General features: G+C 68.4%; 100 protein-coding genes and 1 tRNA gene (1 of these 101 only partly in view). 58 read left to right on the forward strand and 43 right to left on the reverse strand.

The annotated features are described in order from the left end of the window. The 6 genes from NC595_RS00795 to NC595_RS00820 form a co-directional block, all read left to right on the forward strand. On the forward strand, window positions 1-133 hold the final stretch of the coding sequence (locus NC595_RS00795; protein WP_253564228.1) for an RNA pyrophosphohydrolase. The gene continues 413 nt to the left of window position 1, outside the view; only the last 133 of its 546 coding nucleotides appear in the window; its start codon lies beyond the left edge, outside the window; the stop codon is at window positions 131-133. 145 nt (window positions 134-278) lie between these two features. Next, complete coding sequence (locus NC595_RS00800) at window positions 279-1,010, forward strand: DUF6776 family protein (protein ID WP_343214880.1); 732 nt, start codon at window positions 279-281, stop codon at window positions 1,008-1,010. Next, window positions 997-1,440 carry a bactofilin family protein gene (locus tag NC595_RS00805; RefSeq protein WP_253564230.1) on the forward strand — a complete coding sequence of 148 codons (444 nt, stop codon included), beginning with the start codon at window positions 997-999 and terminating at the stop codon, window positions 1,438-1,440. The genes NC595_RS00800 and NC595_RS00805 overlap by 14 nt, the downstream gene beginning before the upstream one ends. 48 nt (window positions 1,441-1,488) lie before the next feature. Beyond that, window positions 1,489-1,857, forward strand: a complete 369-nt coding sequence (gene erpA, locus NC595_RS00810; protein WP_253564231.1) for an iron-sulfur cluster insertion protein ErpA — start codon at window positions 1,489-1,491, stop codon at window positions 1,855-1,857. Window positions 1,858-1,885: 28 nt separating this feature from the next. Next, window positions 1,886-2,818, forward strand: a complete 933-nt coding sequence (nudC, locus tag NC595_RS00815; protein WP_253564232.1) for an NAD(+) diphosphatase — start codon at window positions 1,886-1,888, stop codon at window positions 2,816-2,818. Between the two features lie 45 nt (window positions 2,819-2,863). After that, on the forward strand, window positions 2,864-3,733 hold the full coding sequence (locus tag NC595_RS00820; RefSeq protein WP_253564233.1) for a CobD/CbiB family protein: 870 nt from the start codon (window positions 2,864-2,866) through the stop codon (window positions 3,731-3,733). A 13-nt stretch (window positions 3,734-3,746) separates the two neighbouring features. On the opposite strand, the gene NC595_RS00825 is transcribed toward NC595_RS00820, so the two are convergent. The 7 genes from NC595_RS00825 to NC595_RS00855 all read right to left on the reverse strand — a co-directional run bounded on the left by NC595_RS00825 (window position 3,747) and on the right by NC595_RS00855 (window position 14,090). Beyond that, window positions 3,747-5,621 (reverse strand): MFS transporter, encoded by a 1,875-nt coding sequence (locus NC595_RS00825; RefSeq protein WP_253564234.1) that lies wholly within the window; start codon window positions 5,619-5,621, stop codon window positions 3,747-3,749. Between the two features lie 68 nt (window positions 5,622-5,689). Then, complete coding sequence (gene purD, locus NC595_RS00830; RefSeq protein ID WP_253564235.1) at window positions 5,690-6,973, reverse strand: phosphoribosylamine--glycine ligase; 1,284 nt, start codon at window positions 6,971-6,973, stop codon at window positions 5,690-5,692. A 78-nt stretch (window positions 6,974-7,051) separates the two neighbouring features. Then, window positions 7,052-8,425, reverse strand: coding sequence for an AMP-binding protein (locus tag NC595_RS00835; RefSeq protein ID WP_253564236.1), 1,374 nt, complete (start codon window positions 8,423-8,425; stop codon window positions 7,052-7,054). 152 nt (window positions 8,426-8,577) lie between these two features. Continuing rightward, entirely contained in the window at window positions 8,578-9,150 is a 573-nt protein-coding gene (tsaC, locus tag NC595_RS00840) for an L-threonylcarbamoyladenylate synthase type 1 TsaC (protein WP_253564237.1), read from the reverse strand. 5 nt (window positions 9,151-9,155) lie between these two features. Further along, a complete protein-coding gene (locus NC595_RS00845; RefSeq protein WP_253564238.1) occupies window positions 9,156-11,639 on the reverse strand; it encodes a DNA topoisomerase I in 2,484 nt (827 codons plus the stop codon). Between the two features lie 122 nt (window positions 11,640-11,761). Beyond that, window positions 11,762-12,883, reverse strand: a complete 1,122-nt coding sequence (gene dprA, locus NC595_RS00850) for a DNA-processing protein DprA (protein ID WP_253564239.1) — start codon at window positions 12,881-12,883, stop codon at window positions 11,762-11,764. Window positions 12,884-12,974: 91 nt separating this feature from the next. Continuing rightward, complete coding sequence (locus NC595_RS00855; protein WP_253564240.1) at window positions 12,975-14,090, reverse strand: LysM peptidoglycan-binding domain-containing protein; 1,116 nt, start codon at window positions 14,088-14,090, stop codon at window positions 12,975-12,977. A gap of 187 nt (window positions 14,091-14,277) precedes the next feature. On the opposite strand from NC595_RS00855, the gene def reads away from it, so the two are divergent. From def to NC595_RS00885, 6 genes are all read left to right on the forward strand, one after another. Further along, window positions 14,278-14,787 (forward strand): peptide deformylase, encoded by a 510-nt coding sequence (gene def / locus NC595_RS00860; protein ID WP_253564241.1) that lies wholly within the window; start codon window positions 14,278-14,280, stop codon window positions 14,785-14,787. After that, window positions 14,784-15,728, forward strand: coding sequence for a methionyl-tRNA formyltransferase (gene fmt / locus NC595_RS00865; protein WP_253564242.1), 945 nt, complete (start codon window positions 14,784-14,786; stop codon window positions 15,726-15,728). The genes def and fmt overlap by 4 nt, the downstream gene beginning before the upstream one ends. Further along, window positions 15,725-17,032: a 16S rRNA (cytosine(967)-C(5))-methyltransferase RsmB gene (rsmB, locus tag NC595_RS00870; protein ID WP_253564243.1), complete on the forward strand. Its 1,308-nt coding sequence runs from the start codon at window positions 15,725-15,727 to the stop codon at window positions 17,030-17,032. The genes fmt and rsmB overlap by 4 nt, the downstream gene beginning before the upstream one ends. A 73-nt stretch (window positions 17,033-17,105) precedes the next feature. Beyond that, window positions 17,106-18,830: an ArnT family glycosyltransferase gene (locus NC595_RS00875; protein ID WP_253564244.1), complete on the forward strand. Its 1,725-nt coding sequence runs from the start codon at window positions 17,106-17,108 to the stop codon at window positions 18,828-18,830. After that, on the forward strand, window positions 18,808-20,157 hold the full coding sequence (locus tag NC595_RS00880; protein WP_253564245.1) for an O-antigen ligase family protein: 1,350 nt from the start codon (window positions 18,808-18,810) through the stop codon (window positions 20,155-20,157). Before NC595_RS00875 ends, NC595_RS00880 begins: the two co-directional genes overlap by 23 nt. Next, window positions 20,090-21,088 (forward strand): glycosyltransferase family 2 protein, encoded by a 999-nt coding sequence (locus NC595_RS00885; RefSeq protein WP_253564246.1) that lies wholly within the window; start codon window positions 20,090-20,092, stop codon window positions 21,086-21,088. The genes NC595_RS00880 and NC595_RS00885 overlap by 68 nt, the downstream gene beginning before the upstream one ends. On the opposite strand, the gene NC595_RS00890 is transcribed toward NC595_RS00885, so the two are convergent. The 3 genes from NC595_RS00890 to NC595_RS00900 are packed head-to-tail and all read right to left on the reverse strand — an operon-like array spanning window position 21,024 to window position 23,772. Continuing rightward, complete coding sequence (locus tag NC595_RS00890) at window positions 21,024-21,878, reverse strand: glycosyltransferase family 2 protein (RefSeq protein ID WP_253564247.1); 855 nt, start codon at window positions 21,876-21,878, stop codon at window positions 21,024-21,026. The genes NC595_RS00885 and NC595_RS00890 overlap by 65 nt on opposite strands. Then, a complete protein-coding gene (locus NC595_RS00895; protein WP_253564248.1) occupies window positions 21,878-22,825 on the reverse strand; it encodes a glycosyltransferase family 2 protein in 948 nt (315 codons plus the stop codon). Before NC595_RS00895 ends, NC595_RS00890 begins: the two co-directional genes overlap by 1 nt. Next, on the reverse strand, window positions 22,822-23,772 hold the full coding sequence (locus NC595_RS00900; RefSeq protein WP_253564249.1) for a UDP-glucuronic acid decarboxylase family protein: 951 nt from the start codon (window positions 23,770-23,772) through the stop codon (window positions 22,822-22,824). The genes NC595_RS00895 and NC595_RS00900 overlap by 4 nt, the downstream gene beginning before the upstream one ends. 155 nt (window positions 23,773-23,927) lie before the next feature. Here NC595_RS00900 and NC595_RS00905 point away from each other — a divergent pair, with 155 nt between their 5' ends. The 4 genes from NC595_RS00905 (at window position 23,928) to NC595_RS00920 (ending at window position 27,928) form a co-directional block, all read left to right on the forward strand. Then, window positions 23,928-24,743 (forward strand): glycosyltransferase family 2 protein, encoded by an 816-nt coding sequence (locus NC595_RS00905; protein WP_253564250.1) that lies wholly within the window; start codon window positions 23,928-23,930, stop codon window positions 24,741-24,743. 70 nt (window positions 24,744-24,813) lie between these two features. Next, on the forward strand, window positions 24,814-25,848 hold the full coding sequence (locus NC595_RS00910; protein WP_253564251.1) for a CDP-glycerol glycerophosphotransferase family protein: 1,035 nt from the start codon (window positions 24,814-24,816) through the stop codon (window positions 25,846-25,848). 44 nt (window positions 25,849-25,892) lie between these two features. After that, window positions 25,893-27,605: an ArnT family glycosyltransferase gene (locus NC595_RS00915; RefSeq protein ID WP_253564252.1), complete on the forward strand. Its 1,713-nt coding sequence runs from the start codon at window positions 25,893-25,895 to the stop codon at window positions 27,603-27,605. After that, a complete protein-coding gene (locus tag NC595_RS00920; RefSeq protein ID WP_253564253.1) occupies window positions 27,602-27,928 on the forward strand; it encodes a hypothetical protein in 327 nt (108 codons plus the stop codon). Before NC595_RS00915 ends, NC595_RS00920 begins: the two co-directional genes overlap by 4 nt. A 5-nt stretch (window positions 27,929-27,933) precedes the next feature. Here the strand turns inward: NC595_RS00920 and NC595_RS00925 are convergent, their stop codons facing one another. Then, the gene (locus NC595_RS00925; protein ID WP_253564254.1) at window positions 27,934-28,839 is read right to left on the reverse strand and encodes an LpxL/LpxP family acyltransferase; all 906 of its coding nucleotides are present in this window, start codon (window positions 28,837-28,839) and stop codon (window positions 27,934-27,936) included. An 86-nt stretch (window positions 28,840-28,925) separates the two neighbouring features. On the opposite strand from NC595_RS00925, the gene dtd reads away from it, so the two are divergent. The 5 genes from dtd (at window position 28,926) to NC595_RS00950 (ending at window position 33,845) form a co-directional block, all read left to right on the forward strand. After that, the gene (dtd, locus tag NC595_RS00930) at window positions 28,926-29,363 is read left to right on the forward strand and encodes a D-aminoacyl-tRNA deacylase (RefSeq protein ID WP_253564255.1); all 438 of its coding nucleotides are present in this window, start codon (window positions 28,926-28,928) and stop codon (window positions 29,361-29,363) included. A gap of 146 nt (window positions 29,364-29,509) precedes the next feature. After that, window positions 29,510-31,381 carry an RNA polymerase sigma factor RpoD gene (gene rpoD, locus NC595_RS00935; RefSeq protein WP_253564256.1) on the forward strand — a complete coding sequence of 624 codons (1,872 nt, stop codon included), beginning with the start codon at window positions 29,510-29,512 and terminating at the stop codon, window positions 31,379-31,381. 82 nt (window positions 31,382-31,463) lie between these two features. Further along, window positions 31,464-32,399, forward strand: a complete 936-nt coding sequence (gene rarD, locus NC595_RS00940; RefSeq protein WP_253564257.1) for an EamA family transporter RarD — start codon at window positions 31,464-31,466, stop codon at window positions 32,397-32,399. A gap of 22 nt (window positions 32,400-32,421) precedes the next feature. Next, a tRNA-Ile gene (locus tag NC595_RS00945) sits at window positions 32,422-32,497 on the forward strand. A gap of 163 nt (window positions 32,498-32,660) precedes the next feature. After that, a complete protein-coding gene (locus tag NC595_RS00950) occupies window positions 32,661-33,845 on the forward strand; it encodes a tyrosine-type recombinase/integrase (RefSeq protein WP_253564258.1) in 1,185 nt (394 codons plus the stop codon). A 299-nt stretch (window positions 33,846-34,144) separates the two neighbouring features. Here NC595_RS00950 and NC595_RS00955 read toward each other — a convergent pair whose 3' ends face one another. Further along, the gene (locus NC595_RS00955) at window positions 34,145-35,215 is read right to left on the reverse strand and encodes an SDH family Clp fold serine proteinase (RefSeq protein ID WP_253564259.1); all 1,071 of its coding nucleotides are present in this window, start codon (window positions 35,213-35,215) and stop codon (window positions 34,145-34,147) included. A gap of 203 nt (window positions 35,216-35,418) precedes the next feature. Here NC595_RS00955 and NC595_RS00960 point away from each other — a divergent pair, with 203 nt between their 5' ends. The 5 genes from NC595_RS00960 (at window position 35,419) to NC595_RS00975 (ending at window position 39,579) form a co-directional block, all read left to right on the forward strand. Then, the gene (locus NC595_RS00960) at window positions 35,419-36,369 is read left to right on the forward strand and encodes a hypothetical protein (RefSeq protein WP_253564260.1); all 951 of its coding nucleotides are present in this window, start codon (window positions 35,419-35,421) and stop codon (window positions 36,367-36,369) included. Window positions 36,370-36,711: 342 nt separating this feature from the next. Continuing rightward, window positions 36,712-37,005 (forward strand): CHC2 zinc finger domain-containing protein, encoded by a 294-nt coding sequence (locus NC595_RS20525; RefSeq protein WP_425493036.1) that lies wholly within the window; start codon window positions 36,712-36,714, stop codon window positions 37,003-37,005. Next, on the forward strand, window positions 37,002-38,771 hold the full coding sequence (locus tag NC595_RS00965) for an AAA family ATPase (protein ID WP_253564261.1): 1,770 nt from the start codon (window positions 37,002-37,004) through the stop codon (window positions 38,769-38,771). The genes NC595_RS20525 and NC595_RS00965 overlap by 4 nt, the downstream gene beginning before the upstream one ends. Further along, complete coding sequence (locus tag NC595_RS00970; protein ID WP_253564262.1) at window positions 38,768-38,965, forward strand: TubC N-terminal docking domain-related protein; 198 nt, start codon at window positions 38,768-38,770, stop codon at window positions 38,963-38,965. The genes NC595_RS00965 and NC595_RS00970 overlap by 4 nt, the downstream gene beginning before the upstream one ends. After that, entirely contained in the window at window positions 38,962-39,579 is a 618-nt protein-coding gene (locus NC595_RS00975) for a hypothetical protein (protein WP_253564263.1), read from the forward strand. The genes NC595_RS00970 and NC595_RS00975 overlap by 4 nt, the downstream gene beginning before the upstream one ends. 287 nt (window positions 39,580-39,866) lie before the next feature. Here NC595_RS00975 and NC595_RS00980 read toward each other — a convergent pair whose 3' ends face one another. Then, a complete protein-coding gene (locus tag NC595_RS00980; RefSeq protein ID WP_253564264.1) occupies window positions 39,867-40,196 on the reverse strand; it encodes a hypothetical protein in 330 nt (109 codons plus the stop codon). Between the two features lie 62 nt (window positions 40,197-40,258). Here NC595_RS00980 and NC595_RS00985 point away from each other — a divergent pair, with 62 nt between their 5' ends. Continuing rightward, window positions 40,259-40,687, forward strand: a complete 429-nt coding sequence (locus NC595_RS00985; protein WP_253564265.1) for a hypothetical protein — start codon at window positions 40,259-40,261, stop codon at window positions 40,685-40,687. After that, window positions 40,687-41,625, forward strand: a complete 939-nt coding sequence (locus NC595_RS00990; RefSeq protein ID WP_253564266.1) for an SOS response-associated peptidase family protein — start codon at window positions 40,687-40,689, stop codon at window positions 41,623-41,625. Before NC595_RS00985 ends, NC595_RS00990 begins: the two co-directional genes overlap by 1 nt. A gap of 168 nt (window positions 41,626-41,793) precedes the next feature. Here the strand turns inward: NC595_RS00990 and NC595_RS00995 are convergent, their stop codons facing one another. Next, complete coding sequence (locus NC595_RS00995; protein WP_253564267.1) at window positions 41,794-42,735, reverse strand: eCIS core domain-containing protein; 942 nt, start codon at window positions 42,733-42,735, stop codon at window positions 41,794-41,796. 385 nt (window positions 42,736-43,120) lie between these two features. Continuing rightward, on the reverse strand, window positions 43,121-44,485 hold the full coding sequence (locus NC595_RS01000; protein ID WP_253564268.1) for a glycoside hydrolase family 27 protein: 1,365 nt from the start codon (window positions 44,483-44,485) through the stop codon (window positions 43,121-43,123). Window positions 44,486-45,172: 687 nt separating this feature from the next. Between NC595_RS01000 and NC595_RS01005 the strand changes: the two genes are divergently transcribed. The 8 genes from NC595_RS01005 to NC595_RS01040 are packed head-to-tail and all read left to right on the forward strand — an operon-like array spanning window position 45,173 to window position 52,803. After that, window positions 45,173-45,883 (forward strand): FadR/GntR family transcriptional regulator, encoded by a 711-nt coding sequence (locus NC595_RS01005; RefSeq protein WP_253564269.1) that lies wholly within the window; start codon window positions 45,173-45,175, stop codon window positions 45,881-45,883. Window positions 45,884-45,887: 4 nt separating this feature from the next. After that, a complete protein-coding gene (locus NC595_RS01010) occupies window positions 45,888-46,832 on the forward strand; it encodes a 2-dehydro-3-deoxygalactonokinase (protein ID WP_253564270.1) in 945 nt (314 codons plus the stop codon). Then, complete coding sequence (locus tag NC595_RS01015) at window positions 46,826-47,470, forward strand: 2-dehydro-3-deoxy-6-phosphogalactonate aldolase (protein WP_253564271.1); 645 nt, start codon at window positions 46,826-46,828, stop codon at window positions 47,468-47,470. The genes NC595_RS01010 and NC595_RS01015 overlap by 7 nt, the downstream gene beginning before the upstream one ends. Then, on the forward strand, window positions 47,467-48,615 hold the full coding sequence (gene dgoD, locus NC595_RS01020; protein ID WP_253564272.1) for a galactonate dehydratase: 1,149 nt from the start codon (window positions 47,467-47,469) through the stop codon (window positions 48,613-48,615). The genes NC595_RS01015 and dgoD overlap by 4 nt, the downstream gene beginning before the upstream one ends. Before the next feature lie 43 nt (window positions 48,616-48,658). Further along, complete coding sequence (locus NC595_RS01025) at window positions 48,659-49,423, forward strand: SDR family NAD(P)-dependent oxidoreductase (protein ID WP_253564273.1); 765 nt, start codon at window positions 48,659-48,661, stop codon at window positions 49,421-49,423. Continuing rightward, the gene (locus tag NC595_RS01030; protein WP_253564274.1) at window positions 49,420-50,340 is read left to right on the forward strand and encodes an SMP-30/gluconolactonase/LRE family protein; all 921 of its coding nucleotides are present in this window, start codon (window positions 49,420-49,422) and stop codon (window positions 50,338-50,340) included. Before NC595_RS01025 ends, NC595_RS01030 begins: the two co-directional genes overlap by 4 nt. A gap of 37 nt (window positions 50,341-50,377) precedes the next feature. Continuing rightward, a complete protein-coding gene (locus NC595_RS01035) occupies window positions 50,378-51,766 on the forward strand; it encodes a sugar porter family MFS transporter (RefSeq protein ID WP_253564275.1) in 1,389 nt (462 codons plus the stop codon). Next, window positions 51,766-52,803 (forward strand): glycoside hydrolase family 43 protein, encoded by a 1,038-nt coding sequence (locus NC595_RS01040; RefSeq protein WP_253564276.1) that lies wholly within the window; start codon window positions 51,766-51,768, stop codon window positions 52,801-52,803. Before NC595_RS01035 ends, NC595_RS01040 begins: the two co-directional genes overlap by 1 nt. Before the next feature lie 251 nt (window positions 52,804-53,054). Here NC595_RS01040 and NC595_RS01045 read toward each other — a convergent pair whose 3' ends face one another. From NC595_RS01045 to NC595_RS01065, 5 genes are all read right to left on the reverse strand, one after another. Beyond that, complete coding sequence (locus tag NC595_RS01045) at window positions 53,055-54,617, reverse strand: RICIN domain-containing protein (protein WP_253564277.1); 1,563 nt, start codon at window positions 54,615-54,617, stop codon at window positions 53,055-53,057. A gap of 132 nt (window positions 54,618-54,749) precedes the next feature. Then, entirely contained in the window at window positions 54,750-56,327 is a 1,578-nt protein-coding gene (locus tag NC595_RS01050) for an exo-alpha-sialidase (RefSeq protein WP_253564278.1), read from the reverse strand. A 191-nt stretch (window positions 56,328-56,518) separates the two neighbouring features. Continuing rightward, complete coding sequence (locus NC595_RS01055; protein ID WP_253564279.1) at window positions 56,519-59,305, reverse strand: TonB-dependent receptor; 2,787 nt, start codon at window positions 59,303-59,305, stop codon at window positions 56,519-56,521. 278 nt (window positions 59,306-59,583) lie between these two features. Beyond that, window positions 59,584-60,732 carry a cellulase family glycosylhydrolase gene (locus NC595_RS01060; RefSeq protein ID WP_253564280.1) on the reverse strand — a complete coding sequence of 383 codons (1,149 nt, stop codon included), beginning with the start codon at window positions 60,730-60,732 and terminating at the stop codon, window positions 59,584-59,586. A gap of 85 nt (window positions 60,733-60,817) precedes the next feature. Further along, complete coding sequence (locus NC595_RS01065) at window positions 60,818-61,963, reverse strand: aldose epimerase family protein (protein WP_253564281.1); 1,146 nt, start codon at window positions 61,961-61,963, stop codon at window positions 60,818-60,820. A gap of 379 nt (window positions 61,964-62,342) precedes the next feature. Here NC595_RS01065 and NC595_RS01070 point away from each other — a divergent pair, with 379 nt between their 5' ends. The 6 genes from NC595_RS01070 to NC595_RS01095 all read left to right on the forward strand — a co-directional run bounded on the left by NC595_RS01070 (window position 62,343) and on the right by NC595_RS01095 (window position 67,028). Beyond that, the gene (locus NC595_RS01070; protein ID WP_017463960.1) at window positions 62,343-62,918 is read left to right on the forward strand and encodes a sigma-70 family RNA polymerase sigma factor; all 576 of its coding nucleotides are present in this window, start codon (window positions 62,343-62,345) and stop codon (window positions 62,916-62,918) included. After that, window positions 62,915-63,601 carry a ChrR family anti-sigma-E factor gene (locus tag NC595_RS01075; protein ID WP_253564282.1) on the forward strand — a complete coding sequence of 229 codons (687 nt, stop codon included), beginning with the start codon at window positions 62,915-62,917 and terminating at the stop codon, window positions 63,599-63,601. The genes NC595_RS01070 and NC595_RS01075 overlap by 4 nt, the downstream gene beginning before the upstream one ends. Before the next feature lie 102 nt (window positions 63,602-63,703). After that, window positions 63,704-64,675 (forward strand): LysR family transcriptional regulator, encoded by a 972-nt coding sequence (locus tag NC595_RS01080; protein WP_253564283.1) that lies wholly within the window; start codon window positions 63,704-63,706, stop codon window positions 64,673-64,675. 101 nt (window positions 64,676-64,776) lie between these two features. Beyond that, window positions 64,777-65,487, forward strand: a complete 711-nt coding sequence (locus NC595_RS01085; RefSeq protein WP_253564284.1) for an SDR family NAD(P)-dependent oxidoreductase — start codon at window positions 64,777-64,779, stop codon at window positions 65,485-65,487. Window positions 65,488-65,544: 57 nt separating this feature from the next. Next, the gene (locus NC595_RS01090) at window positions 65,545-65,781 is read left to right on the forward strand and encodes a tautomerase family protein (protein WP_253564285.1); all 237 of its coding nucleotides are present in this window, start codon (window positions 65,545-65,547) and stop codon (window positions 65,779-65,781) included. Continuing rightward, window positions 65,778-67,028 carry a YbfB/YjiJ family MFS transporter gene (locus tag NC595_RS01095; protein WP_253564286.1) on the forward strand — a complete coding sequence of 417 codons (1,251 nt, stop codon included), beginning with the start codon at window positions 65,778-65,780 and terminating at the stop codon, window positions 67,026-67,028. The genes NC595_RS01090 and NC595_RS01095 overlap by 4 nt, the downstream gene beginning before the upstream one ends. Before the next feature lie 215 nt (window positions 67,029-67,243). Here the strand turns inward: NC595_RS01095 and NC595_RS01100 are convergent, their stop codons facing one another. From NC595_RS01100 to NC595_RS01125, 6 genes are all read right to left on the reverse strand, one after another. Next, window positions 67,244-69,244 carry an SPFH domain-containing protein gene (locus tag NC595_RS01100; protein ID WP_253564287.1) on the reverse strand — a complete coding sequence of 667 codons (2,001 nt, stop codon included), beginning with the start codon at window positions 69,242-69,244 and terminating at the stop codon, window positions 67,244-67,246. A 306-nt stretch (window positions 69,245-69,550) separates the two neighbouring features. Further along, window positions 69,551-70,153 carry a DUF2170 family protein gene (locus tag NC595_RS01105; protein ID WP_253564288.1) on the reverse strand — a complete coding sequence of 201 codons (603 nt, stop codon included), beginning with the start codon at window positions 70,151-70,153 and terminating at the stop codon, window positions 69,551-69,553. A 94-nt stretch (window positions 70,154-70,247) separates the two neighbouring features. Then, window positions 70,248-71,828 carry a tryptophan halogenase family protein gene (locus tag NC595_RS01110; protein ID WP_253564289.1) on the reverse strand — a complete coding sequence of 527 codons (1,581 nt, stop codon included), beginning with the start codon at window positions 71,826-71,828 and terminating at the stop codon, window positions 70,248-70,250. 194 nt (window positions 71,829-72,022) lie between these two features. Beyond that, window positions 72,023-74,437, reverse strand: coding sequence for a TonB-dependent receptor (locus NC595_RS01115; protein ID WP_253564290.1), 2,415 nt, complete (start codon window positions 74,435-74,437; stop codon window positions 72,023-72,025). 258 nt (window positions 74,438-74,695) lie between these two features. After that, window positions 74,696-77,179 carry a glycoside hydrolase family 3 protein gene (locus NC595_RS01120; RefSeq protein WP_253565672.1) on the reverse strand — a complete coding sequence of 828 codons (2,484 nt, stop codon included), beginning with the start codon at window positions 77,177-77,179 and terminating at the stop codon, window positions 74,696-74,698. A 267-nt stretch (window positions 77,180-77,446) separates the two neighbouring features. Next, complete coding sequence (locus tag NC595_RS01125; RefSeq protein WP_253564291.1) at window positions 77,447-78,472, reverse strand: LacI family DNA-binding transcriptional regulator; 1,026 nt, start codon at window positions 78,470-78,472, stop codon at window positions 77,447-77,449. 149 nt (window positions 78,473-78,621) lie between these two features. On the opposite strand from NC595_RS01125, the gene hemN reads away from it, so the two are divergent. From hemN to NC595_RS01190, 13 genes are all read left to right on the forward strand, one after another. Then, on the forward strand, window positions 78,622-80,037 hold the full coding sequence (gene hemN / locus NC595_RS01130) for an oxygen-independent coproporphyrinogen III oxidase (protein WP_253564292.1): 1,416 nt from the start codon (window positions 78,622-78,624) through the stop codon (window positions 80,035-80,037). Window positions 80,038-80,068: 31 nt separating this feature from the next. Further along, window positions 80,069-80,830: a helix-turn-helix domain-containing protein gene (locus tag NC595_RS01135; RefSeq protein WP_253564294.1), complete on the forward strand. Its 762-nt coding sequence runs from the start codon at window positions 80,069-80,071 to the stop codon at window positions 80,828-80,830. An 80-nt stretch (window positions 80,831-80,910) separates the two neighbouring features. Further along, window positions 80,911-82,149, forward strand: a complete 1,239-nt coding sequence (locus NC595_RS01140; RefSeq protein WP_253564295.1) for an NnrS family protein — start codon at window positions 80,911-80,913, stop codon at window positions 82,147-82,149. 121 nt (window positions 82,150-82,270) lie between these two features. Further along, the gene (gene nirK, locus NC595_RS01145) at window positions 82,271-83,803 is read left to right on the forward strand and encodes a copper-containing nitrite reductase (RefSeq protein ID WP_253564296.1); all 1,533 of its coding nucleotides are present in this window, start codon (window positions 82,271-82,273) and stop codon (window positions 83,801-83,803) included. 1 nt (window position 83,804) lies between these two features. Then, a complete protein-coding gene (locus NC595_RS01150) occupies window positions 83,805-84,587 on the forward strand; it encodes a formylglycine-generating enzyme family protein (RefSeq protein WP_253564297.1) in 783 nt (260 codons plus the stop codon). Further along, window positions 84,584-85,147 (forward strand): SCO family protein, encoded by a 564-nt coding sequence (locus NC595_RS01155; protein ID WP_253564298.1) that lies wholly within the window; start codon window positions 84,584-84,586, stop codon window positions 85,145-85,147. The genes NC595_RS01150 and NC595_RS01155 overlap by 4 nt, the downstream gene beginning before the upstream one ends. Next, entirely contained in the window at window positions 85,144-85,605 is a 462-nt protein-coding gene (locus tag NC595_RS01160; protein WP_253564299.1) for a DnrO protein, read from the forward strand. Before NC595_RS01155 ends, NC595_RS01160 begins: the two co-directional genes overlap by 4 nt. Window positions 85,606-85,743: 138 nt before the next feature. Next, window positions 85,744-86,046: a hypothetical protein gene (locus NC595_RS01165; RefSeq protein ID WP_253564300.1), complete on the forward strand. Its 303-nt coding sequence runs from the start codon at window positions 85,744-85,746 to the stop codon at window positions 86,044-86,046. A 67-nt stretch (window positions 86,047-86,113) separates the two neighbouring features. Continuing rightward, complete coding sequence (gene pdxB, locus NC595_RS01170) at window positions 86,114-87,265, forward strand: 4-phosphoerythronate dehydrogenase PdxB (protein ID WP_253564301.1); 1,152 nt, start codon at window positions 86,114-86,116, stop codon at window positions 87,263-87,265. Window positions 87,266-87,326: 61 nt separating this feature from the next. After that, window positions 87,327-87,566, forward strand: a complete 240-nt coding sequence (locus tag NC595_RS01175) for a DUF2249 domain-containing protein (RefSeq protein WP_253564302.1) — start codon at window positions 87,327-87,329, stop codon at window positions 87,564-87,566. Then, entirely contained in the window at window positions 87,547-88,854 is a 1,308-nt protein-coding gene (locus NC595_RS01180) for a hypothetical protein (protein WP_253564304.1), read from the forward strand. The genes NC595_RS01175 and NC595_RS01180 overlap by 20 nt, the downstream gene beginning before the upstream one ends. A gap of 130 nt (window positions 88,855-88,984) precedes the next feature. Then, window positions 88,985-89,500, forward strand: a complete 516-nt coding sequence (gene fabA / locus NC595_RS01185; RefSeq protein WP_253564306.1) for a 3-hydroxyacyl-[acyl-carrier-protein] dehydratase FabA — start codon at window positions 88,985-88,987, stop codon at window positions 89,498-89,500. Continuing rightward, window positions 89,500-90,708, forward strand: a complete 1,209-nt coding sequence (locus NC595_RS01190) for a beta-ketoacyl synthase N-terminal-like domain-containing protein (protein WP_253564308.1) — start codon at window positions 89,500-89,502, stop codon at window positions 90,706-90,708. The genes fabA and NC595_RS01190 overlap by 1 nt, the downstream gene beginning before the upstream one ends. A 46-nt stretch (window positions 90,709-90,754) precedes the next feature. On the opposite strand, the gene NC595_RS01195 is transcribed toward NC595_RS01190, so the two are convergent. From NC595_RS01195 to NC595_RS01260, 14 genes are all read right to left on the reverse strand, one after another. Further along, window positions 90,755-91,159, reverse strand: a complete 405-nt coding sequence (locus tag NC595_RS01195; protein WP_253564310.1) for a SirB2 family protein — start codon at window positions 91,157-91,159, stop codon at window positions 90,755-90,757. Between the two features lie 53 nt (window positions 91,160-91,212). Then, window positions 91,213-93,495, reverse strand: a complete 2,283-nt coding sequence (locus NC595_RS01200) for a nitric-oxide reductase large subunit (protein WP_253564312.1) — start codon at window positions 93,493-93,495, stop codon at window positions 91,213-91,215. Between the two features lie 129 nt (window positions 93,496-93,624). Further along, complete coding sequence (locus NC595_RS01205) at window positions 93,625-94,389, reverse strand: prephenate dehydrogenase/arogenate dehydrogenase family protein (protein ID WP_253564314.1); 765 nt, start codon at window positions 94,387-94,389, stop codon at window positions 93,625-93,627. 56 nt (window positions 94,390-94,445) lie between these two features. Beyond that, window positions 94,446-95,549 carry a PLP-dependent cysteine synthase family protein gene (locus tag NC595_RS01210; protein WP_253564316.1) on the reverse strand — a complete coding sequence of 368 codons (1,104 nt, stop codon included), beginning with the start codon at window positions 95,547-95,549 and terminating at the stop codon, window positions 94,446-94,448. A 1-nt stretch (window position 95,550) separates the two neighbouring features. Then, a complete protein-coding gene (locus NC595_RS01215) occupies window positions 95,551-95,976 on the reverse strand; it encodes a group III truncated hemoglobin (RefSeq protein ID WP_253564318.1) in 426 nt (141 codons plus the stop codon). A 4-nt stretch (window positions 95,977-95,980) separates the two neighbouring features. Continuing rightward, the gene (gene ccoS / locus NC595_RS01220; RefSeq protein ID WP_253564320.1) at window positions 95,981-96,229 is read right to left on the reverse strand and encodes a cbb3-type cytochrome oxidase assembly protein CcoS; all 249 of its coding nucleotides are present in this window, start codon (window positions 96,227-96,229) and stop codon (window positions 95,981-95,983) included. Then, window positions 96,226-98,445, reverse strand: a complete 2,220-nt coding sequence (locus tag NC595_RS01225) for a heavy metal translocating P-type ATPase (RefSeq protein WP_253564326.1) — start codon at window positions 98,443-98,445, stop codon at window positions 96,226-96,228. The genes ccoS and NC595_RS01225 overlap by 4 nt, the downstream gene beginning before the upstream one ends. Next, complete coding sequence (locus NC595_RS01230; protein ID WP_253564328.1) at window positions 98,442-98,660, reverse strand: hypothetical protein; 219 nt, start codon at window positions 98,658-98,660, stop codon at window positions 98,442-98,444. The genes NC595_RS01225 and NC595_RS01230 overlap by 4 nt, the downstream gene beginning before the upstream one ends. Next, the gene (gene ccoP, locus NC595_RS01235; protein ID WP_253564329.1) at window positions 98,647-99,561 is read right to left on the reverse strand and encodes a cytochrome-c oxidase, cbb3-type subunit III; all 915 of its coding nucleotides are present in this window, start codon (window positions 99,559-99,561) and stop codon (window positions 98,647-98,649) included. Before ccoP ends, NC595_RS01230 begins: the two co-directional genes overlap by 14 nt. Then, entirely contained in the window at window positions 99,558-99,743 is a 186-nt protein-coding gene (locus NC595_RS01240) for a cbb3-type cytochrome oxidase subunit 3 (protein WP_253564330.1), read from the reverse strand. Before NC595_RS01240 ends, ccoP begins: the two co-directional genes overlap by 4 nt. Next, complete coding sequence (gene ccoO / locus NC595_RS01245) at window positions 99,740-100,390, reverse strand: cytochrome-c oxidase, cbb3-type subunit II (RefSeq protein ID WP_017461780.1); 651 nt, start codon at window positions 100,388-100,390, stop codon at window positions 99,740-99,742. The genes NC595_RS01240 and ccoO overlap by 4 nt, the downstream gene beginning before the upstream one ends. A 10-nt stretch (window positions 100,391-100,400) precedes the next feature. After that, the gene (ccoN, locus tag NC595_RS01250; protein ID WP_253564331.1) at window positions 100,401-101,867 is read right to left on the reverse strand and encodes a cytochrome-c oxidase, cbb3-type subunit I; all 1,467 of its coding nucleotides are present in this window, start codon (window positions 101,865-101,867) and stop codon (window positions 100,401-100,403) included. A gap of 193 nt (window positions 101,868-102,060) precedes the next feature. Next, window positions 102,061-103,125, reverse strand: a complete 1,065-nt coding sequence (locus NC595_RS01255) for an alkane 1-monooxygenase (protein WP_253564333.1) — start codon at window positions 103,123-103,125, stop codon at window positions 102,061-102,063. 43 nt (window positions 103,126-103,168) lie between these two features. Next, a complete protein-coding gene (locus NC595_RS01260) occupies window positions 103,169-104,044 on the reverse strand; it encodes an alpha/beta hydrolase (protein ID WP_253564335.1) in 876 nt (291 codons plus the stop codon). Between the two features lie 130 nt (window positions 104,045-104,174). On the opposite strand from NC595_RS01260, the gene NC595_RS01265 reads away from it, so the two are divergent. Then, window positions 104,175-104,333, forward strand: coding sequence for a hypothetical protein (locus NC595_RS01265; RefSeq protein ID WP_253564336.1), 159 nt, complete (start codon window positions 104,175-104,177; stop codon window positions 104,331-104,333). Between the two features lie 133 nt (window positions 104,334-104,466). On the opposite strand, the gene NC595_RS01270 is transcribed toward NC595_RS01265, so the two are convergent. Beyond that, the gene (locus NC595_RS01270; protein WP_253564338.1) at window positions 104,467-106,731 is read right to left on the reverse strand and encodes a beta-glucosidase; all 2,265 of its coding nucleotides are present in this window, start codon (window positions 106,729-106,731) and stop codon (window positions 104,467-104,469) included. A 198-nt stretch (window positions 106,732-106,929) separates the two neighbouring features. Here NC595_RS01270 and NC595_RS01275 point away from each other — a divergent pair, with 198 nt between their 5' ends. Next, a complete protein-coding gene (locus NC595_RS01275; RefSeq protein ID WP_253564340.1) occupies window positions 106,930-111,342 on the forward strand; it encodes a DEAD/DEAH box helicase in 4,413 nt (1,470 codons plus the stop codon). A gap of 143 nt (window positions 111,343-111,485) precedes the next feature. Next, window positions 111,486-112,205, forward strand: coding sequence for a hypothetical protein (locus NC595_RS01280; RefSeq protein ID WP_253564341.1), 720 nt, complete (start codon window positions 111,486-111,488; stop codon window positions 112,203-112,205). Window positions 112,206-112,640: 435 nt separating this feature from the next. Here NC595_RS01280 and NC595_RS01285 read toward each other — a convergent pair whose 3' ends face one another. Both NC595_RS01285 and NC595_RS01290 read right to left on the reverse strand, forming a co-directional pair. Then, complete coding sequence (locus NC595_RS01285; RefSeq protein ID WP_253564343.1) at window positions 112,641-113,021, reverse strand: hypothetical protein; 381 nt, start codon at window positions 113,019-113,021, stop codon at window positions 112,641-112,643. Window positions 113,022-113,053: 32 nt separating this feature from the next. Further along, entirely contained in the window at window positions 113,054-113,389 is a 336-nt protein-coding gene (locus tag NC595_RS01290; protein ID WP_253564345.1) for a hypothetical protein, read from the reverse strand. Window positions 113,390-113,503: the final 114 nt, after the last annotated feature.

Below are 113,503 nucleotides of genomic sequence, written 5' to 3' on the forward strand. Positions count from 1 at the left end.
CTTCAAGCGGGGCGTATACGAGCGGGCGCTGCGCCAGTTCGCGCCACTGGTCGAGAGCCTGCTCAGCATGCAGATCGGCGCACCGCCGGTTCGCGACACGCAGGGCCCGGGCAAAGGGCGCGCCGCCGCCTGAAGCAGCCACCTCGGCGCGCCCTGCAACTGCGGCGGCGCAAGCAACTTCGAGGCGGCTTCCTTGACGCTTCGAGCGCCTGACGGCTATACCCACCCCTTTGCCCGGGAGGGACTGCATGCCGCCTCGACCCCCACCGCGACTGGTCGTGCAGACGCACGACGACGCCCGGCAGCGGGCGCGCCGGCGCTGGCTGCTCGTGGCCTGGCCGGTCAGCCTCGTGCTCACGGGTGCCCTCGCATTCGGGCTTGGACAGTCGCCCGTGCAGCTCCCGCTGCCGCACGGCAACCGCGCCGCGGTCAAGCAGCTGCAGGCGGAGAACGAAGAGCTCAAGCAGCAGGTGGCCGACCTCCGGCGATCGCAGCAAGTGGCCGATGTGGCGATGCGCTCATTGCAGCGCTCGATGACCGAGCGCGAGGAGCAGATCAGCGGACTGCGCGCCGACCTCGGCTTCTACTCCCGCCTGGTCGGCGGTGACAGCCAGCGACAGGGCTTGCGCATCCAGGAAGTGCGGGTGCAGCCGGTGGCGCGGTCGAACGCGTGGAACGTCACGCTAAGCCTGACCCAGAACGTGCGCCGCGGCGACGAGATCGGCGGCAAGGTCACCATCACCGTGGAGGGGTTGAGCGACAACCAGGTCCAGCAACTGAGCTGGGATGCACTTGGCGATAACGCGCAGAAGGACGGGTTACCCTTCAAGTTCCGGTACTTCCAGCAACTGCATGCCACGTTCGTACTTCCGGCAGGCTTCCGGCCGACTCGCCTGCGTATCCATGCCGCTCCCGACCAGGGCGCGACCGCTGACCGGGCCGTGGCATGGGGCGACGCACTGAACGGCACCATTACCAGCACCCGAGGGGACAGCGATGCTCAACCGTAAACGCGCCGGGCGCGAATCGCCCAGCCATGAGACCAGCCTGGTCGCGCGAGGAACCACCATTCGTGGTGATCTGTACTTTACCGGCGCCCTGCATCTGGACGGCTGCATCGAAGGAGCGATCGTCGCCGAAACCGACGACGCGGTGCTGACGGTGAGCGAGCACGGCCAGGTGATCGGCGAGGTTCGCGTGCCGCACGCCGTGATCAACGGCCGTATCGACGGCAATGTGCTCAGCGACGCGCGTCTGGAGCTGGCCGCGCAGACCTGCATCACGGGCGACGTGCACTATCGTCTGCTGGAAATGGCGGCAGGCGCGCAGGTCAACGGGCGCATGGTCCACGTCGGTGCCGACGTGCCGCGGGAACTGGCAGCGCCGCGCGATGCCTCAGCCACCGATGAACCCGCCGACGCGGAATCCGCGCAGGCCTGAACGCGGTATGCTTGAGGTCTGGCTCCGGCCGCCTCATATGCAGCTGTCATGGAAACCATCGCCGCCTTCCCCGACTATCGCAGCGCCCAGGCGCCGCTCGTTTTCACCGAAGCAGCCGCGCACAAGGTGCAGGAGCTGATACGGGAAGAGGGCAACCCCGACCTGAAACTGCGCGTCTACATCAGCGGCGGTGGCTGCTCGGGCTTCCAGTACGGCTTCACCTTCGACGAAGCGCAGGCCGAAGACGATCTCGCACTGGAACGCGAGGGCGTCACGCTGCTGGTCGACCCGCTGTCGCTGCAGTACCTCACCGGCGCCGAGATCGATTACTCCGAGAGTTTCTCCGGCTCGCAGTTCGTGATTCGCAACCCCAACGCCAAGACCACCTGCGGATGCGGCTCTTCGTTCTCGGTCTGAGACCGGCCCTCGTCACGTCCGGGCAGGCATGAACACCTTCAGCGGACTCAGCCTGGTACTCGACCGCGCGGCAGAGCGCCGCGACGAAGTGGAATGGGTGGTCGCGCGGGCGAACAGCGAGCAGGCTCGGTTCCTGGTGCTGGACGCCGAGCAACAAGCCCTCGCGATCCCCGATGGAGACGCTTTGCGCTGGCTGGATGCCGCCGAGCGCGAGTCGTTGCTGCCGGAACTCCCGGTATCCCTGTTGGGTGTTACCGAACAGAACGCCTTCTTCCTGCTCAACGCGGGTGACCGTGGCGACGCGGTTGCCGGCGCACTCGGCGCACGTCGGATGCCGCTGCGCGAAGCGGGGCTGCGGCTTCCGGCCCACGAGGCCGGCCTGTTCGCGTACGCCAAGGGCCTGGCCCACTGGCAGCGGGAAATGCGCCATTGCCACGCCTGCGGCGGCGCACTGCAGCTGGTGGCCTCCGGTCACCGCGCGCAGTGCATGGGCTGCGGCAAGCTGCATTTCCCGCGTACCGATGCGGCGGTCATCGTGATCGTCGAGCACGACGGGGCCTGTCTGCTGGGCCGCCAGGCGAACTGGCCACCAGGACGCTACTCGACGCTGGCCGGCTTCGTGGAGCCGGGCGAATCGCTGGAAGACGCCGTGCGGCGCGAAGTCGCCGAAGAGGCCGGCGTGCGCGTCGACCAGGTCCACTACCACTCTTCGCAGCCATGGCCACTGCCGGCGTCGCTGATGGTCGGCTTCACCGCTACCGCGCAGGACCGCGCGATCCAGCTGCGTGACGGGGAGCTGGAGGAAGCCCGCTGGTTCACTCCCGCCCAGATCGCGGCGGGACTGGCCGATGGCAGCTTCGCCACGCCGCCGAAGCTCTCGGTGTCCTACCGCCTGCTCGCGCACTGGCTGAGCGAGCGGAGTGGCCTCGACCTGGACATGCTGATCGCCCGCCGGCGCTGATCGGCTCGCTTACAATGCGGCTCCTGCGCTTGTTGGAGTTATCGCATGGCCATCCGCCTGCTCGCCGCCCTGCTTGCCCTCGGCCTTCTGCATCTGCTGCCGGGCCTCGCGCGCTGGCACACCGACGGCGTGCTGCGCCGCTGGAGCCTCGCGCTGCGCGATATGACCGGCATCGGCCGGGTCGCCGTGCTAGTCGGCGTACCGGTGGTCATCGTGCTGGCCGTGACGGTGGCGCTGCGGCATGCCTGGCTCGGCGACCTGGCGCGGCTGGCGTTCGAGGTGGCGGTACTGCTGTTGTGTTTCGGGCCGCGCGCATTCGAGAGTGACTTGGAAGCGGTCCTCGGAGCGCCGGACCGGCCGGGCCGGGAGACGGCCGCCCAGGCACTGTCGGAAGACGGAGAACACGTTGCCTGGACTGCTCACGCCTTTGGCGAGGCCATCGCCTTCGCCGCGCTCCGGCGCCGCTTCGGCGTGCTGCTGTGGTTCTTCCTGTTCGGTCCGGCCGGCGCGCTGCTGTACTACCTCGCCCGCCGCCTGGGCCGCGACGACTCCATGCCGCTGGACGAGGCCAGCCGTGAATCCGCACGGCGCCTAGGCAACGCGCTGGACTGGATCCCGGCGCAGCTGCTGGTGTTCACCCTGGCGGTGGTCGGTCACTGGGACGCCGTGATGGCCGCCTGGCAGCGTTGGCGGACCCAGGCCGGAGCCGCACACTGGTATCGCGAGGAGCCGCGCTTCCTGGCCGACGCGGCCTGCGCCGACATCGCCGTGGAAATCGAGGCGGGCGACGGCTACGCCGAAGAGCGCAGCGATCCGCTGCTCGAGCTGGTGCGCATGCGCAGCGCGTTCCTGCGGGCGCTGGTCGCCTGGATGAGCGTGGTCGCGCTGGTGGTGATGGGCGGCTGGCTCACCTGAGCGGACGTCGCGCTCAGGCCATGTCCCCGCGCAGCTCCCGCACACGCTCCTCCAGCGCCGCGGCATCGACATGCTCCGGCGCCCGGGACGCATCGACCACCAGTTCGACCCGCGCCCGGAACCGGCGTGGCAGGCGGGAACGCCCCATCATCGAATCGCGACGGCTCCAGACACTGCCCCACAAGCCGCGCAGCGCCATCGGCACCACCGGCACCGGGCGGCGCGCCAGGATCTTCTCCACTCCGGGACGGAACGGTGCGACCGCACCGTCGCGGGTCAATCCGCCCTCGGGGAAGATGCATACCACTTCACCATCCGCCAGGGCGGCATCGATCGCGTCGTAGGCCGCTTCCAGCACAGCCGGATCCTCCTTCTGGCCGGCGATCGGGATCGCCTTGGCGGTGCGGAACAGCCAGTGCAGCAGCGGCACATGGAAGATCCGGTAGTACATGACGAAGCGCACCGGCCGGCGCACGTTGGCCATCAGCAGCAACGGATCCATGAAGCTGACGTGGTTGCACACCAGCAGCGCCGGCCCTTCGTCGGGCACGTGCTGCATGCCGTCCACGCGCACCCGGTACAGCGTGTTCACCAGCACCCAGGTGACGAAGCGCATGATGAACTCGGGCACCAGGGTGAAGATGTAGGCGGCCACGGCGATGTTGAGCAACGCGGCGGCCAGGAAGATCTGCGCCGCGTCCAGCCCCAGTGCCCCCAGGCCCAGCCCGAAGCCCGCCGCCGAGACGATCAGCAGCGCGTTCATGATGTTGTTGCCGGAGATGATCCGCGACAGCTTCTCGCGCGGCGCACGCGCCTGCACGAAGGCGAACAGCGGCACCACGTAGAGGCCGGCGAACACGCCGATAAGGGTCAGGTCGAGTATCAGCCGCACGCTGCCGGCACTGCGCAGGAAGGCCAGCCAGTTCTGCCCCTGCGCCGTGGCGATGCCATGCCGTGCCAGGTACAGGTCGACGCCGAACACGGTCAGTCCGAACGCGCCCAGCGGTACCAGGCCGATCTCCACCCGCTTGCCGGACATCCGCTCGCACAGCAGCGCACCGATACCGCTGCCGACCGAAAAGAGCGTGAGCACGAGGGTGTAGACCGTCTCGTCGCCGCCCAGCGTCTCGCGCGTGTAGATCGGCAGCTGCGCGATCAGCACGGTGCCGAAGAACCAGAACCAGGAAATGCCGAGCACCGCGTTCCACACGGCGCGGTCGGCGTGGGTGATGCGCAGTACGCGCGCGGTCTCCACGTAGGGATTCCACTGGAACTTCAGGTCCGGCGCCGTGGCCGGCGCCGGCGGAATCGCGCGGCTCGCCAGGTACCCGATCAGGGCGATCGCGATCGTCGCGCCGGAGGCCAGCCACGGCCCGATGCCGGCCACGCGCATCAGCGTGTTGCCGGCGATCATGCCGATCAGCATCGCCAGCTGCGTACCCATCTCGACCAGGCCGTTGCCACCGACCAGTTCGGTGGGCTTGAGCGCCTGCGGCAGGATCGCGTACTTGATCGGCCCGAACACGGTCGAGTGCATGCCCATCATGAACAGCACGACCAGCAGCAGCGCGACGTGGTGGGTGACGAAACCGATCGCCGCCACCGTCATCGCCGCCACCTCGAACAGCTTCACCCAGCGGATGATGCGGGTCTTCTCGAACTTCTCCGCCAGCTGGCCGGCCGAGGCGGAGAACAGGAAGAACGGCAGGATGAACAGGGCCGGCGCGAAGTTGGTGTAGATCGCGGCCTTGTGCTCGTCCAGCCCCATCTGGAAGGCCACCAGCATCAGCAGCGCATTGCGGAATGCGTTGTCGTTGAACGCACCCAGCGCCTGGGTCCAGAAGAACGGCGCGAAGCGCCGGCGGCCGAGCAGGGCGAATTGGCTCATGCAGGTTCCATCCGGGAAATGCCGGCGCCTAGCCTAGCGTGAAAGGCGCCAGGACTCCCGGCGGCCGCTCAGTGCCGGTGCAGGGCGCGATGGGCGATATCGCGACGGCAGAACGCACCGTCCCAGCGGATGCCGGCCACGGCGGCGTAGGCGCGCTCACGGGCGTCGGCGATGTCCCTGCCCAGCGCGCACACGGTCAGCACTCGGCCGCCGGCGGTCACCACACGGCCGTCGGCATCGAGCCGGGTGCCGGCGTGGAACACCTTGGTGTCGGCCACCGGCGGCGCACCCAGCCCCTCGATGGCATCGCCGCTGCGCACCTTGCCCGGGTAGCCGCCAGCCGCCATCACCACGCCGATCGACGGCCGCGGGTCCCACTGCGCCCGGGTGTGGTGCAGCTCGCCGTCCAGGGCGGCGTCGATCAGGTCGACCAGATCCGACTTCAGCCGCATCATGATCGGCTGCGTCTCCGGGTCGCCGAAGCGCACGTTGAACTCGATCACCTTCGGGTTGCCCGCCTTGTCGATCATCAGGCCGGCGTAGAGGAAGCCGATGAACGGCGCGCCCTCGGCGGCCATGCCGCGCAGGGTCGGCTGGATCACCTGCTCGAGGATGCGCTTCTCCACCTCGGGCGTGACCACCGGCGCGGGCGAATACGCGCCCATGCCGCCGGTGTTGGGGCCGAGGTCGTTGTCGTCGCGGCGCTTGTGGTCCTGGCTGGAGGCCATCGGCAGCGCGTGGCTGCCATCGCTCATCACGATGTAGCTGGCTTCCTCACCATCGAGGAATTCCTCGATCACCACCCGCGCCGAGGCATCGCCGAAGGCGTGCGCGCCCAGCATGTCGCGCAGGGCCAGCTCGGCGTCCGCCAGGGTCAGCGCCACCACCACGCCCTTGCCGGCGGCCAGGCCGTCAGCCTTGATCACGATCGGCGCGCCGTGCTCGCGCACGTAGGCCAGCGCACGGTCGAGCTCGGTGAACACCGCGTAGCGGGCGGTCGGGATGTTGTGGCGGAGCAGGAAGTCCTTGGCGAAGGCCTTGGAGCCTTCCAGCTGCGCGGCGATCGCACGCGGCCCGAAGATGCGCAGGCCGGCGGCGCGGAATTTGTCCACCACGCCGGCGACCAGCGGCACCTCGGGACCGACCACGGTCAGCCCGACCTTCTCCGCCTTGGCCAGCGCCAGCAGGCCGGCGATGTCGGTCACCGCCACCTCGGCATTGCGCACGCCGCGCTCGCGGGCGGTACCGGCGTTGCCTGGCGCCACGATCACCTCGTCGACGCGCGGCGACTGCTTGAGCTTCCACGCCAGCGCGTGCTCGCGACCGCCGTTGCCGATGACCAGGACCTTCATGCCGAACTCCGAGATGCTTGGGGGCGCCGTCGGCGCAAACCCACATTGTAGCGGCTGGCCGCCGCCCGATCGGCCGCGTCAGACGCGGCCGGCGAGCAGGGCGAGCAGCGCGGCGCGCGGCAGCTTGCCGGTCTCGTTGCGGGGCAGGGCGTCGACCAGGCGCAGCGGTCGCGGCAGGAACAGCGGATCGATCGCCCCACGCAGGGCATCGAGGATCCGCGCTTCGGTCAGTCCCGGTGCGACCGCAAGCGCGGCGATGCGGCGCACGCCGCCGGCATCGGGCTCGTCCAGCTGCAGCACCACGCCATCGCGCACGCCGGGGATGGCCAGCAGGCGCCGGGTGAGGTCGCCCAGCGAAGCCCGCTTGCCGGCGATCTCCAGCAGGTCGGCATGTCGTCCGCACAGCCGGAATGCCCGCCCCTCCTCGTGCAGGGTGACCAGGTCGGCCAACACCACCGGCGCGGCCAGCTGCGGCGCGTGGATCTGGGTGCCATCGGGCTGCGGATGCAGGGAGACGCCGTCGTAGAGTCGCCACAGCTCCGATGCGGTGGGCTGGCGTGTGGCAAAGACACAGGTCTCGGTCGAGCCGAATACCTCCAGCAGCGGCGCCCCGTAGAGCTGCTCGGCCCGCGTAGCCAGCTCCGGCGGCATCGGCGCGGTCGCCGACAACATCGCCGCCAGCGGCGGCAGCGCCACGCCGGACTCGACCAGTGCACGCAGGTGCACGGGAGTGATCACCAGTACCCGTGGCGCCGGCACGGCGGCGAGCGCGACGGCCACGTCAGCGGGGAAGAACGGGCGACTGCCGCACACCGCCACATCGCCGTGCAACGGCAGCAGCACCGTTGTCTCCATGCCGTACATGTGTTGCGGCGGCACGGTCGCCACCACGTTGAACCGTTCACCGACACGCTCGCGCAACATGCGCAGGTTGCCCGCGTTGCTGGCATGGAAGCTGCGCCAGGTCTTCACGTGCGCGGCCGGGCGGCCGGTGGAACCGGACGTGTAGCCGATCGCCACCACCTGCTCCGCGTCGATCATCGGCGATTCGTCAACCTCCCCGCCGCCGGCCGGTGCCGGGAACAAGGGCAGGCGGTGGTAATTCGGCGGGGTCGGCTCAAGCGGCAGTTCGCCCAGTGCGTAGCAGCCGGGATGATCGGCCATCACCTCGTCGATGGCCCGCGGCGCGCGCGAAGACGGCAGCAGGTTGGCCTGACCACGCAGGACGATGGCGCAGAACGCAACCAGGAAAGCGTAGCGATCCTCACACAAGTTCACGGCCGCCGCCGCCTCGGGCAGCTGGCTGGCGACGTGGCGGACGTCAGCCAGGAACTGGCGTGCATCCACCGGCACGCCGTCCCGCCAGGCCACCGTACGCCATGGTCCGCTCCCGCCCAGCAGGGGAAGCCGCAGCGGCGACGCGCCTGGATTGAGATCGAAAACGGTGGACAAACCCGGTGACTCCAGCGATGAAGGCCCCTATGGCCCGAAAAGGCGCAGCATGCCGGCCACGCCCGAAGCGGACGTGAATGCCATGCAACGCAGCAGCTGCCCGCTCGCCCCGGTCTCCGCACAGCGGATCCGCGAACGCCCCGGCGGGTGGCCTAGGCGCGGATGATAGCGCCGCTGAGCACGTCGCGGATGCCGCTGGGCATCGCATCGCCCCCCACCGGCGCCAGCAGCAGGCCGTCCGGGCCGTCCCCGAAATAGGCCACGACCTCCTGCACCGTCCGCGCAGGCGGCTGATCGTGCGGGTTGGCGCTGGTGGAAACCAGCGCACCGCCGAACGCCCGGCACAGCGTCGCGGCCGGCTCATGTGCCGTGACCCGCACCGCTATGCCTTCGTGGCCGCCACATACCCCCGGCGGCACGGCGGCGGAACGCGGAAACACCCAGGTATGCGGCCCCGGCCAGCTTGCCCGGGCAACCTGCAGACGCTCCTCCGGCACCTGGTCGAGCGCAAGGTAGGGCTCGAGCTGGGCGAAGTCCGCGCCGATCAACAACACGCCTTGCCCAGGCGGCCGCTGCTTGAGCGCAAACACGCGCTCGCACGCCGCCAGGTTCTGCGGATCGCAGCCGAGGCCGAACACCGCCTCGGTGGGGTACGCCAGCACGCCACCTGCCTTCAACAGCGCGGCGGCGCCCTCGATCTCGCTCGCTCCGTAGCGGTGCAGCAAGCCGCTCAGTCCCCGCTCGCCTTGGCGGCGGACTTCTTCGCGGCCGCTTTCTTGGTGGCGGTCTTTTTTGCGGCGGTCTTCCTGGCGGCGGCTTTCTTCGCGGGAGCCTTCTTGGTCGCGGCCTTCTTCGCGGCCGGCGCTTTCTTCTCGGCGGTCTTCTTCGCCGCCGTCTTCTTGGCGAAGCGACCCTTCTTCACCGGCGCGGCCGCCAGCAGCTCCAGGCACTGCGCCTCGGTCAGGTCCTTCGGCTCGGTGTCCTTGGGAATGCGGGCGTTCTTCTCGCCGTCGGTGATGTAGGCGCCGTAGCGGCCGTTGAGCACCTGCACGCCGTTGCCGAAATCGGTGATGACACGGTTGGCCAGCATCTCCAGCTTCTCGGCGACGATCTGCAGGGCCCGCGGCAACTCGATGGTGTACGGGTCGTCCTCGGGCTTGAGCGAGGCATAGGTCGAGCCCTGCTTGACGAACGGGCCGAAGCGGCCGACGCCCACGCTGACCTCGTCGCCGTTCTCCGCCTGGCCCAGCTTGCGCGGCAGCTTGAACAGCTCCAGCGCCTGCTCGAGCGTGATCGTGTGCATGCTCTGGCCGGGGCGCAGTGAGGCGAACTGCAGCTTCTCGTCGGTGTCCTTGTCGCCGATCTGCGCGTACGGCCCGTAGCGGCCCAGCCGCACCGACACCGGCTTGCCGGATTTGGGATCGGCGCCGAGCTCGCGCGCACCGGTAGCCTCGCTGCGGTCGACGGTCTCGGTCTTCTCGTCCACCTGCTGCTTGAACGGCTGCCAGAAACGCTCCATCAGCGGCACCCAGGCCTCCTCGCCGCGACTCACCGCGTCCAGCTCGTCCTCGAGCTTGGCGGTGAAGTCGTAGTCGACGTAACGGGTGAAATGCTGCACCAGGAACTTACCCACCGCGCGACCCACGTCGGTCGGCTTGAAGCGACGGCTGTCCAGCAGCACGTACTCGCGGTTGAGCAGCACCTGGATGATGCTGGCGTAGGTCGAGGGGCGGCCGATGCCGTATTCCTCCAGCGCCTTGACCAGGCTCGCTTCCGAATAGCGCGGCGGCGGCTCGGTGAAATGCTGGTCGGCGAGGATGTCGGCCAGCGCCACCTGCTCGCCCTTGGCCAGCCGCGGCAGGCGACGGCCTTCGTCGTCGTCCTCGGCACTCTTCTGGTCGCGGCCCTCCTCGTACACGGCGAGGAAGCCCGGATCGATCACGGTGGTGCCGGTGGCGCGGAACGCCGCCGGACCGCCGGAAGCATCCGGCAGGGCGAAGTCCACCGACACCGTGTTGAGGGTGGCGTGGATCATCTGGCAGGCGACGGTGCGCTTCCAGATCAGCTCATACAGCTTGCGCTGCTCGTCGTTGAGGAACGAGGCCACCTCGCGCGGTGTGCGCATCGCCGAGGTCGGACGGATCGCCTCGTGGGCCTCCTGCGCGTTCTTGGCCTTGGACTTGTACGCCTGCGGCTGGTCCGGCAGCGCCTTGGCGCCGAAATCGCGGGCGATCAGCTGGCGCAGCTCGACCACCGCGTCCTCGGCCAGCGCCACCGAGTCGGTACGCATGTAGCTGATCAGGCCAACGTTGCCCTCGCTGCCGAGCGACACGCCCTCGTACAGGCCCTGCGCCACCTTCATCGTGCGGCTGGTGGAGAAGCCGAGCTTGCGCGCGGCCTCCTGCTGCAGCGTGGAGGTGGTGAACGGGGGAGCGGGGCGACGCTTGCGTTCCTTCGAACCGACCTCGCTCACCGTCAGGCGGCCATGGGCAGCCTCCTTCAGCGCGGCCCGGGCGGCCATCGCGTCGGCTTCGTTGGTCAGGTCGAACTGTTCGAACTTCTTGCCGTTGAGCTGGGTCAGGCGGGCGCTGAAGTCGGCATCCGGGTGCTTCAGCTGTGCCTCGACGGTCCAGTACTCGCGGGCGACGAAGGCTTCGATCTCCTCCTCGCGCTCGACGATCATGCGCAGCGCCGGGCTTTGCACGCGGCCCGCGGACAGGCCGCGCTGCACCTTGCGCCAAAGCACCGGCGACAGGTTGAAGCCGACCAGGTAGTCCAGCGCGCGGCGCGCCTGCTGCGCGTCGACCATGTCGTGCGACAGCTGCCGCGGCTCGGCCACCGCGGCCTTGATCGCCTTGGGCGTGATCTCGGAGAACACCACCCGGTGCATGCGCTTGCCCTCGACGAGGCCGCGCTCCTTCAGGATCTCGCTGATGTGCCAGCTGATCGCCTCTCCCTCGCGATCCAAGTCGGTCGCGAGGTAGATGTCGTCGGCCGCCTTGGCCGCCTTGGCGATCGCATCGACGTGCTTTTCGTTGCGCTCGATCACCTCGTACTTCATCGCGAAATCGTGCTCGGTGTCGACGGCCCCCTCCTTCGGCTTCAGATCGCGCACATGACCGTAAGAGGCGAGGACCTGGAAGTCCTTGCCGAGGTATTTGTTGATCGTCTTGGCCTTTGCAGGGGACTCGACGATAAGCAGGTTTTTTGCCATGTGGCAGGGATATCCAAAGGGGAATCACCGTCGCCGTGCGACGGACACATATATCTAGTTGAGCCATGCGGCCGCGACGACTGTCAAGCTGAACTGTCGGAAAGTGAGGCGGGACGCCGGATTCAGCGGGCCAGACGCTGGTACCGATTGCCGGGCAGGGCACCGATCCGCCCCTCCAGCTCCAGGAGCAGCAGGCGTGCCGACAGCTCGGAGGCCGGGGTGCCTAGGCGCGCCACCAGCTCGTCCAGCGCGACCGGATCGTGACCCAGGGCCGCCATCAGGGGATCGTCCGCCGCCTCGGTCGCGGTCCCGCCGATCGGAGCATCGGGTGACTCCCCGCCCAGCCGGGCCGCCAGATCGGCACCAAGCGCCCGTGCGGCCGGCCCCAATGCCTCGATCACCTCGCCCGGATCCTCTACCAGGCGGGCACCATCGCGGATCAGCTGGTGGCTGCCGCGCGCCAGGGGATGGTGGATCGATCCGGGCAGGGCGAACACCTCGCGCCCCTGTTCGGCCGCCAGACGCGCGGTGATCAACGAACCCGATCGCAGGCCCGCCTCGACCACCAGGGTGCCCAGAGCCAACCCTGCGATCAGGCGATTGCGGCGGGGAAAATGATCGGCCCGGGCCGGCGTGCCGGGTGGGAATTCGCTGACCAGCGCGCCCCGCTCGACGATGCGGCGGGCGAGCCCTTGGTGCTTGCGCGGATAGACCCGGTCGGCACCGGTACCGACCACTGCCACGGTCGGCAGGCCGGCATCCAGCGCGGCGACATGGGCGGCCCCATCGATGCCATCGGCCATGCCGCTGGTCACCAGCAACCCAGCCTGCCCCAACGAGCGCGCGAAGGCGCGCGCGTTGGCCAGACCGCCGGGACTGGCCTGGCGAGCTCCGACGATGGCGACCTGCGGCAACAGCAGCAGGGAGGCATCGCCCGCCACGAACAGCGCCGCCGGCGGTTGCGGGATGGTCTCCAGAGGCGGTGGAAAATCGGCATCGGTACAGCAGAGCAGCCGGCGACCGGGATGCGCCAGCCAAAGCAGATCCTCGTCCAGTCGCGCCTGGTCCGGACGACGTAGCCAGTCCCGCGCCCCCGCCTCGGCCGGAACGGAGCCCCGGACGATCCGATCGAGCGCGCTCGCGATATCTCCGTCGGCATCGGCCAGACGTGTGCGCAATCCACCGGGCCCCAGCCCCGGGCACCTGAGTGCCAACAGCCAGGCGCGCAATTGATCCTCGTCCATCCGGCAAGTCTAAGTGGCGGACCAAAAGCAGACGGCGCGGCAAAGCCGCGCCGTCGTGTGGTCCTGCACCGCCCCGCCACCGGGCGGTGGCTTATTCGGGCATGCGCAGCGTGTCGCGGTTCTTGACCGGCTTCAGGCTGTCCATGATCAGCGCATAGCTGACCTTGTCGAAGGTGCGGAACACCATCACGTGGCCGGCGAACTCCTCCGGCAGGGTCACCTTCGGCGAAGTACCACGATCCCAGCTGTCGCCCGCGACATCGTCGGCGATCGTCTCACCCGGCTGCCAGACGGCGTAGGTCTGGCCGTTCTCGACACCGTCCTGCTTGCCGATGGACAACGCGACCACCTGCAGCTTGCCATCCGCATCCAGCGCGTCGGCGATGGCGATCACCCGGGCGTTCTGCGGCACGCTCTTGGGCGCGTGCGGGTAGTAGTAGGCATCGTAAGGCTGATCGTCGATCGGCATCACCCGGTCGCCCTTGCGGACCTCCCGCGTGGAGTCGAGCAGCAGCAGGGTGGAAACGTCGCCCGTGCGCAGCGTCTCCGCCGTACCGATCACGGTGACCTCGACACCCAGATCATCGCCGCGGCCGTAGTGACCGTCGTTGCGGAAGTCCTCGGACCAGGGCCCGCGCACCGTGGACACGTCGGCATCGAGCGGATGCGCGACCAGATCGCGGTCATCGCCCTTGCCGTAGCCGCGGAATACATGCGTCGGTCGGACGATGGCCCAGCGTTGCCCGGGCTGGGAATTCAGGTTGCGCACGTAGACGTTCTGCCCCGGCGCACCGGCCAGTCGCGCTTCTTCCAGGCCCACCACGTAGGGAGTGGAATTCAGCTCGTTCGAATTCACTACCCGCATGTCCTTGAGAAACATGCTCAGGTCGGACAGCGGAATGGCCGGAACCGGTTCCTCGCCCGCATGTACACCCGGCTCCAGTTTCAGCGAGGGGCCGTTGATAAAGGACAGGTTGAGGACATCACCCGGGTAGATCAGGTGCGGGTTGTGCACCTGCGGGTTGGCCTGCCAGATCTCCGGCCACAACCAGGGCTTGGACAGGAACTTGGCGGAAATGCCCCACAGGGTGTCACCCCGGTGCACGGTGTAGGTGTCAGGATGACTGGCCCGGAGCTGGGCCCCGGCGGCATAAACGGCAACTGTCACCAGCATGCCTGCCAGCAGTCCGATGGACTTCTTGATCATATGCGGGAATCCCCCTCCCCCGGTGCAGTCGCGAGTGTAACCGAACGGTTAAGCCACGCAACTGGAGCCAGTTGGCAAAACTGTCTGCCTTACGCGGGCTTGCCGACGTACAATGAACCGTATTCTAGATCGCGGCCGGCATGGGTTTTCGCCACTTTGCCCGCAATTCCGGCGACGAGGTGAGCTTATGTCCGTTCTCAACATCATTGAATTCCCCGATCCCCGCCTGCGCGTTCGCGCGGAGCCGGTGACCCGCTTCGACGCCGAGCTGAGGCAGTTCGTCGCCGACATGTTCGAAACCATGTATGCCGCCAACGGCGTCGGCCTGGCCGCGACCCAGGTCGCCGTGAGCCAGCAGGTGCTGGTCGCCGACATGAGCGAGGAACGCAACCAGCCGCTGGCGCTGATCAACCCGGAAATCCTGGAGAAGACCGGCACCCAGGTCTACCAGGAAGGCTGCCTGTCGTTCCCCGGCATCTTCGCCGACGTCACCCGTGCGCTGAAGGTCAAGGTCAAGGCGCACGACGCGGATGGCAAGGAAGTGGTGATGGACATCGAGGGTCCGCTGGCCGTGTGCATCCAGCACGAGATGGACCATCTGGCCGGCAAGGTCTTCGTCGACTACCTCTCGCCGCTGAAGCGCTCAATGCTGCTCAAGCGGATGGAGAAGCAGCGCAAGCAGGCGGCCAGCGCTTGAGCGCAACGACCCCGCTGCGCATCGTCTTCGCCGGCACCCCCGAATTCTCCGTTCCCTGCCTCGCCGCGTGCCGCGCCAGCGACGCCGAGCTTGTGGCCGCGTACACCCAGCCGGACCGGCCGGCCGGACGTGGGCGCAAGCTCACCCCCAGTCCGGTGAAGCAGGCCGCGCTGGAGGCCGGCATCCCGGTCGAACAGCCCGAGTCGTTGAGGGACCCTGCCGCGCGCGAGCGGCTGGCCGCATATGCCCCGGACCTGATGGTGGTGGTCGCCTACGGGCTGATCCTGCCGCGCAAGGTGCTGGCGATCCCGCGCCTGGGTTGCTGGAACGTCCATGCCAGCCTGCTGCCGCGCTGGCGCGGCGCCGCGCCGATCCAGCGCGCGATCCTCGCAGGCGATGCCGAGAGCGGCGTCGACCTGATGCAGATGGAGGCCGGGCTGGATACCGGCCCGGTGCTGCTGGAACGACGCACGCCGATCACCGCTGACGACACCGGCGGCAGCTTGCACGACCGGCTTTCCGCACTCGGCGCCGACGTGCTGGCCGAAGGGCTGCGCCGGGTCATGGCAGGCGAAACCCTGACTGCCACGCCGCAAGCGGAAGCCGGCGTCACCTACGCGCACAAGCTGGACAAGGCCGAGGCACTGCTGGACTTCACCCGGCCCGCGATCGCGCTGGAACGGCAGGTCCGTGCCTTCGATCCCTGGCCGGTCGCCGAGGGCGAGATCGCCGGCGAGCGGGTGCGGGTGTGGGCCGCGCGCGCGATTGAGAACGTACCCAGCGCCGCGCCGGGCACCTTGCTCGCCGCCAGCCGCGACGGCATCGACATCGCCTGCGGCAACGGCGCCCTGCGGGTTACCGCGATCCAGCGCGCCGGCGGCAAGCGCATCAGCGCGGCGGACTACCTCAACGCCCGCGCCGAGCTGCGCGCGCCACGATGAAACCGGACACCCGCGCGCTCGCCGCCGGCGGCCTCGCCGAGATCGCCCTGCGCGGCGCCTCGCTGCGCGAGGTGATGGAGCGCACCGCGCCGCGCCTTACCGATCCACGCGACCGCGCCCTGCTGATGGCCCTGCTCAGCGAGGGTGCCCGCTGGTGGCTTCGCTACGACGCCGCACTGGATGAGCTGCTGGCCAGACCGCTCAAGCGCAAGGAGCCCGCCATCCACGCCCTGCTGGTGCTCGGCCTGGTGCAGCTGGAGGTATTGGAGCTGGAGGACTACGCCGCCGTGGCCGCCACGGTCGAGGCGACCCACGCGCTCAAGCGGCCAGCGCTGGTCGGGCTGGTGAACGCGGTGCTGCGACGCTGGCAGCGCGAGCGCGGCGAGCGCCTCGCCAGGCTGGACGCGCAGCCGGCGACCCGCCACGCCCATCCCGACTGGCTCGCTGCCGCGCTGGCGACCGACTGGCCCGCGCAGGCCGGGGCGGTGATGGCTGCCGACAACCGTGAGCCGCCCCTGATGCTGCGCGCGAACCGCCGCCATGGTGACCGCGGCACACTCGTCGCGGCGCTGCGCGAGGCCGGGCAGGCGGCCGAAGCGCACCCGTGGCTGGCCGACGGCATCGTGCTGCCACACAGCACCGACGTGACCCGTCTGCCCGGATTCGCCGAAGGCGCCTTCGCCGTACAGGACGGCGCCGCCCAGGTCGCCACCGACCTCGTCGATGCCTGCGACGGCCAGCGCGTGCTCGACGCCTGCGCCGCGCCGGGCGGCAAGGCGTGCCACCTGCTCGAGCGCGCGGACGTGGAGCTCACCGCACTGGAGATGGACGAGCACCGCGCCACCCGCATCCGGGAGAACCTGGAGCGCCTGCGGCTGTCGGCGAAGCTGATCGTGGGCGACGCCGGCGATCCCGCCGCATGGTGGGACGGCCGGCCGTTCGACCGCATCCTCATCGACGCGCCGTGTTCCGCCTCGGGCGTGCTGCGCCGCCGCCCCGACGTGCGCCTGCACCGCCGCGAAAGCGACATCGCCGAACTCGGCGTGCAGCAGCGACGCATCCTGCATGCGCTGTGGCCGCTGCTGGCGCCGGGCGGACAGCTGGTGTACGCCACCTGCTCGCTGCTGCGCGCGGAGAACGAAGCCGTGGTTACCGAGTTGCTCGCCGCGCACGCCGATGCCGAGGTCGTGCCGATCGACCTGCCGGTCGGCCGGTGCGCCGCCGTGGGCTGGCAGATCCTGCCAGGCGACGGCGACCTCGACGGCATGTACTACGCCGTGCTGCGCAAACACCCCCGACCCTGATGGCCGGGCACGATTCGCGGACGGGCGGCTATGCTTGCCCGGTTGCCCGTCGCCTGATGGAAGCGTCCCTGCCGTGAAGCCGCCCGTGTCACTCAATCGCGCCCACCCGCTGTGGCTGGGCAACGCCCGTCGCGAACTGCTCTGGTCAGGCCTGTTCGCCCTGTTCGTGCTCGGCATCGGCATCGGCCTGCGCGATCCCTGGCCGTCGGACGAGCCACGTTTCGCCTTGGTCGCCCACTGGATGGTCGAGCACGGCCAGTGGCTGTTCCCGCATCGCGGCCACGAGCTGTACCCGGACAAGCCGCCGGTGTTCATGTGGCTGCAGGCGCTGGCCTACTTCCTTACCCGCAGCTGGCGCATCGCGTTCCTGCTGCCGTCACTGCTCTCGGCGATGGGGGCGCTGGCGCTGGTCTACGACCTGGCACGCCGGCTGTGGAACCACCGCAGTGGCCTGCTCGCCGCGCTGACGCTGCTGGTGACGATCCACTTCACCTATCAGATGCGCAACGCCCAGATCGATCCGCTGCTGCTCGGCTGGATGACCCTGGCCAATTACGGCCTGCTCCGTCACCTGCTGCTCGGGCCGGCATGGCGATGGTTCTGGATCGGCTGCTTCTTCGCCGGCGTCGGTGTCGTGACGAAGGGCGTCGGGGTACTCGCGCTGCTCATGCTGGTGCCGTTCGCCTTCGCGCGCCGCCGGGGCTGGCGGCACGTTGCACGGTTCGACGGGAGCGCCGGGCGCTGGGCGCTGGGAGCGCTCGCCTTCCTGCTGCCGGTACTGGGTTGGGTGGTGCCGATGGTGCTGACCGCTCACGCGGACGGCGATCCGCAGCATGCCGAGTACGTGAAGAACATCCTGTTCGGCCAGACCGTGCACCGTTATGCCGCGCCGCCGGGACACATCCACTCGATCGGCTTCTTCCTCGGCATCATCGCCGCCGACTGGCTGCCGCTCTCGCTGCTGCTGCCGTGGGCGATCCCGCCCTGGTGGCGGCGCCTGAAGCGACGCGACGCGCGTTTCCTGCTGCCGCTGGGCTGGATCGTGCTGATCCTGGTGTTCTTTTCGCTGAGCCCAGGCAAGCGCGACGTCTACATCCTGCCGGCCCTGCCGATCGCCGCGCTGGCGATGGCGCCGATGCTTCCGGCGTTGCTGCGCCGTCCCGGCGTCTGCCGTGCACTGTTCGCGCTGACCGCGGGCCTGGCTGGCGCGCTTGCGCTCGCCGGTGCACTGGCGCTGATCCGGCATCCGTCCTGGTCGGTGAAGATCGAGCACAGCCTGGACCCGCAGATCTGGTGGCTGTTCCTGGCGATGGGTGCGGGCGGACTGCTGATCGCCGCGCTCACGCGCGTGCGGCACGCGCCGCTCGGCTGGGCCGCGTTCGCCGCCCTGCTCTGGAGCGTCTACGGACTGTGGGGATACCCGCTGCTCAATGCCGACCGTTCCGCACTCGGGGTGATGGAGAAAGCGCGCGCGATCGCCGGCCCCGACGCCACGATCGGCCTCGTGGCCTGGAAGGAGCAGAACCTGCTCATGGCCCAGGGTCCGGTGACCGAATTCGGCTTCCTCAAACCATGGCCGCAGCAGTTTTCCGACGCCGTGGCCTGGCTGAAAGCCGATCCGGCCCATCGCTGGCTGTTCAGTCTGGACGCCGCGATGGGGGACTGCGTGCAGAAGGCCAAGGCCACCTATGTCGGTCACGCCAACCGCCGCGAATGGTGGATGTTCCGCGCCGACGCCGTGGTGAACGGCTGCACGCCCGGGGGAGCGGGCAACAATGATGACAGCAGTGAGGACTGAGCCGCCGTCCCGCTCCGGCAACGGACGTCACCGGATCCTGCTCGCCGCGCGCTGGTGCGCCGTGGCGAGCCTGTTCATGGCGCCGGTCAACAAGCCCGGTACCAACGTGGCGCTTGGCCTGTGCATCCTTTTGTCGTTGCTCGGCGCGGACACTGGCCGGCGGTGGCTTGCCTCCTGGCGTCATCCGGTCGTGCGCGGCGCCCTGGTGTGGTGGGGGGTGCTTTTCCTCAGTGCCCTGCATACCTGGTATCTGACATCGAAGCTGCCGCTCGGCGGGTCCTTCGTCTGGGCCTGCTGGTACCCCCTGGCCCTGGGCTCGGTGCTCGATGACCACCGCTGGCGCCGGCGTGCGCTGGTCGCCTTTGCGGCGGCCATGGCGCTGACCGTGCTGATTTCCTGGGGCATGGCCTTCGGCTGGATTCCCCAACGCGCGCTGGTTGCCACCCAGCCGTTCATGCGCAACACCGTGTTCAAGGAATACACCCAGCAGGGACTGGCAACCCTGATCTTCGCGTCGATGGCACTGGCTGCGGCGACGCGCGCACAGTCGAGGACCACGCGCTGGGGCCTGGCACTGGTATCCGTGCTGGCCGTGGCCAACGTCTGCTTCGCACTGGAAAGCCGCACAAGCTACTTGACCCTGTTGCCGGTGGCCGCGTACTGGGCGTGGCGGCTGCTGCTTCGGCGCTGGTCGCCGCTGAAGGCCGGGGCGGCCATGCTCACCCTGGGCGCGGCCACCGCTACCGCGCTTTGGTTCATACCTCTCGTGCGCGATCGCCTGGTGCTGTCCGTCGATCACGAAATCGTCGCATACGAACAGCAACATACGGCGACTTCGTCGGGGATCCGGCTCGAACTCTGGCGCCGTACGCTGCCAATGATCGCCTCTGCCCCCATTCTTGGGCACGGCCTGCACCAATGGGAGCCGCTGTATCGGGATGCGACCCGCGACATGCCCAACCGCCAAGCGTTCATGATGGGGCACCCGCACCAGGAGATGCTGTTGATCGTGGCCGAGCAGGGATGCGCCGGCCTGCTGGTTTATCTGCTGTTACTCGTCGCGCTCGCACGCTACATATCCCGCCTGGATCCGCCGCAACGTGATATCTATGCGAGCGCGCTGCTGGTGTATTTCGTGGCGGGGATGGCGAATTGTCTCTGGGCTGACTTTACCCACCGACACGTATTTATCCTTCTCCTGTCCTGCATTCCGCTGGTAGCGCAGGGAGAATCCACCAAGGCCCCGGATGGCTTGCCTGATGCACGAAAGAACCTACGACAGCGTGACGGTGGTCTGCGTCACGTACCAGAGCCGGGAGCTGGCTGAATCGCTGGCGGAGCGCCTGCGGCCCTTTCCGCAGGTCATCGTCATCGACAACGGCAGCACAGACGGCACGGTAACGGCGCTGCGCCAGTTGCTTCCGCATGCACGCGTGTTGCAGCGGGAGACCAACGGCGGCTTCGGCAAGGCAAACAACGAGGCCATGGCGCAAGTTCGCACGCCCTTCGCCCTGCTGCTCAATCCCGATTGCAGCCTTCCGACCGACTCGATGGAAGTGCTGATGGCCTGTATGGACCGTTACCCCTCGGCGGGGGCGATCGCCCCACAGAGCTGGCGCGCCAGCGGGCACCCCCAGAAGAGTTTCCGGCCCGCCTTTTACGAAAAACTGCCCCGGCAGGCTTACCTACCGCCGGATGGGACCTGCTCCGCTCAGTGGCTCAACGGTTGCTGCCTGCTGGTACGCGCCGGCGCGTTCCAGCAGATCGGAGGCTTCGACGAGCGATTCTTCCTCTATTACGAGGACGATGACCTGTGCCTGCGCCTGAGGCGGGCTGGATATGAATGCCTGATCGAGCCTGCGGCCAGGGCCGTTCATGCGGGCGGGGCATCGTCCTCGCCGAGCGCCTCCCTCAGCCTGTTCAAGGCCTTCCACTACGCGCGCTCCCGCCACCTGGCGATCTGCAGGTACCGGGGTCGCGGCGCGGGCTACCGCTACCTGGCCAAGACGCTGCTGGCCGCCGCACCGCTGTGCCTGGGGTACGCCGCAGTGCTGCAACGCAGGCACGCGATGAAGTGGCTGGCGTGGGGGGCGGCGGCGGCACGCGGATTACTGGAGCCACCACCCGCGAAGCTTGCCGAACAGGAAGCATCGCGCCGCGCCCACACCCTGGCGAAGCGACCGACCGACCCGCTCAGGCGTGGATGGGCGCCCCGGCAGGCGCTCCCGCTGAACGAAGATCAGCCGGCGGAACAGTGAACTCCCGCAGGTGGGTGTCCACGCCCATCTCGCAACGGACCAGGTTCCGTGCGCGCGTGTCCTCCACCACCCTGTCGTTCGGGTTGTCGACGATGCACTTGCGGGTGGGGTGGTAGAGATGGGTAGCGAGTGCGCTGAAGCGCACGTCCCGTCGCGACAGCCCCGCATGGAAAGCACGGATCGCCAGTTCGGTGTCCTCCCGGCCCCAGCCAGTCATCGCCTCATTGAACCCGTTGATGCCCAGCAGGTCGTCGCGCCAGAACCCCATGTTGCAACTCTTGATGCCGCGCTGCTTGTGCCCCGGGCGGGCATACAAACGGGCGACTGGCGGCAACCGCAGCGTGTGGCGGCGCCGCTCGATGCCGCGCTCGAAGAATCCGGGCTGCTCGAGCTCCCCGCTGATCATGCGGCGGGTCAACGCCTCGTCGGTCAGCACGCGCGACCCCTGCACGAAACACCCGGGGCGGGCAAATGCACGATGGTCGGCGATGAAATGTCGCTCCGCGACCATGTCGCCGTCGAGCAGCACCACATAGTCGCCTTGGGCTGCGGCGATGGCGCGATTGCGCGCACGACTCATCCGCGCGCCATCGTCAGGCTGCCACAGATGCACGAGCCGCGTCGGATAGTTGCGGGCCACCCGTTCGAGCAACTGCCGCGTGTCATCGCGCGAGCCGTCGTCGGTCACGATGACCTCGTGGGGCAGCTCGGTCTGCCGCGCCAGCGCGCGCAGCACCAGGCCGAGCGCCTGCGGCCAGTTGTAGGTGATCACCGCGACGCTGATGCGCATCAGCCCAACCCTTTGAACTCCACGGGGAGTTTGCCGCGACGACGCCAGGCTGACCAGAGGATCGAAAGCGATTGCTCGGTGCGACGCAGCCAGCTGCCCCGTCGGAGCCGGACCAGTCCGGCATAGCGGCGGGCCTCGCGCGAGGTCGGTTCAGGCTTGGTCTTGAACTCCTGCTTGGCGAACTCGACGCAGCGCGCGTCCAAGCCGACCGAGCGCGCATAGTGCTCGATCAGGCCGCGCGAGCGGAAGCGGTTGAGGTACTCGTTCGCCGGGGTGCGATTGCTCCACCAGCCGTTGGCGCCATGGATGCGATAGCGCACGGTACCGGTCGGCAGGTAGAACTTGCGTCCGCCCAGGATGCTGGTGCCGAAAACCAGGCAATTGTCGGCGGAAAGACGCCAGGACGAAGAGAGGCCGGCCGGGAGTTCGAGGGTACGCCGAGCCCAGTCGATCCGGAGCGCGATCGCCGAAGTGGGCGCTCCGTACCAATGGGTCAGCATGTAGGTGCTGACTGCGGTGTATCCCAGGTCCACCGCGCGATCCGCATAGCGCATCCGGGCGACCTGCTGGTCGAACAGCTCGACATCGGTGAACACGAAGTCGATGTCCCTGCGCGTATCGAACAGCTCGCCGAGCCGCGCCAGATGCTCCGGGCGCCAGCAGTCGTCGGCATCGAGGAAGCAGACCACGTCGCCGCTGGCCTGGGCGAGACCGCGCCGGAACGCCGCCAGTTGCCCCCCGTTTTCCCCCATCAGTAGCATCACGCGTGGATCCCCGCCATAGCGCTCGACCAGCAGGGCCTGGGAACCGTCGGTGGAGCCATCGTCGACCACGATCAACTGATGCGGCACGCGTGTCTGCGCCAGCACGCCGTCGATTGCTTCGCAGACGAAGGCGCCATAGTTGTAGTTCGTGACGATGACCGAGAAACGCACCGGCGCAGTCATGCGGCATGCCCCTCGGCAAATAGCCGGCGAAAGTACGCGATCGTCTCCTTCAGGCCATCCTCCAGCGCCACCCGTGGCTGCCACCCCAGCTCTTCACGGGCCAGCGCGATGTCCGGCTGGCGCTGTCGCGGATCGTCCGCCGGCAGCGGGCGATGGACGATACGGGACGCACCGCCGACCAGGCGCAGCACCAGCTCGGCCAACTCGATCATGGTGAACTCGACCGGATTGCCGATGTTCACCGGCCCGGTGAACCCGCGCCGCGTATCCATCATGCGCAGCATCGCCTCGACCAGATCGTCGACGTAGCAGAAGCTGCGCGTCTGCCTGCCGTCGCCATACAGGGTGATGTCCTCGCCCCTGAGCGCCTGAACGATGAAATTGCTCACCACGCGACCGTCATTGGGGTGCATGCGGGGGCCGTAAGTGTTGAAGATGCGCACCACCTTGATGTCCAGGTCGTGCTGGCGGTGATAGTCGAAGAACAGCGTCTCGGCGCAGCGCTTGCCCTCGTCGTAACAGCTGCGGAAACCGATCGGATTGACCCGTCCCCAGTACTCCTCGCGCTGCGGATGCATTTCCGGATCGCCATATACCTCACTGGTCGAAGCCTGCAGGATGCGCGCCCTCAGCCGCTTGGCCAGCCCCAACATGTTGATCGCGCCATGCACCGAGGTCTTGGTGGTCTGCACCGGATCGTGCTGGTAGTGCACCGGGGAGGCCGGACAGGCGAGATTGAAGATGTGGTCGACCTCCACGTAGAGGGGAAAGGTGACGTCATGGCGCATCAACTCGAAATCCGGCCGCCCCAGGAGGTGGGCGACGTTCTTCTTGGTCCCGGTAAAGAAGTTGTCGACGCAGAGCACGTCATGCCCAGCGGCGAGCAGGCGGTCGCAGAGATGCGAGCCGAGGAAGCCGGCGCCGCCAGTGACGAGGATTCGATTCATTGACACGCCTTGATTGGAGGCCTGCCCTGGCCGAAGCACCCCTGTCGATCATGGAATTCTGTCATGTGTCCAAAGTCATGGAGTTGACCGTGGACACCTGGTGGACATGTCCGATTCAGCGAGGCCATCGTGCTGGCGCCCTGTAGAATCCCGGCATGCGCACCCTCCCCCTGACCCTGGTCGTCATCACCCACAACGAGGGGCACACCATCGCTCGCTGCCTGGACTCGGTCCCGTTCGCCGCGGAAAGACTGGTGGTGGATTCCGGCAGCGACGACGACACGGTCGCGATCGCAAGAGCCCACGGCGCTCGCGTGGTGCAGCAGGAGTGGTTGGGTTTCGGGCCGCAACGCAATTTCGCCACCACGCAGTGCGCGCACGACTGGATCCTCGCGCTGGATGCCGACGAGTCGCTCTCGCCGGAACTGGTGGCGGAGCTGGAGCGCGAGCTGCCCGCCTTGATGGCCAGCGACGCGCCGGCCGCCTGGCTGCGCCGGCGCACCATCTACATGGGCCGGCCGATGCGCTGGTACCGGCCGAACGTGGGCGAGAAACTGGCCCGGCTCTACCATCGCGACCGCGCCCGCTGGACTGACGCGCGCGTGCATGAGTCCCTGCGCTTCGAGGGTCGCGCGCCGACCTTCACCGCGCCGTTCGATCACGCCAACAACCCGACCTTGCCGCACAAGCAGCTCAAGGTGCTGCGCTACGCCGAGCTGAAATGCCGCGACTGGCTGGAGAAGGGCAAGCCGGTGCGGATGTGGCAGGCGCCGTTCGTCTACCTGCTGGCCTTCCTCAAGGACTACGTGTTCCGGCTGGCCATGCTCGACGGCTGGCGCGGTTTCCTGATCGCGCAGACCGCCGCCAGCTATGCGCTGTACAAGCGCATGCGCTACTACGAGATGCGCCAGAACCCCGCCTCGGTGGCCGAGGCCGAGGCGGAGCTGAAGCGCCACGGCATCGACCGCTGAGGCCCACCGGATCGGCAAGCCGGACGCCACGCCTTAAGCTACGCGTCCTGATTCATCGGCCGGACCCGCCATGCCCAAGCATTACCTCCTCTACGGCTCCGAACGCTACGCACTGGCGATCCTGCGCCCGCTGCAGGCGGCGATCCGCGCCCGCGGCGACGAGACGGCCTGGTTCTTCGACGGACCCGGCGCGGAGGATCTGGTCGAGGGCGAGCGCCTGCTGAGCGTGGAAGACGTGCGTCGCTGGAAGCCGATCGCCGTGCTCACCCCGGGCAACCACCTGCCGCACTTTTTCCCGGGCGTGAAGGTCGAGGTGTTCCACGGCTTCGACGCCGGCAAGCCGCGCCATATCTACATCCGCGGCTTCTTCGACCTGTACTGCACCACCGGCCCGCGCGACACCGCACAGTTCCGGGCGCTGGCCGACCAGCTCGGCCACTTCAGCGTCACTGAAACAGGCTGGCCCAAGCTCGACCCATTCATGCGCGGGATCGCCGGCCCGCTGCCGCCGGTGCGCACACCACCGGTGATCCTCTACCACTCCACCTTTTCGCCCTCCTGGAGCGCCGCCGAGACGCTGTACGAGGAGGTGAAGCGGCTGTCGCGCGACGGCCGCTGGCGCTGGATCGTCACCTTCCATCCGAAGATGAACCCGGAAACCCGCGCCAAGTACCAGGCACTGGAGAACGAGCACCTGCGCTTCGCCGAGGACGACAACATCCTGGACCTGTTCGGCCAGGTGGACATGATGTGCTCGGACACTTCGTCCGCGCTCAACGAGTTCCTGCTCACCGGCAAGCCGGTGGTGACGTTCAAGAATCGCCGGCCCGGTCCGCAGCTGATCGACATCGACCGGGCGGAGGATTTCGAGCCGGCGATCGAACGCGCGCTGTCCAGGCCGCCGGAGCTGATGCAGGCGATCCGCGACTATGCCGATGCGATCCACCCCTACCGCGACGGGCGCTCCAGCGAGCGGGTACTGGATGCCATCGACGCCTTCATCGCCCGGGGCGGCCGCAACCGCAAACCGAAGCCGATGAACCTGTGGCGCAAGTTCAAGCTGCGCCGACGCATCGGCTACTGGGGGCCGGCCCGCACCCGCTAAGCGCGGCAGCTAGAATGCGGGCCGTTCCCTCGCCGAGCCACGCCGTGACGTCCAACGCCTACCGTCGATCCGAACACCTGCGCGCACTGTGGCCCTGGTTGCCACTGTGGACCGCGGCCGCGTTGCTGGCGATCTTCTCGCACGGACCAACACCGCTGTTCTCCACCCGCACGCTCGCGGTGGCCTGGGAAATGTGGAATGGGCACCACTGGCTGGTGCCGTACATGAACGGCGAACCGTACAGCGAGAAGGCGCCGCTGCTGTTCTGGATGATCCACGCCGGCTGGGCGGTGTTCGGCGTCAACGATATCTGGCCGCGGGTGCTCGAGGTCGGCTTCGGTGGCGCCCAGCTGGTGCTGATATCGGTCATCGCCCGGCGCCTGTTTCCGGACCGCCCCTGGGTCGCCTCGGCCACGCCATGGATGCTGCTGTCGCTGAGCTACGCCTTCCTGTTCGGCCTGCAGATCATGTACGACGTGCCGCTGGCCACCTGGGCGCTGGCCTCGTTGTTGTGCCTGATCCCATACGGACACCGCGCCGAGCCTCGCTGGTGGCTGTTCGGCCTGTGCATCGGCTTAGGGCTGCTGACCAAGGGCCCGGTCATGCTGCTCCACGTGATCTTTCCGTGGTTGCTCGGTCCATTCTGGAGCGACTGGGCGCGCCAGCACCGCGCGCGCTGGTACGGCTTCGGCGCGCTGGGCGTGCTGCTGGGCCTGGCGATGCTGCTGGCCTGGGCCGTCCCGGCCGGTTTCAGCGGCGGCGAGGCCTATCGCCAGCGGCTGTTCTTCACCCAGACCGCGGGGCGCGTGGTCAACGGCGTGGCCCCGGCCGCCGACCTGCAGAACCATGCCCGACCCGTGTGGTGGTACCTGCTGGCCGTGCCGGTGCTGATGTTCCCGCTCAGCGCCTGGCCGCGCGCGGTCGCGGCGCTGGCGATGCTGCGCCGACCGCTGCCGGTCGGCATGCGCTTCGCGCTGAGCTGGCTGGTGCCGGCCTTCGTCACCTTCTCGCTGGTCAGTGGCAAGCAGCTGTACTACCCGCTGCCCGAGCTGGGCGGCGCCTGCCTGCTGCTGGCCGGCGCCGTGGCGCTGCTGCGCGAGCGCCATCCGCGCCTGGCCACCACCGCTTGGCTGGGCACGTGGCCGCTCGCCGCGGGTGGCGCGCTGCTGGCAGTGTTCATGTTCGTGCTGCCGGGCCTGGTCGTCGGCAACCACCTGCACGGGGAATGGCTCGACGAGGCGGTCGGCTACAGCCGCTATTTCTCCGCGCTGTTCCTGTTGCTGGGGGCACTGCTGCTGTTGCGTGGCCGCGGCGAATTGCGCCGACTGGCCGTGGCAGGCCTGGTCGGCACGCTGGCCCTCAACACGCTGTTCACGCTCACCGCCTGGCACAAATACGACCTGACGCCGTCGAGCCAGCTGCTGGCCTCGATGCAGGCACAGCACCGCGCGATCGGCTACTTCGGTTCATACGACGCGCAGTTCCACTTCGCCGCGCGGCTGACCGACCCGATCACCGAGATGCACGTGCCGGCACAGGTCGCCGCATTCGCCCAGGCGCACCCTGACGGAGTGATCGTGACCCATCCCGGCAGGCTGACCGACGAGGACCGCCGCTACGCCCTGCTGGTGCAGCCGTTCCGCTCGTCCTGGATCGTGATCTGGGCGGCACCATCGCTGGTGGACGTGCAGGCCGGGCAGATCCCGCCCGAACCGGCCACACCCACGCTCGTCTATCCGGGCACGGCGCGCCCGTGAGCCCGTCCCGCATCCAGGCCCTGCGTGCGCAGTGCGGCGGCCCGCGCGACGGCGCGTTGCTGCGCTTTTCGCTCGGCGCCGCCCTGCTGGATGCGAACGACGCCGCCGAGGCCCGCGCGGAACTGGAACGGGCCACGGCCTTCGACCCGGCCTATTCGGCCGCCTGGAAGCTGCTGGGCAAGGCCTGCGTGGATTCCGGCGACACCGCGGCCGCCGCGCAGGCGTGGCGACGCGGCATCGCCGCTGCCGAGGCACGTGGCGACGAGCAGGCAAGGAAGGAGATGACCGTGTTCCTGCGCCGGCTCGAGCGCTCCACCGGCTGAGCCGCTCAGCCCACCGCGATCCGTCCGGGGCCGTCGTAGGGGCTGACCAGGCCATCGGCCGAGTAGCGCTTGTATTGCCATTGGTACTGGGTGAACGCCCGCTCCACGCAATCCTCCACCCCGCGATTGAGCGCAGCGCAGGCCACGCCCAGGTCGGCATCGTCCAGGCCGGCCGGCGCCGGCAGCAGATGGATGCGGAAGCCGTTTCCGCGCGGCAGGCGCTCGGCGAAGGCGAACAGCACGGTCGCGCCGGTGCGAGCCGCCAGGCGTGGCAACAGCACCATGGTCAACGCATCGCGGCCGAAGAACGGTGCCACCTGGCCCTCGCCGGCACGCGGCTTCTGGTCCGGAAGGATGCCGACCGCACCACCGGCGGCGAGCCGCTTGTACAGCGTGCGCACCCCCGCACCCTCCGCGCGTACCTGCTCCGGGGCGAGCGCGCCCCGCACCTTGCGCAAGAGCTGCTCCACCGCAGCGATTCGCGGCGGCCGGTACAGGATCGCCATCGGCGTGCGACTGCACAGCCAGTAGTTCAGCAACTCCCAGCAACCCAGGTGCGGCGCGGCGATGATCACCCCCTTGCCCGCCGCCAGCGCGGCGTCGAACAGCTCGCCGCCGCGCACCTCGCGCACCAGCCCCAGCGCACGCGTCGCGCCACTGCCCCAGACCTTGATGATCTCGGTGACCGACTTGCCGGCCTCGACCATCGCGCCACGCAGCAACGTGCGGCGGGCCGCGGCCGACAGGCCCGGCCGGGTCACCGCGAGGTTCACCGCGGTGACGTCCGCCGCACGCGCCCCGCGCCACAGCATCAGCCGCCCGATCAGGGCCCCGGCGCCATGCAGCGCTCGCAGCGGCAACAGCGCCAGCAGGCGCAGCAGGAGGTAGAGCAGGTAGATGTCCGCACGCATCCGGCCAGTGTAGTGGAAGGTCCCGCCATCGCTGCCGGAACCGGAGCGGTCGCGCTAAGCTGCGCCGACCTTTCCCGGAACCACGCATGATCGCCCTGATCCAGCGCGTCGCCGGCGCGCATGTGAGTGTCGACGGCGAGACCGTCGGAGCCATCGGCCATGGCCTGCTGGCCCTCGTGGCCGTCCAGCCCGGCGACGGTGAGCCGCAAGCCCGGCGCATGCTCGAGCGTCTGCTCGGCTACCGCGTGTTCGCCGACGATGCCGGCCGCATGAACCGCTCCCTCGCCGATACCCATGGCGGCCTGCTGCTGGTCAGCCAGTTCACCCTGGCGGCCGACACCCGCAAGGGCATGCGCCCGAGTTTCACCACCGCCGCGCCCCCCGAACATGGCCGCCACTGGTTCGATCGCCTGGTCGAGCTGGCCCGTGCCGCGCATCCGGGGGTGGAAACCGGTCGCTTCGGTGCCCATATGCAGGTGCATCTGGTGAACGATGGTCCGGTCACTTTCTGGCTGGAGACCTGATGGCTCCGAACCCCCCGTGGGCCCACGCAATCGCCTTGTCTGGCGCGATTCTTGCTGCCCACAGCACCTGTTTCTCTTCCTTGAAAACTGGTCAAAAAAGCGCCACATCGCTATACTGATCGGTTCCTGCATCCGCGGCGGTAGGTATGAATAGCAAAGCTCCCGAGCAACAGTCCGAAATCAAGGCGCTCATCTCCAAGGGTCTGGAGCAGGGCTACCTGACCTATGCCGAGATCAACGACCATCTGCCCGACGACATCGTCGACCCTGAGCAGATCGAAGACATCATGGCGGTGCTCAAGGGCGTCGGCATCGAAGTGCACGACGCCGCGCCGGACGCCGATCCACTGGCCGACAACGCGCCCGGCAGCGGCAACGACGACGAGGCCGCCGCCGAGGAGGCCGTGGCCCTGCTGTCCGCCGTGGACGCCGAGGTCGGGCGCACCACCGACCCAGTTCGCATGTACATGCGCGAGATGGGCACGGTCGAACTGCTGACCCGCGAGGGCGAAATCGCCATCGCCAAGCGCATCGAGGAAGGCCTGGGCCAGGTGCAGACCGCGCTGGCCAGCTTCCCGCTGACCATCGAGCTGCTGCTGGAGGAATACGACCAGCACCTGGACGGCAAGCGCCGCCTGTCCGAGATTCTTGCCGGCTTCCTCGATCTGGAAGCCGCCGCCGACGCCGCCCGCCTGGAAGCCGAAGAGGCTGCAGCCAACGCTGCCGACGACGACAGCGAAGGTGACGAGGACGACGACGACAGCGACACCTCGTCGGACGACGACGACGCCGTCTCCAGCGGCCCGGACCCGGAAGAGGTCAAGCGCCGCATGGAGCTGCTGCGCGACTACTACGCCAAGTTCCAGAAGGCGGCCCCCAAGGCCACCAGCATCACCGACAAGAAGATCGTTAAGCTGCGCGATCAGATGGCCGAGGAATTCCTCAAGCTCAAGCTGCCGTCCGCGCTGATCGACAGCTTCGTGCGCAAGCTGCGCGAGGTGGTGGGCGACATCCGCCACCACGAGCGCGTGCTGATGGATATCTTCATCAAGCAGGTGAAGATGCCCAAGGCCGAGTTCCTCAAGACCTTCCCGAGCAACGAGGGCAACCTCGAATGGGCGGCCGAGCTTGGCCGCAAGCGCCAGAAGTGGTCGCCGAACGTCAAGACGCACAAGGAAGCGATCGACGCCGAGCAGGAGAAGCTCGCCGCGATCGAGCGCAAGCTGTTCCTGCCGCTGACCGACATCAAGGACATCAACCGCGCGATGAGCGTGGGCGAGGCCAAGGCCCGTCGCGCCAAGAAGGAGATGGTCGAGGCCAACCTGCGTCTGGTGATCTCGATCGCCAAGAAGTACACCAACCGCGGCCTGCAGTTCCTGGACCTCATCCAGGAAGGCAACATCGGCCTGATGAAGGCGGTGGACAAGTTCGAATACCGCCGCGGCTACAAGTTCTCGACCTACGCCACCTGGTGGATCCGCCAGGCGATCACCCGCAGCATCGCTGATCAGGCCAGGACCATCCGCATCCCGGTGCACATGATCGAGACGATCAACAAGCTCAACCGCATCTCCCGCCAGATGCTCCAGCAGTTCGGCCGCGAGGCCACGCCGGAGGAACTGGCCAAGGAGATGGACATGCCCGAGGACAAGATCCGCAAGGTGCTGAAGATCGCCAAGGAGCCGATCTCCATGGAGACCCCGATCGGCGACGACGAAGATTCGCACCTGGGCGACTTCATCGAGGACTCCAACGCGTCCTCGCCGATCGACTCGGCCACCGAGACCGGGCTGATGGAGACGGTGCGCGACGTGCTTGCCGGGCTCACCCCGCGGGAGGCCAAGGTGCTGCGCATGCGCTTCGGCATCGACATGAACACCGACCACACCTTGGAAGAGGTCGGCAAGCAGTTCGACGTCACCCGCGAGCGCATCCGCCAGATCGAGGCCAAGGCCCTGCGCAAGCTGCGTCATCCGAGCCGCTCGGAGCAGCTGCGCTCGTTCCTCGACCTCGACTGACCGGTCGCGCGACGCTCGATCGGAAACGCCCGCTCGCCGCGGGCGTTTCTTTTTCCGACGCCCCCACCGCTCCCGGAATGCCGTGAACGCCCCGAACGCCCATTCGTCCATGCGCAGTGGCCTGCTGTTCGGCATCGCCTGCTACGGCATCTGGGGTGTGCTGCCGCTGTACCTGAACGAGCTGGAATTCGCCTCCGCGCTGGAGGTGGTGGCGCACCGTGCGCTGTGGACGGCGGTGATCTGCCTGGGCATCCTCGCCGCCCGGCGCTCGCTCGGCGAGCTGCGCGAAACCCTGCGCCACGGCCGGCAGATGGCCTTCCTCGGTGCCGCAGCAGCGCTGATCGCGGTGAACTGGCTGGTCTACGTCTACGCCGCCGACCAGCGCGAGGTGCTGCAGGCCTCGCTCGGCTACTTCATCAACCCGCTGCTCACCGTGCTGCTCGGCGTGTTCGTGCTGCGCGAACGCCTGCGTCCGGCCCAGTGGATCGCCATGGCGATCGCCACCGGAGCGGTCACCGTCATCGCCGTCGGCTACGGCCACCCGCCGTGGCTAGCCCTTGCGCTGGCGGGAAGCTTCGGCCTGTACGGCCTGATGAAAAGCTTCGCCGGCCGCCGTACCGGCGCGGTCACCAGCCTGGCCGTCGAAACCCTGCTGCTGGCGCCGTTCGCCCTGCTCGCGCTGCGCTGGCTGCATGCGCATGGCGACTCGCACTTCCTGGTCAACGGCTGGCACAGTGCGCTGCTGCTCGCCTCCACCGGCATCGTCACCGCCACCCCGCTGACCTTCTTCGCCGCCGCCGCCCGGCGCCTGCCGCTGAGCCTGCTCGGCATGCTGCAGTACCTGGCGCCGTCGCTGCAGTTCGCCATCGCCGTGGGGGTGAACCACGAGGCGATGTCGCCGTCGCGCTGGACCGGCTTCATCCTCATCTGGGCCGCGCTCGCCGTGCTCAGCACCGACGCCCTGCGCCACCAGCAACGCCAGCGCCGGCTCGCCACCGCAAACACCGGGGCCGCCTGAGCCGCTACACTGCGCAGCCCGCGGGCCTATAGCTCAATGGTTAGAGCAGGGGACTCATAATCCCTTGGTTCCAGGTTCGAGTCCTGGTGGGCCCACCACATACAAATCCGGTGATGTCCAACGAAATGCGGAAGCTCGCTTCAGTACTTGATCTAGGCTGGCGTCACTGTCCGATATCGTCCGATAGGCATCATTGAAATCCGGGGGCAACTGGGGGCAAGATCGGGGGCAACAGCTTCCGAGCCTTAGAGTGTTGCCCCCATGCCTCTCTCAGACGTTGCCATTCGCAAGGCTAAGCCGGCCGACAAGACACAGCGCCTGTTCGATGGCGGCGGCCTGTATCTGGAACTGGCCCCGTCCGGCGGCAAATGGTGGCGGCTCAAGTACCGGTTTGGTGGCAAGGAAAAGCGCCTGAGTCTGGGCACCTACCCGGACACCAGCCTGTCGGACGCGCGCGCGAAGCGGGACGAAGCGCGCAAGCTGCTGGCGGCTGGCGTAGACCCCAGCCTGCAACGCAAGGCAGAAAAGGCCGCCCTGGCGGACCGGACCGCTAACACCTTCGGCGCAATCGCCCTTGAGTTCGTCGCCAAGCGCGAAAAGGAAGGTCTGGGCGAGAAGAGCGCACTCCGGGCCCGCCGCTGGGTTACCAAGGACATCGCCGCCCTCCGAGACCTCCCGATTACCGACCTGACCGCCTCAGTCATCCTGTCCGCCCTGCGCAAGCTGGAGCAACGTGGCGTGGCCGAGACTGCCCATCGCGCGCGCGGCTTCATCGGTCAGGTATTCCGGTACGCCATCGCCACGGATCGCGCTGAGAGGAACCCGGCGGCCGACCTCGTGGGCGCGCTTGAGCAAACCAAGACCAAGCATTTCGCCAGCATCACCGACCCGGCCAAGATCGGGGAGCTACTGCGCGCCATAGATGCCTACACCGGCTCTGCCGTGACAGTGGCCGCGCTGAAACTTGCTCCGCTGACGTTCGTGCGCCCTGGCGAGCTGCGCACGGCCCAATGGTCGAATATCGATCTGGAGGCCGCAGAGTGGCGCTATACGGCCACCAAGACCCAAACCCCGCACATCGTCCCGCTATCCGCTCAGGCGGTCGAGATCCTGCGCGAGCTGAGGCTCCTGACGGGTCGCGGGCAGTACGTCTTTCCCGGCGTCCGCAGCCCGCGCCGCCCCATGTCCGAAAACACCGTGAACGCGGCCCTGCGATACATGGGCTTCGACCGGGAGACGATGAGCGGCCACGGCTTCCGGGCAATGGCTCGCACCGTATTGGATGAAGTGCTGCACTTCCGCCCCGACTACATCGAGCACCAGCTCGCGCACGCTGTGCGCGACCCCAACGGCCGCGCCTACAACCGCACCGCTCACCTAGCAGAGCGCACGAAGATGATGCAGGCATGGGCGAACTACTTGGATGGCCTGCGCGTCTGCGGGTGATGCCGTTTAGGCGCAGCGCACGCTAGGGAGCCGCGTACGATCGCCTGGCGCAGGTCTCAGAAAAGCGAGCGCCACGAATCACGCGCGACAAGCGTTTCAGATTGTGACCGAGCCGCGAGTGTAGGTTCTCACCGTTTCCAAGGAGTACGTGGCGCTCGTCGTTGTGCTCGTCGAGAACCCAAGGTCTGCTTGAGCTACAGCAGGTCGATGCACTTCGGGGAGCGCCTTGCTCACCTGGGTTACCTGCTCGATAAGTGCATCAGACCAACCCAGCTGCTTTAGAAGTTCTGCGTTATCCATCATGCCACTCCGACGGGAATATCCTGCTTAGCGTATCGGTAGTTTTCGGAAAAAATGAGCTTAACTATAGGGGTTCGTTCAAAGATGTAGGTCATAAGACCCCAAGCTCTCGCCAATGCTCTATGCAAGTCTTGTGCCGGATGATCGATTTCCAGCCTTGTCTGTCTCGTAAGAACTTCCCTTGAAATCGCATGGCTATGACTTTTCCAAGTCTCATGCGACGCCAGCTGCTCCGCGATTTCAAACGCCCTGGCTCTGCGTTCGTCATCAGTGACTGGCCTCCCTGAAGAACGATGTTCAGTCCAATGCTTGAACTTGTACTTGCACATGTACTCGGCGGCGAGGTTGGTAGCGTACGCCGTGGCGGTGATGGCATCGCCCAGTTCGCGCTTGTCAATGGTGTTGATGATCTGGACCGCCGTCCAAGGCACCTGCTGGCCCTTCTTCATGGCTTCCTCGCCTTCCACTCTGCACTGCTCGACCAACACCTTCAGCGCCTGCGCGGGGACGAAGCGTCCTGTGCTACTCGGAACCTGTGGATCGATAGGCCCCAAACACGCGCCGGGCGTCATCCAAATGTGGTCGCCAGAAAGTGCGAATAGAGTTCCTGCACTGAAGCAGGACGAGGGGATTAGGAAGTCGACCTCCTCAAACCTAGCGCGGAGCCGGTCAACGAATCGTGCAATCTGCGGGCCCGAGCCACCTCGTGTGGAAAGCAATATGTCTACTTTCGTCTGATCATTGCGGACGCTCGTCACCACTTCCTGAAAAGGAAGGTCATCGCTTTGATCGACACCAGATGCCCCGCTGTCGTTCTTGACAACATTGCCGCTGTAGACGATGCAGGGACGGCCCCTAATCGCAGAGATGTCCGCAATCGCGCGCTGAACCTCGTCAAGCAGGTTCGCGCCAGGCAGAGGAAGCTTGTCAATGATGCTGACGTACTCTCTTCCATCGACCATCACATCCAACAGAGACGGAACGTGTTGAAGCAATGGCTGTTGCTGCAATCTGTTCGGTCGAGGCTGAACTGGAATCGGCTGCTTTCGATGCCCATTTCCCTTGCCCATCACGCCCCCTTTGAGTCATCTTGACCCTCAACCGTCAAAGGTAGCATGCCAACGCTTCCCCGCAAATCCGGGGTACCTAGCGCATATGCGCCCTGTTCCAGTCAAGCGCCTAAGCTTTCAAATCACGCCTAGGACGGCCATACGAAAACCGGGTACCTTCCCCGGCTGGCGCGTCACCAACTGAGGGGCGCAAAGGTGTGCGCGTGGCAAAATATTTTCCGACTCGCTTAAAGGGATGCGTCTCGCACGAGGAAAGCGAGGAGTGGGCCGCGCTGCGCAAACATTGGCTTGAGAAAAATTGCGACGCTTTAGGCCGAACACGGTATTACGCGCAGAAATATTCCGGCGAGGGTCCCATCTTGCAGCCAGCTGGCTCCTGGATGTACGAACCCCTTAGTGAGCGGCAAGACGCAAAAGAGCTCACCGTCTACTGTCGCATGGTCGAGATCGCGCGGGATGGTTGCCCCGACTTGTTTGAAGCCAAGCTGACGCTGCTCGATCACGAAAATCGATATTGCCAAGACATCTCCGAAAGTGTGCCCGCCCATTCATTGGAAGAAGCGACGGATCGATTCAAGGCTGCATTGGCATCGGAAAGAGCAAGCGCAATGGCAGCATTTCTGGGAGATACGCCGTTTGTGCGCGCATTCGGGGTGGCAGTCAGCCCCGAGTGCCTAACGGAGCAACTGAAAAGGACTCCGGCACCTACTTCGAGCGAGATTCGACAACTGTCCGAGGAGTTCAGCCAAGCTGTCGCGGGTCTATTTGATGTTATAGACCGGTGGGAGGGAACGGACGCCCTGGCCTACCTAAGACTTTTTGACGGCACCCGAGGCGCCCTTGGGAGACTTGAGCACGAGCGCGCCCGGCAGACGGGCATCGCAAGACTGTCAGATCTAAAGACTGATTCCCAGGTTCGCGCCATTCGAAGGGGGCGCCCGCTTAAAGCGGGTGCAGAGCTTGCTCTAGCTCACGCCTTAGCGGATATCTGGAGGAACTGCGGACTAGGGGAGCCTAAGCTATCCGCGCAATCTAGATTCATTCGTGCCTGCGGGCTGGCGCTGCCTTGGCACAACGTGTTTAAGGCAGACGTTGCGCAGTTCATGCGTGGCGAGGCCAGAAAGACGCGGAGGCGAAGCGTAGTAATTGACTAGCCTGGGTGTTTTTCTACCCTCGTATAAACACCACTGACCAGATTTTTATAACCTCTGACGCATCACCGATAATCGGCATCTAATTTCCCTGCCTTTCAATGCACAGGGAAAAACGGCGATGCACTCACTACCCGAAACCGGATACCTGCGTATCTGGCAGATCGTCGGCAAGCCCGCGACTGGCGACGCGCCGGCCATCCCGGCAATTATCCCAGTTAGCAAATCAACCTGGTGGGCAGGCGTTCGTGTCGGACGGTATCCGCCGCCCGTGAAGTTGGGTGAGCGTATTACGGCATGGCATGTCGACGCCATCCGTGCCCTGATCGAACAGGGGCGCGCTCCATGAGCTTGCCGCGCATCCCTGACAGCTGGCGTGACCGCCTGCCTGACCCTGCGGGGTACTACAGTCCGCGCATTGCCCGGCTAGGTCTACCCAACGGAAGCGGCTACGCGGTTGGGCTATGCCCATTCCACGATGACCATAACCCCAGCTTCGGCGTAAAGCTCACCAGCGCGCGGGGCCACTGGTGCTGCTATGCCGGCTGCGGCAAGGGCGACATGGTGACGTTTCATCAGCGATTGACGGGCCTGGACTTCCGTTCGGCAGTACGGGAGCTTCTGGAGGTGCGCCGATGAACATCGCGCCTAAGGAGACGGAGAAGGAGGCTGCGCGCCGGCTGGCCGCCAACGCCTTGCGCGAGGGGTATAAGGCAACCGGTTTGCACTGCTACCGCGACGCCGAAGGCGATCCAGTTTTCTGGCGTATTCGGTGCAAGCACTCGGACGGACGCAAGTGGATTAGGGCGATGTACCTGGATGGCGCAGAGTATGCGCTGGGCGAGCCGGCCGGGCCCGCGAACGGAAAGCCGCTCTATGGGCTGCCGGAACTGGTCGCGGCTGATCCTGCGGTGCCTGTGTGGATTGTGGAGGGCGAGAACAAAGCCGATGCTCTTAGCGGGTTGGGACTGATCGCCACCACGTCCGGCAGTTGCACCAGCGCCAGCGGTACCGACTGGCAACCGTTGGCCGGGCATCCATGCGTGATCTGGCCTGACAATGACAAGCCCGGCAGCATCTACGCCGACAACGTGGCAGCGACCTTGCACGCGCTGGGCTGCCCCGTAGAGCGGATAGACGTAGCGGCGTTAGAGCTGCCGGAGAAAGGCGATGCGGTCGACTGGTTGGCACTACACCCAACCGGCACGGCGGCGGACGTGCTGGCGCTGGCGCGGCTGCCTGATCGCACTGCGCCACCCTGTGCCGATTCTCGGTCCAGCGTGATCCTGACACGCGGCAGCGAGGTGCAGCCTATTGCCGTCGATTGGCTTTGGTCAGGCTATCTTGCGGCTGGCAAGCTGCATCTGATCGCAGGCGCGCCCGGCACAGGAAAGACCACGATAGCGGCGGCCCTGGCAGCCATTATTACCCGTGGCGGGTACTGGCCAGATGGTTCGAAGGCAGAGCGCGGGAGCGTTGTGTTCTGGTCGGGTGAGGACGACAACGCCGACACGTTGAACCCACGCCTGCGCGCGGCTGGAGCTGATATGTCGCGCGTTCTGACCGTCGATGGCATTCGAGATTTGGGTGTGCGGTGCCCATTTGATCCCGCGCGAGATCTGGAAGCTCTCAGGGATGCGCTAACAACCTTGCCAGATGTCCGCCTGATCGTCATTGATCCATTGGTGTCCGCAATCATCGGAGACTCGCACAAAAACGCCGAGGTACGGCGCGCGCTTCAACCGCTGGTGGACATGGCTGGGCAGCTACGGTGCGCCTTGCTTGGCGTGACGCATTTCAGCAAAGGCACTGGCGGACGTGATCCAGTGGAGCGGGTTACCGGCTCCATCGCGTTCGGAGCCCTGGCGCGCCTTGTCATGGTAACCGCGAAGCAGCGCGCGGCAGGCGACCGTCCCGGGCGTCGGATAATGGTCCGGGCGAAATCGAACCATGGCCCGGACGGTGACGGTTTCGCCTATGAATTGAAGCAGGGCGAGTTGCCCGGCTTTGAAGGCGTTAGCGCTTCGTCAGTGGTGTGGGGTGAGGTGATCCACGGCAGTGCCCGCGAGCTGCTGGCCGAGGCTGAGCAGCAAGGCGAACCCTTCGGAGGTGCGGCCACCTTCCTGCGCGACCTGCTGTCCTGTGGTCCACGCTGGTCTAAGGAGATAGAGAGCGAGGCAAAAAAGGCCGGCTTCTCAATGGACGCCATGCGCCGCGCACAAAGAAAGATTGGCGCCCGGACGAGTAAGAGCGGCATGGCTTGCGGTTGGCGCTGGTCGCTTCCCGGCTACGAAGGTGGCATCGAAGATGGCGAAGGTGGCGCACAAACGGAGCCGCCATCTTCGCCATCTTCGACCACGGGTCCGCCATCTTCGGAGGTGGACCGGGAGACTTTCACGATATGAATGTGCTTGAAACCCTGTTGCTTGTTTGGGCGGCTGGCGGAGTCTTGAGCCGAGACGGTGACCGCTTGCATATCGAAGCGCCGAAGGGCGCTATTCCCCCACAACTCCTGGATGCCTTGCGCGCCAACAAAGCTAGCTTGCTGGCGCTCCTGCCGATGCGGGCTCCCGCACAAGCCGATGAGGCGACCAAATGAGCAACTACGGCTGGCGACCACATATCGAGTCTGCGTTAAAGCTGGATCTGCGTCGGATGTTTTCCTCCAACGCGCTACGTCCCGGGGGCGAGACGTCCGGTTCATGGCGGTGGACGGACAGCTATACCGGCGAGAAGATCGGAGCGGTCAACTATCGGTCGGTGCTGGGTGACGAGAGCGGCACGCTAACCCTGACCTACGCAACCAAAAACCGAGAGGGAGAACGCAAGAAAGTCACGTGTGCGATCGCCCTGTCATCCATCCCATTGCACTACGGCGGCCGGCGCTGGTACATGCGCTGCCCTTGCAGTGGGCGGCGCGCGCTAACTCTTTTCAAGTGGAACGGGATCGAACAATTTTGCCACCGCGAGGCCATCAAGCCACGTCCCACCTACGCTAGCCAAAGGGTGGGCGGAAGTAATCGCATCTTTGCCCAGCGCTGGGCCTTGCGGCATCGACTAGGCGACGACGTGAGCGACTTGTTTGGCGAGCCATGCAAACCCAAGGGGATGCACTGGCGGACCTTTGAACGATTCGCCGTGCGCGATGCCCAGCTAGCAAACAGAGAGTTTGGCCATCTAAAGAAGCTCCTGGCTCGCCTTGCTCGACGTTGATATGGCCCCGATTGCCAATCGATTTAGGCAACGTGCGCTACCCAGCTTTTCCAGGAAGGCCACTGACCCACATCGGCATTAGGTGGTCGCCTACAGCCTTGTGACGACAACCTAGGGACACTGGATTCGCCCCGCACGTCAGGCCCAAACCGACCAAGCTGCCAGGCGTAAGCCAGCCGGCTCGGAACTTCAGGCGGAACCGATGCGCGGGGCTCTCCCCTTGGGATAGCTCACCACCCCCTTTGAGCATCAGCGGCGCCCATGCGGCGCCGTTTTTCTGTCCGAGCTCACCCGCCCCAAGTGAACATGAAGGGGCCGGGCGGCCGCTCGTACTTCGGCACGGTCTCCCAGCCTGGCGCCGACTTGAACTCCACCGCGAGGGATACGTGGCTGCGCTCCAGCGCGGTCAGGCTCAACAGGTCGCCACGCTCGTTGCACGCACTCGTCATCCCTCTCCGCCAGGCGAGCGCATAGGTCTTGCCGTGCTTCCTCACTGTGCCGTGCAGCGTCCAGCCTTGGGCGACTGCTGGCGGGTTGTCGACGTGCACGACGGTGCGCCAGTCGGCCAGGAAGTCGACGGCGAAGTCTGGGGCGGGTTTGGGTTCGCGTCTGGGCATGGGGCGAACGGTACGCCGCCCGCGTCTCACGCCAGGCGACCAGGCGGTGCTAGATTTTCGACATGACTTACACACGCGCTGAACTGGAAAAGGAACTGGCGGCCTTGGAGCAGCTGGCGGTGAAGCTGCTCGCCGAGCACGAAGACCCCACGTACTTCTGGGATACATTCGCGGAAGAGGCAGATCACTTCACCGCGAGCGTGGCACCGGCTGACTGGGACTGGGCGGACGAGCGCCTGGCAGACATGCTGCGCCGCCACGGTGCGCCTGTGCGGGGTGCCTCGAGGGCTACCCTTCAGAAACACCTCGATCATCTCGACGCGCTGATGCCGGACATGGTCCGCGGATCGCCGACCTATGAGTTGTTCGCGGAGGCATATCTTCCCCGAGAAATTTACATCTTGGACCAGGCCGGCGAGGCCAACGGAGAATGGGCCCGTGAGCGCCTGCGCGAGATGCTGCTCAAGCATGGCGCCATGGAGTTTGACTGATGTGCTACTCGGCGCAGGTGTGGGCGGACTGGCGGCGCTACCGCAAGCAGGGTGGCGAACTCGACATCAAGGGCTTCGTGCGCCTGATCGACGAAATGGGCGGCCGGCCGGGATGGATCCGCAAGCTGCCGAAGGCCACCCGCGACTCGCTGCTCGACGTGCGCACCGAGGAAGGCATGGCCCTAGCCAAAGCCGTGCGCGAGGCGAACCGGGCGGCCGAGGTAATGCTCCGCGACGAGCTGCAGGCGCAGACCGATCGCCTGACCGCGGCCGAGGCCGTGCTGGCCGGGCCCAAGCCAACGAAGAAGGCCGCCAACGACCAGCGCATCGCGACCGACAAGATCTCACGCGCCCAGCGCGACCTCGACGACCTGGTGCGCACCGAGCTGCTCGACCGCGACAGCCGCATCTACCCAGGGAACTACGTTCCGGTCCTTGTGGCCGAGGGTGACCGCTATGTGGTCAAGCCGATGCGTTACCAGTGCCGCCCCGCCGGCAAGCCGGCGATGTACGACACGAAGTACCCGGGCACCTACAACGCCCGGCGCGACAATCTCGAGGGCTTCTGGAAGGACCTATTCGGCCACACGCACGCGCTGCTGGTGGTCGACACGTTCTACGAGAACGTCGAGGGACCGGACGGCAAGAACCAGGTGATCCAATTCACCCCGCGCGACCGCGAGCCGATGCTGGTCGCCTGCCTCTGGTCACACTGGACCGACCCCGCCGGCAAGCTGCCGGACCTGGACAGCTTCGCCGCCATTACGGACGAGCCGGAGCCAGAGGTTGCCGCCGCGGGCCACGATCGGACCATCATCAACATCAAGCCCGAGCACGTCGACGCTTGGCTCCGACCCAACCCGGCGAACCTGGCCGCGCTCTATGCGATCTTCGACGACAAGCGGCATCCGTTTTACGAACATCAGTTGGCAGCTTAAGGGAAAATCTTTAAACAGATTTTAAGAAGCAATCATCAATCGAAAAATAAAGGGATCCGCCTTCAGGCATGCGTTATCCGACACAGCAATCATGCCCGCATAACAAGATTCGGCGGCTTCACAAGTGGCAATTGTCAAGCCGCCATGATTGACCAAACCCCATTATCTTCAGATGGAATAAGCAGCGGTCACACCGATTACCATGAATCCAGGTGGAGACAGTAAAGGCCCAGACTGATTAGGTGGAAGTATGCAGGTCGGAACAATGCAAGGCGAAGTGAAAACTGCACCATCATAAAGACGTCGCATGACTACGCCGGCCACCCTAATTGCTACAGGACAGTTATTTCCAGTCATGTTTCTTTGATTATCTATCCATATGCACTGTTGCGCCGGGATATTTGACATCGCAACTTGGTTCATGCCGCCCCAGGTTAGCTGCTGCGAAGATTGCGCAACACTCCCCTGATAGCCCCAGCTCATCGGCATACCTCGAGACGTTCCATCAATACTTGCCACTATGTGACTAGAGTTATCTCTCGCCTGTTGCTCCATCCCATTCCATTCGTACATATACTGAAAGGCAAATGTATCAATACCCATTTGCTGATATTGAAGAACGTGGGTCAGCTCATGTGCCCAAAGGGCGACATTCTCGGTGTTCCTGGCATCGCTAAAAACGATAACATCATCGAAGGTGACGGCACCTTCCTGGTTGAACCAGTTCTTGAGTGCACCGTCAATGCTAATCCCGCCTGCTGTCGTCCATCGCACTTTATCTAATATCTGCGGCGGAAAGTATGGCTGAAGATACTGGCGAATCTGAGGGGGAATAGGCTGGACACCTCTTCTGAATGCTTCGGCCCGTGACCATCTAATTGATTCTGCGATTGCGGGCGCCGCTGGATTTAGCAATACCTGACTAACATCTTTTGGAAGATTCTGAAGCATCGGACCAATCGCAGCGGGATTCGGCGGCTTAATCTCCATTGTTCCGCGATTTAGGTCAATGTGAACCCCGGTTATCTCACTTAGCCAGCTTGCATTAGCAACACCACAAAGTAACGTACCCGCAAAGGCAGCCATTGCAATGAAGAGTGTGCGTTTCATGTCGTCACCTCCATATCACTGACAGTCAAGCAGCAGAGATGCGAGTCCGAGCTCATGCCTGAGCACCAAGAGATTTTAGGCCTTGAGGCGCTTGACCCGGCCCCACAACTTCCCCTTTGGCGCATACTTGGGCGCCAAGCTGGCTTATACGCTCGAAATGTCTTGCATTCCAGTGTGGCTGACCGTGAAGTCTTGTCCCTTCACCTTCTTAGATAGCCAAAGGGGGGCTGATCGCCTGCTGTTCGCTCCTAAGCCCGCTCGGAAGTGAGCGGGCGACGGGGGCAACTATGGGGGCAACAATCCCTAAGCGTGGCAAGATATTGGCTTTGCATAGGGCATTGAAGGCATCTATTTGTAAGATGGTGGGCCACATACCTGACCAGCCCTATTCGACCGAGTAAAGCGCGCACCCGTGCGCCGGCAATCGGATCGACAGGCGGTCGGAGGCCGGCGGGCGATCGCCGCTCCAGAGTTCGCGGGCCGCATGGCTGCCCGGAGTCATGCCCAGCTGACCCCAGGTCGTTTGCAGGCTCAGCGGCTTGTCATCCAGGTTGAACACGGCCAGGTAGCGTTCGCCGGCCTCGCCGGATGCCGTCCACACGCGCACCTGCCCGAAGCCGGCCGGCAGGTGTTCGAGCGGGTGGTTGTCGTGACTGTGCTGATCGATCGCGATGACGTCCTTGTTGGTGATCAACGTACGCGTGGCATCGTCCAGCTTGGTCAGATTGGCGCCGAGGATCAGCGGCGAGCGCGCGATGGCGAGCAGGGTCAGTTGCGTGCGCTCCTCCTCCAGCGTCAGGCGGGAATGACGGGGCTCGCCCCACCCCGGATGCGGCGCGAGCTCGCCGAACGGCAGCATGTCGGCATCGGGCCAGCGGCCATCGCGGGCCTGCCCGGCCCATGGCGGCAGGCGGTCGAAGATGTTGCGCACACCCATGGGGAAGTCATCGTCGGGATGCTCATGCACGAACGTCCAGCCGTCCCACACGTCGTTGGAGATGCGCCACATCTGGCCGTACTGGCGGATCTCCGCGGCGTGCGAGAGCTGGGTCGGGCCGGGCGACAGGCTGAGCACAATGGGGCGCCCGGTCTTCCTGATCGCCGCCGCGATCTGGCGGATCTCGCTGATGCGGTAGGGGTGATCGGCAATGCAGTCGACCTTGAGGAAATCCACGCCCCAATGGGCGTACAGCGCCAGCATCGAATCGTAGTAAGCCTGGCCCGCCGCGTTGTCGCGCACGCCGTAGTCGCCGTCGTCCCATGGGCAGGTGTCGGCCGTATCGGCGGCGTCCTGCGCATGGAAGCGGGAGCCGGCAATCGGCAGGTTCGCATCCACCGCCTGCCGGGGGATGCCGCGCACGATATGGATACCGAATTTCAGGCCCTGCGCATGCACCCAGTCAGCGATGGCCTTGAAGCCCTGGCCATCGGCCGAGGAAGGAAAACGCTTCGCCGAAGGCACCAGCAGACCGTGCGCATCCATGGCGTAGTCGCGGTGGCGCAGACTGTCGCCGAGTGGATCGCTCATGTACCAGCCTTCATCGATCACGGCATAGGTCCAGCCGTAGGCGCGCAGTTTGGCCAGTTCCGAGACGTTGGCCCTGAACCCGGCCTCGTCGATGGTAAAACCGTAGGCGTCCCAGCTGTTCCAGCCCATGGGAGGCGTGGGAGCGACTTCCTGCGCGCCGGCCGCAGCGACAGCAGCGATCAGGATCGGCAACAGCAGTGCACTTTTCAGCCAGCGTGTCATGCGATGGGTTCCCGTTCCTGAAGTGGCGCGTTTGCGGGCGGCGGGCGGCGGGCGGCGGAGCGTCCCGGCACCGACGCCCAATGGAGTCCGGGAGTTCGCCCCGATCCATTAGGCGTCCGTCGAGCCTTGCGGCGAAGGACCATCCGGACACGCGCCGATCAAACTACGCGGAAACGTGCCGGCACCCCAGAGGGGCCTCGTTACGATATTGATCAGCCCGGATTGCGATTATTGGTCCGCCCGCGCCGACGGACGGGAGCGTGCCGCGGGCCATGACAGAATGCAGCTGACGCAAGGGGGATGACGGACTTCTCATGGGTTACGGCTCGGGCTCACCGGCGTCCGCCATCGGTGCCCGAGGGAGCCGCTGTACACGATGGGTTTCCACAATATCGGCAAGCCGGCCGCCATCGAAACGTGTGCACTCGCGACACGTTGCGTCGACCCTCGACGCTTCGGCGGAGGCAAGGCGGCGGTCCTGGCTCTTTTGCGCCGCACAAGCCAGCCGGACGGTCGTGATCCGACGCGACGAAGCTCGATCCGGCGCTACCCATTCGCTTGGATATGAGGTAAAAGTACTACAAATAGACGGTGACCTCTGGCACATCGCGCCGAGCAGGCCACTGTCACTCGTCCAGATACCCGCCGCTACGCCAGGGCTCACGACAACCGACAAGGAGGCAGCCAATGGTGAAGCCGATCGCCACGCGCAATCTGCATGGCCAGGTGATCCATGAGCTGGGCAGGCTGATCGTCAGCGGCGAGATCAAGCCGGGCCAGAGCCTGCCACGCGAGGAGTTGCTGGCCGAGCGCATGAGCATGAGCCGCACGGCACTGCGCGAGGCGATGAAGGTGCTTTCGGCCAAGGGCCTGATCGAGTCGCGGCAGAAGACCGGCACCCGGGTGCGCGAGACGATCCATTGGAACCAGCTCGATGCCGACGTGCTCGCCTGGCGCTGCGAGTCGATGCCCACCGAGGACTTCGTCGAAAAGCTGGTGGAGATGCGCGAGATCATCGAACCGGCCGCCGCCGCCGCCGCCGCGCGCCGACGCACGGCGGAGCAGTTGGTCGCGGTGGAAGCCGCCTACGAGGCGATGGCCGCGGCAAGGAATCTCGATGAATGGACGGCGGCCGACCTCGCCTTCCACGAGGCGGTGCTGCACGCCACCAACAACGAGCTGATGATCTCGCTGTTCTCGGTGATCGAGACCGCGCTCGGCACCTACTTCGCGCTGTCGGCGAGCACCGCCAGCAACTTCAAGTATTCGCTGCCGCACCACCAGAAGGTGTACGAGGCGATCCGCCGGCGCCAGCCCGAAATGGCGCGCCAGGCGATGCAGAAGATGGTGGCCGATTCGCGCAGCAACATCCGCCGCCACCGCAAGGCGAAGGCCTGAGCGCATGGCGGGCCTGATCGGACTCGACTGGGGCACCAGCAGCCTGCGCGCCTACCGGCTCGATGCCGACGGCGCGGTGGCCGAGGTGCGCGCGCGTCCGTGGGGCATCCGCCAGCTGCCGGAGGGCGGCTTCGACGCGGCACTGGCCGAAGTCACCGCCGGATGGCCCGCACTGCCGCGGCTGGCCTGCGGCATGGTCGGCAGCCGCAACGGCTGGCATGAGGTGCCGTATCTGGACCTGCCGGCCGACGCCGAAACGCTGGGTCGGGCGCTGCATGCCTTCGATGCTGGCGACGGTAGTGTGCTGCACCTGGTACCCGGCCTGCGCAACCCGCGCGGTCCGGACGTGATGCGCGGCGAGGAGACCCAGCTGTTCGGCGCGCTGGCCCGCGATCCGTCGCTGGCGGCGCATGCGACGTTCGTGCTGCCGGGCACGCACAGCAAGTGGGCCAGCGTGCGCGACGGGGCTGTCGTCGATTTCAGCACCGCGATGACCGGCGAGCTGTTCGCGCTGCTGCGCCAGCACTCGATCCTCGGCGCCGGCACCGGCGAAGCCGTGCCGGATCCGGAGGCGTTCGCGCGCGGCGTGATCGCCGCCCGCGACAGCGGTGCGGCCGGCGGTATGTCGCGACTGTTTTCCGCCCGTGCGCTGATGCTCGACGGTGCGCTGGCGCCGTCCGCGGTGCCGGACTACCTCTCCGGCCTGCTGCTCGGCGAGGAGCTGCGCGCGCAGCTCGCCAGTGGCCGCTTCCGGATCGATGCGCCGATCCAGTTGATCGGTGATGCCGCGCTCTGTGCGCGCTACCGCGCCGCCGCGGTGCATTTCGATCTGTCTTTCGCCGAGCCCCTGGTCGACATCGTCGCCGGGGGGCTCTGGCAGCTCGCCGTCACCGCCGGACTGGTGGCCGATCCCCTTGTCGTGGCGCCGAAAGAGGCCCGCTCATGCTGACCCCCTGGCTCACCCCGCTGCCGCTGGTGGCGATCCTGCGCGGCCTGCTTCCTGAGGAATCCGTGGCGATCGGCCAGGCGCTGGCCGGCGCCGGTTTCCGCGTGCTCGAGGTGCCGCTGAATTCGCCGCGGCCGTACGAGAGCATCCGCCGGCTGGTCGATGCGCTGGGCGACGGCTACCTGGTGGGCGCCGGTACCGTGATGACGCCGGCCCAGGTCGACGAGGTCGCCGCGGCCGGTGGCCGGCTGATCGTGATGCCGCATGCCGACACCGTGGTGATCCGCGCGGCCAAGGCACGCGGACTGGTCTGCGTGCCTGGCGTGGCGACGCCGACCGAAGCCTTCGCCGCGCTCGCCGCCGGTGCCGACGGACTGAAGCTGTTCCCCGCCGAGCAGGCCTCGCCGAAGGTGCTCAAGGCCTGGCGCGCCGTGCTGCCGCCGGACCTGCCGGTGCTGCCGGTCGGCGGCATCGCTCCCGACACCATGGCGCCGTGGGTCGCCGCCGGTGCACAGGGCTTCGGCATCGGCTCGGCACTGTTCGCCCCGGGCGTCGACGCCACCGAAATCGAACGACGGGCCCGCCGGTTTGCCGACGCGTTGGCCGCCCTTGCCACACCGCCCCAGGAAAGCGCCGCATGAAGATCACCCGACTCACCACGTACCTGGTGCCACCGCGCTGGTGCTTCGTGCGTATCGAGACCGATGCCGGCATCGTCGGCTGGGGTGAACCGGTCGTCGAAGGGCGCGCGCACACCGTGGCGGCGGCCGTGGACGAGCTGTCGGACTACCTGGTCGGGCAGGACCCTCGCCGCGTCGAGGACCTGTGGAACGTGATGTACCGCGGCGGCTTCTATCGCGGCGGCCCGATCCTGATGAGCGCGATCGCCGGCATCGACCAGGCGCTGTGGGACATCAAGGGCAAGGCGCTGGGTGTGCCGGTGCACGAGCTGCTCGGCGGCCGCGTGCGCGATCGCATCCGCGTCTACTCGTGGATCGGCGGCGACCGCCCCGGCGACACCGCCCGCGCAGCCAGGGCGGCGGTGGAACGCGGCTTCACCGCGGTCAAGATGAACGCCACCGAGGAGCTGCACTTCGTCGACACCTACGACAAGGTCACCCGCCTGCTGGAGAACGTGCAGGCGGTGCGCGACGCGGTGGGCCCGGAGGTCGGCTTGGGCCTGGATTTCCATGGCCGCGTGCACAAGCCGATGGCCAAGGTGCTGATGCGCGAGCTGGCGCCGTACAAGCTGATGTTCATCGAGGAACCGGTGCTGTCCGATCACCTCGAGGCCCTGCCGGAACTGGCCTCGCTGTCGCCGGCGCCGATCGCGCTGGGCGAACGGCTGTACTCGCGCTACGACTTCAAGCGCGTGCTGCAGATGGGCGGCGTGGACATCATCCAGCCCGACCCCTCGCATGCCGGCGGTATCACCGAGACACGCAAGATCGCGGCGATGGCCGAAGCCTACGACGTGGCGCTGGCGCTGCATTGCCCGCTGGGCCCGATCGCGCTGGCGGCGAACCTGCAGCTGGACGGCGTGTGCCACAACGCCTTCATCCAGGAGCAGAGCCTGGGCATCCACTACAACGCGGCCAACGACCTGCTCGACTACGTCACCGACCGCGGCGTGTTTGCCTACGAGGACGGCTACGTGACCATTCCCGACGGCCCCGGCCTGGGCATCGAGGTGAACGAGACCTACGTGGCCGAGAGGGCCGAGGTCGGCCACCGCTGGCGCAATCCGCTGTGGCGCCATGCCGACGGCAGCGTCGCCGAATGGTGATGCGCCGCGCCGCCGCGCCCTCCTCCGCCTCCGGAAGCCCCTGATGTCCTCCTTTGCTTCGTATCCCAGCCTGGTCGATCGCAGCGTGCTGATCACCGGCGGCGCCAGCGGCATCGGCGCCGGCTTCGTCGAGCACTTTGCCCGCCAGGGCGCGCGCGTGGCCTTCCTCGATGTCGACGACGCCGGTGCGCGTCAGGTGGTGGACGACCTGGTCGACGCGCCGCACGCACCGGTCTACCTGCACTGCGACCTCACCGACGTGGGCGCGCTGCAGGCTGCAGTCGCCACGGCACGCACGCACATCGGGCCGATCGCGGTGTTGGTCAACAACGCCGCCAACGACGTGCGTCACGCGCTGGCCGACATCGACGTGGCCGGCTTTGAGCGCAATGTGGCCGTGAACCTGCGCCACCAGATCTTCGCCACCCAGGCGGTGCTGCCGGACATGCAGGCGCTGGGCGGCGGCTCGATCATCTGCCTGGGCTCCACCGGCTGGATGAAGAAGAACGGCGGCTACCCGCTGTACGCGATGGCCAAGGCAGCCGTGCGCGGCTTCGTCAACGGCATGGCGCGCGAACTGGGCCAGCAGCACATCCGCATCAACGGGCTGATCCCCGGCTGGGTGATCACCGAAAAGCAGCGCGCGCTGTGGCTGGATGCCGAAGGCGAAGCCGAGATCCGCCGCGTGCAGTGCATGCCGGGCTACCTGATGGCGGACGACCTGGCGCGCATGGCGTTGTTCCTGGCCTCCGACGACAGCCGCATGTGCACCGGCCAGGATTTCATCGTGGACGGCGGCTGGGTATGAGCAAGACGCAGACGCTGCCCGCGATGCAGCCGGCGTTGGACGCGGGCAACACGCTGGGCGAAGGCATCGTCTGGTGCGACCGCTCGCAGTCGCTGTTCTGGACCGACATCCCGCAAGCCACGCTGTACCGCTGGCATCCCGGCAGCGACACCCTGCGGACCTGGGCCATGCCCGAGCGGCTGGCCTCGTTCGCGCTGTGCGAGGACGACGGCTGGCTGCTGCTTGCGCTCGCTTCGCGGCTGGCTTTCTTCCGCCTGGACGATGGCCATCTCGAGCCGCTGCACGCCGTCGAGCCCGGCATGGCCACACGCAGCAACGACGGTGGCTGCGACCGCCAGGGCCGCTTCGTGTTCGGCACGCTGCATGAGCCGGCGACCGGTGCCAAGCAAGCAGTGGGTGGCTTCTGGCGGCTGGATGCGCAGCTGGCGCTGGAGAAGCTGGACCTGCCCGGCGTGGCGATCAGCAACTCCATCGCCTTCAGTCCCGATGGCAGCACCATGTACTTCTGCGACTCGCTGACCCGGCAGATCCACTGCTGCGACTACGGCGACACGTTGGGTCCGCCGCGCCTGTTCGCCAGCATCGACGGTGACACCGGCGAGCCCGACGGCTCCTGCGTGGACGCCGAGGGCAACCTGTGGAACGCGCAGTGGGGACGCGGCCGGGTGGTCTGCTTCGGCCGCGATGGTGCGGTGCGCCGTGTGCTGCCGGTGCCGGCGCGCCAACCTACCCGGGCGGCCTTCGGCGGCGCGCGACTGGAGACGCTTTATGTCACCAGCGCCCGCGAAGGCCTCTCCGATGTTGTGCTCAGCGCCGAGCGCCATGCCGGTGCGCTGTTCCGCGCGGACATTGGCGTGCAGGGACTGCGCGAATCCCGTTTTGCCGGTCGCCCCGGGGCACTTGCAGCCTCCGGTTGAATCTCAACGTGTCATCCCTTCCCGCAGGAAGCCCGCCATGAATTCCGTTGCTCAACCTGCCGTCGGCCATTCCAAGGCCACCGCCATCTTCGTCTGTATCCTTGCCGCCCTCGCCGGCCTGATGTTCGGCCTGGACATCGGCGTGATCTCCGGCGCCCAGCAGTTCATCCAAAAGGAGTTCGCCGTCAGCGATTCCACCATCGGCCTGATCGTCAGCTTCATGATGATCGGCGCCGCGGTTGGCGCGCTGGTCGCCGGCTGGCTGTCCGGCCACCTCGGCCGCAAGCGCTCGCTGATCCTCGGCGCGGTGCTGTTCGTCGCCGGCTCGATCCTCTGTGGCATGGCCTGGAATCCCGAGGTGCTGATCGTCGGCCGCTTCATCCTTGGCGTGGCGATCGGCCTGGCCAGCTTCACCGCGCCGCTGTACCTGGCGGAGATCGCGCCGGAGCAGATCCGTGGCGCGATGATCTCGCTGTATCAGCTGATGATCACCATCGGCATCCTGGTCGCCTTCCTCTCCGATACCGCCTTCAGCTACTCGGGCAACTGGCGCTGGATGCTCGGCATCATCGCGATCCCCGGCGCGCTGTTCCTGCTCGGCGTGTTCTTCCTGCCGTACAGCCCGCGCTGGCTGATGATGCGCGGCCGCCGTGCCGAGGCCGAGCAGGTGCTGCTGAAGCTGCGCGGCAACCCGGTGGAGATCGACAAGGAGCTGAGCGACATCGAAGAGCAGCTCAAGGTGCCGCAGCGTGGCGTGCACATGTTCTTCCAGAACGCCAACTTCCGCCGCTCGGTGGGCCTGGGCGTGCTGCTGCAGGTGATGCAGCAGCTCACCGGCATGAACGTGGTGATGTACTACGCGCCGCGCATCTTCGAGGGCATGGGCTACAACACCGAGTCGCAGCTGTGGTTCACCGCCATCGTCGGCCTGGTCAACGTGCTGGCCACTTTCATCGCCATCGCCTTCGTCGACCGGCTCGGCCGCAAGCCGATCCTCTACGCCGGCTTCGTGGTGATGACCCTCGGCCTGGGTGTGGTCGGCACGATGATGCACCTGGGCATCCACACCCACGCGCAGCAGTTCTTCACCGTCGCCATGCTGCTGATCTTCATCGTCGGCTTCGCGATGTCGGCCGGCCCGCTGATCTGGACGCTGTGCTCGGAGATCCAGCCGCTGAAGGGCCGCGATTTCGGCATCGGCTGCTCCACCCTCACCAACTGGGTGGCGAACGCCATCGTCGGCTGGTCGTTCCTGCCGCTGCTCAACGGCATCGGCGAGGCGCGCACGTTCTGGCTGTATGCCGCCTTCAACGCAGTGTTCATCGTGTTCACCTTCTGGCTGGTGCCGGAGACCAAGGGCGCCACGCTGGAAGAAATCGAGCGCAACCTGATGGCCGGCAAGCGCCTGCGCGAGATCGGCCGCTGATGGCGCGGGTGACGGCGACGCGACGCCTGCTGGCGACCCTGGTCGCCGTCACCCTGCCGCTGCTCATCCCGATGGCGTGGTCGGCGACGACCGCGCCGATCGCCGAGACCTACACCAACCCGCTGCTCCCGTCCGGGCCCGACCCGTGGGTGGTGCAGCGCGATGGCGTGTACTACTACATGAACACCGAGGGCGACCGGATCGCCCTGCGCAAGACGCGCGACCTGGCCCGGCTGGCCGAGGCCCCGGCGATCACCGTGTGGACCCCGCCGCACGATGGCCCCGGCTCGTTCGCGCTGTGGGCACCGGAGCTGCACTGGCTGGCCGGCAAGTGGTACCTCTACTACACGGCATCGGTGCGCGGCCACGATGACGACGCACACCGCCGCATCTACGTACTGGAAAACGGTGCGACCGACCCGACCACCGGTACCTGGGTGTCGAAGGGCGCACTGGCCACCGAGCGTCCCGGCATCGATGGCACGGTGTTCGCGCTCGGCGGCAAGCGGTATTTCGTCTACTCGCCCTACGTTGGCGACCACAGCGACCTGGTGATCTCGCGCATGGCCAACCCGTGGACGCTGACCGGCCCGCAGGTCGACATCGCCCATCCGACCCATGCGTGGGAGATGCAGGGCGGCCGCAAGATCCTCGAGGGACCGGAGTTCCTCGAGGGGCCGACCGGCAAGCTGTTCCTCACCTACTCGGGCAGCGCCTGCTGGTCGGACGACTACGCGCTGGGCCTGCTCAGTGCCGCAGCCGGCGCCGACCCGATGGACCCGAAGGCCTGGCACAAGTCGCCCCGGCCGGTGTTCGCCAAGTCGGTGAAGCACGGCGTCTACGCCACCGGCCACAACGGTTTCTTCCAGGCACCGGACGGCCAGGACTGGATCATCTACCACGCCAACAGCGGCCCGGGCATGAAGTGCACGGCGAAGCGCGCGCCGCACATCCAGCCGTTCCGCTGGCGCACGGACGGCACGCCCGATTTCGGCGTGCCGGCGCGCGAGGGCGTGCCGCTGCCGGCGCCGCACTGAATCGTCGGGGATGAGAAAAGCCGCGGCAAAGATACGACGGGGTTTCCTTGTTCGTCACTCCCGCGAAAGCTGGAACCCCGTGTCACTGGGAGATCGCCGGAAGGCGCTGGATCCCGGCGTTCGCCGAGATGACGTCGGGGAGCGGCGGCAGCTCCCTGTCGTCATTCCCGCGAAAGCGGGAATCCAGTGCCTTTGGAGCTATCGCCTGAAGACATTGGATCCCAGCGTTCGCCGGGATGAGGAGCGAGCGCTCACTGCACCTGCCACTGCTGCGGGGCGAGCCCGTTGTCGGTCCAGATCTGCAGCTGGGTGCCGTGGGTGGTGGAGCCGGCCGGGTCATCCAGGATCAGCGCGCCCGAGGCCTGGTTGAGCAGCTTGTAGCTGCCATTGCCCAGGTCGACGAACTGCCAGTTCTGGTTGGCGTTGTTGGCACAGCCCCAAAGCGTGACCAGGTTGCCCGGCGTGGTGCTGCCGCCGGTGTTGTCCACGCACAGGCCGGTCTGCTGGTTCTGGATCGAGAACCAGCCGCTGCCCTTGGCGTGCACGGTCCAGTTCTGCACGGACAGGCCGGTGCAGTCCCACAGCTCGGCGCTGGTGTTGTTGGCGGTGGACCAGCCGGTGTTGTCCAGGCACAGCGACGGCGCCTGCACGCTGCGGAACACGTGCGTGGAGCCGTCAGCCGGCAGCCGGTTCCAGGCCTCGCTGGCGAAGTAGGTGATGCAGCCGCCGTTGAGGTAGTCCGAGGCCAGCTCGAGGATGTTCGAGCCGTCTTCCGCCGGCAGCAGGGCGGAGGAGTAGTTCGGGCAGTAGTTGTCGTAAGCGGTGGGCACCTGCACAGGGGCGGCGATGGTGTACCAGTTGCCCGTGCCGTCGGTGTTGGTGTTGACGAACAGCACCTTGCCGTTGGATGGCGAGACGTTGCCGTTGGACTCGACCATCACCTGGCCGACCAGCAGGATCGCGCCGTTGCTGGACAGCACCGACGGGCTCCAGCGGTTCAGCGGGGCGTGCTCCAGGTACTGGCCGGTGGCGGTCTGCACCTTGCTGCCCATGTTGGTCGGATCACCGAAGTTCCAGCCGTCCACCGAGACCCGCGAGAACACCGTGCAGGCGGCCGGCCCGCACAGCTCGTAGCTCATGAAGAAGTGGCCATCGGGCAGGTGGCTGACGGTGATCATGCCGGGCCGGTCGCCCGGGACCGTGCTGCGCACGGTGTCGGTCTTGTCCTGCCAGGAGCTGCCGTTGTAGCTGCGGATCTGCGCCAGCTTCTGGCTGCAGCAGGCATCGGTCTCATCGGACCAGAACATCACCAGCGCGCCATCGTTGGCCACCTCGAACTCGGGTTCCCACAGGCCATGGCTGCTGTCGCCGCCGATCACCGGCGTGGAGTGGTAGCTCCAGCTGTGCCCCTGGTCGGTGCTGGTGTAGACCTCGATCGCCGGCGTGCCGCCGGAAAAATACGACGCGGCCGAGATCAGCGTGCCCGCGGCGAGCGAACCCACTTGCTGCGGCAACTCGTACAACGTGGCGCAGCAGCGCTCGGAGCTGCCGTTCACCGTCGGCACCGGGCCGAGCAGACTCCAGCTCGCACCGTTGTCGGTGCTCTGGAAGATGATGCCGTTGGTGCTGGCGATCAGCCGCCCGCGCACCGACACCGGCCCGTGCTCGAGCCGGACGACGCGGGGATATAGGGTGCTGCCCTGGAGCACGGTGCCGCTGGCGGCACGGGCCGGGTGCTGGACGAACAGACAGACAAGGAACAGCGCGGCGACAACGGCGAGGCGCCGCCAGCCGGGTGTAGTCGAAGCGATCATGGTGCATCTCCCTGATGCCGCGCGCAGCGGCGTCCATGTCGCCGGCCCGATGCCGACGACGCGATGACTCCCCGTGTCGATCCGGCGGGTGGCTCCACCCGCCGGCCTGATCCGCGTGTTGTTGTGGTGAGGTCAGTGGCCCGTGACGGGCACGAGTTGCAGGTAATCCACGTCCATCGCATGAGCGCCCCCACGCACGGTGACGAGGTGGTCGCCCGGCGCCAGCGCGACCGTGCCGCGGGCGATCTGCCAACCGTCGCGATCGGGCGATTCGGTGAGCGCAACCGGCTGGCCGTCGACACTGACCACCGGTGCGGTGGCGAAGCCGAGGTCCTGCCAGCGCACGCTGAGTTCGCGCGGGCCGGTGCGCAGCAGGTGCAGCGGGAAGTCCAGCGCGCCGTCCGGGGACGAGGCCACACGGGCCTTGCCACCCAGCGAGGCGGTGGGATCGTCGATCCGCACCGCCGCGTGACGCGCCGCGTCTTCCGCTTCGTAACGGTCGAAGTCGATCTTTCGGCTGGCGTAGAGCATCACGTTGCGCGCGGCGTCTTCCGGCGCCTGCGCGTCGGAGGAGGAGGACACCTGCAGCAACGCGCCGTCCCTACGCACCATCAGCGCCTGGGTCCAGCCGGCATGGATGTTGCCGGTGCGCTTCTGCACCGGTGCCGGCAGACGCCACCATGGCCCGTGGCCGTCATTGGCGTTCCACCACAGGCTGCGTCCACCGGGATCGGCGCCGCCGCCGGCACGCTCGGCCAGCACCACCAGCACGCCGTGCTTCGGGTCTTCCCCCAGCGGCAGCCACTGCACGGTGGGGCAGGCCGCCGGCCAGCCGCCGGCCGCGGTCATCACCGGCGTGCCGTGGTCGTGCGGGTCGCCGAAGTCCAGACCGTCGGCGCTGGTCTTGAAGAACACCTGGCCGTTGTCCGGGCCGTCGATGTTCTCGTAGGTCATCACGTAGCGGCCGTCCGGCAGGCGCGCGACCACCGCCATGCCCGGCCGCTGCACGCCGCCGCCGATGGCCACGTCGACGTGTTCCGGGCCCCAGCTCGCGCCGCCATCGGTGGAGACCTTGTGCGCCAGCAGCTGGTTATAGCCCTCGGCCTTGTGCTGCTCGGACGAGTAGTAGGCGACCATGCGGCCGTCGTCGAGGATGTGCACGTTCGGCTCCCACACGCCTTGGTTGTCCTTGTCCGACGGGTTGCCGCCGCCGCGGACGATCGAGCCGCGGTAATGCCAGTGCCGGCCCTGGTCGCTGGAGGCGTAGAGCTGCAGGTCCTCGGCAACCAGCCGGCCCTGCGTGTTGTCGCCCGTCGCGTTGGCGGCCAGCAGCAGGGTGCCTCCTTTCAGCGGACCGCTGTCGCGCCAGGCTTCGGTGAGATTCGGTTGCCAGCGCAATTGCCAGTGCAGCGCGTCGTGGTGCGCGGCCTGGTCGACCACATTCTGCTGGAAATGCCAGTGCGCGCCGTCGTCGTCGCTGCGCCACAGGGGGACGCCCGCGAGGCCGTGCTGCTCGAACACCAGCAGCACGCGGCCATCAGCACTGGAGTCGGCCTGGTGCGACAGGCGCACCAGCGAGGGGTAGCCGGTGCCGTCGGCAAGCCGGGTGCCGACCACGGCGTCCGGGTCGCGATGTGCGGCGACGGCGGTACCGGTGCTGGCCAGAGCCAGCACCATGGCGAGCGTCAGTGTTTGAATCGATCGATGCACGAGGAAGCTCCTCGTCCGGCGGCGATCGCCGACGCCGGACCGGTGGCTCACGAACCGGCGCGGCGGCACCACCATGGCATGCGGACGCCGGACCGGATCAGTGAAAAAGAAGGCGCCGACGCGGGTCGCACGTCGACGCCAAGAGCAGCGATGGATCTCCGGGGAGGGAGGCGATCCATCGCCGTCGTCGCTCAAAGCTTGAAGCGCAGGCCCAGGCCGACGGTGCGGTCCTGGTAACGGATGTCACGGGGACGGCTGGTGCCGTCGCCCCAGTACTGGTGCAGGTCCGCGCCGAGCAGGTTGGTCGCGGTGAACACCACCGTGCTGTAGCGGTTGAGGTCGTAGGCCAGCGACAGGTCGACCTGGTTGGCCGGCACGATCTCGTCGTTCACGCCTTCCACGGTCGGCTGGGTGAAGCCGTCGATGAAGCGACTGCGGTAGTCGTAGGCCAGGCGTGCCGACACGCCGTACTTCTCGTACAGCAGCACGATGTTGCCGTTGTTCTTCGACACGTTCTGCAGCGGCGACACCACCGTTGGGCCGCCGATGTACTGCGGCGAGCGGGTGTTGCCCTCGATGTAGGTGTAGTTGACCTGGAGACCCAGGCCGCTGAGCGCGCCGGGCAGGAAGTCGAAGAACTGCTGGTAGGCGAGCTCGGCGCCATCCAGGTGGCCCGAACCGGCGCTCTGCGGCGAGTTCAGCTGGTAGGCGCCGCCGTTGATGGTGACGTCGGTGACGTAGTTCTGGATGTAACCGTTGATGTCGCGATAGAACACGCCGCCGCTGACGTAACCGGCCGGCGCGAAGTACCACTCCAGCGAGGCGTCGTAGTTGGTCGACTTGATCGGCGACAGGTTCGGGTTGCCGCTGGACGCCACGCCGGCGCGGTTGATCGTGCCGGGATTGAGCGACAGCGACGGGTTGAGCTGGCCGAAGCCCGGGTAGCTGACCGTCTTGGCCGCATCCAGGCGCAGCTGCAGTTGGTCGGTGAAGTGCCAGTTGAAGCTGAGGTTGGGCAGGTAGACCGGCGCGCTGGTCGACACCGCCAGCGGACTGTAGAGGTTGGTCGAGGCGTCGTAGGAGAAGGCATTGAGGTTGCGGTGGACCTGCTCCACGCGCATGCCGAGCAGGCCGTCGATCGGCATGCCGAACAGCTCGCTGTCATAGCCGAGCTGCGCGTAGGCGGCATAGGTCTTCTCGTCGATGTGGAAGTAGCGGCCGGGGTTCTCCGGCGCCAGACCGGTCGGCAGACCGTAGAAGCTGCGCAGCGCGTCGGCGTTCTGGGTGAGGTAGTTGAAGCAGCCGGTCAGCCAGGACACCGGGATCGCCGAGGTGGTCGGCATCGAGCAGAAGTAGCCCGAGGGGAAGTTCGCGATCACCTGCGCGTTCGGGTTCGGCGTGGCCGTGATGTTGCCGGTGCCGGCGCCGCCCGGAGGCGGGGTGGAGATCTCCACGCTGCCAACGTACTCGGCCTTGTGGTCAGCCGCGCGCAGGCCGAAGTCGAGGTAGCTGAGGAAGCCGCCGTTGATGTCCCAGGTGCCGTCGGCGGTCCAGGCGTATTCCTTGCCCGATTCGTTGTGCCAGGTCTGGAACAGGCCGTTGAGGTAGTAGTTGGCCGGGTCGAGCTGCGGGTTGCCGGCCAGGGTCCAGTTCTGCTGGTTGCCCGAGGTGCCGCTCCAGGTGGTGGTGATCGGCCCCTTCAGGAAGGTGTCGATGATGAAGGTGTTGTCGTTGAACGAGCTGGAGTTGTACGACAGGTCGGAGGACAGGCGCAGGCGGTCGCCCTGCCACTTCACGCCGACCGCCGTCTGCATGTCGCGGCCGCGCTGCAGGTGCGCCTGGGTGCTGGTGGCCGCGTAGGTGTTGCCGGTCCAGCTACCGCTGGTGGCGTCGCAGATGGTCTGGCCGTAGTACGGCGAACCGGTCAGCTGGTTCGGATAGCAGTGGTTGCCGACGGTCAGGTTGTCCGGCGTCACGGCACCGACCGGGAAGGAGAAATAGAACGGCTGGCTGTACTTGTCGTTCTCCCAGTCATACAGCGCTTCGGCGTAGAACTCGGTGCGGTCGTTCGGCTTCCACTGCAGCGCGTAGTTCAGCTCGGGGCGCTGGCGGTAGCCGATGTTGTAGTCGGCGCCGAAGCCGTTCGGTGCCGCGACAAGGTTGCCCGAGCTGGTCTTGATCGGGGTGCCGCTGCCGTCGGTGAGCACCTTCGGGAAATCGCCCCAAACCGCGTCGTACTGGTAGTGCTGGGCGAGGAAGGAGGCATTGAGCAGGGCGCCGAATTCGCCGTAGTCGGTGTTCCAGCGGTTGCTCATCAGCACGCTGAAGTTGGGATCGGTGCGGCCGCCGTACTTGCTGTGCGTCGCGGTGTAGGTGGCGGCGAGCTTGGCGCCGTCGAAATCGAACGGGCGGAACAGCTGCATGTCGACCAGGCCGGCGATGCCGCCGTCGGGCAGGCTGGCCTCGCTGGACTTGTACACCTTGATCGCCTTGACCGCGGTCGAGGGCAGGTTCTGGAAGGCGAAGCCGCGGCCGACGCCGCTGAAGATCTCGCGGCCGTTGAGCGTGGTGACCACGTTCGGCAGGCCACGGATCACCACCGAGCTGGTCTCGCCCTGGAAGCCCTGCGCGATCTGCACGCCGGTGATGCGTTGGAGCGCATCGGCCACGCTGTTGTCCGGCAGTTTGCCGATGTCCTCGGCGACGATCGAGTCGACCACCATGCGCGAATCGCGCTTGATCGACTGCGCACTTTCCAGCGAGTTGCGCAGCGGCGTCACGACCACGCCGGAGAGGTTGGTGACGGCCTGCTTCTCGTCCTTCTTCTTCTTGGCCGCGGCCTTGTCGGTCGCGGCTGCCGGCTGGCTCGCCGGCGCATCCTGCGGAGTCGCTTCGGCAGCATGGGCCGGATGGAGACAGGCACCGATGGCGCTAGCGAGCAGCGTGACGGTGCACGAGATGAGGATCTGACGCTTCATTGAAGAACTCCCTGGACGTTGGCGCGCGATGACGTGGAAGGCTTGCCACCGCTCCGGGAAATAGCCGCCGGCGTGTGGCTTCGCGTGGTCTCTCTGAACCCTTTGACCCAGTCCGATGCCTGCGATCAATAATCGGACATTTGGCTATTTGTATTACTATAAGACCAACAATGCCGCAGGACGTCCCGCTTGTCATGCTGCGCTGCGGCGTCGTGTTTCCCGCGCAAAAAAAGAGCGCCCCGCAGGGCGCTCAATGGGGGGGTGCCGACGGTTTTCGCTCAGTAGCTGGCAGGCACCATGCCACGCGGCGCCGCGCTGAGCGCATGGATGATCTGGATCTCGCGCGCCCGGTACGGCTTGCCGTCCGGATGCAGCAGGTCGTGGAACCAGATGGTCGGTGGTTCGAAGGTGTACGGCCGCTTCCAGGAGTCCCACGGGAACTTGGTCTGCGACTTGCCGTCGACGAAACCCCAGTTGACCATGCCGATGTCGTCCTTCTTGCCGATCGGCAGGATCGTGTCGATGGTGGAGCCGGCCCCGCGCGCCATGTACTCGGTGCAGATCATCGGCCGCCCCCAGGCCTTGAGCTGCTTCACGCGTGCCTCGAATTCCTCGGGCCAGCCGTAGTTGTGGAAACTGATGATGTCCGACTGCTCCAGCTGGGTCTTCTCGATCGCGTTGAGTCGGGCGCCGGGACTCCAGTCGTCGTCATGCCACACGCCGCTGGTCAGCGGCTGGGTCGGGTGTTCGCTGCGTGCCCACGCGAACACCTGCGGCAGCAGTTCGGCCACGTGCTGGAACTTGTCCTTCGGCTCCTCGGCGTCGTAGTTGCCGCCGCCCGGGTTGTCCGGCTCGTTCCAGACGTCCCAGGCGAGGATGCGGTCGTCCTTGGCGAAGTGGCCGACGATGTCCTTCACATAGGCCTCGAAGCGCGGGTACTGGCTGCGGTCGTCCATCGCCACGCCCGGTGATTGCACCCAGCCGGAGTTGTGCACGCCGGGAATCGGCGGGTGCTGCGGGCCGAGCTTCGGCTCCGGATCCCAGCACGAGTCGAACAAGACGAAAATCGGCTTGATGTGGTGCTTCGCGGCGATCGTCAGGAAGGTGTCGATGCGCTGCTTGAAACCGGCCGCATCCTGCTTCCACAGCAGGTCGTGCAGGAACACGCGCATGGTGGTCATGCCCATCTGCTGCGCCCAGCCCAGCTCGGTGTCGATGCGCGCGGGGTCGAAGGTGGCGGCCTGCCACATCTCCAGCTCGTTGATGGCATTGGCCGGCAGGTAGTTGCTGCCGACCGGCCAGGCCTGTTTCGCATACCAGGCAGCCGCCTGCTGCTTCGACCAGCGGGCGCTGTCGGCGGCATGCGCCGGGGCAAGGGCGAACGTCGCGGCCACGGCGAACGCCAGGCCGATCACGGTGTGTTTCATGGAGCCTCCCGGGAGGGGCCGACGGCAGCTCGAGCGTGGCCGGCCACGTGTGGACGGCCCGTGCGACGACCGCACGGGCGTCGGATCAGTGTGCGGCGCCTTCCACCGAAAAGCGGTAGACGATGCGGTTGTCGTAGGTCTGACCCGGATCGAGCCGGGCGGAACCGAAGGCGGGCTGGTTCGGCGTGTCCGGGAAGATCTGCGGCTCCAGCACGAAGGCGTCGCCCTGCCGGTAGATCCGACCGGACTTGCCGACGCTGGTGCCGTCGAGGAAGTTGCCGGAGTAGAACTGCAGACCCGGCTGCGCGGAGTAGAGGCTCAGCACGCGGCCGCTGTGCGGGTCGGCCACGCGCGCCACCAGCCGTGCCTTGGCGGCCTTGTGGCGGCTGATCACCCAGTTCATGTCGTAGCCGTGACCCTGCAGCAGTTGCGGTTCCTTGCCGTCGCGGATGTCCCGGCCGATCGGCTTGCCCTGGCGGAAGTCGTAGTCGGTGCCGGCCACGGCCCGGAACTCGCCGGTCGGGATCAGCGTGGCATCGACCGGCGTGAAGTGGTCGGCCGGAATCGTCAGCACGTCGTCCAGCACGCTCCCCGAGCCTTCGCCGCCGAGGTTCCAGTAGGTGTGGTTGCTGATGTTGACGATGGTCGGCGCGTCGGTGGTGGCGCGATAGTCAATGGTCAGCTGGTTGTTGTCGTCGAGCGTGTAGGTGGCATCCACCGTGAGCGTGCCGGGATAACCCTGGTCGCCATCGGGGCTGACGTGGCGCAGCGTGACGCTCGGCGCCGGCCCCTTGCTCACCCGGGTGATCGTCCACAGCACCTTGTCGAAGCCCTTGGTGCCGCCATGCAGCGAGTTCGGGCCGTCGTTGATCGGCAACTGGTAGTGCTTGCCGTCCAGCGTGAACTGGCCTTTCGCGATGCGATTGGCGAAGCGGCCGACGGTGGCGCCGAAGTACTGCGGCTGGGTGATGTAGGTGGATGCCGCGGGGTAGCCGAGCACCACGTCGGCCATCTTGCCGTGGCGGTCGGGCAGGGTCAGCGACTGCAGGCTGGCGCCCAGGGTGATCACCCGGGCGGTGACGCCGTGATCGTTGCGCAGTGTCACAGCCTCGACCGCGCCGCCGTCCGGCAGCTTGCCGAACGCGGCGCGGGTGGCGTCGCCTGCCGCGGCGACGGTCGGCAGCGCCAGCGCGGCCAGCCAGAGAGCCGTTGCACGAAGGGTAAGTGTCATGTCGAACCTGCTTGCGGGTCGGCGCGCTCGGCGCGGGGCGGCAGGAACGAAATCATATAATACTACATAAGGCAAGCCGCCCACTTGCTGCAGTCGCGAAAGCGCGACGCTCCGATGCCGGTGATCCGGCGGGCGGGTCGCTTGGTGCGTCGCAACATTTCGCGCGACACCGGTAACGGCCTCCGCTGACGGCCGGATTGGGTAGGCCGGTACGATACCGGCGCTGCAGCGGACCCGCCCGGCTGGATCGCACTACCCTGGCGGTCGCATCCGAAAACGGGCAGTGTCCGTAAACCGATCGGACTAGCCTACCTGCCGTTCGACCATGACCCCCGACACCCACCGCTGGAGCCTGTCGCCCTTCGAAACGGCGAGAGCCATGTCAACCAACGAGCCGCAACCGAAGACCGCCGAGGACTGGGCTGCCGAGATGGCCGCCGTGTCCCGTTGCGGCGACCGCGACAGTTTCATGCGCATCTACGACCACTTTTTCCCCCGGGTGCGGCTCTATCTTCGTGGGCAGGGGTCGCCCGAGGCTGTCGCCGAGGAGCTGGCGCAGGAAGCCCTGCTGCGGCTGTGGCAGCGTGCCGGCATGTTCGATGCCGGCCGCGGCAGCCTGGCCACCTGGCTGTTCCGCATTGCACGCAACCTGCACATCGATCGCCTGAGGCAGGAGCGCTACTGGGTGGCCCTGCCCGAAGGCGCAGAACCGGCCGAGGATCCGCCCGATGAGCCGTATTCCCGGGCGGAGAGCTACGCCGACCATGTGGATCTGGCCCGCCGCATCGAGCGACTGCCGGCGACCCAGGCCCGGCTGATCCGTATGTCCTACTTCGAAGCCAAGTCGCACAGCGAGATCGCGGCGGAGCTCGGCATGCCGCTCGGCACGGTGAAGTCGGGACTGCGCCGGGCGTTCCTGAAGCTGCAGGTGGAAGTCTGCGGAGGTGCGGCATGACCCCGCGCCACCACCTGGACGAAGCCACCCTGGTCAGTTACGCCGCCGGCGCGCTCACCGATGGCATGCGCGCCGTGGCGGCGACGCACCTGGAAGCCTGCAGGCACTGCCGCGCGCAGCTGGCGGGTGCCGAGCGCATCGGCGGCGTCCTGCTCAGCCAGCGCCAGCCTGCCGACGAGCCCGGACGGCTCGCGCAGCTGCGCGAAGCGATGCTCGCCCGTCTCGATGCGACGCCGCAGGGGCGCCCGGCCAGCACGCTCGGCGGCAACGATGACGGCGCGGCCTCGCGGATGGCCGGTACCGACCTCCTGCCGCGGGCGCTGCATCCGTATTTCGGCACCTCCTGGCGTGCCCTGCGTTGGCGCTGGACCGCGCCGGGCGTGCACATGATCAAATCCTCGCGACCATCTGGCGACAACCTGATCATGCTGAAGATCGCCCCAGGCAAGAGCATGCCGGTGCACAGCCACGGCGGCAGCGAACTGACCCAGATCCTCAAGGGCGCCTACGACGACGCGCTCGGCCATTTCGGCCCCGGCGACATGGCCGACCTGGATTGCGACATCGAGCATCAGCCGGTGACTTCGCCCGGCGTGCCCTGCATCTGCGTGGCTGCCCTGGACGCGCCGCTGCGATTCCCGGGCTGGTTCGCGCGCAAGCTGCAGCCGCTGGTCGGGCTCTGATTCCCACCCGCCCCGGCACGTGCCGGGGCGCGCTGCGTCAGCGTCAGCGCGGTCGTTGTAGGACACTTGCTCCGAACTCGACCCGACCGCGGAGCACGTCACATGGACCGCATCGATGCCATGAAGGTCTTCGTCGCCGCGCTGGACGAAGGCAGTCTTGCCGGCGCCAGCCGACGCACCGGCCGCTCTCCCGCGGCGGTGAGTCGTGCCGTTGCCTTCCTCGAAGCCCATGTGGGCGTGCCGCTGCTGCACCGGACCACCCGTTCGCTGAAGTTGAGCGAAGCCGGCGAACGCTACGCGGTAGCCTGCCGCAAGGTGCTGATGGAACTGGAGGAGGCCGACCGCAGCGCCGCCGGTGAGCGCTCGGTGCCACACGGCACCCTGACCATCACCGCCACCATGTTCGCCGGCGTGGAGATCCTGCGTCCCATCGTCGATGCGTACATGGACGCCTTTCCCACGGTCAGCGTGCGGCTGCACCTGCTGGAGCGCGCGGTGAACCTGATCGACGAGGGCATGGACCTGGCGCTGCGCATCACCCACCTGCCCGATTCCACGCTGGTGGCGCAGCCCGTCGGTGAAGTGCGCCGCGTCGTCGTCGCGGCGCCGCGCTACCTGGCGGCGCACCCTCGCATCGGCGAGCCGGCCGACCTGGCCAAGCACCAGATCATCGCAATGCGGCACATGGGACCGGAGTCGTGGAGCTTTCCGCCGCTGGACGGCTCCTCGGTGCCACGTGCCATCGCCTTCACGCCGCGGCTGGTGGTGAACAACGTGCGCGCGGCGATCGCATCGGCAGTGGACGGTCACGGCGTGACGCGGCTGCTGTCCTACCACGTGGCAACGGAGATCCGGCAAGGGCAGCTGCAGGTGGTGCTCGCCGACGCCGAACCGCCGCGCATTCCGGTGCATCTCGTGGCGCCCTATGGACGGCTGTCGGTGCCCAAGGTGCGCGCCTTCGCCGACTTCGCGCTGCCGCTCCTGCGCACCCGCTTTGCCAGCCTCGCGAAGGATCTGGAGATGGCGCCGACGCGGCCGATTCCACCGCGTCGCGGAAGAATGTCTGCCGGTTGACGGGTATTCGATTAGCGGCCGTGCGTGTCTAGATTGTGGGGCGTCGGGCGAGGGCCCGATCGGCATCCAGCCGACCTCCACATTCAAGAGAGACGCACACCATGAACACTCAGCAGAAAGTCGCCATCGTTACCGGTGCCTCGCAGGGCATCGGCGCCGGCCTGGTCCAGGCCTTCCGTGACCGCAACTATCGCGTGGTCGCCAATTCCCGCTCCATCAAGCCGTCCAGCGATCCGGGCGTGCTGACCGTGGCCGGCGACATCGCCGACCGCGCCGTGGCCGAGCGCATCGTCGCCGAGGCGCTGCAGAAATTCGGCCGCATCGATTCGCTGGTCAACAATGCCGGCATCTTCAGTGCCAAGCCGTTCACTGCATTCACCGCGGAAGACTACGCGGCCAACCTCTCGGTCAACCTCGACGGTTTCTTCCACATCACCCAGCTGGCCATCGCCGAGATGGAAAAGCAGGGCAGCGGTCACGTGGTCAGCATCACCACCAGCCTCACCGACCATGCCATCGACGGCGTGCCCTCGGTGCTCGCTTCGCTGACCAAGGGCGGGCTCAACGCCGCCACCAAGTCCCTGGCGATCGAGTACGCCAAGCGCGGCGTGCGCGTGAATGCCGTTTCGCCGGGCGTGGTCAAGACGCCGATGCACGGACCCGAGACGCACGGCTTCCTCGCCGCGCTGCACCCGGTCGGCCGGATGGGCGAGATCGCCGACGTGGTGAACGCCGTGCTGTTCCTGGAATCGGCCGGCTTCGTCACCGGCGAGATCCTGCACGTCGACGGCGGCCAGAGCGCCGGCCACTGAGCCTGATGAAGGCGGGCCGCCGGCCCGCCTTTCCCTTCGCACAAAGGAGACACCGTCATGCCGTACATCAACATCCAGGTCACCCGCGAGGGTACCGCGCCGGGCCGCAGCGCGATCACCGAGGAAGAGAAGGCCGCACTGATCGCCGGCGCCAGCCAGCTGATGCTGGACGTGCTGGACAAGCCGCTGGAATCCACCTTCGTGGTGATCGACGAAGTGCCCACGGAGAACTGGGGCTGGGGCGGCCTGCCCGCGCTCGAGTTCCGCCGCCGGCGGGCGGCAGGCAAGCCGTGAACCGGCCCGCACCGACAGGCGACGGTGCGCTGGCCGCAGCGTCCGCGCCACGCCCGGTCACTGCATGGCAAGCCACGCTGGCGGGGTTCTGCGCCAGCCTGGTCGGCATCGGCATCGCCCGCTTCGCCTATACGCCGCTGCTGCCGGCGATCGTGGCGGCAAAGTGGTTCGCCGCGTCCAGCGCGGCCTATCTCGGTGCCGCCAACCTCGCCGGCTATCTGGCCGGCGCCGTGCTGGCGCGACCGGCGGCGAAACTCGTGGCGGCGCGCGGCGTGGTCCGCGCGATGATGCTACTGGCCTCAATCGCGATGCTGGCCAGCGCGTGGCCGTTGTCGTTCGGCTGGTTCTTCGTCTGGCGATTCGCCTCCGGTCTCGCCGGCGGCGGCCTGATGGTGCTGGCGGCAACCGCGGTGTTGCCGCACGTGCCGCCTTCGCGGCGCGGGCTGGCCAGCGGAGTGATCTTCATGGGCGTCGGGGCCGGCATCGCCGCGTCCGGCACGCTGGTGCCCCTGTGGCTTCACCACGGACTGGTGGCGACGTGGCTGGGGCTGGGTGCGATCTCGCTGGCACTCACCGCATTGGCCTGGCGGGGCTGGCCCGACGACGGTGCCCACCACGTTGTCCCCGCCGCGTCGCGCCGGCGGGGTCCGGGACACGCTTGGACATTGGGCGCGCTATACGCAGGGTATGCGTTGAACGCCACCGGGTTGGTGCCGCACATGATCTTCCTGGTCGACTTCGTCGCGCGCGGCCTGGGACTGGGCGTGCAGACCGGTTCGGCCTATTGGGTGCTGTTCGGGCTCGGGGCGCTGGCCGGACCGGTGCTCACCGGCCATCTCGCCGACCGGATCGGTTTCGGTCGGGCGCTGCGGCTGGCCTATCTGATCGAGGCGATCGCGGTGGCCTTGCCGGCGCTGCTTCCGGGTGCCGTGTGGCTGGTGATTTCCAGCGTCGTGGTCGGCGCCTTCACCCCCGGCATCGTGCCGCTGGCGCTGGGTCGCATCCACGACGCCCTGCCACACGATCATGCCGCGCAGAAGGCGGCCTGGAGCCGGGCGACCACCTGCTTCGCCCTGCTGCAGGCGGCCGGTGCGTATGGCATGTCCTACCTGTTTTCTCACGACGGTGGACGCTACGGACAGCTGTTCCTGGTCGGCTCCGGGGCATTGCTGCTGGCGCTGGCCATCGATCTGCTCGTGAACGCGGCGGGAAGAGCGGCGCGGCACGATGGGTCGCCGATCGGCTAAGAAAATAAGCCCCGCCTTCCCGGCGGGGCTTTGGCTTCCTTGCCGCGCTTCCTTGCCGCGCTTCCTTGCCGCGCTTCCTTGCCGCGCTTCCTTGCCGCGCTTCCTTGCCGCGCTTCCTTGCCGCGCTTCCTTGCCGCGCTTCCTTGCCGCGCTTCCTTGCCGATGACCCTGGGGCCACCCCCGCTCTCGTTCCGAAAGCGGGGGTGGCGAACCGCTTACGCGGTCGGCGCGTTGTTGCCGTCGGCGGCTACGCGCGTGGCGTCGTCCACCAGGCCGGCGTCGGCCCGCTCGGCGAGCAGCGAGCTGGCCAGCTGGATCAGCGAACCGATGCCTTGGCCGCCGGCGTCGCCGCCCAGCGCGATCTTCGGCACGATGGCGATCTGGCCATCACGGATCGCCTCGGCGAACTGTGCGCCCAACGTGTTGATCAGCTGCAGCCGCGCGCCTTCGCCGGTGAGCGCCTGCGACTTGGCCTGGATCGCCGAGGCTTCCGCCTTGCCGACCGCGGCGATCGCCGAAGCCCTGCCATCGCCCTCCGCGGTGAGCCGGCGGCGCTCGGCGTCGGCGTTGATGCCGATCACCTCGGCGCGCTTGTTGGCTTCCACCACGGCGGCCTCGCCGACGTTCTGCTTGATCGCGATCTGGATCGACGAGTTGGTCAGTTCCGCCTGGATGTCGGTGGTGGCCCGGGCCTCGCGCAGCGACCGCTCCTTCATCGCCGACTGCTCCTGCAGTTCGTAGGTGGCGACCTGCTCGATCGCCACCTGGCGATCGCGCAACTGGTTGAGGATGGTGTCGATGCGCGCGCCCGAGGCGTTGCCGGCGCTGCCGTGCGGGGTGCCGATCAGCACCTCCTGCAGCTCCAGGTTATAGGCGGCGAAACGCTCCTTCATCTCCTCGCCGGCCTGCATCTGGATCGCCGCGCGGTCCTGGATCAGCTGGATCAGCGTCTTGGTCTGGCCGATGTTCTTGAAGTACGCGCTGACCATCGGGTCCAGCGTCTGGTCGACCAGCCGCTTGATGTCGCCGAAGCGCTGCACCACCAGCGGTGCCTTGCGGTAGTCGATGTGCACCACCACCGACAGCGGCAGCAGCGGCTCGAACGCGTCCTTGGTGATCAGCGAGACCTCGGTCAGGTTCTCGTCGAACTTGTGCAGGTTGGTCACCTCCGGGGTCCACTTGAGGATGAAGTTGGTGGTCGGCACCAGCTGGATCTTTCCGGCGTACGTGTTGAACGCGTACTTGCCGGGCAGCAGCGGCTCTTTCCACACGCCGCGGCAGTCGTTGTCGACCAGCTCGCCGTGCGAGTAGCCGTCGCCCGAGCGGTCCGCGCCGGTCTTGCCGATGTAGGACACGACCACGCCGACCGAGCCCACCGGCACCACGGTCTTGGGAATGAAGTCCACCGTGGCGAACAGCCGGTTGATGTAATAGGTGCCCTCCACCAGCACCTGGTGCTGGCGACCGCGGTTGCCGCCGGCACGCAGGAACGCGTCGATGTTCTGGAAGTTGTTGTGGAACGTGGCCACGTTGGTCGGGTCCTGGCCGACGCGCGGCGCCACGATCTCGTCCGGCGGCAGCACCGGGCCGTCGTGGACGGTGACCACGCCGAGCATGTCGTTGGTGGTGTCCTCGGTGCCGCCACGGGCCTGGCCGCTTACGATCACCACCGGCGAGAAGCCGCGACGCTCGTTCAGCACCGCACCCATCTTGGCGATGGTGTCGGCCTCCTCGCGCGACAGCAGCAGGCCGTGCACGCGGTTGAAGGTGATGATGGCGAACTGCGCCAGGTTTAGCGCGTAGGTGCCCTCGCGCAGGATGGTGCGCTGCGGTCCCTTCTGGCCGCCGCCGCGGAGGAACGCCGCCACGTCGACGATGCCGCCGTCCACGCTGCGGCCCAACGCCTGGCCGTCGACCAGGTCCTTGCCGTCGCGGGCGAACACGTAGCCGAGCTCGCCCTGCGGGATGGTGACCAGTTCCTCCTTGTGCACGCGGTACTGGAACGGGAAGAAGTAGTGCAGGCCGCCGCGCAGCACCTGTGGCTGGAAGCCCACCTCGCCCTTCAGGGCGATCAGCCCTTCGGTCAGCGAGGGTGCGCCCCACAGCCGCTCGACGATGCCGACGCGGTCGTTGGGGATGTAGACGATGACGTTGGAGGCGAACACCAGCAACGCCAGGATGACGACGGCCGCAGCCGCAGAGATGAGCCAGATCATGGTGGCAATTCCTTTTTGCAGTGGGCCCGCTGCGCGCGCGGGCGGGATGAACGCGAAAGCGTGTCGACCTCGCCGGTGCAGCGCGCCGGCGGCGACCGGGCAAGCCGCTCCCGTCACGCCGCGGGGCGTGCTCGAAAAGGCGTGCAGGTCGGCGCGGCGACGGAGGCTCCGTCGCGGGGTCGGCGCGTGGGAGGCGTCGACGGACGGGGCGGCTTATCCGCTGCCGCGCGGCGTCCAGGTCAGATGGCGAACCGAGCCGTGGTGGCGAAGGTTCGTGGTGGGACAGGCGTGCATGGCATCACCCAATCAGCGGATCAGTGCAGCCAGCTCCTCGTGTGCGCGTACCGCGTTGCGGCCCAACACGTCGAGCTCCTCGACGATGTTGGCCAGCGGCGCGTGCGCCGAAAGCTGACCGAACAGAATGTAGTCATCACCGACCAGGCCCACGTTGGACAGGGGCAGGGTCGGACCCAGGCGAAGACAGGCTTCGTTGAAGCGCGCGGCGCTTTTCACCGCGTCCTTCGTGCACAGCACCGTCGTCGCGAAAATCTCCTCGTCGCCGACCGTCAGCCGCGCCGGCAGCTTGCCGTAGCGCGCCAGCGACAGCCCGATCGCCGGCGGCAGACCTTGCAGGTGCACCTCTTGCAGCTCGCCGTGCGTACCGGCGTGCGCAGCCAGGGCCTCGCACAGGCGCGGCGCGCTCCACTTCTCGTGCACGCTGGCGAAGTCCATCCCCGCCAGCAGCTGCTCGGTGTGTTCGCCGCGGGCGCGGCGCAGGAATTCGCGCACCATTCCCTGCTCGTCCTCGGTCATGTAGATCCGCGGGATGGTCATGCCCAGCCCGCTCATGCGCTCGCGGAACGCCTTCTGGCGTGCGGCGCCGGCGCTGGGCGCCTTGCGGTTGGTCATGGTGGTGTCCCCTGGAATCGAAAGTTACGCGTAACGTTACGCGTAACTATACGCCAGTTTCTCCGCGGCGCAAGCGAAATCGGCGGACGCCGGATCAGGCCACCGCATGCGCCCGCCCGGCGCGCGCGCGGTGCTCGTGCACCATCCGTTCGACGAGGGCGCGATGATCGGGCAGGTCGTCCAGCGCGCGCGCCGCCACCTGCTGGATCGTGGCGAACTCCCGCCGTGCCTCCGCCGCCTGGGTGTAGGTCCGGCGCATCGGGGTGAGGTCGGTGTGGAACTCCATGCCGTACAGCACGTACTGCCAGCTCGCCACCAGGAACATCTCCAGGTCGCCGACGAAGTCGAGCCGGTGCGGCGGGCGGTACCGCCACAACGCGAGCTTGTCCTGCAGCGTCTGCGGGATGCTGGAAGCCGCGGTGTTGTCGCGCCAGAACCCGGTATCGCGCCGCTGGCTGAGGCAGTAGTGCAGCTTGATGAAATCGATGATCCGCTCGTAGCGGGCTACCATCATCGTGTTGTAGTGGCGGGCGATCCGCGGCAGGTCGTCGAGGTCGGCCGGCAGGGCATGGGTGAGCAGGTAGGCGCCCAGTTCCACCAGGGCGATGCCGGTCGATTCCAGCGGCTCGACGAAGCCGCCGGCCAGTCCCACCGCCACGCAGTTGTGCCGCCAGTGCTCGGGGCGATAGCCGGTCTCGAAACGGATGCGCAGCGGCGTCAATCCTTCCGCTGCGTTGCCGAGGTAACCGCGCAGCACCTGCTCGGCGCGCGCATCATCGGTGTGGCGGGAGGAATACACGTAGCCCACGCCGCGGCGCTGCTGCAGGCCGATGTCCCAGGTCCAGCCGGCCTCCTGCGCGGTAGCGATGGTGTACGAGGGGATCGGCGCGTCCGGTCGGTCGTACGGCACCTGCATCGCCATCGCACGATCGGCGAACAGCACGTCGGCCCGACTCAGGAACGGCGACTGCATGGCGCCGCCGGCAAGGTGGCTGCGCAGGCCGGTGCAGTCGACGTAGAGGTCGGCGGTCATCGGCCCGAGCTCGGTGGTGATCAGCCGTGCGATCGCGCCGCGCTCGTCGAGTTCGGCGCGCTCCACGGTGGCGACGTGGCGATGCACGCCGAGCGTCTGCGTGCCGTGCTCGGCGAGGACCCGGGCGAAACAGGCCGCGTCGAAGTGATAGGCGTGGTTGAGCGGCCCCTGGTAGTCAGGATCCTGCGGCCGCTTGGGCGCGCGCGCATGCTCGACCACGCGGCTCTGCATGGTCACCGCCTCGGCGAACGACAGGCCGGACGGCGCCTCGCCCAGCAGCCAGTATGGCAGCAGTTCCGGCCCGCCAGGGCGCTGGCTGGGCAGGCTGAAGGGATGGAAGAACGAGCCGCGCCCGGAGACGCCAGGCGGGCGCACCCAGTGACGATAGTCGATGCCCTGCTTGTAGGTGGCATGCGCGCCATCGAGGAAGCGACGCTCGTCCAGGCCGATCGCGGCCAGCGTGCCGCGGATCGAGGGGAAGGTCGCCTCGCCCACGCCGAGCAGGCCGATGTTCTCAGCCTCGACCAGGTGCACCTGGATGCCGGACGGATCGCTCGACCGCATCGCCCGCGCCAGATAGCACGCCACCAGCCATCCGGCCGTGCCACCGCCGACCACCAGCACTTTGTTGATCCGCGCCATCGCCGGCTCCTCATCCGCTGCGGTGCCATCGTCCTCCGGACCCTGCCCGACCGCAAAGAAAGGCCGGAGTCCCGCGGGGAACTCCGGCCGTTGCGCCATTCAAGGGGAGGGAGCCGGCATCGGCACCAGTGATGCCGGCAGGGGAACGGCAAAAGGGAGCGGCGCGCTGCTCACGGCGCGTCGCCATCGACAACTCAGAACCAGAAGCCGAGCTGCACGCCGTAGGTCCGCGGCGGCAGGTACTGCGAAGTGAAGGCCACCGTGCCGTTGGCCAGCAGGGTGCTGCCGGCGGCGCTGCTCTTGACCTTGCCGTCGGTGACGTTTTGCACATAGGCGTTGACGTACCACTTGTCGCCCGGCTCGGTGTAGCGCAGCGCCAGGTCGGTGCGCACATAGGCCTTCTGCTTGTCGCCGTTGCCGAAGTTGAACCAGCTCAGCCACTGCGCGCTCTGGTACTGCGAACTGATGCGCGGGGTCAGGCGGCCACCGTTGCCGAGCACGAAGTCGTGCTCGTAGATCGCGGTGAGCGAGACGTCCGGCGCATGCGGCAGGTCGTTGCCGGTGATGTCCATGCAGTTGTTGCTGATGGTGGACTCCGGCGGGCAGGCGGTCGGCACGTAGTAGTCGTTGCTGGCCGCGTAGCGCTCGGTGCCCAGCTTCTTTTCCGGAATGATCGACAGCACCATCGTGGCACGGTCATTGGCTGCCGAATACGCCAGCTCGGACTCGAAGCCGGCCACCTTGGTCTTGCCGCCGACGTTGGCAAAGCCCAGGCCGTGCGTGCCGTCGGGGTAGGTCACCGGCGCCGACAGCTGGTAGTTCTTGAACACCTCGTAGTAGGCCGCGCTGTTCCAGGTCAGGTGGCCGTCCAGGAAGGAGAACTTGGTGCCGATCTCGTAGTTGGTCAGCGTCTCAGGCTTGTACAGCGCACCGCCGTCCTGGGTACCGCCGGACTTGTAGCCCGTGGACACGCTGGCGTAGATCAACCCGGTCGCGCCCAGATCATGGTCGACCCGCACCAGCCAGGTCGGCTTGCTCTTGCTGTAGGTGCCGTCGTTGTGCTGGCTGATGTTGAAGCCGGCATCGGCGGGGCTCTGCCACGGCGACAGCGGCAGCTGCGGATACGCCGCGTTGTAACCCCAGCCCCAGTTGATGCCGCCGCGGTTCTGGCGCTTGTCGTGCGACCAGCGCGCGCCACCGGTGAGGCGCCAGGTATCGCTCATGTGCCAGGTGGCCTGGCCGAAGGCGGCGGTGGAGTCCACCAGCTCCTCCGGCTGGATGAACGAGCCCTGCCAGCTGACGGTGCCCTGCTGGGTGCCGTTCATGATCGGGATGTCGAAACGGATGTTGTTGTTCTCGTGGGCGTAGTACGCGCCGAGGATCCAGTCGATGGTCTGCTCGCCGGTCGACTTCAGGTCCAGCTCGTGGCTGTAGCTCTTGTAGTTGGAGTAGTTGGTGCGGTCTTCCTGGTACACGCCGTTGGTGGTGAAGCTGGTCGGCACGTTGACGCCGCCGTCCTGGTCGAAGTCGCTCTTGCCGGAGTAGCGGCTGTAGCCGGCCACGTAGGTCAGCTCCATGCCGTCGGTGATGTTCCAGTCGATCCGGCTGCGCACCGCCTTGGAGGTGCGGTCCAGGTACGGCGCCACGTCGGCCAGGGTCGACCAGAACTTCTGCCCGGGGCGCGGTTGCTGCATGAGGTTCATGCTGGGCGTGCCGCGGTCGGTGAAGTACTCGTACGAGATGTCCCACAGGAAGCTGTCCGACGGCTTCCAGCGCGCACTCACGCGGGCGGCCGACTGGTCCTGCGCGTTGTACTTCTTGCCGCCGTGCACGAAGTCGTTCGGGTTGATCGGCTGGAACGCCGCCGGGTCGCCGCCGCTGGCCAGGTAGTTCACGCGCTGCTGGTCGACCGACGGGATCTGCCCGATCGGGTTCTGGTAGTCGACGTAGCCGTCGTGCTGTTCGTGCACCGCGGCTACGCGCATGGCGAAGGTGCTGCTGATCGGCAGGTTCACCGCGGCACGCACGCCGCTCTGGTTGTAGTTGCCGGCCTCGATGCTGCCGTTGCCATAGAAGCCGCCGCCGATGTCCGGCTTGGCCGTGGTGAAGCTGATCGCGCCGGCGGTGGAGTTGCGTCCCCACAGCGTGCCCTGAGGGCCGCGCAGCACTTCCACGCTGTCCATGTCCAGCAGCAGGCTGGCCGCCGCCTCGGCACGCGGGGTGTAGACGCCGTCGACGAAGGTGGCGACCTCGGGGTCGGCATATTCGGTCTTGGCGCTGTCGTTGCCGATGCCGCGCAGGGTCAGGGTGACCACGCCGTGGTCGCCCTCGGAGGTACCCTGCAGACCCGGCACCAGCTTGGTCAGGTCCTGCACGGTCATCACCCGCTCTTTGTCGAGCGTGTCGGCGGAGATCGCGCTGACCGCCACCGGGGTTTTCTGCAGCGGCGTCTCGCGCTTGGTCGCGCTCACCTCGACGGTATCCAGCTGCTTGATCTTCTTTTCCACCGGCGCCTTGCCGGACGAAGCGTCCTGCGGGGCGGCCAGCACGGTTCCCGGTGCGAGCACCAGGGTCATGGCGACATACAACGCCGAGTAGCGCAGCTTCATGTAATTCCCCTCCAGATGGTCTGATGGTTCGATGCCGCAGCCCTCGGCGCGGCGCGATCCTCTATCCCCGAAATGACAGCGCTGTCATACGTAATGATAAAAGAGCTCTTGCACAGAAGCTTGACGCGCGGCAGCACACTCAAATTGCCCGACAAGCCACTGAATACGATCAGGAAATACGTCTTCCTCCCCGCCGGGTTGCTTCGCCATGCTGCGAAGCAACCCGAACCCGCCCGATAGATCGGGCCGATGGCGTCGCTAGCGGGGACATCGGACCACCTGGTCGGCGTCCGTCCCCAGCGCCACGCGGAACACGGTCAGCGCCGTTCCCGCCCCGGCCCCCAGCTCGAACGGCCGGTCGATGTGGTGCATGTCCGCGCCTGCGGCACGGAAGCACTTCAGCGGCACGCCCACGCGCTTCCACTGCCCCTGCGGCAGCCCGGCCAGCGTCGGGCCCAGCGACACGCGGCCCTGGCAACCGTGCCCGCAGCCCAGCCCAACCCAGGCGTCGGCACCCGGCAGCGCATCCACGCGCAGCGTGGTCACCAGCAGCACGTCGCCATTGGTCTGCCGGTCCAGGTCGAGCGGCGACCGGGCCTGCACGGTGAACCGGGCCCGCGCACTGGTCCAGGCGAGCCGGCGCGAGTCCTCCTGGGCATGGAAGTCGATCGCGCTCATCCGCAGGCTGTGGTCGCCGGTGGTGGCGGAGGAGACGTCCGCCGACACGAGGTCGCCGTCGGCACCGACCAGGCTGGCGGTGTAGCCATGCGCCGGCTTGCCGCGCTCCAGATAGTTGCCCACCGACACCTGCTCGCCGTGGATGCCCGAGACTTCCGGCAGCGGCGGCAGCGTGGCGTGATCGGCGTAGCGCAGACCGTAGCCGAGCGGAAATTGCGGCGGAGCCTGCCCGGGCAGCGCGGTGCGCGGCCAGGCGTAGGCGAGGCGGCCGTGGAAGTCGTGGGCGATGCGTCCGTCGCGGGTACGCAGCAGGACGTCGGCCACGCCCTCGCCCTCGCTGCCCGGCAGCCAGGCCGCGACGAAGGCGTCGGCCGCGTTGATCTCGCGGTTCACCCACAGCGGCCGGCCGCTGAGAAACACCGCCACCACCGGAATGCCCTGGGCCTTCAGCTGGCGGATCAACTCCAGGTCGTGGTCGTCGCCGGGCCGGTAGAGCAGGTTGGGCAGGTCGCCCTGGAACTCGGCATAGGGATCCTCGCCGAACACCACCACCGCCACGTCGGGCTTGTGCGTGTAGTGGCCGTCGGTGGCGATCTCGGCATGGCCACCGGCCGCCTTCACCTGGGCGACGATGCCGGCGCCGATCGACTGCGCCCCGGGGAAATCCTTGTTGTTCAGGCCCGTGCCCTGCCAAGTCAGGGTCCAGCCGCCGCACTGGCGCGAGATGTTGTCGGCGCCCTCGCCCGCGACCAGGATGCGCTTGCGCGGATCCAGTGGCAGCAGGCCACCGTTGTTCTTCAGCAACACCAGCGATTCGCGCACCGCGCGGCGGGCCAGCGCCCGGTGCGCCGGGCTGCCGATCACCCGGTCGGGATGGCGCGCCAGCGGCTGCGCCGACGGCAGGCCGGCGGTGAACAGGCCGGCGCGGAACTTCACCCGCAGGATCCGCGCCACCGCATCGTCCAGCCGCGCCATCGGGATCGTGCCGGACTTCACCTCGGCCAGGGTGTGCTCGTAGAGCCCCTTCCAGCTGTCCGGCGCCATCAGCATGTCCATGCCGGCGTTGTAGGCGATCGGGCAGTCGGTGTTGCTGCAGCCGGGGATCTGGCCGTGCGCGTTCCAGTCGCCGACCAGCAGGCCCTGGAAGTCCATGCGTTGCTTCAGCACGTCGGTGAGCAGGGCCTTGTTGCCGTGCATCTTCACGCCGTTCCAGCTGGAGAACGAGGCCATTATCGTCTGCACACCCGCATCGATCGCCGGGGGGTAGCCGGCGGCGTGGATGTCGATCAGCTGCTGCTCGCTGATCTCGGCGTCGCCCTGGTCCTTGCCGTCCTTCGTGCCGCCGTCGCCGAGGAAGTGCTTGGCGGTGGCGATCACGTGGGCGTTGTCGAGGAACTGCGGCGTGCCGACCCGCCCCTGCAGGCCCTCGACCATCGCCCGCGAGTATTCGGCGACCAGCTTCGGATCCTGCGAGTAGCCCTCGTAGCTGCGGCCCCAGCGCACGTCCTGCGGCACCGCGATGGTCGGCGCGAAGGTCCAGTTGATGCCGGTGGCCCGCACTTCGGCCGCGGTGGCAGCGCCGATCTGCCGGATCAGCTCCGGGTCGCGGGCGTTGCCCAGCGCGGAGTTCTGCGGGAACAGCGTGGCGCCGACGGTGTTGTTGTGCCCGTGCACGGCGTCGATGCCGAACAGCAGCGGGATCGCCGGGCGACCATCGTGACGGTCCATCGCCGCACGGTAGAACGCATCGGACAGCGCCAGCCACTGCTTCGCGTCGGCGGTCAGCGCACCGCCGGGCTTGGAGTTGCCGCCGGCGAGGATCGCGCCGAGATGGTACTTGCGCACGTCGTCCGGCGTCACGCTGAGGATGTCGGCCTGGATCAGCTGGCCGACCTTCTCCTCCACGGTCATCTTCGCGATCAGGCCGGCGACCTTGTGCTCGAGCGCCGGATCGGCCGGGAACGGCCAGTGCGCGCTCGGCCAGCGATCCGGGTGCACGGCGGTGGCGGGCGAGCCGGCGATCGCCACGGCCAGCGGCAGGCAGGACAGGGTGGCGGCCAGCATGGCCGGGACGGAACGCCGGTGACGGACGGTTGCAGGCACGCCTTTCTCCCCTCGCTGCGAAGCGCGCGGCATCCCTCGCGGAGCCGCTCAGGGGGCGCAGACTGGCAGAAATGACAGCGCTGTCAAATTGCAGTGCAGCATTTCTGGAACACGCGCTTCCACAGCCGAAAGTCAGGCCCGGAGCGCAGAAACGGCGTCAGAACGGGGCTCGGGGCACCTACCGGCGGCGCGCGAACGCGCCGGCGGTTCCGAACAGGTCGGTGCCGCTCAGGTCGCGTCGGACGGCGGTGCGCCGGTCGATTCGCGCATCTGCAGCGTAAAAGGAACCTGCAGCAGCAGGCCCTCGCCGCGGCCGCGCAGCACTTCCATCAGCTGCTCGGTGGCGAGCTTGCCCATCTCGCGGCTGGGCTGGCGCACGGTGGTCAGCGGCGGCCACAACTGGGTGGCCAGCGGCGTGTCGTCGAAGCCGCAGACGGACAGGTCGCGTGGCACCTTCAGGCCCCGCTCGTTGGCGGCCCACATCACGCCGGCAGCCATGTCGTCGTTGGCGGCGAAGATGGCCGTGGGCAGGATCGGCCGGGAGAACAGTTCGCGCGCGGCGAGCACGCCGGAGCCGAAGGTGAACTGCCCTTGCACCACGTAATCCGGGTCGAACGGCAACCCGGCCTCGGCCAGCGCGTCCTTGTAGCCGGCCAGGCGCCAGCGGCTGGCGCCGTGGTCGGCAATGCCCAGGATATGCGCGATGCGACGGTGGCCGAGCCTCACCAGCTCGCCGACCATGGCCTTGGCCGCCTGCTGTTCGTCCATGCGGACGCCGATGGTCTCGTCACGGCGCAGCGGCGAGATGCTCGCGTGCGGCACACCGTGTTCATTCAGCCGGCGCAGCAACGCCACGTTGTCGGTCAGCGGCGGCGTCACGATCACGCCGTCGATGTGATGGTCGGCGATCAGCGCGTCGACGCGTCGGATGAAATCCTGCACGCGCGTGCGCAACGGGCAGACCATCATGCTGTAGCGGTTGGCGTTGCAGGCCTCCAGCACGCCGTCCTGGATCTCGGCCAGGTAGGTGGAGGCGGGGTTGTCGTTGTTGTCGTAAAGCATTGCGACCAGGAACGAGCGGCTGCCGGCCAGGCCGCGTGCCGCCGGGCTCGGCCGGTAGTTCATCTGCTCCATCGCGGCCAGCACGCGTTTGCGGGTGGATTCCTTGACCGACGGCTCCTCGTTGAGCACGCGGGACACGGTCTTGGGCGACACACCCGTCGCACGCGCTACATCTTCAAGGCGGACCCGCATGCTCGCTCCCGACACCCCCTGCCACCGATCGACTATGCCTGCGGCGCGGATCGCGTGACAAGGCTGAGGTGGGCCGCGCCGGGCACGACCCGTCGCCGGACTGATCCTGATCAAGAAGCCGCCGGCCGCGACCCGGCACAGTGCGCGCCATGGAAGCTACCCATACCGCCACCGTGATCCAGCCACCTACTTTCGACGCGGACCTGATCGCCCGCTACGACGTCAACGGTCCCCGCTACACCAGTTATCCGACCGCGCCGCATTTCCGCAACGACTTCGGCGCGGCCGAGCTGCGCGAGGCGATCCGCGAATCCAACGAGGAACCGATCCCGCGGCCGCTGTCGGTCTACGTGCACGTACCGTTCTGCATGAGCCCGTGCTTCTACTGCGGCTGCAACCGGGTGATCACCCGCGACGTCGGCAAGGCCGACCGCTACCTGGAGCGGCTGTACCGCGAGATCGGCCTGATCGCCCCGCTGTTCGACCGCGACCGCCCGGTGCGCCAGCTGCACTTCGGCGGCGGCACGCCGAACTTCCTCGACATCGAGCGGATGCGCGAGCTGATGCAGTCGCTGGGCCGCCACTTCAGCATGGAGCGCGGCCGCGAGCGCGAGTACGGCATCGAGCTGGACCCGCGCTTCGCCGACGGCGACTACGTGCGCGAACTGGGCGAGCTGGGCTTCAACCGTGTCTCGGTGGGCATCCAGGACTTCGACCCGGCCGTGCAGCAGGCGGTGAACCGCATCCAGTCGGTGGCGCAGACCGCCGCGGTGCTCAATGCCGCCCGCGAGGCGGGCTTCGCCTCCACCAGCGTCGACCTGATCTACGGCCTGCCGCTGCAGACCGTAGCGGGCTTCGACCGCACCCTCACCGAGGTCATCGCGCTGTCGCCGGACCGTGTGGCGGTGTACGGCTACGCCCACCTGCCGGAGATGTTCAAGGCGCAACGGCAGCTCGATGCCAGCCTGCTGCCGGATGCCGCCACTCGGTTGGCCCTGCTCGGTCGCGCACTGGAGCGCCTCACCGGCGCCGGCTACGTCTACATCGGCATGGACCACTTCGCCAAGGCGAACGACGAACTGGCCCAGGCGCAGCGCGCCGGCCACCTGCAGCGCAACTTCCAGGGCTATTCCACCCACGGCGACTGCGACATCGTCGGCCTCGGGGTGAGCGCGATCGGTCGCATCGGCGACTGCTACAGCCAGAACGTGCGCGACCTGCCCGGCTACTACGCCGCGCTGGATGCGGGTCACCTGCCGGTGGCGCGTGGCCTGCGGCTGAGCGAGGACGACCTGATCCGGCGCGCGGCGATCGGCGAACTGATGTGCCAGGGCACGCTCGACCGCGACGCCTTCGGCGCCCGCCACCGGCTCGACTTCGACGTCTACTTCGCCGACGCGATGGTCCGTCTCGAACAGCTGGAGGCGGACGGACTGGTCACCCTCGAGGGGCCGCGCATCGTCACCACCTCGCGCGGGCGGCTGCTGCTGCGTATTATCGCCATGTGCTTCGATGCCTATCTGGATGCCGGCGCGCCGCCTACCCGTTATTCGCGCGCGATCTGACGCCATGGATCTTCGAGAGGCTGTACCCACGATGCGTTCCGATACGCGGGCCGGTCGCCTGCCCGATCCACCCAGTCCGATCGCCGACGACGGCGACGCCATCCGTTTCTGTCGCACCTGTGCGTTCGCCGGTGCGTGCCTGGCGGTGGGCTACGGCAAGCCCGAGCTGGAGGCGCTGCACTGCCTGGTCGAGCACGTCGGCCCCTACCGCACCGGCGACCACGTGTTCCGCACCGGCGACCCGTTCCGCGCGATCTTCGCCGTGCGCGCCGGCACGGTGAAAACCAGCCTGGTGGATCGCGAAGGCCGCGAACAGGTGCTTGGCTTCTACCTGCCGGGCGAGGTGATCGGCCTCAACGCGATCTACCCCGAGCAGTTTCCCTGCGATGCGATCGCGCTGGAGAACGCGCAGTTCTGCCGTTTCTCGTTCCCGGCGATGAGTGCGCTGGCCACCCGTATGCCGGCGGTGCAGCAGCACCTGTTCCGCCTGCTCAGCAAGGAGTTGGGCACGGCCAGCCTGCTGGCCGGCGACCACAGCGCCGACGAGCGCGTGGCTGCCTTCCTCTGCGACCTGGGCAGCCGTTACGCGGCACGCGGTTTCTCCGGCACGCGTTTCGCGCTGAGCATGTCTCGCGGCGACATCGCCAACTACCTGCGGCTGGCCTCGGAGACCGTCAGCCGCGTGCTCACCCGCTTCCGCAGCCAGGACCTGATCGCGCTGGAAGGCCGGCAGGTCGAACTGCTGGACGCGGACGCGCTGCACCGGCTGGGCGAAGGCCTGCTGCCGGGCTGAGACCCCTGCGCTGATCTGGATCAGGGTGCCGGCAACGCCCGGCGCCGAGCATGCGGCTTTCCGCCGACAGGCCCAGGCCGATGTCCGATCTTTCCCTACCCGCGCGACCCGCCCCCTGGTCGCCGGCGGTGCTGGCCCAGGCGCCGCACCGGCTGCTGTTCCTGGCCGGCGCCTGCACGGTGCTGACCAGCATGGCGTGGTGGGCGCTGGAACTGGGTGCGCTGCGCTTCGGCTGGACGGCCTGGCCGCAGCCGCCGGTGCCGCCGGCCTGGGGCCACGCCCTGCTGACCGCGTACGGGATGCTGCCGCTGTTCATGTTCGGCTTCCTGCTGACCGTGTTCCCGCGCTGGCTGGATCGCCCCGCGCTGCCGCGCCTGCGCTACGTGCCGGTAGCCGGCTCGGTGTTCGGCGGCTATGCGCTGGCGCACGCTGGCTTGCTGGGCAGCCTGCCGCTGCTGCGCTTCGGCGTCGCACTGATGCTGGTCGGCTACGGGCTGGCGCTGCTGCCGCTGGCCGGCGTGCTGCATGCCGCGACAGCGCGCAACGCCCACGCATGGTCGTGCCTGGCGGGGCTGGGCGTGGGAGCGCTCGGGCTGGCCGCCGGGCTGGCCGTGCTGTGCGGTGCGCCGGCGGCGTGGATGCCGCTGGCGATCCGCCTGGGCGTGTTCGGCTTCCTGCTGCCGGTGTACTTCAGCGTGTGCCACCGGATGATCCCGTTCTTCAGCGCCAACGTGGTGCCTGGCTACCGCATGGTGCGCCCGCGCTGGAGCCTGCCCGCGGCCTGGGCGCTGCTGCTCGCGCACATCGCGCTGGAAGCGGCCGGCGCCAGCGCCTGGCGCTGGCTGGCCGACTTGCCGCTGGCGCTGCTGTTCGGCTGGCACGCGCTGGCCTGGCAGCCGTGGAAGGCCCGGCGTCCCGGCCTGCTGTTCGCGCTGCACCTGGCGTTCGCCTGGCTGCCGGTGGCGATGGCGCTGTTCGCGGCACAGAGCCTGTGGCTGGCGCTGCGCGGCGAGGCGGTGCTCGGCCTGGTGCCGCTGCACGTGCTGACCATCGGCTACTTCGGCTCGATGCTGGTGGCGATGGTCACCCGCGTCACCCAGGGTCATGCCGGCCGCCTGCTGCAGATGGGCGCGGTGCCGTGGCTGTGCTTCATCTCGCTGCAGTGCGTGCTGGCGCTGCGCGTGCGCGCCGAGCTGGGCGCGGACGGCTACCGCTGGCTGGTGTTCGCGGCAGTCGGCTGGCTGCTGGCGTTCGCTCCCTGGGTGCTGCGCTCGGCCTGGATCTATCTGACCCCGCGCGCCGACGGCCGCCCGGGGTGAACTAGCCGGCTGTGGCAGCTTGTCGCAGCCCAGGCGTATTCTTTTGCGACTGATCTGTATCAGGGGCGCCGTACGGCGCCTGCCTAACCTGTTCGTCACGGATAACGAAGGGGAAAAGATCATGTCCACGCTGTTGCGCACCCTGCTGGCCACGGCCAGCGCCCTGGCGATCGCCGCCTGTTCGGGCAAGCCCGATGCCGCCACCCCCACCACCGGCGCCGCGCCACCGCAGGCGGCCGCGCAGAGCGGCATCCCCGGCGACTTCGGCCCACCGCAGGGCGCGCCGATCCACGCGGTGCTGACCAGCCCGCCGAACGTGCCGCCGCCGATCCACCGCAACTATCCGGCCAAGGTCATCGTCGACCTGGAAGTGATCGAGAAGGAGATGCCGATCTCCGAAGGCGTCACCTACACCTACTGGACCTTCGGCGGCACCGTGCCGGGCAGCTTCATCCGCGTACGCCAGGGCGACACGGTGGAGTTCCACCTGAAGAACTCGCCCGACTCCAAGATGCCGCACAACATCGACCTGCACGGCGTCACCGGCCCGGGCGGCGGCGCAGCCTCCAGCTTCACCGCGCCTGGCCACGAGTCGCAGTTCACCTTCAAGGCGCTCAACCAGGGCGTGTACGTGTATCACTGCGCCACCGCGCCGGTGGGCATGCACATCGCCAACGGCATGTACGGGCTGATCCTGGTGGAGCCGCCGGAAGGCATGCCCAAGGTCGACCACGAGTACTACGTGATGCAGGGCGACTTCTACACGGTGGGCAAGTACCGCGAGAAGGGCCACCAGGCCTTCGACATGGACAAGGCGATCGACGAGAAGCCGACCTACGTGCTGTTCAACGGCCACGAAGGCGCGCTCACCGGCGACAAGGCGCTCACCGCCAAGGTCGGCGAGACGGTGCGGCTTTTCGTCGGCAACGGCGGTCCGAACCTGGTGTCCAGCTTCCACGTGATCGGCGAGATCTTCGACACCGTGCGGCAGGAAGGCGGCACGGTCGAGCAGCACAACGTGCAGACCACGCTGATCCCGTCGGGCGGCGCCGCGATGGTCGAGTTCAGGACCCAGGTGCCGGGCAGCTACGTGCTGGTGGACCACTCGATCTTCCGCGCCTTCAACAAGGGCGCGCTGGGCATCCTCAAGGTGGACGGCCCGGAGAACAAGGCAATCTACTCGGGCAAGGAGGTCGACTCGGTGTACCTCGGCGACCGCGCCGAGCCGAACCTGCACGCGGTGGCCACTGCCGCGAAGGCCAACGCCGCCGGCACGCTGAGCAAGGACGACCAGATCGCCGCCGGCAAGCAGCTGTTCACCGGCACCTGCTCGGTCTGCCACCAGGCCAACGGCGCCGGCCTGCCCAGCGTGTTCCCGCCGCTGGCCAAGTCGGACTACGTCGCGAAGCTGGCCGGCAAGGACAAGGACGCGCTGATCGCGATCCCGCTGCACGGCCTCAACGGCAAGGTCACCGTCAACGGCGTCGAGTACGACTCGGTGATGCCGCCGATGACCCAGCTCACCGACGACGAGGTGGCCAACATCCTCACCTACGTGCTCAACAGCTGGGACAACCCCGGCGGCCAGGTGACCAAGGACGAGGTGACCAAGGTGCGCGCCACGCCGGCGCCTGCCGCGGGCGGGGAGCACTGAGATGCGCCGCCGGGCCATCGCGGCGGCCCTGCTGGCACTGGCCGTGGCCTGCGCCACGGCCAGCGCCGCCGAGTACGTGCCAATGCCCGGCGGGCGCTTCGCCAGCGTGCTGCCGGCCGACGGCAAGACCGCCCCGGCGCAGGTGGCGCCGTTCGCCCTGCGCACCGAACCGGTGACCAACGCCGAGTTCCTCGCCTTCGTGCGCCGCCACCCCGCGTGGCGGCGCGATCGCGTGCCGACCGTGTTCGCCGACGGCCGCTATCTCTCGCAGTGGGCCGGCCCGGACACGCTCGGTGCCGACGCGCTGCCGGCGCAGCCGGTGACCCGGGTGAGCTGGTTCGCCGCCCAGGCCTACTGCGCGAGCGAACACGCCCGCCTGCCGAGCTGGTACGAGTGGGAGATGGCCGCCGCGGCCGATGCCACCCGCGCCGATGCGCGCAGCGACCCGGCCTGGCGCGAGCGCGTGCTGGACTGGTACAGCCGCCCGTCCGGCCACGCCTTGCCCGCCATCGGCGGCCCGCCCGACCTGCACGGCGTGCGCGACCTCAACGGCCTGGTGTGGGAATGGGTCGACGACTTCAACGCGCTGCTGGTGGGCAGCGACAGCCGCGACCAGGACGGCGCCGACAAGCTGAAGTTCTGCGGCGCCGGCGCGATCAGCATGGAGCAGAAGGAGAACTACGCCACGCTGATGCGCATCGCCATGCTCTCCTCGCTGAAGGCCACCGACACCACCGCCAACCTGGGCTTCCGCTGCGCGCGGCCCATCGGGGAAACGCCATGAACCGCCTGCTACTCCTGCTCTGCACCCTGTGCCTGGCGCTGCCGCTGCACGCCGCCGACGCGCTGCCTGGCGACTCGGTCTACCAGTTGCCGGTAACCCTCACCGACCAGGCCGGCCATGCCGCGCCACTGGCCGCGCGCCGCGGCCAGCCGCAGCTGGTCAGCATGTTCTACGCCTCGTGCACGATGGTCTGCCCGATGATCATCGAGACGATGAAGGCGACCCGCCACGCCGCCGGCGATCCGGCCGCGCTGAAACTGCTGGCGGTGAGTTTCGATCCGGCCCGCGACAGCGTCGCCAGGCTCGCCGACTACGCCGGTCGTCACCAGCTCGATCCGCGCTGGTGGACACTGGCACGTGCGGAGCCGGCCGAGGTGCGGCCGCTGGCCGCGCTGCTCGGCGTGCAGTACCGGCAGCTGCCCGACGGCGACTTCAACCACTCCAGCGTGCTGCTGCTGCTCGATGCCGACGGCCGCGTGGTGGCGCGCAGCACGATCATCGGCCGCACCGATCCCGACTTCGTCGCCGCCGTGCGCCGGCTCGCCGGAGGCCGGCCGTGAACCGCGCCGCCCCGACCCTGGCGATGCTGCTGGCGCTGGGCCTATCCGCGCCGGTGCCCGCGCAGCACAGCCACCACGCGCAGCCCGCTGAGCCGGCGGCGCCCGCGCCGATGCCAGGCCAACGCTGGCCGGTCGACGCGGCGCTCGAGGACGGCATGGGCCGCATCCACGTGGCGCTGGACGAACTGCGCCACTACGAGATGGGCCACATGGACGCCACGATGGCGCTGGATCGGGTCGGCCTGATCGAGCAGGCCGCCGCCGACATCTTCGCCAAGTGCAAGCTGCCGGAAGACCGCGACGCGGTGCTGCACCACATGCTGGTGCCGCTGCTCGCCGCCGCGCAGGCGCTGAAAGCACATCCGGACGACATGGCCCAGGTGCAGGCGATGCGCGACGCGGTCGCCGACTACCCGCGCTACTTCACCGATCCGGGTTGGGCGACGCCGGCGCACTGAGCGACCGTCTGCGTCGCCCGCCAGAACGCCGACTGCGACAACCCGTCCGACACCGGCTCACGCCGGGCTGATCCGGATCAGCCCGGAGAACGCGCCGTCCGCCCAGCATGTCCGCCAACGTTCCCGCGGAGCGGCGACATGACCGACACCATCGAAGCCTGGCAATGCATCGGCTGCGGCCGCGTCGAGGCGCCGCAGACCTGCATCGGCGTGTGCCGCGACCGCAAGGTGCAACTGGTCGGGCTGGCGGATTTCGAGCAGGCCCGCGCCGAGGCCGCCGCCCTGCGCGCGCGACTCGCCGACGTCCACGCACACCTGCAGCGCTTTGTCCTGGCCACACCGAACGAAGGCCGCTGGGAGGCCGCGTGGCTGGCGCTGCAGGCGCAGCTGCGCGAGGTGCTGGGTTCACTGACGGACGTGGTGATGCCGCCCGCCGGCTAGCCCCTGCGCCACCGCGCCGGGCCACCTATCATGGCGCCCGCCGATACGGCGCTGGACACGGTGCGCGATGAAGATCCTGGTCGACGAAAACATGCCGCTGGCGCGCGAACTGTTCGCCGGCTTCGGCGAGGTGGTGGCGCGGCCCGGCCGCGGTCTGGCGGCCGACGACGTGCGCGATGCCGACGTGCTGCTGGTGCGCTCGGTCACCCGGGTCGACGAAGCACTGCTCGCCGGCTCGCGCGTGCGCTTCGTCGGCACCGCCACCATCGGCACCGACCACGTCGACCTCGACTGGCTGCGCGCGCAGGGCATCGCTTTCGCCAGCGCACCGGGCTGCAACGCGATGTCGGTGGTCGATTACGTCGCCAGCGCCCTGCTGGAGCTGGCCGACCGCCACGGCTTCGCGCTGGCCGGCAAGCGCGCGGGCATCGTCGGGCTGGGCAACGTCGGCTCGCGTCTGCAGCGGCGGCTGCGGGCGATGGGGCTCGACGTGCTCGCCTGCGATCCGCCGCTGGCCGATGCCGGTTGCACCGGGCTGGTCGACATGGACGCGATCGCCGGCTGCGACATCGTCAGCTTCCACACCCCGCTGGTCCGCGACGGCGCGCATCCGAGCTTCCACCTCGGCGATGCGGTGTTCCTCGCCCGCCTGAAACCCGGTGCGATCCTGCTCAACACCTCGCGCGGCGCCGTGGTCGACAACGTCGCGCTGCTGGCCGCGCTGGAACGACGCGACGACCTGCACGTGGTGCTCGACGTATGGGAAGGCGAGCCACTGGTCGATCGCCGGCTCGCCGCGCGGGTCGCGCTGGCCACGCCGCACATCGCCGGCTATTCGTACGACGGCAAGCTGCGCGGCACCTGGATGCTGTACGAAGCGCTCTGCGCCTTCCTCGGCCAGCCGCCGACGATGACGCTGGCGTCGCTGGTGCCCGAGTCTGCGCGGTGCGTGCTCGACGTGGCCCGGCTGGCGCCGCGGCGCGCGCTGGACCTGATGCGCGCGGCCTGGCGCATCACCGACGACGACGACGCCTTCCGCGCCACCCTCGATGCCGACGACGACACGCGCGCGGCCGCGTTCGACCGGCTGCGCAAGCAGTACCCGCTGCGTCGCGAGTTCGCCACGGTGGAGCTGGTTCACGACGAATCACTCGCTGCACGCCTGCCGGCCGACGAACGGGCGATGCTGCGCGCACAGGGCTTTGCCTGCGTCGATTGAGCGCGGGCGCCGGCTGACCTGGATGAGCGCCGCGCGACGCGCCGCGCGCTGCAATGGCGTCATGCCCGTCGAACTCGACCTGCGCCACCTTTGCGCCCCCGAGCCCATGCTGCGCGCGCTCGCTGCCGCCGGCGAACTGGCGCCGGGCGCCTCGCTGGCGATCATCGCGCCGCGACTGCCGCGTCCGCTGTTGATGGAGCTGGCCCAGCTCGGCTTCGACGCCGAGCCGGAGGCCGCCGCGGCGGATGGCAGCGTGCGGGTGCACATCCGTCGCCCCTGCGATGACCAAGCTGCGGCTTGAGCAGGCGCCGGCAGCGACGCTGCCGCTGCGCTTCCTGCTCGCCATGCCGTGCTGGGGCATCGTCGGCGGCGCGTTGCTGATGCTCGACGGCGACGCTGCGCTGCGCGTGCGCTGGCATCCGGCCACGCTGGCGCTGGTGCACGTGTGGACGCTCGGCGTGCTGGGCAACGCGATGATCGGCAGCGTGCTGCAGTTCCTGCCCGCCGCCGCGGGTGCCCCTTTGCGTGGCGCGCGCCACGCACCGTGGCTGCACGGGGCGTGGAACCTTGGCGCCCTGCTGCTGGTGATCGGGCTGCATCGTGGCGACCGTATCGCGCTGGCCACCGCCGGCGTGCTGCTGCCGCTGGCCTTGCTGGGACTGGGGGCGATGACGCTGCCCGGCCTGCTCAAGGCCGCGGGTGAACGGCTGCTGCGCGTCGGTCTCGGCACCGCGCTGGGTTACGGCATCGCGACCGCGCTGGCCGGCGGCCTGCTGGCGTGGCGGCTGGCCGGATATGGCCGGTGGCCGCTGGCGCTGGTCGATGTGCACGCGGCGTTCGGCGTACTGGGCTGGATGATCGCGCTGCTGGCCGCGGTGGCGCGGGTGGTGATGCCGATGTTCCAGGGCACTGGACGGGTGGCCACACCGGTGCAGGCCGGCTGGCTCGCCGCCGCGACCGTGGCGCTGCCGCTGGCGGCGGCCTGGCACCTGCACCGGCCGGACGGTGTTGCCTTGCCGTGGGTGGTTGCGTCGGGCGGCGGCGCCTTCGCGCTGGCCGCGCTGGCGCTGCAGTGGCCGGTGCCCGGCGAGCGACGACACGCGCTGTATCGGCACTGGCGGCTCGGCCTGGCCGCCCTCGTGGCCGCGGCCGTCGCGCTGGCGGGCGGCGCCGGCATGCTCGCCGGCGCGCTGGGGCTGGGTATCGGCATGCCGCTGCTGGTCGCCTCGATGACGCTGGAGATCGTGCCGTTCGTGGCCTGGATCGACCTGCGTCGCCGGGTGCCGCGCGGCACGCGGATCCCGGGCGTGCAGCGTCTGCTGGACGAGCGGCAGAAGCAGGCGCTGCTCGCCGTCCATGGCACCGCCGCCGTCTGGCTGCTGGCGGCCGTGCTGTGGCCGCAGCCCTGGCTGGCGCGCCTGGCCGGCGCGGCGCAGCTGGTGGCGTGGTTGCTGCATGCGCGGGCGCTGGCTGGATCGCTGCGCACCGCACGCGGATGTCTGCGGCGCCCGAACCGTACCGCCGCCCCCGTTGCCGGGGATCACCGCGTGCCCGTCGATGCGGCCCAGCCCGAGACCCCTCACGCCTGACGCCACACGAAGCCACCGGGACCCTCCACCGACCACTCGCCGCGCGGCCGCCCGTATCCGCTTGACCCGTGTCAGGGCGACCGCATCCGGCGCCGTCCACACTCGCCGGATACCCGCACGAGACGAGCCCATGACCCGCCCCTCCGAGTTCAACCGCGACCAGCTGCTGGCCTGCGCCCGCGGCGAGCTGTTCGGCCCCGGCAACGCACGCCTGCCCGCCCCGCCGATGCTGATGTTCGACCGCATCACCCACGTCGACGACCACGGCGGCGCCTACGGCAAGGGCGTGCTGCGCGCCGAACTGGACATCCATCCGGAGCTCTGGTTCTTCGGCTGCCATTTCGCCGGCGATCCGGTGATGCCGGGCTGCCTGGGGCTGGACGCGATGTGGCAGCTGTCGGGGTTCTTCCTGCCCTGGCTGGGCGAGCCGGGACGCGGCCGCGCGCTCGGCGTGGGGCAGGTGAAGTTCAGCGGCCAGGTGCTGCCAGACGCCCGGCTGGTGCGCTACGAGATCGACATCCGCCGGGTGATGCGCGGCAGGCTCGCGCTGGTGGTGGCCGACGGCAAGACCTTCGTCGACGACCGGCTGATCTACGTCGCCAGCGACATGCGGGTGGGCCTGTTCCAGTCCACGGAGGGCTTCTGATGCGCCGTGTCGTCGTCACCGGATTCGGCATCACCTCGTGCCTGGGCAGCGTCGCCGATACCGTGTCGCGCGCCCTGCAGGAGCTGACCAGCGGCATCCGCGCGATGCCCGAGTACGTCGCCCGCGGCCTGCGCAGCCAGGTGGCCGGCGTGCCGCAGATCGAGCTGGAGACGGCGATCGACCGCAAGCTGCTGCGCTTCATGGGCGGCGCGGCCGCGTACGCCTACGTGGCGATGCGCACGGCGATCGGCGATGCCGGACTGTCCGAGGAACAGGTGCGCCACCCGCGCACCGGCGTGGTCGCCGGCTCCGGCGGCGGCTCGGCGCACTGGCAGATCGAGACCGCCGACCTGCTGCGCGGCAAGGGCGTGCGCCGGGTCGGTCCGTACATGGTGCCGCGCACGATGTGCTCCACCGTATCCGCCTCGCTGGCGACCGCGTTCGGCATCCTCGGCCTGAGCTATTCGATCGCCGCCGCCTGCGCCACCTCGGCGCACTGCATCGGCGCGGCGGCGGACCTGATCCGGCACGGCGCGCAGGACGTGGTGTTCGCCGGCGGCGGCGAGGAGGAGCACTGGGGCATGACCGCGCAGTTCGACGCGATGGGCGCGCTCGCCAGCCGCCGCAACGACACCCCCGCCAGCGCCTCGCGTCCGTACGACGCCGGCCGCGACGGCTTCGTCATCGCCAGCGGCGGCGGCATGCTGGTGCTGGAGGACTACGAACACGCCCGGGCGCGCGGGGCGCGCATCCATGCCGAACTGGTCGGCTACGGCGTCACCTCCGACGGCGCCGACATGGTCGCGCCGAGCGGCGAAGGCGCCGTGCGCTGCATGAAGATGGCGCTGGCCGGAGTCGCCGGTCCGGTCGACTACCTCAACACCCACGGCACCGCCACGCCGCTGGGCGACCTGACCGAACTGCACGCCGTGCGCGAGGTGTTCGGTGCACACGTGCCGCCGCTGTCCTCGACCAAGGCGCTGACCGGGCACTCGCTCGGCGCCGCCAGCGTGCACGAGGCGATCTACAGCCTGCTGATGATGCGCGACGGGTTCATGGCCGGCTCGGCTCATATCGATGCACTCGACCCGCAGGCCGGGGGATTCCCCATCCTTCGCGAGAGCCAGCCGGCGCGGCTGTCCACGGTGATATCCAACAGCTTCGGTTTTGGCGGCACCAACGCCAGCCTGGTGTTCGCCCGGGTGTAGCCCGCCGGGTGCACCTGCCGCACGACCCGGGACATCCGGGTCGCGATCAGCCCATCCAGGCGTGCAGCCAACCCAGCGGGTGATGCTCCCAGGCAATGCCGACGATGCCGACATACAGCAGCAGCGCCGCGACGAAGAAGCCGCGCTGCAGGGCCCGGCCACGCGCGCGCTTCAGCGCCAGGCTGCCGCAGATCACGTAGAGCACCACGCCCACCAGCTTCACCGTCAACCAGCCGTTGGCGAAATAGGCGCCGGGCAGGATGGTGAGCAGCATCAGGGCGGCGGTGAGCAGCACGGTGTCGACCGAGTAGCTCAGGTAGCGCAGCGGCGCCCAGTGCGCGACGGTGCTTCGACCGGCCTGGACCAGCGTGCCACGCAGCGCGAACAGCAGCCCGCTGAGGATCACGCAGGCGATGTGCACGGCCTTGATCTGGGGATAGAACTCGAACATGGGGAACCGGATCCGTGAAGGCGGGGCGCGCCAGACGGCGCGCCCCGCGGGGGTCAGGCACGCTCGCGTGCCGCCTGCGGCAACACCGCACCCTTCGGGCTGCGCCGGGGCGCCAGCCACAGCGAGGCGACGAACACCGAGGTGAGCAGGGCGCCGACCGCGAACAGGCTGTCGCCGGGCACGCGCATCCACACCAGCAGGTGTACCAGCGGCTGGTTCATGAAGTGCTCGGAGCGGGCGAACCAGTAGCCATGGTCCAGCGCCGCGCTGAGCTGCAGCACGCCCAGCGGCAGCAGGGTCAGCAGCGCCATCAGCGACAGGCCGATGTTGAGCGTCCAGAACGCGCCCTTCAGCCAGCCTTCGCTCCACTCGGCCGCCGGCTTGATGCCGCGCAGGCAGAACAGCATCAGGCCCATGCCGAGCATGCCGTACACGCCCATCAGCGCGGTGTGGCCGTGCAGCGGGGTGAGGTTGAGGCCCTGCATGTAGTACAGCGCGATCGGCGTGTTGACCAGGAAACCGAACAGGCCCGCACCGACCAGATTCCAGAAGCTCACCGCCACGAAGAACATGATCGGCCAGCGGTAGCGTGCCATCCACGGGGCGGCGTGCTGCTTGCGCCAGTTGTCGTAGGCCTCCAGCCCGATCAGCGCCAGCGGCACTACTTCCAGCGCCGAGAAGCTGGCGCCCAGCGCGATCACCGCCGTGGTGGTGCCGGTGAAGTACAGGTGATGCAAGGTGCCCAGCACGCCGCCGGCCATGAACACGATGGTGGCGAACAGCACGCTGGTGGAGGCGCTGGCCGCACGCAGCAGGCCGAGCTTGACGAACAGGTAGGCGATCACCGCGGTGGCGAACACTTCGAAGAAGCCTTCCACCCACAGGTGCACCACCCACCAGCGCCAGTACTCGACCATCGCGATGTGGGTGTGCTCGCCCCACATCAGGCCGGCACCGTAGAGCAGGCCGATCGCGATGGTGGACAGGAACAACAGCCCCACGATGTGCGAGGTCTCGTCGTGACGCTTGATCGCCGGCATCAGCGCGCGGCCGACCAGGAACAGCCACAGCATCAGCCCGATGAACAGGAAGATCTGCCAGAAGCGGCCCAGGTCGGTGTACTCCCAACCCTGGTGGCCGAACCAGAAGTTGTACTTCAGGCCCAGCTTGTCCATCACCGCGAACCACTGGCCGGCGAACGAGCCGACCACGATCAGCAGCAGGCACACCCACAGGAAGTTCACGCCCAGGCGCTGGAACTTCGGTTCCTTGCCGCCGATCAGCGGCGCCATGTACAGGCCGGTGGCCAGCCACGCGGTGGCGATCCACAGCACCGCCAGCTCGGTGTGCCAGGTGCGGGTGAGGCTGTACGGCAGCACGTTGGCCAGCGCAAAGCCGTAGGCCTGCTGGCCCTCCACCTGGAAGTGCGCGGTGGTGGCGCCGAGCAGGATCTGCACCAGGAACAGGCCCATCACCGTCCAGAAGTACTTCGCCGTCGCCTTCATCGAGGGCGTCGGCTTGAACTCGGCCAGCGGGTCGCGTGCCGGCACTGCAGCCGGTGCCTCCTTGTGGCTCTGCACGGCGTGATACCAGCCGAGCAGGCCGATGCCGAGGATCAGGAACAGCACGCTGAAGACCGACCAGATGAACGCGGTGCCGCTGGGCCGGTTGCCCACCAGCGGGTCGTACGGCCAGTTCTGCGTGTAGCTGACGCTGTGCCCGGGACGCTCGGCGGCGGCGGCCCAGCTGGTCCACCAGAAGAACGCGGTGACCGCGCGGCGGTGTTCCATCTCCGCGATGGTGTTCTCGCGCATGGCGTAGGTGACGCGCAGCGCGTGGGTGGCCGGGTCGTTGCTGAACAGACTCTCGTAGTGGCGTGCCACCACCTCCATCGCCTGCGCCCGCAGCGGCGAGACGGTGATGCTGCCGGTGGCCGCGTTCCAGGTGTTGTGCCGCTCCTCGGCCTGCACGCGGGCCTTCAGCGCGGCCTGCCGCTCGACATCGAGCGCGGCGAACGAGGGCGCGCCCTCGTCGCGGGCCAGCAGCTCGAGCATGGCGTCGGCCTCGCGATGCAGCCAGTCGGCGCTCCAGTCCGGCGCCACCAGCGCGCCGTGGCCCCAGATCGAGCCGAGCTGCTGGCCGCCGATGCTCTGCCAGACCTCCCGGCCCAGTTCGATGTCGGCGCGGGTGTACAGCGTGGCGCCTTGGGTGGTGACCACCGCGTCGGGCAGCGGCGGTGCCTGCTGGTGCACCTCCTTGCCCACCCACAGCAGCACCGAGAAGGAGGCCAGCAGCAATACCGCCAGCCCCAGCCAGAGTTTTCGGGTCGTCGTCATGGCACGTCTCCGTAAGGACGTGCGCATCGTCGGCGGCGCGGGGGGCGGCTGCCCCTGACCTATATCAGGCGTGACGGCCCCGGCCTGCGCGGATTGTCGCAGCGGTCGGCCGCGTCACGCCGGCCCGGGTCAGTGGCGCTCGCTGATCGCCAGCCCGGTGTCGTCGCCGTCGGCGACCAGCCGGCGATGGATGCCCTGCAGGGTGGCGAGCAGTTCCGCCCGGGCTTCTTCGGCGAACGGGTTCTCCTGCTGGATCGCCGCGAACAGGTGGCCGGCATCGCCGCGCACCGCGGCAAGCATTGCCTTCAGGCCGAGGAACGACGGCGGCGCCACCGCCAGTTCGTCGTCCACACCCATGTCGACCAGGCCCTTGGCGATGAAGAACGCCAGCGCGTGAGTGTGCGCCATGGCTCGGTCGTGCGCGGCCGGCTCCTGCGCAATCACCTCGCAGCCGAGCGAGGCGAACAGCGCGCTGGCGCGTTCGGCCGCCTCCGGATGGCGGGCGCTGGCGCAGACCACCACGCGCAGCGGGCGCTCGCCGCGGGCCAGGCTCAGGGGACCGAACAGCGGATGCGTGCCGACGTGCGGGATCGCATCGCCGAGCAGCTCGTCCATCAGCGCGCAGGGGTGCAGCTTCACGCTGCCCACGTCGATCACCGTCTGTCCCTGGCGCAGCCGCGGACGCAGGGCGCGCAGCGCCCCGTCCATCTGCGGCACCGGCATCGCCAGCACCACCCACTGCGCATCGTCCACGGCCGCCTCGAGCGAGTCGGCGGCGTAGTCGGCCGGCACGTGGCCGCGCGGGTCCCAGGCGCGCACGGCATGGCCGGCCTCGCGCAGCAGGCCGGCGAGCGCCTGGCCGAAACGGCCGTGACCGAGGATGGCGAACGACATCGGAGGACTCCGCGGCAAACCGTCAGGCACGGCGGAAGGCCGTGCGGACGTCCATGCTACGGCATCGGTTGGTCGAAGCCGCGGCCGTCACGCAGCACCGCGCGCAGGCGCGCCTCCCACGGCGCGGTATCGATGCCGCGCGCGGCGAGCCAGCCGCGATCGAACAATGTCTCGGCGTAACGCTCGCCGCGGTCGCACAGCAGGCTGACGATGCTGCCGCGCTCGCCGCACGCCTGCATCGCCGCGGCCAGCCGCAGGCAGGCGACGAACTGGGTGCCCGACGAGCCGCCATAGCGGCGACCGAGCAACTCCTCCAGCAGCCAGGCGGCGGCGATCGAGGCGGCGTCGGGCACCTCCAGTACCTGGTCGACCACCTCGAACACGAAACCCGGCTCCACCCGCGACCGGCCGATGCCCTCGATCAGGGTCGGCTGGCTCGCCACGGCGGCGCGATCGTGGCGGCGCCAGCCCTCGACGAACGCGCTGCCGCCCGGCTCGGCCACGCACAGCCGGGTCGACAGGCGGCGGTAGCGCAGGTAGCGGCCGATCGTCGCCGAGGTGCCGCCGGTGCCCGCGCTGCAGACGATCCACGCCGGCTCGGGCGAGGCTTCGCGCGCCATCTGGCCGAGGATCGACTCGGCAATGTTGTTGTTGCCGCGCCAGTCGGTGGCGCGCTCGGCCAAGCCGAACTGGTCGAGGAAACAGGCGCCACGCGCGGCGTGGGCGGCGGCCACGGCCGGCACCTCGGCCGGGTTCTCGACCAGGTCGCACTGGCCGCCCAGCGCCTGCACGTCGCGGATCTTGCCCGGCGCGGTGCACGCCGGCATCACCGCGATGAACGGCAGCCCGAGCAGGCGCGCGAACCACGCCTCGGAAATCGCCGTGCTGCCGGACGACGCGTCCACCACGGTCTGCCCCGCGTGCAGGCGGCCGTTGCACAGCGCGTAGAGGAACAGCGAGCGCGCGAGCCGGTGCTTGAGGCTGCCGCTCGGATGCGCGGACTCGTCCTTCAGGTAGAGGTCGATGCCGGGGAAGGCCGGCAGGTCGAGCTTGAGCAGGTGGGTGTCGGCCGAGCGCGCCGCCTCCTGCGCCAGGCGCTCCAGCGCGCCGTGCACCCAGACGCGTCCGGTCGGCAGCGGGGGCAGGTCGTTGGAGAACATCTCAGGACTCCCGCGCCTGCGCCGGCAGATGCATCACCGGCACGCCCAGGCGCCGCGAATGCGGACGCAGGCCGAGGCCAAGCTTGAGGGTGTGCGCGATGCGTTCGGCGTGATCGATCATCCGCGCCGCGCCAGCGGCGTCCAGCACCTCGGCGCAGGTCTCGCGCCACAGCTCCAGCCAACGGTCGAAATGGCCGGCGCGCACCGGATGGCGCAGGTGCGCGGCCATCGGGTTGCCGCGGTAGCTGCGCGTGCCGCGCTCCACCGAGCTCCAGAAGCGGCTCAGCAGCGCCTTGTGCTCGGGCCAGTCGTGCACGGCGGGGTTGAACACCGCACCGAGTTCGGGATCGCGCCGCACGCGCTCGTAGAAGCGGTCGACGAGGGTGGCGATGGCCTCTTCGGAAGGGGCGTCGGGGGAAACGGTCATGCGTCTACTCGGGTGCCGGCGGCGGCACGTCGGAGGAACCGGCGCCGCCATCGGGCGGCGGCGCAGCGTCGGGGGAGGAGGATGGCGCGGCATGGCCCGCCACGCCCTGACCTGGATCATCTTCCAGCAGCGGCAGGATGCCGGGGTTGTCCAGGTCGTCGAACTGCTGGTGGCTCACCGCCCAGAAGAACAGCGCCACGGCGATCGCCACCACCAGCAGCGTCACCGGGATCAGCACCAGGAGGATGTTCATGCGCGCCACCCCGGCGCGGGCAGCCGGCGCCCGGTGCGCAGCGCGTTCAGTACCACGCCGAGCGAGCTCAGCGCCATGCCGATGCCGGCCAGCCACGGCGGCACCAGGCCGAACGCGGCGAACGGCACCGCCAGCAGGTTGTAGCCCAGCGCCCAGCGCCGGCTCTGCGCGACGATGCGCTGCATGTCGCCGGCGACCGCGCGCGCGGCGAGCAGGCCGTCGAGGCGGTCGCCGGTCAGCAGCAGCCCGGCATGCGCCTGCGCCAGCGCGGTGCCGCCGGCCAGCGCGGCGGACACGTCGGCCCCGGCCAGCACCGGGGCATCGTTGCTGCCGTCGCCCACCGCCAGCGTGACGTGGCCGCGGTCGCGCGCCTGCCGCAGCAGGGCGAGCTTGTCGGCGGGGGTCTGTTGCGCGGCGTGGTGGCCGATGCCCAGCGCCGCGGCAATCGTCGCCACCCGCGGCGGCGCGTCGCCGCTGGCCAGCATCAGCTGCACGCCCTGCGCCTGTAGTGCGGCCAGCGTGTCCACCGCGTCCTGGCGCAGTTGTTCACGCGGGCGGAAGCCGGCCAGCGGGCCGGCGGCGTCGGCCAGCGCCAGGCACCCCTCCAGCGCCGGCGGCACGGCGCCGGCGAGCACCGCGTCGGCGCGTCCCAGTCGCAGCGCGCAGCCGTCGACGCGGCCGGCCAGGCCCACGCCGGGGAGCGCGCGCAGGTCGTCGAACACCGGCAGCGGCGCGGCCGCCGCCATGTCCGTGGCCATCCGGGCCAGCGCGCGCGACAGCGGATGGCTGCTGCCCTGCGCCAGCGCACCGGCCAGGCGCAGGGCGTCGTCGCGCGTGCCGCGGCAGACGACGATGTCGTCGGGCACGAAGCCCGGATGGGTCAGCGTGCCGGTCTTGTCGAACACGGCGAAGTCCACCTGCGCCAGCCGCTCCAGCGCGGCGCCGTCGGCGACCAGCACGCCGCGTGCGGCCAGCACGCCGAAGGCGCGGGCACGGGTCGCCGGCACGGTCAGCGCGAAAGCGCAGGGGCAGGCGATCACCAGCACCGCCACTGCCGCCTCGAACGCGCGCGGCGGATTGACCAGCAGCCAGCCCAGCGCGGTGAGCAGGGTGAGCACCAGTACGCGCTGGACGAACCGGGTGGCCTGCGGATCGGCGGTGGCCGCGGCGGTCATGCGGCCGCCTTGGGCGCGTCGCGCCAGCGCACCGATCCGCGCTGCCGCGGTGGCCTCGCCGCTGTGGCGCACGGTGAGCTGGACCGGCCCGGACAACAGCACGCTGCCGGCCACCAGGGTCTCTCCACGCTGTCGCCGCACCGGGCGCGACTCGCCCGACAGCAGCGCCTCGTCCAGCTCGGCGTGCGCGCTTTCCAGCACGCCGTCGGCCGGCACCGTGGCGCCCTCGGCCACGTGCACGCGGTCGCCCGGCAGCAGCGTGGTGGCCGCCACCCACTCGCGCCGACCGTTGCCACCGAGGCGCTCGGCCAGCAGCGGCGCGGCGTCCACCGTGGCGTCGCCCAGCGCGCCGCTGCGCTGGCGCGCACGCAGTTCGACGTAGCGCGCCACCAGCAGCAGGAACACGAACATGCTCACCGAATCGAAATAGATCTCGCCGGCGCCGCGCCAGGTGTTCCACGCGCTGCCGGCGAACACCAAGAGCACCGCCAGCGCCACCGGCAGGTCGATGCCGGGACGGCGCGCGCGCAGCTCGGCCAGCGCGCCGCGGTAGAACGGCAGCGCGGCGTAGCCGACGATCGGCAGCGTGGTGAGGAAACCCAGCCAGCGGAACAGGCCGCGCGTGCTGAAGTCGACGAAATCGACCACGCCGAGGTAGATCACGAAGGCGTAGGTCATCACCTGCATCGCGCACATGCCGGCCACCAGCAGGCGCTTGAGCAGGTCGTGCGCGGCGCGCTGCGCGTCGCCGTCGGCACGCGACCGCGGCAGCGGTTCGGCGCGGCAGCCGATGCCGCCCAGCGCGTCGAGCAGCGCCGGCAGCTGCTGGCGCGCCGGATCCCACACCACCGACACGCGCTGGCACGTGGCATCCACGCCCACGCGCTGCACCCCCGGCAGCGCGCGCAGCACCTGCTCGACGCGCAGCACGCGACGCGGATCGTCCAGCGGCGACACCCGCAGGCTCGCCTCGGCGCGGCCGTCACGGCGCGGCCGCAGCACCTGCGCGGCCAACTGCGGGTGGGCCCAGACCGCGTTCATCGCGGCGACGCCGCGGTGCCTGCCGGGGCCGGATGCGCATGGCCATGCGAAGGCACCCCGAACACCGCGTGCGGCGCATCCACCGGCACGTCGGCGTGGCGCGCGCCCATCGCGATGATCCACACGCAGCCGGCGAGCGAAGCGACGAACACCACCGCGCCCAGCCACAGCACCGGCTGGCGGTACCAGCGACTGCGCGGGTCAGCGCCCGGCATCGCCGATGCCCGGGTGGGCCAGGTGATAGACGTAGGACGCCAGCACGCGCATCTGGTCGGCGCTCAGGCGCTTGTCCCAGGCCGGCATCGCGCCCTGGCGCCCGCCGCGGATGGTCTGCTCGATGTCGGCGACGCTGCCGCCGTGCAGCCAGATGTGGTCGGTGAGATTGGGTGCGCCCAGCGCCTGGTTGCCCTTCCCCTCCGGCCCGTGGCACGCCGCGCAGGTGGCGAACAGCGGCCTGGCCGCGGCCGCCGCGGCCGCGTCGTGCGGCGATCCGGACAGGCTCAGCACGTACTGCGCCAGGTGCTTGACGTTCTGCTCGCCCAGGCTCGGTCCCCAGGGCGGCATCACGCCGGCGCGGCCGTGCTCGATGCTGGTGAGGATGTCCTTGCCGCTGCCGCCGTAGAGCCAGTCGTCGTCGGTGAGGTTGGGCGCGCCCAGCGGCACGTTGCCGTGCGCGGCCGGACCGTGGCAGGCGGCGCAGTTGTCCATGAACAGGCGATGGCCCATCTGGATTGCCGCCGGATCGCCGGCGAGCTGCTCGATCGGGTACTGGCGGAAGCGCGCCAGCAGATCGTCCAGCTTGGCGTCGTTGGCGGCCACGTCCTTCGCCAGCTCGCCGTGCGCGGTCCAGTGCAGCGTGCCCCTGTGGTTGCCGAAGCCGGGGTACCGCACCAGGTAGGTGAAACCCGCCACGAACATCGCCGCGGAGAACACCACCCACCACAGCGGCAGCCGGCGCACGCCCTCGCGCAGCACGCCGTGCGCCCACACGTGGCCGCTGGTGCCGTCGGGCTGGGTCGGGATCTTCGCCCGCGGCGCCCACAGGAACAGGAAGAACGTGATGCCCAGGTTGAGCACGATCAGGAACATCACCCACATCGACCAGCCGGCGCTCATCGCTGTTCTCCCGCGTCGTCATCGGCCGCCGCATCGACCGCGTCTTCCATCGGCAAGCCCGCCATGCGCTGGAACACCTCGCGGTGCCGCTTGCGCCAGGCCCAGACCCAGATGCCCACGAAGGTGAGCATCAGCACCACCGTCACCGCGCCGGCGAGGTGGCCCCACGCTTCGTGGCTCATGGCGCACCTCCCGCGCTGGCCGGCGCCGCGGGCGGCTGCGGCTCGTTCTTGATGCCCAGGCCCTGCAGGTAGGCGATCAGCGCATCCATCTCGGTCTTGCCGGCCACTGCGGCGGGCGCCGCGGCGATGTCCGCGTCGGTGTACGGATCGCCCAGCTCGCGCAGCACGCGCATGCGCGCCTGGATGTCGGACGGGTCCAGCGTCGCCTTGGCCAGCCACGGGAAGCCCGGCATGTTGGAGGCAGGGACCAGCGCGCGCGGGTTCATCAGGTGCATGCGCTGCCACTGGTCGGAGTACTTGCCGCCGACCCGCGCCAGGTCCGGACCGGTGCGCTTGGAGCCCCACTGGAACGGCCGGTCGTAGACCGACTCCTCCGCGGTGGAGTAGTGGCCGTAGCGCTGGGTCTCGGCACGCAGCGCGCGGATCATCTGCGAGTGGCACAGATAGCAGCCCTCGCGCACGTAGATGTCGCGCCCGGCCAGCCGCAGCGGGTCGTAGGGCTTCACCCCCGGCGGCGCCTTCACCGCGTGCGCCTCCATGAACAGCGGGGTGATCTCGGCCAGCCCGCCGATCGACACCATGATCGCGATGAGGATGCCGAGCAGGCCGGCGTGCTTCTCGATCGCTTCGAAATGTTTGTAGGCCATGGTCGCCTCCTCAACCCGCGGCCGGCAGCGGCGCCGGCACCTGGTGCGGTACCGGCTCGGGGATCGGCACCGGGATCGGCTTGATCAGCCGCGCCCGCGCGTCGTCGGCGGTGTGCCACAGGTTCCACGCCATCACCCACATGCCGGACAGGATCAGCAGGCCGCCGCCCCAGCGGATCAGGTACATCGGCTTGATCGCTATCAGGCTGGCGATGAACGGATAGGTCAGCGCGCCGTCCGGCTGGGTGGCACGCCACATCACGCCCTCGGTGACACCGGCGGTCCACATCGAACCGACGTACATCAGCGTGCCCATCATGTGCAGCCAGAAATGCAGCTCCATGCCCCGGCGCGAATGCATCGCCGGCTTGCCCAGCGCACGCGGCGCCATCGCGTAGAGCGAGCCGATGGTGATCATCGCCACCCAGCCGAGCGAGCCGGAGTGCACGTGGGCGATGGTCCAGTCGGTGTAGTGCGAGAGCGAGTTGACGGTCTTGATCGCCATCATCGAGCCCTCGAAGGTGGCCGCCGCGTAGAACACCAGCGACATCACCATGAACTTGGCCGCCGGGTCGGTGCGCAGCTTCTCCCACGAGCCGTTGAAGGTGAGCAGGCCGTTGGCCGCCGAGCCCCAGCTGGGCATCAGCAGGATCAGCGAGAACGCCATGCCCACCGACTGCACCCAGTCCGGCAGCGCGGTGTACATCAGGTGGTGCGAGCCGGCCCACATGTACACCGAGATCAGTGCCCAGAAGTTCACGATGGAGAAGCGGTAGCTCCACAGCGGCTGCTGCGCCTGGCGCGGCACGAAGTAGTACATCATCCCGAGGAAGCCGGCGGTGAGGAAGAACGCCACCGCGTTGTGGCCGTACCACCACTCCACCATCGCATCCACCACGCCGGAGTAGATCGGGTAGGACTTCCACAGCGACACCGGCACGGCCAGGTTGTTGACGATGTGCAGCAGCCCGACGGCGATGATGAACGCGCCGTAGTACCAGTTCGCCACGTAGATGTGTTGGATGCGCCGGCGCGCCAGGCTGGCAAAGAACACCGTGCCGAAGCTGACCCAGACGATCGCGATCAGGATGTCGATGAACCACTCCGGCTCGGCGTATTCCTTGCTCTGGGTGATCCCCAGCGGCATGGTCACCATCGCCAGCACGCAGATCAGCTGCCAGCCCCAGAAGGTGAATTCGGCCAGCCGGCCCAGCGCGAGGCGGGCATGTCCGGTGCGCTGCACCACGTAGTAGCAGGTGCCCATCAGCGCGGAGCCACCGAAGGCAAAAATCACGCCGAAGGTGTGGTCCGGGCGGATCCGGCTGAAGGTCATCCAGGGGATGTCGAAGTTCAGTGCCGGCCACATCAGCTCGGCCGCGGCGTAGACGCCGAAGGACATGCCGATGATGCCCCAGACGGCCGCGGCCAGCAGGAACTGCCGGACCACCTTGTCGTTGTAGTACTCGGTATTCGGCATGGGATGCCCTCGGGAAAGTGGCGAAAGTGTCATGGCAGGTTTCGGCCGGATCGCTGATCTGGATCAGGGCCCTGCGACAAGCCACCGCGCCACGCTCCGGTGGACTGTCCCCTGGCCCGCCATCGTGGCGACCGGTCCGGGCAAGGTATGGAAGATTCCTGCCCGGCTTGTGCGATACCGCCCGTGCGCCGGATCAGTGCCGGCAGGCGAGCGCCCTTGGATTCATCACCCTGCGCCACAGCGGCGGCGCCAGCGCCAGCACGAACATCGTGGCGTAGCCGGCCGGCAGCTGCGGGCTGTCGTCGTGGTGGTGCAGTGCCTGGTAGCGGCGGCGCGCCACGGCATGGTGATCGGAATGGCGCTGCAGGTTGAACAGCAGCCAGTTGGTGTAGCGCTGCGGCGCGTTCCACGAGTGGTGATGGGTGACCCGCTCGTAGCGGCCGGGCGCGATCTCGCGCCGCTGCAGCCCGTAGTGCTCGACGTAGTTGATCACTTCCAGCGTGGCCGCCGCGATCAGGCCCTGCAGCAGGAAGAAGCCCAGCGCACGGAAGCCGCCCGCCACGGCGAACGCCGCCATGAACGCCAGCCACAGCGCGTACCAGCGCACCATTTCGTTGCGGGCACTCCACAGCGAGTGCCCGCGCGCGCGCAGCCGCTGCGCCTCCAGTCGCCAGGCGTTGCGCACGTTGCGCCATAGCGCGCGGGGCACGAAGGCATACACCGATTCGCCGAGCCGGGCGCTGGAGGAATCCTCCGGCGTGGCCACGTGCAGGTGGTGCCCGCGCACGTGCTCCACCTTGAAGCCCGGGTAGCCCACGCTGGTCAGCAGCACGCCGCCGAGCAGCGGCTCCCAGCGCGTGGACTTGTGGATCAGCTCGTGCGCCGGGTTGATCGCCAGCACGCCGCCGATGACCCCGGTGGAGACCAGCCAGCCGAGTTGGCCGACCGGTCCGAACGGCTGCTGCGTGAACTGCCACGCGCACCAGCCCAGCAGGCCCAGCCACACCGGCAGCACCAGCGCGGTGAGCGTGCGGAAATAGCGGCTGTGCTCCAGCCGATGCCCCTCGTCGACGTCCGCCGGGTTATCCGTGTCCAGGCCGCAGGCCGCGTCGATCCAGGGCACCACGCCGAAGATGAAGGCGATCGGAAACCACGCGGCGAGATCCAGCGGCAGGCCCAGGCGCGCAAGCAACAAGCCGCCCGCCGGCAGCGCGGCGGTGGAGAAGGCCAGCAGAAACCCGAGGTCACGGGTGCGCATGGGGGGTCAGCCTATGCCTGCGCGGCCGGGCTGTCACCTGGGTTCAGCCTGGCAGGCGCGCCAGCCAGTCGCCGAGCTGCTTCATCACTTGGCTGCGGCCCGGCTCGGACTCGTTGAACAGCTCGTGGTAGAGCGTGTCGAAGTGCCGCGTGGTGAGGTGTGGCGACGACCAGGCGGCCGACGCGAACTCGCGGCTGCCGGCCGGATCGACCAGCCGGTCGGCCCCGGCGGCGAGCAGCAGGGTCGGCACCGGCAGGCGCGCGGCATCGGCGATGCAGGAAGGGCCAGCGCGGAGGATGAAGTCCGCCATGCGCGGGGTGATGCGACCGCTGCACAGCGGATCGTCGCGGTAGGCGGCGATCACCGCCGCGTCGTGCGACAGGTGGTCCAGCGCCAGTCCGGTGCGCAGCGGCAGATTGGGCAGGGTGCGCGAGAGCACCGCCGCCAGCGATTGCAGCCAGGGCGCCTCGTGGCTGCGGAACGCCGGCGAGGACAGCACCAGCGCCGCCGGCGTCACCCGCCCGTCGAGCACGGCGCGGGCCGCGACCAGGCCACCCATGCTGTGGCCCAGCAGCAGTGGCAGCGCGGGTGCCTGCGCGGCGTAGTCGGCGTACACCGCGGCCAGGTCGGACAGCAGGTCGTCCTCGCGCGACAGCGCACCGCGCGGCCCGGGCGTGAGGCCATGCCCGCGCTGGTCGTACGCCATCACGTCATAGCCGCGCGCGTTGAACCAGGTGGCGACGTGGCGGTAGCGGCCGCTGTGTTCACCCAGCCCGTGCACCAGCAGCACCGCGCGGTGCGCACCCGGCAAGGCCCAGTGGCGACGGACCAGCACCTGGCCATCGGGCAGCCGCTGCTCGTCGCGCTCGCCTTCCGGCGCGCGGGCGTGGGGCGGTTGCGGGCGCGTGGCCACATCCATGGATGGCTCCCCCAGCGACATGCATAAAGATCGGATGATGCTACGGGTGACCGCGTTGCGCCAACCTCGCGCCGGTCGCCGTCGACGACATGCGGCACACTGGGGGACTCGCTTGCCGCGGAGTCGCGTGATGGGTTGTCTGCCCCTGCCCCTGTTGTTTCTGGCCGGCTTCGGCCTCGGCTGGCTCATCGACGGTTCGACCGGTGCCCTGTGGGGCGCCAGCATCGGGCTGGTGCTGGGCTTGCTGGCGATGGGCTGGCTGGTCCGGGCGATCCGCGGCCGGCGCTGATCCGCCCGCAAGACGCCGGTGTCGTCCCCCACCCGGTAGGAGCCCGCTCGCGGGCGATGCCCTTGCTCCTGATCACCATCGAAAGAAAAGGCATCGCCCGCGAGCGGGCTCCTACGGGCGGCGGACGATGGCTTCAGTGCGCGACGGGCGTGCAGGCCTCGATCGTGCAGGTGGCCGCCGGCAAGCCCATCGACAGGTCGGCCTTCAGCATCGACGTGGCGTCCGTGCCCAGCTGGAAACGATAGCGGCCGGCATCGCGCACCCAGCCGTGCCTCGCCGCGTCGTAGTGCGCCAGCCGCACCGGGCTGGCCGCGATGCGCACGTCACGGCTCTCGCCCGGCTTCAGGCTCACCCGCTGCCAGCCGGCCAGGCGATGGGTGGTGTCGCCCTGCGGCGGCGCCACGTAGAGCTGCGGCACGGCCACGCCGGCGCGCTTGCCGGTGTTGGTGACGCGCACGCTGACGCTGATCGTGCCGTCGTGGTTCTCCAGCTTCGGCGTGCCATACGCGAACGTGGTGTAGCTCAGGCCATGGCCGAACGCGAACAGCGGCTCGAGGTGACGCTTCTCGAACCAGCGGTAGCCGACGTCGGCACCCTCGATGTCGTAGTCGATGTCCTGCTGCGGCTGGCCCTGCGGCGGGATACCGATCGCCGCCAGTCCGGCACCCGGAATGGTCGGGCGCGGCAGCTGCGACTCGTCCTTCGGCCACGTCACCGGCAGCCGGCCGGACGCATCGACCTCGCCGAACAGCACGCGGGCGATCGCCTCGCCGCCATTGGCGCCGGGATACCAGGCCTCCAGCACGCCCTGCACCTGATCCAGCCAGGGCATCTTCACCGCACCGTTGGTCTCCAGCACCACGATGGTGTGCGGATTGGCCCTGGCCACCGCGGCGATCAGCGCGTCCTGGTTGCCCGGCAGGTCCATCGTCGGCACGTCGAACGACTCCGCGGTCCACTGCTCGGCGAACACGATGGCGACCTTCGACTGCGCCGCCAGCTTCGCCGCCGCGGCGATGTCCTCGCCGCTGGCATAGGCCACCTTGCCGCCGTTGCGCCGGGCGATCGCCTGCATCGGCGAGGAGCGCTGGTACACCTTCGGGCCCGGCCAGGCGGTGGGCGCCACGCCGGTGACCGGGCTGCCGCCGCGCGGCTTCACTCCGGACGAGCCGCCACCGGTGGTCACGCCCACGTCGGCATGGCTGCCGATGACGGCGACCTGGCCCACTGCGCCGACCAGCGGCAACGCGTGATCCTGGTTGCGCAGCAGCACGATGCCCTCCTCGGCGGCACGCTGCGACACCTTCGCGTCGGCGGCGTAGTCGATCGGCGCCACCTTGGCCGGGTGCTCGAACGCGCCCACCGCGAAGAAGCTGCGCAGGATGCGGTGGACCATGTCGTCGATGCGCGAGGGCGGCACTTCGCCCTTGGCCACCGCCTCGCGCAGCGGCTGGTCGAAGTACACCTCCTTGTCGAAGCGCTCGCCGGCGGACTCCTGGTCCAGCCCGGCCAGCGCCGACTTCGCCGCGCTGTGCACCGCGCCCCAGTCAGACATCACGAAGCCCGGGTACTTCCAGTCGCGCTTGAGCACCTGGTTGAGCAGCCAGTCGTTCTCGCAGGCGTAGACGCTGTTGATGCGGTTGTACGAGCACATCACCGAACCCGGGTGGCCGTCGGCAATGGCGATCTCGAAGGCGAGCAGGTCGGACTCGTGCGCGGCGGTCTCGTCGATGTTCGCGCTGAGCGTGGTGCGCGCGGTCTCCAGGTCGTTCATCGCGTAGTGCTTGACGGTGGACACCTCGTGCTCGCTCTGGATGCCGGCGATCGCCGCGCCGACGATGCGGCCGGCCAGCAGCGGATCCTCGCCGGCGTATTCGAAGTTGCGGCCGTTGCGCGGGTCGCGCGCCAGGTTCACGCCGCCGGCCAGCAGCACGGCGAAGCCCATGCGGTGCGCTTCGCGGCCGATCATCGCGCCGCCGGCGTGGGCCACCTGCGGATCGAAGCTGGCCGCCACCGCCAACCCCGCAGGCAGCGCGGTATCGCCGTCGCCGAACAGCAGCGGACGGGCCACGCCCTGGCCGGCATCGGTCTCGTGGATCGCCGGCAGGCCCAGCCGCGGCATCGCCGGGATGAAGCCGGCGGTGCCCAGCGAGCCGGCGGGCTTGTTGTGCTGGCCCTCGAAATCCGCGCCGTACTCGCTGCGCAGCAGCCGGAACTTCTCGTCCTGGGTCATCGCCTTCACCAGCAGGTCGGCGCGCTGGTCGGGCGATAGCGAAGCGTTCATCCACGGCCGGGCGACCGGAGCCTCGGCGGCCGCAACGGTGCCGGCCAGTCCGGCCAGGGAGGCGGCGATGCCGGCGGTGAGCAGGGTGCGCAGCAGGCGCGGACGGAAGGCCATGGAATTCCTCCTTGAGCGGGGAAGCGGGATGGGGGCGGGGCAACCTCCCGAGCATGTGCAAAGCGTGTCGCAAGCACAAGGTACGCGGGCGCAAGCCGTGCATCGCGTCTCGTGCGACGGTCGCTTGCCACGCTCGACGCCAGGCCCTATATCCAGTGGGTGACGCCCGCCGCTTCCGCCGCCCCGTCGAGGCCGGACATGGACACCCTGCTCGCCGACTTCCACCCCGCCGTCGCGGCCTGGTTCCGCGGCCGTTTCGCCGCGCCCACCGCGGCGCAGGCGGCGGCGTGGCCGGCGATCCGCCGGGGCGAACACACCCTGGTCGCCGCGCCCACCGGCTCGGGCAAGACGCTGACTGCCTTCCTTGCCGCGATCGACGCGCTGGTGCGCGAGGGCGTGGCGCACGGCGGCGCGCTGCCGGACGAGACGCGGGTGGTCTACGTGTCGCCGCTGAAGGCGCTGTCCAACGACATCCAGGTCAACCTGGAGTCGCCGCTGGAGGGCATCCGTAACGAGCTGAAAGCGCTAGGCCTGCCCGACGTGGCGATCCGCACCGCGGTGCGCACCGGCGACACGCCGCAGGCCGCGCGCCACCTGATGCGCAAGCACCCGCCGCACATCCTGGTCACCACACCGGAGTCGCTCTACATCCTGCTCGGCTCGGCCTCCGGCCGCGAGGCGCTGAAGCACGTGCGCGAGGTGATCGTGGACGAGATCCACGCGCTGGCCGACAGCAAGCGCGGCGCGCACCTGGCGCTGAGCCTGGAGCGGCTGGAAGCGCTGTGCCAGCGGCCGCTGCTGCGCATCGGCCTGTCCGCCACGCAGAAGCCGATCGAGGCGGTGGCGCGCTTCCTGGTCGGCGAGGGCGAACGCGCCGCGCTGGCGCCGCTGGCCGACGACACCGCGCCGAACGCTGCAGCTGACCCCGCCTGCACCATCGTCGATATCGGCCACAGCCGCCCGCGCGACCTCGCCATCGAGGTGCCGCCGGTGCCGCTGGAAGCGGTGATGTCCAACGACACCTGGGCGCTGGTCTACGACCGCCTCGCCACGCTGGCCCAGGCGCACCGCACCACGCTGATCTTCGTCAACACGCGGCGGATGGCCGAGCGCGCCGCGCGGCACCTGTCCGAACGGCTGGGCAAGGAACTCGTCGCCGCGCACCACGGCAGCCTGTCGCGCGAGCAGCGGCTGGACGCCGAGCAGCGGCTCAAGCGCGGCGAGCTGCGCGCGCTGGTCGCCACCGCCTCGCTGGAGCTGGGCATCGACATCGGCGACGTTGACCTGGTCTGCCAGCTCGGCTCGCCGCGCTCGATCGCCGCCTTCCTGCAGCGCGCCGGACGCAGCGGCCATGCGGTCGACGGCACGCCGAAGGCGCGGCTGTTCGCCACCTCGCGCGACGACCTGGTGGAATGCGCGGCCCTGCTCGACTGCGTGCGTCGCGGCGAACTGGACACCCTCAGGATGCCGGCACAGCCGCTGGACGTGCTGGCGCAGCAGATCGTTGCCGAGGTTGCCTGCAGCGAATGGGACGAGGACGCGCTGTACGCGCTGGTGCGTCGCGCGCACCCGTACCGCGCGCTGGCACGCAAGGACTTCGACGCCATCGTGCGCATGCTCGCCGACGGCTTCACCACCCGCCGCGGCGCGCGTGCCGCCTACCTGCACCGCGACGCCGTGCACCGGCAGCTGCGCGGCCGGCGCGGTGCGCGGCTCACCGCGGTCACCTCCGGCGGCACCATCCCCGATACCGCCGACTACCAGGTGGTGCTGGAACCGCAGGCGACCATCGTCGGCACCGTCAACGAGGATTTCGCCATCGAAAGCTTCGCCGGCGACGTGTTCCAGCTCGGCAACACCAGCTACCGCATCCAGCGCGTGGAGCCGGGCAAGCTGCGGGTGGAAGACGCCAGGGGCGTGCCGCCGAACATCCCGTTCTGGCTGGGCGAGGCGCCCGGGCGCAGCGACGAGCTGTCCTTCGGCGTGTCGCGGCTGCGCGGGGAGATCGGCACCCAGCTCGCCGCCGGCTGCGTGGATGCGGCCAAGGCGTGGCTGCGCGACACCCTCGGCCTGAACGAATCCGCCGCCCAGCAGCTGGCCGACTACCTTGCCCGCGCCCGCGCCGCGCTGGGCGAACTGCCCACGCAGTCCACCATCGTCATCGAGCGCTTCTTCGACGAATCCGGCGGCACCCAGCTGGTGATCCACACGCCCTACGGCAGCCGGCTCAACCGCGCTTGGGGGCTGGCGCTGCGCAAGCGCTTCTGCCGCCAGTTCAACTTCGAGCTGCAGGCCGCGGCCACCGAGGATGCGATCGTGCTGTCGCTGTCCACCAGCCACAGCTTTCCGCTGATCGAGGTGGCGCACTACCTGCATTCGTCCAGCGCCGAGCACGTGCTGACCCAGGCCTTGCTGGACGCGCCGCTGTTCCCCACGCGCATGCGCTGGGCGGCGGTCACCGCGCTGGCGCTGCCGCGCTTCGCCGGCGGCAAGAAGGTGCCGCCGCAGCTGCAGCGCATGAAGAGCGAAGACCTGCTCGCCACCGTGTTCCCCGACCAGGTCGCCTGCCTGGAGAACATTGTCGGCGAGCGCGAGGTGCCCGATCACCCGCTGGTCAACCAGACCCTGCACGACTGCCTGCGCGAGGCGATGGACACCGACGGCCTGCTCGCCCTGCTGCACGGCATGGAGGACGGTCGCATCACCGTGATCGCGCGCGACCTGGCCGCGCCCAGCCCGCTGGCCAGCGAAGTGCTGACCGCCGCGCCCTACGCCTTCCTCGACGACGCGCCGCTGGAGGAACGCCGCACCCAGGCGGTGCAGGCGCGCCGCTGGGGTGACGTGGAGGACGCCGACGACCTCGGCCGGCTCGATCCCGACGCCATCGCCGCGGTGCGCGAGGAAGCCTGGCCGCAGGCGCGCGACGCCGACGAGATGCACGACGCGCTGACCGTGCTCGGCGGCATCACCGACGCGGAAGTGGCCGCCAACACCGGCTGGGACGCGCACCTGCGCGCGCTGGCCAAGGCACATCGCGCCACCCGGCTCAGCCTCGCCCCGGCCACTGCCGTGTGGGTCGCCGCCGAACGACTGCCACTGTGGCAGGCGGTGCATCCGCAGGCCACGCGGCAACCGGCCATCGACGCGCCCGCCGAATACGCCGCGCCATCCTGGACACCCGAAGACGCCCTGCGCGAACTGCTGCGCGGTCGCCTCGGCGGGCTGGGTCCGATCCCGGTGCCGCCGCTGGCCGCCGCGCTGGGCGTGGACACCGGCGACGTCGAACTGGCGCTGATCCGCCTGCAGTCCGAGGGCTACGTGATGCAGGGGCACTTCAGCCCCGACACGCCCGCCATCGAATGGTGCGAGCGCCACCTGCTGGCGCGCATCCACCGCTACACGCTGGGCCGGCTGCGCCGCGAGATCGCCCCGGTAAGCCGGCGCGACTTCCTGCGCTTCCTGCTCGACTGGCAGCACGTCACCCCGGCCACGCGCATGAGCGGCCCGGACGCACTGCCCGCCGCGCTGGCGCAGCTGGAAGGCTACGAAGCCGCCGCCGGCGCCTGGGAAACCGAACTGCTGCCCGCCCGCCTCGACGATTACGGCAGCCGCTGGCTGGACGAACAATGCCGCGCCGGCCGCATCGGCTGGAGCCGGCTGCGCCCCGGCGGCAGCGGCGGCGGACCGGTGCGCGCCACGCCCATCGTGCTGCTGGCGCGACGGCAGATGGGCGTGTGGGCCGCGGTCGCCGAACGCGACGATGCCGACGCCCCCGCGCTGTCCTCCCGCGCCCAGGCGGTGGCCGAAGCGCTGCGCGACGAGGGCGCGCTGTTCTTCGACGAGCTGATGGCCAGCACCCGCCTGCTGCGCACCGAGCTGGAAGACGCGCTGGGCGAAGCGGTCGCCGCCGGCCGCGTCACCGCCGACAGCTTCGCCGGCCTGCGCGCCCTGCTGCTGCCCGCGGCCAAGCGCGAAAACCCGCGCCACCGCCGCGTGCGCCACCACAGCCTAAGCAGCCTGGAAGACGCCGGCCGCTGGGCGCTGGTGCGCGCCCGCGCACCGCGCGAGGAAAGCGACGAAGCGCACCGCCGCGAGCAGGTCGAGCACGTCGCCCGCACCCTGCTGCAACGCTACGGCGTGGTGTTCTGGAAACTGCTGGAACGCGAAGCCGCCTGGCTACCGAGCTGGCGCGAGCTGCGCCAGGTCTACCAGCGGCTGGAAGCGCGGGGCGAAATCCGCGGCGGCCGCTTTGTCGACGGCCTGGTCGGTGAGCAGTTCGCCCTGCCCGACGCTATCCCCGCCCTGCGATCCATCGCCCGCCGCGATGCGAGCGGCGAGCTCGTGGTCGTCAGTGGCTGCGATCCGCTCAATCTCACTGGAAGCGTGCTTGCCGGGGAGCGCATCCCTGCTGTCATCGGTACTCGAATTCTGTTCGAGGATGGTGTGGCGGTGGCTGCGTGGGTGAGTGGCAAGGTGCAGTGGTTGGTGGAGGGGGATGGGGAGAAGCAGCAGCGGTGGCGAGAAGCCTTGGGCGTGAGGGGGGCCGCTAGTCGTGGGTGGGCGCCAGGTACGCAGTCCGAGGACGCGGCGCAGGTACGACTCGGGGAGTGAGCGCGACCAGATTAGGCTGGTTCGTCCGCCGCGGAAGTCCTCCACTGGCGAAACCGATTCACTTGCCGTTTTTAGCTGTCAAATAAAAGCTATTGACCTCCAGTTTTAGGCCTGATAGCCTGCGAAAAGACTGGAGGAAAGCCATGCCCAAGATCGTCGAATACCCGCGTGCGTCCCTCGCGAATAGCCTGGAGCTTGCGGAGGCTGTGAGTAGCCTCGGTGGTAGCAGCACAGTGCCCATGGCTGCGGAACGACTTAACCGAAAGCAGGGGGGAGCTTTTACTGCCCTCATTTCCGCAGCGACCAAGTACGGCCTGATCAGCTCCAAGGGCGGGCGGCTCACAGCTCAAGAGACCTTCCGCAACTACAAGTTGGCTTACAACGAGAACGAGAAGAAGGCTGCTCTGCGGACAGCGCTCCTCGCGCCACCGATGTTTGCTGCGGTGTACCGGCGGTTCGAGGGGAGCGTCCTTCCCGTTGAACACTTCGAAAAACTACTGATCCGGGAGTTTGATGTTCCTGAGGATCAAGCGTCGAAGGTGAGTAGCTACTTCCTTGAAGGGCTGGAACAAGCAGGACTCATTGAGACTGGCAACAAGCTCATTCCATTGAACGACTCGGATGATCTGAACGCAGATGCGGATCCTGTAGCCGATCGAGAAACCAGTGAGGTCTTAGGACAGTCCGGAACGAGTGCACGACCCCAGCCGGGTCAGCACAAGTCAAATGAGTTCGCTGTGACGTTCAAGGGGCCGGGTCTCGATTCGACCATCGTTATCGTCGAAGAGGAGGACCTGGAGATCGTGCAGGTGATGCTGAAGAAGGTGAGGAAGGCTCTTCTTTCCCGCAGTAGCGATCAATAAAAAAGCCGCCAGCTGTTTCCAGCTGGCGGCTCCCGAATTCCCAAGGGGTGTAGATAGGCGCTGCCCTGAGGGAGCTCTAGCTTCCCCTGTAGTCTTTCGGTCTAGGCCCCGTAAGTTTGCGATCAGGGTGGCGGAGCGTCAAGGAGCGCCTGGAGAACACGCCATGAACAGGCACCGTCCTCCTGCCCCACCTGGTTTTAGGTGGGTGTTCGTGAAGTGCTTTAAGCACTATCGGACAGGAAAGCTCGTCTATCCGAAGACGGCTGATTGCTTTTGCTTCCTGGTTCGTTGCTGATCGAAACGGGGGCCTCTGGCCCCCGTTTCTCCTTCAGCCAGCTAACACATCTAAGGGGACGTCGGATGCACGGAATCATGCGGGCACCGAAAACAGGGGTCAGAGTGCACTTTCGGGACGAAGCGAGCACCTCTGACCAGTTAGCCGCGACTAGTCCATCTCCTGCGTGCCCGCTCAAGTTGCACGTCGTCGTGGAACGGAAGCGCTTCCGCTGCCCACGCCAGGAATGCCGATACGGCGTCGATCTGTAGCGGGGAGCAGCGGTAGCGGAAGTTCAGATGCTCAATGCCCGGCTGCTGGCATCGACCGTACTCGGCCAGAGCGCGGAGCGTGAAGTCGCCGACCAGCGCAGGGTCATTGGGATGTCTGACGCACCAGAGCATGTAGAGCGAAACGACGCGGAGCAGGTCCACCGGCGCGGGCAGCTCCATGACGTTCGGGTTGGCTCGAATGAAGGCATCATCCATCGCCGGAGCATCCGCTTCGGGGAAGGCTTCGGTCAGGCGATTAGCGATGCTCACAGGCGCTCCTCCGACTCCCATGCCTGGCGTGCTCAAGGGCCGTAGCCACGATCCGACAACCACAATGCTGCCCCGGCCCCGCTTGGATCCGTCGCTGATGCCATCGCGCGAACGACGCGAAGACAGTGCGCTTCGTTCTGCGGATCGAGTTGCAGGCTCTCCAGCGCGCAGAAGGCAATCCAGGGGCCGGCCTGCGGGTGATCGAGCAGCGACATCAGCTGCTCGGTCTGTGCCGGGTCCTTGAAAGCTTCCAACATGGCCGATCGCAATTTGTCGGCGATGCGGTTGGCTCGTTTCACCGACTCCGATGAGTCGTAGCCGACTTCGGCATGCGCGTTTGCAAGCCTGACGAACTCGTTGATCTCCATACCCCCCCCGCGTCCTGGTTGCGCAATGTATCGAAAAAGCGAAAAAGGGGACGGAGGTAATTAAGTCCTTCCCTGCAGCCAACCGGGTCAGGTTCGCTTACACGCCCAGATCGA

The sequence above is a fragment of the Dyella lutea genome (assembly GCF_024158035.1).
Lineage (GTDB): Bacteria > Pseudomonadota > Gammaproteobacteria > Xanthomonadales > Rhodanobacteraceae > Dyella_A > Dyella_A lutea.

Excerpts from the sequence above, each read along its gene's own strand:
- erpA (WP_253564231.1), top strand. The coding sequence starts at position 1,489 with ATGGAAACCATCGCCGCCTTCCCCGACTATCGCAGCGCCCAGGCGCCG.
- NC595_RS00825 (WP_253564234.1), bottom strand. The coding sequence starts at position 5,621 with ATGAGCCAATTCGCCCTGCTCGGCCGCCGGCGCTTCGCGCCGTTCTTC.
- NC595_RS00950 (WP_253564258.1), top strand. The coding sequence starts at position 32,661 with ATGCCTCTCTCAGACGTTGCCATTCGCAAGGCTAAGCCGGCCGACAAG.
- dgoD (WP_253564272.1), top strand. The coding sequence starts at position 47,467 with ATGAAGATCACCCGACTCACCACGTACCTGGTGCCACCGCGCTGGTGC.
- NC595_RS01265 (WP_253564336.1), top strand. The coding sequence starts at position 104,175 with ATGGGTTGTCTGCCCCTGCCCCTGTTGTTTCTGGCCGGCTTCGGCCTC.
- NC595_RS00970 (WP_253564262.1), top strand. The coding sequence starts at position 38,768 with ATGAATGTGCTTGAAACCCTGTTGCTTGTTTGGGCGGCTGGCGGAGTC.
- NC595_RS00980 (WP_253564264.1), bottom strand. The coding sequence starts at position 40,196 with ATGCCCAGACGCGAACCCAAACCCGCCCCAGACTTCGCCGTCGACTTC.
- NC595_RS01150 (WP_253564297.1), top strand. The coding sequence starts at position 83,805 with ATGCGCCGCCGGGCCATCGCGGCGGCCCTGCTGGCACTGGCCGTGGCC.
- NC595_RS01125 (WP_253564291.1), bottom strand. The coding sequence starts at position 78,472 with ATGCGGGTCCGCCTTGAAGATGTAGCGCGTGCGACGGGTGTGTCGCCC.
- NC595_RS01045 (WP_253564277.1), bottom strand. The coding sequence starts at position 54,617 with ATGATCGCTTCGACTACACCCGGCTGGCGGCGCCTCGCCGTTGTCGCC.
- NC595_RS01005 (WP_253564269.1), top strand. The coding sequence starts at position 45,173 with ATGGTGAAGCCGATCGCCACGCGCAATCTGCATGGCCAGGTGATCCAT.
- pdxB (WP_253564301.1), top strand. The coding sequence starts at position 86,114 with ATGAAGATCCTGGTCGACGAAAACATGCCGCTGGCGCGCGAACTGTTC.
- def (WP_253564241.1), top strand. The coding sequence starts at position 14,278 with ATGTCCGTTCTCAACATCATTGAATTCCCCGATCCCCGCCTGCGCGTT.
- NC595_RS01100 (WP_253564287.1), bottom strand. The coding sequence starts at position 69,244 with ATGATCTGGCTCATCTCTGCGGCTGCGGCCGTCGTCATCCTGGCGTTG.
- NC595_RS01190 (WP_253564308.1), top strand. The coding sequence starts at position 89,500 with ATGCGCCGTGTCGTCGTCACCGGATTCGGCATCACCTCGTGCCTGGGC.
- NC595_RS01205 (WP_253564314.1), bottom strand. The coding sequence starts at position 94,389 with ATGTCGTTCGCCATCCTCGGTCACGGCCGTTTCGGCCAGGCGCTCGCC.
- ccoS (WP_253564320.1), bottom strand. The coding sequence starts at position 96,229 with ATGAACATCCTCCTGGTGCTGATCCCGGTGACGCTGCTGGTGGTGGCG.
- NC595_RS00990 (WP_253564266.1), top strand. The coding sequence starts at position 40,687 with ATGTGCTACTCGGCGCAGGTGTGGGCGGACTGGCGGCGCTACCGCAAG.
- NC595_RS01270 (WP_253564338.1), bottom strand. The coding sequence starts at position 106,731 with ATGGCCTTCCGTCCGCGCCTGCTGCGCACCCTGCTCACCGCCGGCATC.
- NC595_RS00965 (WP_253564261.1), top strand. The coding sequence starts at position 37,002 with ATGAACATCGCGCCTAAGGAGACGGAGAAGGAGGCTGCGCGCCGGCTG.
- NC595_RS01255 (WP_253564333.1), bottom strand. The coding sequence starts at position 103,125 with ATGCGCACCCGTGACCTCGGGTTTCTGCTGGCCTTCTCCACCGCCGCG.
- NC595_RS00880 (WP_253564245.1), top strand. The coding sequence starts at position 18,808 with ATGATGACAGCAGTGAGGACTGAGCCGCCGTCCCGCTCCGGCAACGGA.
- nudC (WP_253564232.1), top strand. The coding sequence starts at position 1,886 with ATGAACACCTTCAGCGGACTCAGCCTGGTACTCGACCGCGCGGCAGAG.
- NC595_RS01000 (WP_253564268.1), bottom strand. The coding sequence starts at position 44,485 with ATGACACGCTGGCTGAAAAGTGCACTGCTGTTGCCGATCCTGATCGCT.
- NC595_RS00845 (WP_253564238.1), bottom strand. The coding sequence starts at position 11,639 with ATGGCAAAAAACCTGCTTATCGTCGAGTCCCCTGCAAAGGCCAAGACG.
- dtd (WP_253564255.1), top strand. The coding sequence starts at position 28,926 with ATGATCGCCCTGATCCAGCGCGTCGCCGGCGCGCATGTGAGTGTCGAC.
- ccoN (WP_253564331.1), bottom strand. The coding sequence starts at position 101,867 with ATGCCGAATACCGAGTACTACAACGACAAGGTGGTCCGGCAGTTCCTG.
- NC595_RS01030 (WP_253564274.1), top strand. The coding sequence starts at position 49,420 with ATGAGCAAGACGCAGACGCTGCCCGCGATGCAGCCGGCGTTGGACGCG.
- NC595_RS01210 (WP_253564316.1), bottom strand. The coding sequence starts at position 95,549 with ATGTTCTCCAACGACCTGCCCCCGCTGCCGACCGGACGCGTCTGGGTG.
- ccoO (WP_017461780.1), bottom strand. The coding sequence starts at position 100,390 with ATGGCCTACAAACATTTCGAAGCGATCGAGAAGCACGCCGGCCTGCTC.
- NC595_RS01225 (WP_253564326.1), bottom strand. The coding sequence starts at position 98,445 with ATGAACGCGGTCTGGGCCCACCCGCAGTTGGCCGCGCAGGTGCTGCGG.
- nirK (WP_253564296.1), top strand. The coding sequence starts at position 82,271 with ATGTCCACGCTGTTGCGCACCCTGCTGGCCACGGCCAGCGCCCTGGCG.
- NC595_RS01015 (WP_253564271.1), top strand. The coding sequence starts at position 46,826 with ATGCTGACCCCCTGGCTCACCCCGCTGCCGCTGGTGGCGATCCTGCGC.
- NC595_RS01180 (WP_253564304.1), top strand. The coding sequence starts at position 87,547 with ATGACCAAGCTGCGGCTTGAGCAGGCGCCGGCAGCGACGCTGCCGCTG.
- NC595_RS00820 (WP_253564233.1), top strand. The coding sequence starts at position 2,864 with ATGGCCATCCGCCTGCTCGCCGCCCTGCTTGCCCTCGGCCTTCTGCAT.
- NC595_RS01200 (WP_253564312.1), bottom strand. The coding sequence starts at position 93,495 with ATGACGACGACCCGAAAACTCTGGCTGGGGCTGGCGGTATTGCTGCTG.
- NC595_RS01105 (WP_253564288.1), bottom strand. The coding sequence starts at position 70,153 with ATGACCAACCGCAAGGCGCCCAGCGCCGGCGCCGCACGCCAGAAGGCG.
- NC595_RS00900 (WP_253564249.1), bottom strand. The coding sequence starts at position 23,772 with ATGAATCGAATCCTCGTCACTGGCGGCGCCGGCTTCCTCGGCTCGCAT.
- NC595_RS00995 (WP_253564267.1), bottom strand. The coding sequence starts at position 42,735 with ATGAAACGCACACTCTTCATTGCAATGGCTGCCTTTGCGGGTACGTTA.
- NC595_RS01260 (WP_253564335.1), bottom strand. The coding sequence starts at position 104,044 with ATGGATGTGGCCACGCGCCCGCAACCGCCCCACGCCCGCGCGCCGGAA.
- NC595_RS01055 (WP_253564279.1), bottom strand. The coding sequence starts at position 59,305 with ATGAAGCGTCAGATCCTCATCTCGTGCACCGTCACGCTGCTCGCTAGC.
- NC595_RS01135 (WP_253564294.1), top strand. The coding sequence starts at position 80,069 with ATGCGTTCCGATACGCGGGCCGGTCGCCTGCCCGATCCACCCAGTCCG.
- NC595_RS01090 (WP_253564285.1), top strand. The coding sequence starts at position 65,545 with ATGCCGTACATCAACATCCAGGTCACCCGCGAGGGTACCGCGCCGGGC.
- dprA (WP_253564239.1), bottom strand. The coding sequence starts at position 12,883 with ATGGACGAGGATCAATTGCGCGCCTGGCTGTTGGCACTCAGGTGCCCG.
- NC595_RS01060 (WP_253564280.1), bottom strand. The coding sequence starts at position 60,732 with ATGAAACACACCGTGATCGGCCTGGCGTTCGCCGTGGCCGCGACGTTC.
- ccoP (WP_253564329.1), bottom strand. The coding sequence starts at position 99,561 with ATGAGCGCCGGCTGGTCGATGTGGGTGATGTTCCTGATCGTGCTCAAC.
- NC595_RS00910 (WP_253564251.1), top strand. The coding sequence starts at position 24,814 with ATGCCCAAGCATTACCTCCTCTACGGCTCCGAACGCTACGCACTGGCG.
- NC595_RS01110 (WP_253564289.1), bottom strand. The coding sequence starts at position 71,828 with ATGGCGCGGATCAACAAAGTGCTGGTGGTCGGCGGTGGCACGGCCGGA.
- NC595_RS00855 (WP_253564240.1), bottom strand. The coding sequence starts at position 14,090 with ATGATCAAGAAGTCCATCGGACTGCTGGCAGGCATGCTGGTGACAGTT.
- NC595_RS01085 (WP_253564284.1), top strand. The coding sequence starts at position 64,777 with ATGAACACTCAGCAGAAAGTCGCCATCGTTACCGGTGCCTCGCAGGGC.
- rsmB (WP_253564243.1), top strand. The coding sequence starts at position 15,725 with ATGAAACCGGACACCCGCGCGCTCGCCGCCGGCGGCCTCGCCGAGATC.
- NC595_RS01140 (WP_253564295.1), top strand. The coding sequence starts at position 80,911 with ATGTCCGATCTTTCCCTACCCGCGCGACCCGCCCCCTGGTCGCCGGCG.
- NC595_RS00955 (WP_253564259.1), bottom strand. The coding sequence starts at position 35,215 with ATGGGCAAGGGAAATGGGCATCGAAAGCAGCCGATTCCAGTTCAGCCT.
- NC595_RS00905 (WP_253564250.1), top strand. The coding sequence starts at position 23,928 with ATGCGCACCCTCCCCCTGACCCTGGTCGTCATCACCCACAACGAGGGG.
- NC595_RS01115 (WP_253564290.1), bottom strand. The coding sequence starts at position 74,437 with ATGAAGCTGCGCTACTCGGCGTTGTATGTCGCCATGACCCTGGTGCTC.
- fabA (WP_253564306.1), top strand. The coding sequence starts at position 88,985 with ATGACCCGCCCCTCCGAGTTCAACCGCGACCAGCTGCTGGCCTGCGCC.
- NC595_RS00885 (WP_253564246.1), top strand. The coding sequence starts at position 20,090 with ATGCACGAAAGAACCTACGACAGCGTGACGGTGGTCTGCGTCACGTAC.
- NC595_RS01025 (WP_253564273.1), top strand. The coding sequence starts at position 48,659 with ATGTCCTCCTTTGCTTCGTATCCCAGCCTGGTCGATCGCAGCGTGCTG.
- NC595_RS01035 (WP_253564275.1), top strand. The coding sequence starts at position 50,378 with ATGAATTCCGTTGCTCAACCTGCCGTCGGCCATTCCAAGGCCACCGCC.
- rpoD (WP_253564256.1), top strand. The coding sequence starts at position 29,510 with ATGAATAGCAAAGCTCCCGAGCAACAGTCCGAAATCAAGGCGCTCATC.
- NC595_RS01215 (WP_253564318.1), bottom strand. The coding sequence starts at position 95,976 with ATGACCGTTTCCCCCGACGCCCCTTCCGAAGAGGCCATCGCCACCCTC.
- hemN (WP_253564292.1), top strand. The coding sequence starts at position 78,622 with ATGGAAGCTACCCATACCGCCACCGTGATCCAGCCACCTACTTTCGAC.
- NC595_RS01120 (WP_253565672.1), bottom strand. The coding sequence starts at position 77,179 with ATGCTGGCCGCCACCCTGTCCTGCCTGCCGCTGGCCGTGGCGATCGCC.
- NC595_RS01290 (WP_253564345.1), bottom strand. The coding sequence starts at position 113,389 with ATGGAGATCAACGAGTTCGTCAGGCTTGCAAACGCGCATGCCGAAGTC.
- NC595_RS01155 (WP_253564298.1), top strand. The coding sequence starts at position 84,584 with ATGAACCGCCTGCTACTCCTGCTCTGCACCCTGTGCCTGGCGCTGCCG.
- purD (WP_253564235.1), bottom strand. The coding sequence starts at position 6,973 with ATGAAGGTCCTGGTCATCGGCAACGGCGGTCGCGAGCACGCGCTGGCG.
- NC595_RS20525 (WP_425493036.1), top strand. The coding sequence starts at position 36,712 with ATGAGCTTGCCGCGCATCCCTGACAGCTGGCGTGACCGCCTGCCTGAC.
- NC595_RS01065 (WP_253564281.1), bottom strand. The coding sequence starts at position 61,963 with ATGACACTTACCCTTCGTGCAACGGCTCTCTGGCTGGCCGCGCTGGCG.
- NC595_RS00975 (WP_253564263.1), top strand. The coding sequence starts at position 38,962 with ATGAGCAACTACGGCTGGCGACCACATATCGAGTCTGCGTTAAAGCTG.
- NC595_RS01070 (WP_017463960.1), top strand. The coding sequence starts at position 62,343 with ATGTCAACCAACGAGCCGCAACCGAAGACCGCCGAGGACTGGGCTGCC.
- NC595_RS01275 (WP_253564340.1), top strand. The coding sequence starts at position 106,930 with ATGGACACCCTGCTCGCCGACTTCCACCCCGCCGTCGCGGCCTGGTTC.
- NC595_RS01280 (WP_253564341.1), top strand. The coding sequence starts at position 111,486 with ATGCCCAAGATCGTCGAATACCCGCGTGCGTCCCTCGCGAATAGCCTG.
- NC595_RS00895 (WP_253564248.1), bottom strand. The coding sequence starts at position 22,825 with ATGACTGCGCCGGTGCGTTTCTCGGTCATCGTCACGAACTACAACTAT.
- NC595_RS01195 (WP_253564310.1), bottom strand. The coding sequence starts at position 91,159 with ATGTTCGAGTTCTATCCCCAGATCAAGGCCGTGCACATCGCCTGCGTG.
- NC595_RS01075 (WP_253564282.1), top strand. The coding sequence starts at position 62,915 with ATGACCCCGCGCCACCACCTGGACGAAGCCACCCTGGTCAGTTACGCC.
- NC595_RS01080 (WP_253564283.1), top strand. The coding sequence starts at position 63,704 with ATGGACCGCATCGATGCCATGAAGGTCTTCGTCGCCGCGCTGGACGAA.
- NC595_RS01230 (WP_253564328.1), bottom strand. The coding sequence starts at position 98,660 with ATGCCGGGCGCTGACCCGCGCAGTCGCTGGTACCGCCAGCCGGTGCTG.
- NC595_RS00890 (WP_253564247.1), bottom strand. The coding sequence starts at position 21,878 with ATGCGCATCAGCGTCGCGGTGATCACCTACAACTGGCCGCAGGCGCTC.
- NC595_RS01165 (WP_253564300.1), top strand. The coding sequence starts at position 85,744 with ATGACCGACACCATCGAAGCCTGGCAATGCATCGGCTGCGGCCGCGTC.
- NC595_RS01010 (WP_253564270.1), top strand. The coding sequence starts at position 45,888 with ATGGCGGGCCTGATCGGACTCGACTGGGGCACCAGCAGCCTGCGCGCC.
- NC595_RS00925 (WP_253564254.1), bottom strand. The coding sequence starts at position 28,839 with ATGCGTGCGGACATCTACCTGCTCTACCTCCTGCTGCGCCTGCTGGCG.
- NC595_RS01175 (WP_253564302.1), top strand. The coding sequence starts at position 87,327 with ATGCCCGTCGAACTCGACCTGCGCCACCTTTGCGCCCCCGAGCCCATG.
- NC595_RS00805 (WP_253564230.1), top strand. The coding sequence starts at position 997 with ATGCTCAACCGTAAACGCGCCGGGCGCGAATCGCCCAGCCATGAGACC.
- NC595_RS01040 (WP_253564276.1), top strand. The coding sequence starts at position 51,766 with ATGGCGCGGGTGACGGCGACGCGACGCCTGCTGGCGACCCTGGTCGCC.
- NC595_RS01240 (WP_253564330.1), bottom strand. The coding sequence starts at position 99,743 with ATGAGCCACGAAGCGTGGGGCCACCTCGCCGGCGCGGTGACGGTGGTG.
- NC595_RS00985 (WP_253564265.1), top strand. The coding sequence starts at position 40,259 with ATGACTTACACACGCGCTGAACTGGAAAAGGAACTGGCGGCCTTGGAG.